General features: G+C 41.9%; 101 protein-coding genes, 4 tRNA genes, 1 rRNA gene, 1 other RNA gene, 1 pseudogene and 1 CRISPR repeat array. Of the genes and pseudogenes, 97 read left to right on the top strand and 11 right to left on the bottom strand.

Annotation, left to right across the window (positions count from 1 at the left end; translation table 11 throughout):
- The first annotated feature begins 167 nt into the window (after nt 1–167).
- The 25 genes and pseudogenes from Ga0466249_RS09075 (at nt 168) to cas2 (ending at nt 29016) form a co-directional block, all read left to right on the top strand.
- Entirely contained in the window at nt 168–1499 is a 1332-nt protein-coding gene (locus Ga0466249_RS09075; protein WP_215829124.1) for an APC family permease, read from the top strand.
- Between the two features lie 348 nt (nt 1500–1847).
- Nucleotides 1848–2339 (top strand): DUF6323 family protein, encoded by a 492-nt coding sequence (locus Ga0466249_RS09070; RefSeq protein ID WP_215829123.1) that lies wholly within the window; start codon nt 1848–1850, stop codon nt 2337–2339.
- Nucleotides 2326–3696: a DUF6179 domain-containing protein gene (locus tag Ga0466249_RS09065; protein WP_215829122.1), complete on the top strand. Its 1371-nt coding sequence runs from the start codon at nt 2326–2328 to the stop codon at nt 3694–3696. The genes Ga0466249_RS09070 and Ga0466249_RS09065 overlap by 14 nt, the downstream gene beginning before the upstream one ends.
- Before the next feature lie 175 nt (nt 3697–3871).
- A complete protein-coding gene (locus tag Ga0466249_RS09060) occupies nt 3872–4015 on the top strand; it encodes a hypothetical protein (RefSeq protein ID WP_215829121.1) in 144 nt (47 codons plus the stop codon).
- 119 nt (nt 4016–4134) lie between these two features.
- Nucleotides 4135–4794, top strand: coding sequence for a CatA-like O-acetyltransferase (locus Ga0466249_RS09055; protein WP_215829120.1), 660 nt, complete (start codon nt 4135–4137; stop codon nt 4792–4794).
- 284 nt (nt 4795–5078) lie between these two features.
- Complete coding sequence (locus Ga0466249_RS09050; protein ID WP_215829119.1) at nt 5079–6935, top strand: sigma 54-interacting transcriptional regulator; 1857 nt, start codon at nt 5079–5081, stop codon at nt 6933–6935.
- A 266-nt stretch (nt 6936–7201) separates the two neighbouring features.
- A complete protein-coding gene (locus Ga0466249_RS09045) occupies nt 7202–8221 on the top strand; it encodes a zinc-binding alcohol dehydrogenase family protein (RefSeq protein WP_215829118.1) in 1020 nt (339 codons plus the stop codon).
- A gap of 49 nt (nt 8222–8270) precedes the next feature.
- On the top strand, nt 8271–9731 hold the full coding sequence (locus Ga0466249_RS09040) for a tagaturonate reductase (RefSeq protein ID WP_215829117.1): 1461 nt from the start codon (nt 8271–8273) through the stop codon (nt 9729–9731).
- A gap of 10 nt (nt 9732–9741) precedes the next feature.
- Nucleotides 9742–11235, top strand: coding sequence for a UxaA family hydrolase (locus tag Ga0466249_RS09035; protein WP_215829116.1), 1494 nt, complete (start codon nt 9742–9744; stop codon nt 11233–11235).
- A 318-nt stretch (nt 11236–11553) separates the two neighbouring features.
- Nucleotides 11554–11628 (top strand) — tRNA-Cys (locus Ga0466249_RS09030).
- 86 nt (nt 11629–11714) lie between these two features.
- Nucleotides 11715–12044, top strand: an RNA gene (gene rnpB, locus Ga0466249_RS09025) — RNase P RNA component class B.
- A 26-nt stretch (nt 12045–12070) separates the two neighbouring features.
- A tRNA-Arg gene (locus tag Ga0466249_RS09020) sits at nt 12071–12147 on the top strand.
- 14 nt (nt 12148–12161) lie between these two features.
- A tRNA-Val gene (locus Ga0466249_RS09015) sits at nt 12162–12237 on the top strand.
- A 77-nt stretch (nt 12238–12314) separates the two neighbouring features.
- A tRNA-Gly gene (locus Ga0466249_RS09010) sits at nt 12315–12389 on the top strand.
- 488 nt (nt 12390–12877) lie between these two features.
- Nucleotides 12878–14350: a TIGR02677 family protein gene (locus Ga0466249_RS09005; RefSeq protein WP_215829115.1), complete on the top strand. Its 1473-nt coding sequence runs from the start codon at nt 12878–12880 to the stop codon at nt 14348–14350.
- A 14-nt stretch (nt 14351–14364) separates the two neighbouring features.
- Nucleotides 14365–15576 carry a TIGR02678 family protein gene (locus Ga0466249_RS09000; protein WP_215829114.1) on the top strand — a complete coding sequence of 404 codons (1212 nt, stop codon included), beginning with the start codon at nt 14365–14367 and terminating at the stop codon, nt 15574–15576.
- A complete protein-coding gene (locus Ga0466249_RS08995) occupies nt 15563–19711 on the top strand; it encodes a TIGR02680 family protein (protein WP_215829113.1) in 4149 nt (1382 codons plus the stop codon). Before Ga0466249_RS09000 ends, Ga0466249_RS08995 begins: the two co-directional genes overlap by 14 nt.
- On the top strand, nt 19704–21035 hold the full coding sequence (locus Ga0466249_RS08990; RefSeq protein ID WP_215829112.1) for a TIGR02679 family protein: 1332 nt from the start codon (nt 19704–19706) through the stop codon (nt 21033–21035). Before Ga0466249_RS08995 ends, Ga0466249_RS08990 begins: the two co-directional genes overlap by 8 nt.
- 381 nt (nt 21036–21416) lie before the next feature.
- Nucleotides 21417–23666, top strand: coding sequence for a CRISPR-associated helicase Cas3' (gene cas3 / locus Ga0466249_RS08985; protein ID WP_215829111.1), 2250 nt, complete (start codon nt 21417–21419; stop codon nt 23664–23666).
- A gap of 39 nt (nt 23667–23705) precedes the next feature.
- Nucleotides 23706–24359: a type I-C CRISPR-associated protein Cas5c gene (gene cas5c, locus Ga0466249_RS08980; RefSeq protein WP_215829110.1), complete on the top strand. Its 654-nt coding sequence runs from the start codon at nt 23706–23708 to the stop codon at nt 24357–24359.
- Nucleotides 24356–26125 carry a type I-C CRISPR-associated protein Cas8c/Csd1 gene (gene cas8c, locus Ga0466249_RS08975; protein WP_215829109.1) on the top strand — a complete coding sequence of 590 codons (1770 nt, stop codon included), beginning with the start codon at nt 24356–24358 and terminating at the stop codon, nt 26123–26125. The genes cas5c and cas8c overlap by 4 nt, the downstream gene beginning before the upstream one ends.
- Complete coding sequence (cas7c, locus tag Ga0466249_RS08970; RefSeq protein ID WP_246588588.1) at nt 26122–26997, top strand: type I-C CRISPR-associated protein Cas7/Csd2; 876 nt, start codon at nt 26122–26124, stop codon at nt 26995–26997. Before cas8c ends, cas7c begins: the two co-directional genes overlap by 4 nt.
- 28 nt (nt 26998–27025) lie before the next feature.
- Complete coding sequence (gene cas4 / locus Ga0466249_RS08965) at nt 27026–27688, top strand: CRISPR-associated protein Cas4 (RefSeq protein WP_246588587.1); 663 nt, start codon at nt 27026–27028, stop codon at nt 27686–27688.
- A gap of 29 nt (nt 27689–27717) precedes the next feature.
- A pseudogene (gene cas1c, locus Ga0466249_RS27755) lies at nt 27718–28715 on the top strand (type I-C CRISPR-associated endonuclease Cas1c).
- A 10-nt stretch (nt 28716–28725) separates the two neighbouring features.
- On the top strand, nt 28726–29016 hold the full coding sequence (gene cas2, locus Ga0466249_RS08955) for a CRISPR-associated endonuclease Cas2 (RefSeq protein WP_215829108.1): 291 nt from the start codon (nt 28726–28728) through the stop codon (nt 29014–29016).
- A 164-nt stretch (nt 29017–29180) separates the two neighbouring features.
- Nucleotides 29181–30060: direct repeats of the CRISPR family, unit length 32 nt; unit sequence GTCACGCCCCTCACGGGCGTGTGGATTGAAAC.
- 55 nt (nt 30061–30115) lie between these two features.
- Here cas2 and Ga0466249_RS27750 read toward each other — a convergent pair.
- Nucleotides 30116–30298: an SMR family transporter gene (locus Ga0466249_RS27750; protein ID WP_215829107.1), complete on the bottom strand. Its 183-nt coding sequence runs from the start codon at nt 30296–30298 to the stop codon at nt 30116–30118.
- The gene (locus Ga0466249_RS27145) at nt 30288–30410 is read right to left on the bottom strand and encodes a DMT family transporter (protein WP_281422617.1); all 123 of its coding nucleotides are present in this window, start codon (nt 30408–30410) and stop codon (nt 30288–30290) included. Before Ga0466249_RS27145 ends, Ga0466249_RS27750 begins: the two co-directional genes overlap by 11 nt.
- A gap of 280 nt (nt 30411–30690) precedes the next feature.
- Between Ga0466249_RS27145 and Ga0466249_RS08945 the strand changes: the two genes are divergently transcribed.
- From Ga0466249_RS08945 to Ga0466249_RS08935, 3 genes are all read left to right on the top strand, one after another.
- On the top strand, nt 30691–31215 hold the full coding sequence (locus tag Ga0466249_RS08945; RefSeq protein WP_215829106.1) for a 3'-5' exonuclease: 525 nt from the start codon (nt 30691–30693) through the stop codon (nt 31213–31215).
- A 158-nt stretch (nt 31216–31373) separates the two neighbouring features.
- A complete protein-coding gene (locus tag Ga0466249_RS08940; protein WP_215829105.1) occupies nt 31374–31988 on the top strand; it encodes an outer membrane beta-barrel protein in 615 nt (204 codons plus the stop codon).
- Between the two features lie 120 nt (nt 31989–32108).
- Nucleotides 32109–32273, top strand: coding sequence for a hypothetical protein (locus tag Ga0466249_RS08935; protein ID WP_215829104.1), 165 nt, complete (start codon nt 32109–32111; stop codon nt 32271–32273).
- Between the two features lie 33 nt (nt 32274–32306).
- On the opposite strand, the gene Ga0466249_RS08930 is transcribed toward Ga0466249_RS08935, so the two are convergent.
- A complete protein-coding gene (locus tag Ga0466249_RS08930) occupies nt 32307–33170 on the bottom strand; it encodes an AraC family transcriptional regulator (RefSeq protein ID WP_215829103.1) in 864 nt (287 codons plus the stop codon).
- Nucleotides 33171–33344: 174 nt separating this feature from the next.
- On the opposite strand from Ga0466249_RS08930, the gene Ga0466249_RS08925 reads away from it, so the two are divergent.
- The 4 genes from Ga0466249_RS08925 (at nt 33345) to Ga0466249_RS08910 (ending at nt 38989) form a co-directional block, all read left to right on the top strand.
- The gene (locus Ga0466249_RS08925) at nt 33345–34523 is read left to right on the top strand and encodes an MFS transporter (RefSeq protein ID WP_215829102.1); all 1179 of its coding nucleotides are present in this window, start codon (nt 33345–33347) and stop codon (nt 34521–34523) included.
- 527 nt (nt 34524–35050) lie between these two features.
- Nucleotides 35051–35884 carry a GTP pyrophosphokinase gene (locus Ga0466249_RS08920; protein ID WP_215829101.1) on the top strand — a complete coding sequence of 278 codons (834 nt, stop codon included), beginning with the start codon at nt 35051–35053 and terminating at the stop codon, nt 35882–35884.
- A 35-nt stretch (nt 35885–35919) separates the two neighbouring features.
- Nucleotides 35920–37080: a PucR family transcriptional regulator gene (locus Ga0466249_RS08915; protein WP_215829100.1), complete on the top strand. Its 1161-nt coding sequence runs from the start codon at nt 35920–35922 to the stop codon at nt 37078–37080.
- Between the two features lie 580 nt (nt 37081–37660).
- Nucleotides 37661–38989, top strand: coding sequence for an aminotransferase class III-fold pyridoxal phosphate-dependent enzyme (locus tag Ga0466249_RS08910; protein WP_215829099.1), 1329 nt, complete (start codon nt 37661–37663; stop codon nt 38987–38989).
- Between the two features lie 48 nt (nt 38990–39037).
- On the opposite strand, the gene Ga0466249_RS08905 is transcribed toward Ga0466249_RS08910, so the two are convergent.
- Nucleotides 39038–40417 (bottom strand): MFS transporter, encoded by a 1380-nt coding sequence (locus tag Ga0466249_RS08905; RefSeq protein ID WP_215829098.1) that lies wholly within the window; start codon nt 40415–40417, stop codon nt 39038–39040.
- 298 nt (nt 40418–40715) lie between these two features.
- Here Ga0466249_RS08905 and dhaK point away from each other — a divergent pair, with 298 nt between their 5' ends.
- The 4 genes from dhaK to Ga0466249_RS08885 are packed head-to-tail and all read left to right on the top strand — an operon-like array spanning nt 40716 to nt 43160.
- Complete coding sequence (gene dhaK / locus Ga0466249_RS08900; RefSeq protein ID WP_215829097.1) at nt 40716–41711, top strand: dihydroxyacetone kinase subunit DhaK; 996 nt, start codon at nt 40716–40718, stop codon at nt 41709–41711.
- Between the two features lie 17 nt (nt 41712–41728).
- The gene (gene dhaL / locus Ga0466249_RS08895; RefSeq protein WP_215829096.1) at nt 41729–42367 is read left to right on the top strand and encodes a dihydroxyacetone kinase subunit DhaL; all 639 of its coding nucleotides are present in this window, start codon (nt 41729–41731) and stop codon (nt 42365–42367) included.
- On the top strand, nt 42367–42759 hold the full coding sequence (dhaM, locus tag Ga0466249_RS08890) for a dihydroxyacetone kinase phosphoryl donor subunit DhaM (protein ID WP_215829095.1): 393 nt from the start codon (nt 42367–42369) through the stop codon (nt 42757–42759). The genes dhaL and dhaM overlap by 1 nt, the downstream gene beginning before the upstream one ends.
- A 29-nt stretch (nt 42760–42788) precedes the next feature.
- Nucleotides 42789–43160 carry a VOC family protein gene (locus Ga0466249_RS08885; protein ID WP_215829094.1) on the top strand — a complete coding sequence of 124 codons (372 nt, stop codon included), beginning with the start codon at nt 42789–42791 and terminating at the stop codon, nt 43158–43160.
- A gap of 67 nt (nt 43161–43227) precedes the next feature.
- Here the strand turns inward: Ga0466249_RS08885 and Ga0466249_RS08880 are convergent, their stop codons facing one another.
- The gene (locus Ga0466249_RS08880) at nt 43228–44406 is read right to left on the bottom strand and encodes an ABC transporter substrate-binding protein (protein ID WP_215829093.1); all 1179 of its coding nucleotides are present in this window, start codon (nt 44404–44406) and stop codon (nt 43228–43230) included.
- 214 nt (nt 44407–44620) lie between these two features.
- Here Ga0466249_RS08880 and Ga0466249_RS08875 point away from each other — a divergent pair, with 214 nt between their 5' ends.
- The 10 genes from Ga0466249_RS08875 to Ga0466249_RS08830 all read left to right on the top strand — a co-directional run bounded on the left by Ga0466249_RS08875 (nt 44621) and on the right by Ga0466249_RS08830 (nt 54432).
- Entirely contained in the window at nt 44621–45205 is a 585-nt protein-coding gene (locus Ga0466249_RS08875; RefSeq protein WP_281422616.1) for a peptidylprolyl isomerase, read from the top strand.
- 12 nt (nt 45206–45217) lie between these two features.
- Nucleotides 45218–45472, top strand: a complete 255-nt coding sequence (locus Ga0466249_RS08870; RefSeq protein ID WP_312889744.1) for a GIY-YIG nuclease family protein — start codon at nt 45218–45220, stop codon at nt 45470–45472.
- Nucleotides 45469–47367, top strand: coding sequence for an ABC-F family ATP-binding cassette domain-containing protein (locus Ga0466249_RS08865; protein ID WP_446686543.1), 1899 nt, complete (start codon nt 45469–45471; stop codon nt 47365–47367). Before Ga0466249_RS08870 ends, Ga0466249_RS08865 begins: the two co-directional genes overlap by 4 nt.
- Nucleotides 47368–47594: 227 nt before the next feature.
- On the top strand, nt 47595–47792 hold the full coding sequence (locus Ga0466249_RS08860; RefSeq protein WP_215829091.1) for a cold shock domain-containing protein: 198 nt from the start codon (nt 47595–47597) through the stop codon (nt 47790–47792).
- Between the two features lie 88 nt (nt 47793–47880).
- Nucleotides 47881–49041 (top strand): DNA/RNA nuclease SfsA, encoded by a 1161-nt coding sequence (gene sfsA, locus Ga0466249_RS08855; protein ID WP_215829090.1) that lies wholly within the window; start codon nt 47881–47883, stop codon nt 49039–49041.
- 31 nt (nt 49042–49072) lie between these two features.
- Nucleotides 49073–49648, top strand: a complete 576-nt coding sequence (locus tag Ga0466249_RS08850; RefSeq protein WP_215829089.1) for a hypothetical protein — start codon at nt 49073–49075, stop codon at nt 49646–49648.
- A 112-nt stretch (nt 49649–49760) separates the two neighbouring features.
- Nucleotides 49761–51140 (top strand): sodium-dependent transporter, encoded by a 1380-nt coding sequence (locus Ga0466249_RS08845; protein ID WP_215829088.1) that lies wholly within the window; start codon nt 49761–49763, stop codon nt 51138–51140.
- Nucleotides 51141–51321: 181 nt separating this feature from the next.
- Nucleotides 51322–52260, top strand: coding sequence for an AEC family transporter (locus Ga0466249_RS08840; RefSeq protein ID WP_215829087.1), 939 nt, complete (start codon nt 51322–51324; stop codon nt 52258–52260).
- Nucleotides 52261–52336: 76 nt separating this feature from the next.
- Nucleotides 52337–53248 (top strand): DUF2156 domain-containing protein, encoded by a 912-nt coding sequence (locus Ga0466249_RS08835; protein ID WP_215829086.1) that lies wholly within the window; start codon nt 52337–52339, stop codon nt 53246–53248.
- A gap of 5 nt (nt 53249–53253) precedes the next feature.
- Nucleotides 53254–54432 carry a GNAT family N-acetyltransferase gene (locus tag Ga0466249_RS08830; protein WP_215829085.1) on the top strand — a complete coding sequence of 393 codons (1179 nt, stop codon included), beginning with the start codon at nt 53254–53256 and terminating at the stop codon, nt 54430–54432.
- A 5-nt stretch (nt 54433–54437) separates the two neighbouring features.
- On the opposite strand, the gene Ga0466249_RS08825 is transcribed toward Ga0466249_RS08830, so the two are convergent.
- Complete coding sequence (locus tag Ga0466249_RS08825) at nt 54438–54893, bottom strand: DUF441 domain-containing protein (protein WP_215829084.1); 456 nt, start codon at nt 54891–54893, stop codon at nt 54438–54440.
- A 65-nt stretch (nt 54894–54958) separates the two neighbouring features.
- Nucleotides 54959–55744, bottom strand: a complete 786-nt coding sequence (gene xth, locus Ga0466249_RS08820) for an exodeoxyribonuclease III (protein WP_215829083.1) — start codon at nt 55742–55744, stop codon at nt 54959–54961.
- Between the two features lie 154 nt (nt 55745–55898).
- Here xth and Ga0466249_RS08815 point away from each other — a divergent pair, with 154 nt between their 5' ends.
- The 6 genes from Ga0466249_RS08815 to Ga0466249_RS08790 all read left to right on the top strand — a co-directional run bounded on the left by Ga0466249_RS08815 (nt 55899) and on the right by Ga0466249_RS08790 (nt 62188).
- Entirely contained in the window at nt 55899–56270 is a 372-nt protein-coding gene (locus Ga0466249_RS08815) for a response regulator (RefSeq protein WP_215829082.1), read from the top strand.
- Between the two features lie 12 nt (nt 56271–56282).
- A complete protein-coding gene (locus tag Ga0466249_RS08810) occupies nt 56283–57158 on the top strand; it encodes a hypothetical protein (RefSeq protein ID WP_215829081.1) in 876 nt (291 codons plus the stop codon).
- A 174-nt stretch (nt 57159–57332) separates the two neighbouring features.
- The gene (locus tag Ga0466249_RS27520) at nt 57333–58718 is read left to right on the top strand and encodes a PhoH family protein (protein ID WP_215829080.1); all 1386 of its coding nucleotides are present in this window, start codon (nt 57333–57335) and stop codon (nt 58716–58718) included.
- A gap of 122 nt (nt 58719–58840) precedes the next feature.
- Complete coding sequence (locus Ga0466249_RS08800) at nt 58841–59527, top strand: MgtC/SapB family protein (protein WP_215829079.1); 687 nt, start codon at nt 58841–58843, stop codon at nt 59525–59527.
- Nucleotides 59528–59672: 145 nt separating this feature from the next.
- The gene (locus Ga0466249_RS08795; RefSeq protein ID WP_215829078.1) at nt 59673–60035 is read left to right on the top strand and encodes an ArsR/SmtB family transcription factor; all 363 of its coding nucleotides are present in this window, start codon (nt 59673–59675) and stop codon (nt 60033–60035) included.
- A 26-nt stretch (nt 60036–60061) separates the two neighbouring features.
- Nucleotides 60062–62188 carry a heavy metal translocating P-type ATPase gene (locus Ga0466249_RS08790; protein ID WP_215829077.1) on the top strand — a complete coding sequence of 709 codons (2127 nt, stop codon included), beginning with the start codon at nt 60062–60064 and terminating at the stop codon, nt 62186–62188.
- Nucleotides 62189–62273: 85 nt separating this feature from the next.
- On the opposite strand, the gene Ga0466249_RS08785 is transcribed toward Ga0466249_RS08790, so the two are convergent.
- Nucleotides 62274–62513, bottom strand: coding sequence for a hypothetical protein (locus tag Ga0466249_RS08785; protein ID WP_215829076.1), 240 nt, complete (start codon nt 62511–62513; stop codon nt 62274–62276).
- Nucleotides 62514–62669: 156 nt separating this feature from the next.
- On the opposite strand from Ga0466249_RS08785, the gene Ga0466249_RS08780 reads away from it, so the two are divergent.
- The 20 genes from Ga0466249_RS08780 (at nt 62670) to phoU (ending at nt 83489) form a co-directional block, all read left to right on the top strand.
- A complete protein-coding gene (locus Ga0466249_RS08780; RefSeq protein WP_215829075.1) occupies nt 62670–63692 on the top strand; it encodes a SpoIID/LytB domain-containing protein in 1023 nt (340 codons plus the stop codon).
- A gap of 212 nt (nt 63693–63904) precedes the next feature.
- Nucleotides 63905–64333, top strand: coding sequence for a YwiB family protein (locus Ga0466249_RS08775; protein ID WP_215829074.1), 429 nt, complete (start codon nt 63905–63907; stop codon nt 64331–64333).
- Complete coding sequence (argS, locus tag Ga0466249_RS08770) at nt 64330–65994, top strand: arginine--tRNA ligase (protein WP_215829073.1); 1665 nt, start codon at nt 64330–64332, stop codon at nt 65992–65994. The genes Ga0466249_RS08775 and argS overlap by 4 nt, the downstream gene beginning before the upstream one ends.
- A gap of 120 nt (nt 65995–66114) precedes the next feature.
- Nucleotides 66115–67731 carry a CTP synthase gene (gene pyrG, locus Ga0466249_RS08765; protein ID WP_215829072.1) on the top strand — a complete coding sequence of 539 codons (1617 nt, stop codon included), beginning with the start codon at nt 66115–66117 and terminating at the stop codon, nt 67729–67731.
- Nucleotides 67732–67852: 121 nt separating this feature from the next.
- Nucleotides 67853–68794: a signal peptide peptidase SppA gene (gene sppA, locus Ga0466249_RS08760; protein WP_246588585.1), complete on the top strand. Its 942-nt coding sequence runs from the start codon at nt 67853–67855 to the stop codon at nt 68792–68794.
- Between the two features lie 4 nt (nt 68795–68798).
- Nucleotides 68799–69386 carry a YIP1 family protein gene (locus Ga0466249_RS08755; RefSeq protein ID WP_215829071.1) on the top strand — a complete coding sequence of 196 codons (588 nt, stop codon included), beginning with the start codon at nt 68799–68801 and terminating at the stop codon, nt 69384–69386.
- A gap of 183 nt (nt 69387–69569) precedes the next feature.
- Entirely contained in the window at nt 69570–69959 is a 390-nt protein-coding gene (locus tag Ga0466249_RS08750; protein WP_246588584.1) for a response regulator, read from the top strand.
- 89 nt (nt 69960–70048) lie between these two features.
- The gene (locus tag Ga0466249_RS08745) at nt 70049–70690 is read left to right on the top strand and encodes a hypothetical protein (RefSeq protein ID WP_215829069.1); all 642 of its coding nucleotides are present in this window, start codon (nt 70049–70051) and stop codon (nt 70688–70690) included.
- A gap of 111 nt (nt 70691–70801) precedes the next feature.
- Nucleotides 70802–71764 (top strand): class II fructose-bisphosphatase, encoded by a 963-nt coding sequence (gene glpX, locus Ga0466249_RS08740; RefSeq protein WP_215829068.1) that lies wholly within the window; start codon nt 70802–70804, stop codon nt 71762–71764.
- Nucleotides 71765–71922: 158 nt separating this feature from the next.
- The gene (locus Ga0466249_RS08735; RefSeq protein ID WP_215829067.1) at nt 71923–72786 is read left to right on the top strand and encodes a peptidoglycan DD-metalloendopeptidase family protein; all 864 of its coding nucleotides are present in this window, start codon (nt 71923–71925) and stop codon (nt 72784–72786) included.
- Between the two features lie 75 nt (nt 72787–72861).
- Nucleotides 72862–73257: a hypothetical protein gene (locus Ga0466249_RS08730; RefSeq protein ID WP_215829066.1), complete on the top strand. Its 396-nt coding sequence runs from the start codon at nt 72862–72864 to the stop codon at nt 73255–73257.
- 22 nt (nt 73258–73279) lie between these two features.
- Nucleotides 73280–73519, top strand: a complete 240-nt coding sequence (locus Ga0466249_RS08725; RefSeq protein WP_215829065.1) for an anti-sigma-F factor Fin — start codon at nt 73280–73282, stop codon at nt 73517–73519.
- 96 nt (nt 73520–73615) lie between these two features.
- Nucleotides 73616–76909 (top strand): transcription-repair coupling factor, encoded by a 3294-nt coding sequence (mfd, locus tag Ga0466249_RS08720; RefSeq protein ID WP_215829233.1) that lies wholly within the window; start codon nt 73616–73618, stop codon nt 76907–76909.
- A 70-nt stretch (nt 76910–76979) separates the two neighbouring features.
- A complete protein-coding gene (spoVT, locus tag Ga0466249_RS08715; RefSeq protein ID WP_312889739.1) occupies nt 76980–77549 on the top strand; it encodes a stage V sporulation protein T in 570 nt (189 codons plus the stop codon).
- 130 nt (nt 77550–77679) lie between these two features.
- Nucleotides 77680–79272 (top strand): putative polysaccharide biosynthesis protein, encoded by a 1593-nt coding sequence (locus Ga0466249_RS08710; protein ID WP_215829064.1) that lies wholly within the window; start codon nt 77680–77682, stop codon nt 79270–79272.
- Between the two features lie 38 nt (nt 79273–79310).
- Complete coding sequence (gene yabN / locus Ga0466249_RS08705) at nt 79311–80768, top strand: bifunctional methyltransferase/pyrophosphohydrolase YabN (protein ID WP_215829231.1); 1458 nt, start codon at nt 79311–79313, stop codon at nt 80766–80768.
- Between the two features lie 100 nt (nt 80769–80868).
- The gene (gene hbs, locus Ga0466249_RS08700) at nt 80869–81144 is read left to right on the top strand and encodes a non-specific DNA-binding protein Hbs (protein WP_215829063.1); all 276 of its coding nucleotides are present in this window, start codon (nt 80869–80871) and stop codon (nt 81142–81144) included.
- A 109-nt stretch (nt 81145–81253) separates the two neighbouring features.
- Entirely contained in the window at nt 81254–81946 is a 693-nt protein-coding gene (locus Ga0466249_RS08695; RefSeq protein WP_215829062.1) for a response regulator, read from the top strand.
- Between the two features lie 83 nt (nt 81947–82029).
- Nucleotides 82030–82809: a phosphate ABC transporter ATP-binding protein PstB gene (pstB, locus tag Ga0466249_RS08690; protein ID WP_312889738.1), complete on the top strand. Its 780-nt coding sequence runs from the start codon at nt 82030–82032 to the stop codon at nt 82807–82809.
- A gap of 20 nt (nt 82810–82829) precedes the next feature.
- Complete coding sequence (gene phoU / locus Ga0466249_RS08685; RefSeq protein ID WP_215829061.1) at nt 82830–83489, top strand: phosphate signaling complex protein PhoU; 660 nt, start codon at nt 82830–82832, stop codon at nt 83487–83489.
- Nucleotides 83490–83542: 53 nt separating this feature from the next.
- Here phoU and pnpS read toward each other — a convergent pair whose 3' ends face one another.
- On the bottom strand, nt 83543–85336 hold the full coding sequence (gene pnpS / locus Ga0466249_RS08680) for a two-component system histidine kinase PnpS (protein ID WP_246588581.1): 1794 nt from the start codon (nt 85334–85336) through the stop codon (nt 83543–83545).
- Nucleotides 85337–85532: 196 nt separating this feature from the next.
- On the opposite strand from pnpS, the gene Ga0466249_RS08675 reads away from it, so the two are divergent.
- From Ga0466249_RS08675 to ftsH, 14 genes are all read left to right on the top strand, one after another.
- Nucleotides 85533–87362: a GGDEF domain-containing protein gene (locus tag Ga0466249_RS08675; protein WP_215829060.1), complete on the top strand. Its 1830-nt coding sequence runs from the start codon at nt 85533–85535 to the stop codon at nt 87360–87362.
- A 90-nt stretch (nt 87363–87452) separates the two neighbouring features.
- Nucleotides 87453–88319, top strand: a complete 867-nt coding sequence (locus tag Ga0466249_RS08670; RefSeq protein WP_215829059.1) for a phosphate ABC transporter substrate-binding protein — start codon at nt 87453–87455, stop codon at nt 88317–88319.
- A 190-nt stretch (nt 88320–88509) separates the two neighbouring features.
- Nucleotides 88510–89418 (top strand): phosphate ABC transporter permease subunit PstC, encoded by a 909-nt coding sequence (gene pstC, locus Ga0466249_RS08665; protein WP_246588580.1) that lies wholly within the window; start codon nt 88510–88512, stop codon nt 89416–89418.
- Nucleotides 89419–90279 (top strand): phosphate ABC transporter permease PstA, encoded by an 861-nt coding sequence (gene pstA / locus Ga0466249_RS08660; protein ID WP_215829058.1) that lies wholly within the window; start codon nt 89419–89421, stop codon nt 90277–90279.
- A gap of 180 nt (nt 90280–90459) precedes the next feature.
- Nucleotides 90460–92766 (top strand): methyl-accepting chemotaxis protein, encoded by a 2307-nt coding sequence (locus tag Ga0466249_RS08655; RefSeq protein WP_215829057.1) that lies wholly within the window; start codon nt 90460–90462, stop codon nt 92764–92766.
- A 125-nt stretch (nt 92767–92891) separates the two neighbouring features.
- Nucleotides 92892–93866 (top strand): SpoIID/LytB domain-containing protein, encoded by a 975-nt coding sequence (locus tag Ga0466249_RS08650; protein ID WP_215829056.1) that lies wholly within the window; start codon nt 92892–92894, stop codon nt 93864–93866.
- Between the two features lie 121 nt (nt 93867–93987).
- A complete protein-coding gene (gene yabP / locus Ga0466249_RS08645) occupies nt 93988–94269 on the top strand; it encodes a sporulation protein YabP (protein ID WP_215829055.1) in 282 nt (93 codons plus the stop codon).
- A gap of 27 nt (nt 94270–94296) precedes the next feature.
- The gene (gene yabQ / locus Ga0466249_RS08640; RefSeq protein WP_215829054.1) at nt 94297–94782 is read left to right on the top strand and encodes a spore cortex biosynthesis protein YabQ; all 486 of its coding nucleotides are present in this window, start codon (nt 94297–94299) and stop codon (nt 94780–94782) included.
- Between the two features lie 84 nt (nt 94783–94866).
- Nucleotides 94867–95127 carry an FtsB family cell division protein gene (locus tag Ga0466249_RS08635; RefSeq protein ID WP_215829053.1) on the top strand — a complete coding sequence of 87 codons (261 nt, stop codon included), beginning with the start codon at nt 94867–94869 and terminating at the stop codon, nt 95125–95127.
- A 104-nt stretch (nt 95128–95231) separates the two neighbouring features.
- Nucleotides 95232–95660 (top strand): S1 domain-containing RNA-binding protein, encoded by a 429-nt coding sequence (locus Ga0466249_RS08630; protein ID WP_215829052.1) that lies wholly within the window; start codon nt 95232–95234, stop codon nt 95658–95660.
- Nucleotides 95661–95870: 210 nt separating this feature from the next.
- Nucleotides 95871–98315 carry a stage II sporulation protein E gene (spoIIE, locus tag Ga0466249_RS08625; protein WP_215829051.1) on the top strand — a complete coding sequence of 815 codons (2445 nt, stop codon included), beginning with the start codon at nt 95871–95873 and terminating at the stop codon, nt 98313–98315.
- A gap of 293 nt (nt 98316–98608) precedes the next feature.
- Nucleotides 98609–99991: a tRNA lysidine(34) synthetase TilS gene (gene tilS / locus Ga0466249_RS08620; protein ID WP_215829050.1), complete on the top strand. Its 1383-nt coding sequence runs from the start codon at nt 98609–98611 to the stop codon at nt 99989–99991.
- A 4-nt stretch (nt 99992–99995) separates the two neighbouring features.
- Nucleotides 99996–100535 carry a hypoxanthine phosphoribosyltransferase gene (hpt, locus tag Ga0466249_RS08615; protein WP_215829049.1) on the top strand — a complete coding sequence of 180 codons (540 nt, stop codon included), beginning with the start codon at nt 99996–99998 and terminating at the stop codon, nt 100533–100535.
- A 113-nt stretch (nt 100536–100648) separates the two neighbouring features.
- Complete coding sequence (gene ftsH / locus Ga0466249_RS08610; protein ID WP_215829048.1) at nt 100649–102607, top strand: ATP-dependent zinc metalloprotease FtsH; 1959 nt, start codon at nt 100649–100651, stop codon at nt 102605–102607.
- Between the two features lie 47 nt (nt 102608–102654).
- Here ftsH and Ga0466249_RS08605 read toward each other — a convergent pair whose 3' ends face one another.
- Both Ga0466249_RS08605 and Ga0466249_RS08600 read right to left on the bottom strand, forming a co-directional pair.
- Nucleotides 102655–104073 carry a sensor histidine kinase gene (locus Ga0466249_RS08605; RefSeq protein WP_215829047.1) on the bottom strand — a complete coding sequence of 473 codons (1419 nt, stop codon included), beginning with the start codon at nt 104071–104073 and terminating at the stop codon, nt 102655–102657.
- The gene (locus Ga0466249_RS08600; RefSeq protein ID WP_215829046.1) at nt 104070–104738 is read right to left on the bottom strand and encodes a response regulator transcription factor; all 669 of its coding nucleotides are present in this window, start codon (nt 104736–104738) and stop codon (nt 104070–104072) included. The genes Ga0466249_RS08605 and Ga0466249_RS08600 overlap by 4 nt, the downstream gene beginning before the upstream one ends.
- 384 nt (nt 104739–105122) lie before the next feature.
- Between Ga0466249_RS08600 and panC the strand changes: the two genes are divergently transcribed.
- From panC to Ga0466249_RS08545, 11 genes are all read left to right on the top strand, one after another.
- On the top strand, nt 105123–105980 hold the full coding sequence (gene panC / locus Ga0466249_RS08595) for a pantoate--beta-alanine ligase (RefSeq protein WP_215829045.1): 858 nt from the start codon (nt 105123–105125) through the stop codon (nt 105978–105980).
- Nucleotides 105980–106363, top strand: a complete 384-nt coding sequence (panD, locus tag Ga0466249_RS08590) for an aspartate 1-decarboxylase (protein WP_215829044.1) — start codon at nt 105980–105982, stop codon at nt 106361–106363. Before panC ends, panD begins: the two co-directional genes overlap by 1 nt.
- 57 nt (nt 106364–106420) lie before the next feature.
- Entirely contained in the window at nt 106421–107398 is a 978-nt protein-coding gene (locus Ga0466249_RS08585) for a biotin--[acetyl-CoA-carboxylase] ligase (RefSeq protein ID WP_215829043.1), read from the top strand.
- Nucleotides 107399–107525: 127 nt separating this feature from the next.
- Nucleotides 107526–108290 (top strand): type III pantothenate kinase, encoded by a 765-nt coding sequence (locus Ga0466249_RS08580; RefSeq protein WP_215829042.1) that lies wholly within the window; start codon nt 107526–107528, stop codon nt 108288–108290.
- Between the two features lie 88 nt (nt 108291–108378).
- Nucleotides 108379–109335, top strand: coding sequence for a tRNA dihydrouridine synthase DusB (gene dusB / locus Ga0466249_RS08575; protein WP_215829041.1), 957 nt, complete (start codon nt 108379–108381; stop codon nt 109333–109335).
- A gap of 126 nt (nt 109336–109461) precedes the next feature.
- On the top strand, nt 109462–109998 hold the full coding sequence (locus Ga0466249_RS08570; protein WP_215829040.1) for a sugar-binding transcriptional regulator: 537 nt from the start codon (nt 109462–109464) through the stop codon (nt 109996–109998).
- Nucleotides 109998–110906: a DUF8754 domain-containing protein gene (locus Ga0466249_RS08565; protein ID WP_215829039.1), complete on the top strand. Its 909-nt coding sequence runs from the start codon at nt 109998–110000 to the stop codon at nt 110904–110906. Before Ga0466249_RS08570 ends, Ga0466249_RS08565 begins: the two co-directional genes overlap by 1 nt.
- Nucleotides 110907–110940: 34 nt before the next feature.
- Nucleotides 110941–112035: an NAD(P)H-binding protein gene (locus Ga0466249_RS08560; protein WP_215829038.1), complete on the top strand. Its 1095-nt coding sequence runs from the start codon at nt 110941–110943 to the stop codon at nt 112033–112035.
- Nucleotides 112036–112247: 212 nt separating this feature from the next.
- The gene (gene greA, locus Ga0466249_RS08555) at nt 112248–112727 is read left to right on the top strand and encodes a transcription elongation factor GreA (RefSeq protein WP_215829037.1); all 480 of its coding nucleotides are present in this window, start codon (nt 112248–112250) and stop codon (nt 112725–112727) included.
- A 28-nt stretch (nt 112728–112755) separates the two neighbouring features.
- Nucleotides 112756–114258 (top strand): lysine--tRNA ligase, encoded by a 1503-nt coding sequence (lysS, locus tag Ga0466249_RS08550; RefSeq protein ID WP_215829036.1) that lies wholly within the window; start codon nt 112756–112758, stop codon nt 114256–114258.
- 460 nt (nt 114259–114718) lie between these two features.
- A 16S ribosomal RNA gene (locus Ga0466249_RS08545) occupies nt 114719–115343 on the top strand; the annotation flags it as partial.

Below are 115343 nucleotides of genomic sequence, written 5' to 3'. Positions count from 1 at the left end.
AAGATACGTGTATAGTATAATGATCGTGAAAGAAACAATAGCTAACAGCATATGCGAAAAGGTAGACCTCAAGCATTTTCCGACTGCACAATGATGTGCACGGAAAAGTTTGAGGTCTTTGTGTTTCTTTCGGGATAATATCTGGCAGCAATAAGGGGAGGATAATTATGACCACACAATCAAATCTAAAAGGTATTCTGAATACGAAAGATATGGTTATTTATGGTTTAGTCTTTATGATCCCACTGGCACCGGCGGCAATGTATGGCACCTATCTTGGCCCATCTAGTGGGATGGTGGCTCTCTGCTATTTAATTGGGATGGTGGCGATGTTATTTACAGGATTAAGTTATCGTATAATGTCCAAAAAGTATCCGTTTGCGGGTTCGGTTTATCTTTATGTACAAAAAAGTTTGTCTCCTCATCTTGGCTTTTTGACCGGATGGTCCATTTTATTAGATTATTTTTTAATGCCTGCAACGGTTGTTATTATTGGCAGCTCATTTGGAAATTCCCTGATTCCGGATATTCCTCTTTGGGCTTGGTCACTGTTTTTTATTTTGTTCAGTACAATTACGAATATTTTGGGGGTCGAATGGCTGTCCAAGTGCAGTTGGGTCTTATTTGTACTGCAAATATTGGTTTTAATTGCATTTGTTATTTGTACTATTCAAGTGCTTGTTAATCATACTATTCACTTTAACACAATTTCACTTTATAATCCTGATGGGTTCCAAATTTCTGGTGTTTTACAGGCCACAGGGATTGTTATTTTGAGTTATCTTGGCTTTGACGCTATCAGCACCCTTGCAGAGGAGGCAATTCATCCGGAGAAAACGGTTGGACGTGCTATTATTTGGTCCATTTTAATAAGTGGCATCATTTTTTTTCTGACTACTTTTCTTGCAGGAATGGTCTATCCGGATTATCAGACTTTAAATCCAGATACTGCATTTCTGGATGTTGTCAATTTTGTTGGTGGCAAGTGGCTTACAACCTTTACTACGATTATTTTAATTACATCTTTTGGTATGGCAACTTGTCAAACCTCTCATGCAGCGGTAGCCAGGATATTGTTCGCAATGGGGCGCGATGGTGTGTTACCTAAAGCAATGGGGCGTGTCAGTGTAAAGTTTCAGACTCCCTATGTGGCAATAGCGTTTGTCGGGGCAATTATTACTCCTATCTCATTGCTTTGTTCACTGGACACGATTGCTACCATGGTTAGTTTTGGGGCATTGGTTGGATTTATTATGCTCAATTTTTCGATCATATGGAAATTTTATATCAAGGATAGGAAACTGCGTAGTGAAAAATCGGCTGCTTGGAAATATTTATTGTTACCGTTGATTGGACTCGCTGTTACTATGGGGATTTTTGTTAATCTTGATATGGAAGCGCATATAGTCGGTTTTTCCTGGCTTGCATTTGGCATTGGTTACTTATTTTTGGTTACCAGAGGCTTTAGTAATCCAGTACCTCAGATGGAATTAGGATAATTTTGCGGTAAGGTAACAGGGTTCATCTGGAGGATGGACTAGGAGTACGGTGTTTAGTGTGCTGATTCAAATAAGAGAAAGCGGCTGTTTGTCTAACAAATTGGACAAACAGCCGCTTTTGTCATTATCGGCTAAAGCCGATAACAAAAAAGCGAACAAAAATATGTTCGCTTCAAATGTAATATTTTTTATTGACTTTCAGGTTGATTATTGATATTATAAAGTTTACAACAATAATCACAAATAATTAATAATATCAATCAAACTATATCATAATTATCTATTGCTGTCAACAGTTTATTTCGGGAAAATTCTTTGAAATAGTATTTTCATGGAGGTGACCTAAAAGTGGCATTTGAAATTATGGGTGTATATTCATCGTTGATATTAAAACAGGCAGTAGCGGAAATAGAAAAATCTAATGCTTTTACCAGCCAGTTCGGATTAACTCTGTCCCACCATGATGCTGTTGAACTTGTTGAAACGCGCGAACTTGCTTTGAAGAGTAACGGACGAATCGAATTCGGAGGTGGTATCATCAATAAAATAATCAAGAAATTTTGTGATTCCCCTTATATTTCGATGCACAATTACGCCGAAACACTGCACGAGCTTACCGAAATATTTTATTTTTACAAAAATGAAACGCTAGATTTACTGAATGATGAAGAGTTGTTAAAGTTTATGAAAGACAGCTTTGACGGCAAATGTCAGGGATCAATAGAATTGCTTGCTGGAAGAGAGCTGGCTAATATGGCGCGTAATTTACGCTGCGGTTACGCTTTGGATTATTTGGAAAAATTGGCAAATGATGAGGTGGATGAAAATGACGAATATTGAAAAGCAACATATTATTAACGAAAATAATCTGAGCGCTGAATTCTATTTTACTTCACTTCTGCAAGAGACCTTTGCCTGTGGAATTTTATCTGAATCCAATATCGAAAAGATCCAGACGCAATGCCTGGAATTTTTGTCATTTAAAAGTGAGAGATACAACGGCGGTGAAAGTAGTTCGATAAGGGTGGAAGTTGCCGAAAACATTATGAAATCCAACCTTTACACTATCGGATTGTACTTAAAATCCTGGCCCGATGCTGACCGTGCTGTCAGTGCACTTAAAACTGTAACGATCCCTGAAATGTATCAAAAAGGCCGGGAAATCATCGATGACAAACTTCAAGCCGCAAAGCACAGCTATAAACTAGCTCAAGATAATAAACTGTACACCATAAACTATACCTATAATGCAACAATTAACGATAGTGGTATTGGAATCTTTTTTAAAGAATATAATCCAGATTATGAAGCTCACGAGTTTCCTGCATCCATTGATTATCAACTTTGTAATCCTGTTACTGATTTGGTGGGAGTTGAGTTTATTGAAAAATATCTTGAAAACTTATTTCTAGAAAATGAATTTTGCAATAATTTTGCAGCAGAGGATATCCATCATCTGCTTTGTGGATATGATGAGGGATATCAGGATTTGCTGATTAATATCTTTGAGCATGTTTTGACGGCAGCATTGGGCTGCTTGCTTGCTCGCCATAACGTGGTAAAATTAGATATTTCTACGGATGAAATTCAACTTCTGTATAATGAGTTGTCAACGTATAATGATCATTCACTGGCTTTGGCGGTTTATAAGGCTTCTGAGCAAGTATTCGAAGAACTTAATATTACAAGTCCTTCACTTCGGAGGTACATCGAAAAAAGCCTGCCCCAAATCACATCGAATATCGCGCAGGCAATCAAGACGAATAATCTTCACAAAGTCTTTGTATCTCCGTTCAATCCAGACTTAAAGCCCAGAATTAAGTTTTCATCCGGAGTGAAGATGGCCGATGAAGACTACCGGAATTTGATTGACGAATTGTTATTATGCCGATATTCACCGGATAAACTGGGGCTTATAAAGGAAAGAGTAAAATCCTTCGATGATTTGGAAGATATATTGTTTGATGCACACTTAAGCGGAGAAGAAATCAATTTGGTGTTTAGTGTTCTTGAAGATGTTGAGATTGCCGCACTCGTTAGCAGGCACCCATTCATATCGGATATTCAAGCGGTGGATTTGTCCGAAGCTGAACAGTCATTAAGGTTATATCTAAAAAACTATATTGACCGGCTTCCTCCCGATAGGCAAGAACAGGTTTTTGAAATAATGGCTCGTCTCGAAGAATCCATAGTTTAGTGTAGCCGATCCAAGTGTTTGCGGTACCTGCCCTTTGGGTATGAATGAGAAGGTATTCAGTGAACTGTGGCGAAGAAATATGGTAATTACCGTTTAATGGTTGGTTACACCCTGTTTGACAATTGATGCCATAGTATTATAATAAAGATGATTTTTTCGCAAAAGGAGGCCAAGAGTGATGACTGCTTTTTATCAAAGTTTACCGCGTGATGCAAAATCACCTATTTTTGTAGTTCGCTTAGCGCTGGATGGGATAGGTATGCCCTTTTTTAGAAAAGTGTATAGGAAAACCAACGTTGGAGCTCTTGACTGTATATAGCATAACTTATTTCATTATGTGAACAAAACGGGAAGACGCCGATTGGGCGTCTTTTTCTTTTTTAGGTGCAAAGTTGAGTTGCATTTTATAGAAGATATAATCAAGGAGGTAAAAAACATATGAAGACAGATTTTCACGCAATTGACCTGGAAAAATGGCCAAGAGCACAAACATATAATTATTTTACAGAAACAGTATCAACGCTTATTTATTCTATCAACGTAACAATGGACGTCGCAATCCTTAGAAATACATTAAAAAGCAAAGACTTGAAATTTTTTCCTGCATATCTTTACCTGGTGACCAGAGCTATTAGAAGACAACAAGAATTCCTTATGGCAATTCAAGATGATATGTTAGGATATTGGGATTGTCGAACTCCCTTTTATCCGATATTGCATGATGATGATAAAACAATAACATTTCTTTGGACAGAGTATGATGAAAATTTTGAGGTGTTTTATAAAAATTATCTTTCAGATATGGCACAGCATGGAAAAATTCATGGTATTATGTCATCAAAGGGAGCGCCACCTTCTAACAACTATATCATAGCTTGTGTTCCGTGGTTTACCTTTAATAGTTTATCTATGCATTTGCAAAATGCAAAGAATTATTATGCACCACTTTTTGAAGCCGGCGGATTTACTGAAACGAATGGTATAACTACGATGCCTTTGTCTATTACAGTTAATCATGCTGCAGTGGATGGCTACCATCTAAAGGTACTTTTAGAGGAATTGCAAAGAACAATGAACCATCCTGAAGAGTGGCTGTAATTGACTTTACTTGCTGCAGTTTTTTTAGGAGAATGGAGATTTTCGTGGCGTTGTGGTATCAGCATGGGCAAGTATGGTTAGTCTGGGACCAACTGAGATTCTTTTGGACCACAACTGTACATTCTCTTATATCATGACTTAAAAATAGAAAAGTGATATACTCGTCATATAATAGATCTGCGCTCATACAGACTAAAAGCTTGACTGGCAAATAGGGCCCAGCTTACGGGAGAGTATCGAGGCAATACCGTCGTATAGCAAGATATAATGGAAAGGAAATTATTATGAATTCAATACTCTTTGTAGCTCCTTTTGGAGAATTAGCAGGACTGGCTGAAACAGTGATCAAGAAAATGGGACTGTCTATACAAGTTATTGTTGCCTCCAATGAAAGCGCAGTTACTGCCGTTAAGTCCTATCCTGAAAAAACGATATTGATCAGCCGCGGTGGCACAGCTTATGACCTGAGAAAATTGCCGGAACGGACCGTCGTAGAAGTAAGTGCTTCTTTTAGCGATATACTGCCTACGTTGGAAGAAGCCATATTTTCCGGTTATAAAAAGATTGGCATCGTGACCAATGATAACATCATCGATAACATCGTAAAGGACTTTTCTTTTGACAGTGTGAGCGTATGGCATCGGCCATGTAAAAATCATGCGGAGATACGGAATATGATTGCTAAACTGCATGATGAGGGTGTTCAGTATATTATTGGATGCCATCAGGCTGTGAAAAAGGCGCAGGAATTACACTTGGCAAACGCCTATATCAACTCCGGTAAATTGTCTATCGTGAAGGCAATTAACGAGGCCTTGAAAATCGAGCAGACAAAAAAAATGGCGCAATTCCAAATGGAACGTGTGAATGCTGTTATCAACAATATTCAAGAAGGCATTATTATTTTTGAACAAAATCATGAACCGGTATTTTTCAATACGCTGGCTAATAACGTATTTAATGAAGAATCCAAAGATGACTGGTATGAACGGATATTGAATCAGTCTCCGAATTTTGGCGAGAGCAAACTGATAACGATAGGGGATAATAAGGTATTAATGAAAGGCATTCCTTTGGATATCAATGATAATAAGAACGATGTGTTTATTTTTCAGGAAGTTAGTAATATAGAGAAACAGGAACGTGAGGTTCGGTTATCAACATATCACAAAGGATTCTATGCTAAAGCCCATTTTAGCAATATCTTTACAGCTTCGCTTAGAATGAAATCAATTCTCGAACGGGCGGAAAAATTTGCCAAGACTGATTCCAATGTGCTGATTTATGGCGATACGGGCACCGGAAAGGAAGGTATTGCCCAAAGTATTCATAATGCGAGCCGACGGGCTGCTCAGCCTTTTGTTTCTGTCAATTGTGCTTCTTTACCGCCAGGCCTTGTTGAAAGCGAATTATTCGGGTATGTTGACGGAGCTTTTACGGGAGCTCGCCGCTCCGGCAAACCTGGGCTCTTTGAAATGGCCCATCAGGGAACGATTTTTCTCGATGAGATTGGCGAATTGCCCTTAGATATTCAGGGACGACTACTACGGGTGTTGCAGGAAAAAGAAGTCATGCGTATTGGCGATGATAAGATCATTCCTCTCGACATACGGGTTATATGTGCGACAAATAAAAATTTGCATACATTGACGAAGGAAGGAAAATTCCGGTATGATCTGTATTACCGTATCAATGTACTGCGCATCAAGCTGCCGTCGTTGAAGGAGCGTCGCGAAGACATCTTGCCCCTTCTCGAATTTTATCTTCAGCAATTCAGTCATCATGAGAAACGTATTCACATCACGCCTGCAGCGAGAGAAAAATTTTTGCAATATCAATGGCCTGGTAATATACGTGAATTGAAAAATGTGGCAGAGGTACTTGCTTTTGATAATGCCGACATTACTCCCCGGCAATTAGACGATTTGCTGGAGAATGACGAAATACAAGAAACATCTGTTATGGATAGCGACAATGATACCATTACCTTTTCAGCCGATATGTCTTTTAAAGATATGGAAAAAGAAATATTGGCCCAGCTCATGGAAAAACATACTCCGGAAGAAGTCTGCGCCAGGCTGGGCATCAGCCGGGTGACCTTATGGCGTAAAACAAATGGTGTTCAGAAAAGAAAAATATGAAATTCAAAAATGAAACAAATAGTGACAATTAAGTGAAAACCCATTGAAAAAAATCCGTTGAATTTTTTTCAATGGGTTTTTTTATTTTTTAAATACCGTAAATATAGCGACATTAGATAATAAAAATTGCGAATTTTTATGAATCGAAAGATGATTGGCATAAAAATTGCAGACATATATTGGTGTCCGGAACAGATTTATTTTATAGCAGAAGCTGTAGCTTTTTTGATTTAATAATATTCGTAAGCAGAAAGGTGTGTATCAATATGAAAACAATCATCATCAACCATCCTGGTGAGGTGGAAATTATAGAAACGGAAAAGCCGTCTGCCAAACCGGGTGAAGCCTTGCTAAAGGTATTGTATGGCGGCATTTGTGGCAGTGATTTGGGAACCTATCGTGGAACCTTTGCGTATGCCGATTATCCCCGTATTCCCGGTCATGAATTTTCTGCAGAAATTATTGAAATTGGCCCCAATGACAAGGGATTAAAGCCAGGAATGATCGTTACGTGCAATCCCTATTTTAATTGCACGAAATGCTATTCTTGCCAGCGGGGGCTGTTGAACTGCTGCGAACATAATGAAACGCTGGGGGCGCAGCGGGACGGGGCATTTTCCGAATATATTACTATGTCGGTTGAACGAATCTATGACGGCAAAGGATTGCCTGCGAAAACGTTGGCATTGATTGAACCATTCTGTATTAGCTATCATGGCGTAAGTCGTGCTCACATCAAACAAGGGGACAAAGTCCTTGTTATCGGTGCTGGAACAATCGGCGTGCTGGCAGCGGTGGCGGCCAAATCCAAAGGAGGCGAAGTGTACATTGCCGATATTGCTCCCCAGAAAGTGGAGTATGCGGTCAAAACGTTCGGCTTGGCTGGCGGAATCTTTAATGATTCAACCGACAACTTCGTACAAAAATGCATGGATACGATCCATGGAAACGGGTTTGATGTAGCCATTGAAGCGGTCGGTATGCCCGGGACTTTCCAGAACTGCATTGATGTGGCGGCTTTTGGCGGTAAAATAGTTCTTATCGGCGTAGGCAAAAAAAATCTCGATTTTAACTTTACGTTGTTGCAGAAGAAGGAATTGAATGTATTTGGCTCCCGCAATGCACTGAAAGAGGATTTCCTGGAATTAATCGACTTGGTCAAAAACGGTACCGTTGATTTGCAAAAAATTATTACAAATACCTACAAGTTTGACGATGCGGCTAAGGCTTTTGAGGAGTTTGATAAAAACGCAGCGAACATGTTGAAGGTAATGATTGAATTTTAGGTGTCGCCAAGCAATTTGAAGAAGAAAGATTGAAGGGAGATACATTTGTATGAAAAATGTAAGTGAATTATATAAAAGAACGCCCCGTCCGATCAAAGTGATGCAGTTTGGGGAAGGAAATTTTCTGCGTGCTTTTGTCGATTACGGCATTGATGTTGCCAATGAAGAATTGGGCTTTAACAGCAATGTGGCCATCATCGTTCCGATTCCGAATAAGCCGGCTGGTTTTGCCAAACAGGACAACATCTACACGGTATGCCTGCGCGGCCAGAAAGATGGCAAGCCGTACAAGGAAAACCGCGTTGTCACCTGCGTGGAAAAAGTCTTGGGCGCTTACGAAGACTATGAAGAATTCATGGCTCTGGCTCATCTTGACACGCTCGAATTCATCGTTTCTAACACGACCGAAGCCGGTATTGTTTTTGAAAGTGGCGACAAGCTGGAAGACTGCCCGCCGAAGACCTACCCGGCTAAATTGACGAAGTTTTTATATGAACGGTACACATTCTATCAGGGTGCGGCAGACAAGGCGTTGACCATGCTGCCAGTCGAACTGATTGAAAAGAACGGCGAAAATCTGAAAAAATGCGTTTCCCAGTATGCCGATCTGTGGCACCTGGAAGGCGGCTTCAAAACCTGGTTGGAAAGGGACTGCATCTTTGCCGGCACTCTCGTAGACCGGATCGTTACAGGCTATCCCCGTCAGGAGGCTGCTGATCTGTGCCAGGAACTAGGCTACGAAGATGAACTCCTGGATAAAGCCGAACCGTTCGGACTCTGGGTTATTGGCGATGCGCGCGTAGCGGAAAAGCTTAAGGTTTCTTCATCTAAATGGGATGTTGAATTTACGGATCAGTTGGAAATCTTCAAAGAACGGAAAGTACGTATTTTGAACGGTGCTCATACGTCTATGGTGCTTGGCGCCTACCTGGCAGGGATGGATTATGTTGGCCAGTGTATGGCGGATCCGGTCATCCGTACGCAGCTCGATCAGTCCGTATTCGGCGAAATTGTGCCGACGGTCCACATGCCGCAGGAAAAAGCGGAAGCATTTGCTAAAGCAGTATTCGAACGGTTTGAAAATCCGTTTGTTAAACATGCGCTTCTGTCCATTTCTTTGAACTCTATCTCTAAGTGGCGGGCTCGCGTACTGCCGAGCTTTAAGGACAGTCTTGCCAAAACGGGCAAACTGCCAAAATGGCTGACCTATTCTTTTGCTGCACTCCTGGCCTTCTATGGCACGGAAAAAGCCGGCGACAACTGTCTTATCGGCGAACGCGGCACGGATACCTATGAAATCCATGACGATGCGGATAAACTGGAATTTATTCGCCAGCATGCCGGTCTGTCCACGGCAGAATATGCTAAGGCCGTTATGAGCCAGGTCAATTTCTGGGGTGAAGACCTGACAACGATCGCCGGCTTTGCCGATGCTGTCATCGCGCATCTCGACCATATGGCCGAAGTAGGTGCCAAAACACACATTGAAGAACTTGGCAAACAAGCCTGAGGAGAACGGTATGAAGAAGATATGCAAAATTAATCCCAAAGACAATGTTGCTGTTGCCGTCGATCGTATCGCCAAGGGCGATACGATCACGGTGAACAGCCAGACAATCATTGTGCGGGAAGATATTCCCGCAGGGCACAAGGTCGCTGTCTGTGATATTGCTCAGGAGGCGGACGTCGTCAAATATGGTTTTCCAATCGGGATGGCGAAGATGGCGATTATCCAGGGCAGCTGGGTGCATACGCACAATGTCAGGAGCAAGCTTGGCAGTCTCTTGGAGTACACGTATGAACCGGAAAAGGCGGACCGGGAAGAATTGGCAGGTAGTAAGCACTATGAATTCCTGGGCTACCCGCGTTCGGATGGTACGGTAGGCGTCCGCAACGAAGTGTGGATCATCCCGACGGTTGGCTGTGTCAACGGTATCGCCCGGGCTATTGAGGAACAGGCCCAGACTTATAAGACGGAACACATTGACGGCATCTATGCGTACAGCCATCCTCATGGCTGTTCCCAGTTGGGTGATGACCAGCTGAACATGCAGAAAATCCTGAGCGGTCTGGTACACAACCCCAACGCCGGTGCCGTCCTTGTACTGGGGCTTGGCTGTGAAAACAACCAGATTTCTCTCCTGAAGGAAGTGCTTGGTGACTATGATGCACAGCGGGTGCAATTTCTTGTCTGCCAGGAAGTAGAAGATGAAATCGCAGTGGGTACGGCAATCGTGAAGGAATTGTGTGCTTATGCTAACCAGTTTTACCGCCAGACCTGTGATGCATCGCAGCTGACGATCGGCCTGAAATGCGGCGGTTCCGACGGCTTTTCCGGAATTACGGCCAATCCCTTGGTCGGAGAAATTTCCAACCGGCTCATCGCTGCCGGCGGTACCTCGATTTTGACGGAAGTGCCGGAAATGTTCGGTGCCGAAACCTTGCTCATGAACCGGGCACGTAATGAGGAGGTGTTCCGCAAGACCGAATTACTTATCAATAACTTCAAGGAATACTTCATGCGTTACGGCGAAAAAGTCGATGAAAATCCATCGCCAGGCAATAAAGCCGGCGGAATTACAACGCTGGAAGATAAATCGCTGGGGTGCGTGCAAAAAGGCGGCCGGGCGATCGTGGAAGACGTATTGGATTATGGCGGCCAGGCTGTAAAAAAAGGCCTGAATCTGCTGCAGGCACCTGGCAACGACTTGGTGGCAGCCAATGCGCTGGCGGCAGCGGGAGCCCATCTGGTATTGTTTACGACTGGAAGGGGTACGCCCTTTGCCTGTCCGGTGCCGACGATCAAGGTGGCGAGCAACAGCTATTTGGCTGGGTTCAAGAAGAATTGGGTCGATTTTGATGCCGGCTCGCTGGTACACGGAGAAACGATGGATGAAGCGGCAAAACGGTTTTTCCAATATATCCTCGACGTGGCGTCGGGAAAGGAACATGCCAAATCAGAAAAACTGGATAAGCATGAACTAGCTATTTTCAAAGACGGCGTAATATTATAAATCGCCATATTATGCGTGCTCATTGGTGGCAAGGATAGAATAAAAAGAAGGTTTCCAATTGTAGAATATAGAGGATCCAGTAATTTAAGGAAAATTAAGGGTGGTTGTAAAAATGCCAACTGAAATAAAGCATTGGTAGAGAGGAAGATGGCATGTCTGTCAGTATGTTGACAATGATCGAATTGGCTGGTATAATTTTAATTCCGAAATGCGTGAGGCGAACCATGTTGGTTTGAATCGGATTCCGGAACCGAATAATAACAACTGATAATTAGTTGACATAAGTTAAGTAATCTGATACAATAGGAAATCCAGAATGGCGATATGGCCAAGTGGTAAGGCTAAGGTTCGCAAGACCTTAATTCCCTAGTTCGAATCTGGGTGTCGCCTCCAATGTTTGCCTGAAATGAAATGTTATCTTAGCTATGTCCATACAAAGAGACGGCATTTTGGGCTCCGGTAAAAATCCAGTCAGCTTTAGAAACGGAAAATTGCGGTACTGCGTTAGGCAGTATTGAGGAAAGTCCAGACTGCCACGACCTGTGATGGCCGTAATGTTCGTGCCCATCGCAAGATGGGGCAGAGCTTAGCTCTGACGACGATGAAATCGACTCACGTAGTTGAAAGTAATCATAAAGTGCACAGAGAGTGAGTAGGTTGGTGACAACCTAGTGAAAAGCGGTAAACTCCACGAGGCAGAAACCCAAATTTCGGTAGGGGAGCTTCCTGTAGGGAATACGAACCAAAAGGAAGAACGCTGTATTAGCGTTAGATAGATAATTTTCTAAAACAGAAACTGGCTTATGGTTTCTAAAGAAGGCTGTTTTGATATAGAGACTCCGTAGCTCAGCTGGATAGAGCGTTTGACTTCGAATCAAAGGGTCGCAGGTTCGAATCCTGCCGGGGCCACCAACTTTCTTATAAACGGGCGATTAGCTCAGCTGGGAGAGCGCCTGCCTTACAAGCAGGATGTCGGCGGTTCGATCCCGTCATCGCCCACCAAAATTTCTAGATAACGTGTCCTGTCACGGCGAAGATCGTTGATCCAAATCTGATCAGGTTCGTCATAATATAGTCATGCGGAAGTAGCTCAGTGGTAGAGCATCGCCTTGCCAAGGCGAGGGTCGCGAGTTCGAATCTCGTTTTCCGCTCCATAAAATTAACGGCAAACCAAATCGTAAAGAGGCTGTCTCGAAATAGGTTTTTTAACACCTGTTTGAGGCAGCTTTTTTTGTATGGTTCGTCCTCCTTTTCCCTGAATTCCCTCTCCCGCCTGATGATCGCAGTTGCATGGGCGATTAGGGCATTAATCACAAGGTTATCCACAACTATAGGTACGAAACATTGGGTTATAAACAGGCTTATCCACATTATCCACAATGCCAAGTAAAACAGCATTGTGGATATGTGGATAAAAATACAGCGCTGCATACTGGATTAGCCTTGGGAAAAGAGTGCATCCGTAGAGTGGACAGTCAATGGGATTTTTCAATTTATGATTCTTGAAAGAGGAATTTAGGCGAAAAATCGGGAAATAAGTCAAGATTGACTGTTTTATTTGATTATAAGGAATTTTATTTGTCTATGCTGATTGTAAAATAGCTGCTGAAATTAAGGATGATACAGAACAAGGAGAACTTTGATGGATGATAAATGTTTAAAAGCCATTCCAGAAACAACTTATTTATCAGCTGGAAATGTGCGGCGCTACCGGGGAATTTTGCACTATTTTTATGTTCAGCATGAAAAAATGCGTCAATACCTCTTCCCTGAAGATGTTTATCAGTATTTGAGACAGGATGAAGTTTTTGCCGATTATACGGAAGATGAGTTGCAGCAGGATTTGAAGCAGCTTGTGGAATGGAAAAATCTTATTCCACGTCAGGAAACAGGCCGCGTGATGACAATAGAAGATTTTAAACGAAAAAAATTCCGTTATCAGTGTACGCCTTATACAGTGGAAATTGAGCGCATGGTTGAGCATCTTTATGAAATAGGTAATTCTTTTGGCGGATCACTGGAAACGACGATGTTCGACAGATTGTTTCAGTCCCTGTCACGATTTCAGGAGGAGGCTAAAACCGGACAGGGATCAGAACTGAATCAGGCCTGGGAAGATGTGTATTCGTATTTTAAAAAGATCGTACAAAGTGCTTCTGATTATTTAGCCCATTTGAAAAGTGAGAAAGTAGAAGAACGGATGATGACCGAGGCTTTTCTGGTTTATAAAGATTCCTTTGCCGATTATTTGCGTAAATTCATTTTAGGTTTGCAGCAGGTTTCTTATAATATTGAAAGCATTTTGCGTAATTTTGAAACGGAGGTTTTTGAGCGGGCCGCACAGGAGCTTGCCAGTTATCAGCTGTCGATTCCGCGACTGGAGGAAACGTTGAGTCATGAGGAATTTGTACTCAAGTATCAGGACCAGTGGCAAAGCTTGCGGGACTGGTTTTTGGGTATTCCGGGCCGGGCCAGTGAACTGACATCATTGGAAAATGAAACAACAGAAACGATTCGCCGCATTACCCGCTTTGTACAGCGAATTGGTGAGAAGCAGCAAAATGTACGCAATCGTTATAAGGATTATCTTCATCTTGCCACCTGGTTTGCACAAGAGAACAGCATTGCTGAGGCGCATGCCCTGTCGGCAATGCTGTTTGGCTTGTCTCAGGTCCGGCATGTTTTTGCCGATCAGGCGGAAAGTGAAAATATGTACCAGTCGGTCTGGCAAGTGGCTCCTATGAAGATTACGGTGAAACCGCGTACAAATACTTATCGGGAGAAACGGCGTCCAGGGGCTGTTATAGGACGCGCGGCGGAGAAAACTGCTGCTTTGGAGCAGTACTTGGCTGAACGGCGCCGGGAGCAGGAACTGATTGACTCCATCATTGAGAACAACCGGATTGTCATCGCTCAGTTGCCTGTGCAGGAACCGTTTATTCGGAAAACTTTGTTGGCGTGGATCGGTAAATGTATGGCTAGTCAAAATCACACCGCGAAGACGGAACAGGGCCGGCAAATTCGTCTGGTCAGGCAAAGTGATGCTTCGATTACCTTGACGTGTTTAGATGGCCGGCTGACGTTGCCTGATTTTGTTATTGAAGTATTATCCTAGCGGAGGGGTACGTAATGCAACAGGAAAAAATATTAACTTTTGACGATACGGATCGGGAAACAGCGGCTCAATTGCTTGAAAAATATTGGGTGATTCGGGACAGGGAGCCTGAACTGTATCAGCAAATTCGTGAGCGGGAACAGATGCTGCGCAATTACTTTTTCGATAAATGCGGTTTTTATCTCTTGGTTCATAAGGATTTTGCCAAACTTGAAAAAATTCCGGATCAAGCCGAAAGCTGGATGGGCTTTTCCGAATTGGAAAAACCCCGGGACTATGCCTTGCTGTGTTGTCTGCTGGCGTATCTTGAAAATAAAAGTATTGATGAACAGTTTCTGCTGAGCGATTTGTGTGAGGCGTTACCTGTCTTGTATCCGGTTAACGATGAGACGGACGACTCGGAAATCAACTGGGAAAGTTATGAATGGCGCCGGACTCTTGTTCGTGTCTTGAGTTTTGCCTGTGATCAGGCTATCTTGAGCCGGGTGGACGGAGAAATAGGCGGTTTTTCCGGCAGTCAGGAACAGGAAGTATTGTTTGAGGTGCCGAGTCTGTCCCGCTATTTTCTGCGTTCTTATCCCAAGGATTTATTTCAGTATGCCGATAAGAATGAACTGATTCAAGCCGAACGGGCCGATGATGAGAATCAGAAAACCGGCCGGACGCGCCGTAATCGTATTTATCGTCAATTGTTATTGACGCCTTCTTATGATAAGGGGGAGGCTCAGGAGGACGACTTTTTGTATTTGCGCAATCGGCGCAATCGTCTGCTCGATGATATTGCTGCTCATACGTTGTTTGCGTTTGAATTATATGAACAGGTGGCCATGCTTACCTTACCGGAAAAACGGGTTTTTGCGACCGTGTTTCCTGATCAGCGGGCTGTATCTGATGTGCTGCTTCACTTTGCCCGCTATGTTCGGGCCACGGTAGAAGATGGCGTGAATGTGCCGACAACGGAAGGCCGGGTGATTTTGACGCCTGCTGAATTTGAGCGGCTGCTGCTTCTTTGCAAAGAACAGACCGATCATGGCTGGAGCAAGGAAGTGCGCACATGGTCGTTAGCTAAATTATCACAGCAAGTTCTTCAGGAACTCGTTGAGTGGAAGTTTGCTCATATTGAGGAAGAAACAGGCATGGTTTGTTTGCGTCCTTCTCTGGCACGGGCCGTGGGGCAATATCCAAAAGATTATCGACAGGGAGTGGACGGGCATGGGAATGAATAAATGGCAAATCAATCGGGCCGGGTTGTTTAATTTTTGGTACTACGATCAGGGAGAATTCCAATTTTCCGCTGGCAAATTGTTATTGCGCGGTTTAAATGGTTCGGGTAAATCGGTAACCATGCAGAGTCTGGTTACGGTGCTGCTTGACGGCAAAATTTCCGCTAACCGCCTGGACCCTTTCGGCTCACGTGACAGGCGGATGGAGGATTATTTATTGGGAGAACGGGATGTGGTGGACCGCGAGGAGCGGACAGGCTATCTTTATTTGGAATATAAGCGGCAAAATAGCGATCAGTATGTGACAACAGGTATTGGTCTGCGGGCTAAACGCGGATCAGCACTGGATTTTTGGGGCTTTATCGTGACAGACAGCCGGCGGGTGAATCGGGATCTTTTGCTGTATAAAACAGAATATAGCGCGGTGGACGGCAAGGAAGAAAAGATCCCTTTAACCCGTCCGGAGTTGGAGCGGCTGATTGGTACAGGCGGTCAGGTTGTTCGCAGTCAGCGTGAGTATATGAATCTCGTTAATAAATATGTTTTTGGCTTTTCTTCATTGGATGCTTATAAAGATTTGATGGAACTTTTGATTCAACTGCGCAGTCCGAAGTTGTCCAAGGATTTTAAACCCAGTGTCATTCATGAAATATTGACGGATTCGTTGCCGACATTAACGGAAGAAGAACTGAGACCCTTATCGGATGTTATTGAAAACATTGAGCAGACAAAACAGCAAATCGATCAATTGGAGCGGGACCGCAGTGCTTTGCAACGGCTGAGCCGCCAGTACGATGCTTATAATCTGTTTATTTTGGTTCAGAAGGCCGATGAACTCACCCGGGCCTCGCAGCGGTTCAATCGTTCCGAACAGTCCCGTCGTACTTGTTTGAAAGAACAGCAGGAAAAAGTCAGCCGATGTCATGAGCTTGCTGAAGATCTTACTGCGCTGGAGCGGCTGGAAGCTGTTTTGCGTCAGGAAGAAACAGAGCTCAAGGATCATGATGTGTTCAAAATGGAGAAACAAAAGCAGTCAGTCGCGGAAGAGGTAAGGGCTTTGAATCATTCGCTGACTCAAAATGGACAACGGCTGCAGGAGAAACAACGGAGTGAACAGCGTGAAAAGCAGCAAATGGCGGCGGCCGAACAGGCTGTGGATGCTGCCGAGAATGAGATGCTGGAGTGCATGGAGGATCTTGGCGGACTGGCATCGGAAGGGACTTATCAGGGTCATGCGTCTGCTGTGCGGGAATTTGAACGATCTTACGGACAAAAATATTCTTTTAAACTGTGGAAGCAGGAACTAACTGGTTATCAGCAAAAACTCAACCGTATCTTAGGCCAACTGCGGAATCTGACAGCTGCAAAAAAACAGCAGGAATTTGCCGGGAAAGAAGCGGATGAAGCCAGGCAGGCTTTTGATGAAGCCCGTGAGGCTGTCCGCCAGGCTGAAACAGCACTGTTTACAGCCAAAGAGGAATTACTGGGGCGGTTTTATCAATGGGTGAAAGAAGAACAGACGGTGTTACCCATGGAAGCGGAGGAAATCCGCAGTGCCACCTTAGCCTTGCAGAATTTGCCGGAAGAATCTTCCTGGCAGGATGTCCTCCAGTCTGTTGATGTTGCCTATCAGCGTCAGTATGGGCAGCATCTTACGGAAAGCCACCGGTTGCAGCAGAAAATGGAGCAGGCGGAGTCTGAAAAACAGGTGCTGCAAGCGGAACTTGCCGACTGGAAGGGTAAAAAAGACCCTGAACCATTCCGTCCGGCTGCTGTTATGGAAGCGCGGCAAAAACTTGCTGAGGATCATATTCCGGCGGTACCTTTTTATGCGGCTGTGGAATTTCAGCATCATGTACAGCCCAAGCAACGTGAGCGAATTGAAGCTGCTCTGACGGAAATGGGACTGCTTGATGCTTTGATTGTGCCTCATTCGGCCTGGAAGAGTCTGGACAAAGACGTGTACGATCAGGTGATTCACCCTGAGCCGGCCATACTTTCCGCTACGCTGGCTGATTATTTGGAACCCGCTTTATCCGGTTCGGCGGGAGTGACGGCTGGTGATGTTGATGAAGTGTTACGCAGTATTTTAATTGATGATACTATCAATTATTTATCAGATGCAGGTAGTGTACCTGTTTTATCTGTTTCTTACGGGTCTTATTGTAGTGGTCTTGTGACAGGCCGGGCTCCTTTGCAGGATGAGGCTAAATTTATTGGTTTTGAAGCCCGACATCAGTACCGGTTGCGGGAAATTGAACGGTTAGAGGAAGAACTGGCTGCTTATGACTGTACTTTGAGCCAACTTGCCACTGACAGGCGTTTTGTACAGGATGCCATCGACCATTTGCAGGCCGCTCGGGCTGGGCTACCGGCACCAGACGGGGTTTTGGCAGTTTATGATCAACTGAGGGAGAAAAGGCAGAACAGTCAGGTCCGTGACGAAGATTTGCATAAGAAAGATGCGCGTTATCGCGCTGCTGTTGACAAGAGTCGTTCTTTGTCCGCCCTGATTAAGCAGCAGGCCGGGGATATTTCACTGCTCCTTCAGGAAGAATTATTCGAGGCCGCTTTGGCGAGTCTGCGGGAGTATGAGAGATTTTTACATCAACTGGAACTTACGCATCAACGGTTTCAGGCTGACTGCAAAAATTTGGATCAGAGTAAAATCCGTCTGGCTGAAAACCAGGCGGATGTGGACCGTTTAAGAGGAGAACAACTGGTTCTTGAAGGAAACGTCAAAACCAAGCAACTGCAACTTGAAAATTTTACGCAGCGCTTGGCTGATCTTGGTGCTGAAAAAATTATGGAACGCAGTAATTTTGTGATCAGGCGGTTGGGGGAGCTGCCGACAGAGATTAAGCAGCTGGCAGAAGAACGTGCGCGCACAGAACTGGCGGCCGAGCAGCTTGCGGTTACGGCCTCTCAGCTTGCTGCCGAGTGTGAATTTTTTACTGAAATCGTTACCGTTTGGCAGCAGGCCTTTGATCAGGAAGCGCAGCTTCATTTGATTGACGGCGGTGAAACGCTTACGGCGGCGGAAGTGCTTAAGCAGCATGGCTCTGTGCTGAAAAATGATGATAGGGACAAAGCCACTACTAGGATCAGTGAAAGTTTTTACCGTGAGTTGTCGGTACTTATGGAATACCGGCTGACACTGGATGAGATTTTTTCCGATACGGTTCTTCCTGAAAAACTGACGGGTGTGGAAGATGAGAATTTAGCGCTTTACGTCGCTTCGTTACGGCAGAACATGCGCCGCCAACGTATTTTGCTGGAATATGACAGCCGTAAAGCAGCACCTGCCGTTGCCTTGAGTCTGATGGACAAGCAGATTGAAATGCAGAAGCTGATTCAATCTCAACAGGACCGGGAGCTTTATGAAGAAGTTATTTTGAACAGCATTGGTCGCGTGATCAGTAAGCGGATTCAAAATGCTGAGTTATGGGCCGGTAAGATGAATGATTTGATGTCGAAGCTGGATACATCAAGCAATTTGAGTTTTTCTCTCCGTTGGCGGCCGCTGACAGCGGATAACGATGAACAGCTGGATACGGAGGAACTTGTCGAATTATTGCGCAGTGATCATCGGCTGCTTAAAGAAGAGGATATGAATAAGCTTATTGCACATTTCCGTTCCCGCATTGATCAAGCTAAGGCGGCCGCTGTGGGGCAAGTTGTAACTTTTCAAAGGGCTATTCAGGAAGTTTTGGATTTTCGGCGCTGGTTTACTTTTACTCTGTATTATCGGCGTGGCGATTCACCTAAAAAGGAACTGACCAATAGTGCATTCGGCAAATTTAGCGGCGGCGAAAAAGCGATGGCTATGTATGTTCCACTGTTTTCGGCAGCGTATTCCCAATATCAAGGAGCCAGAGACGATGCACCGTATATCATTTCTTTGGATGAGGCTTTTGCCGGGGTCGATGAAAATAACATCAAAGAAATGTTTGATCTGGTGGAAAAACTCGGCTTTAACTATATTATGAATTCTCAGTCACTGTGGGGCGATTATGACACAGTGTCGCGGCTGGCTATTTATGAACTTGTTCGTCCGAAAAATGCTCCGTTTGTTACACTTGTTCCTTATTTGTGGGATGGAAAAACGCGTAGTTTGGCGGTAAATGAAGATGGCTGATGCACTGGCCGAAGCTATTCGCTATTTCCGGCAGGAAGCTGGTTTTTCCCGGCTTGTCCCGCTTTTGGCAAAAAAATATTGCAGTATCGGGCGTCTGGGGGGTACGGTTGTCTTAACAAATTTGAGCCATGAAGAGGCAGGTGCCTTTACGGCTTTTTTTCGCCGTTCCTATCAGACTGGACAAAAAGCGTCGATTGGGTTTGAACAATTTGTTCAGGCTTTGGAAAAGACAAGATTTTCAGGTGTTGATATTTTGGAGTTACTTGGAAATCTATGTGGTGCTTCGTTGGTCAGCAAGGCGGAACAAGCGGAGGCGGCTGCTCAGTTCCGGCGGCAATTCTGGCAGGATTTATGCAGTCAATATCGAAAGGGGCTTTGTCCGGTTTGGCTGGAGGCGGTGAGGGACAGACAGGTTGGTACACGGGCGGTTCATTTGGCGTTAGAGCATGACGTTCATCATTTTAAGGAAAATGTTCATTTGGTACTGCGTGCATTAACGGAACTGCCTGTTCAATACGAAAGACTGTCGGTATTTGCACGGCGGATTTGCGGTAATCCACATGTTTTTGACAGTCAGACCCCAGCGGGGAAATGGCTGCTTGATGCGCTAAAAGTACTTTCAGGTAGGCAGGCGCAAGATGATAAGTCGGCCGTAGAGGAAGAAAATGAGCGGCTCTATGCGTTTGGACTGTTACGAGACGATGTCTTGAATTTTATTACTTGTGCCGGACTGGCGGCAGCTACTGATGCGGATAAGAAGCAGGAGCTTCCTTATCTCAGGCAGGCCTGGGAGAATGGTTCGATGCTCAATATGCCGTTGCGTGAGTTGTTGAAGTGCCGCTATCTGTACGGTGCGCTCAAGTGCGGTGGTCCTGTTTTTATTGTAGAGAATTCCGGCGTGTTTTCGTCGTTGCTGGATTTATTTTATCAACAGACGGGATTTTTGCCGCCGCTGCTTTGTACACACGGCCAGTTTAAGCTGGCCTCCTGGGCGGCGGTGGAACGGTTGGCTGCTGCAGGCTGCTCCGTTCGGTATTCCGGCGATTTTGATCCCGAAGGCTTACTAATCGCTCAAAAACTGGTTGAACGCTATCCGGATCAAGCGCATTTTTGGCATTACGGACTGGCAGATTATGCTATTAGTTTGTCTCAGGTAAAACTTGACGATAGGCGGATTAAAAAACTGGATTCGGTTTACCATCCGGAACTTGCGGAGGTTGTTGCAGAGATGCGTCGATTGAAGTTAGCAGGTTACCAGGAGGCTTTGGTGGAATCGTTGAGTGAGGATATGCAAAAAATTAATCAAAAGAAGAAAGAGGACTGACAGCAGCGTGTCAGTTCTCTTTCTTCTTTATAAAGTTACGAATGTGGAATTTTATTGTAAGATGTTGACGGATAAAAGAGGAAAATTGTGTAAAAATGCGAAGATTACTTTAAAAGGGAAAAGATTGTCTAATGGATACAAAAATTTTTATTGCCATATGATGGACTTGTTATAGAGGATAAGAAGTCTTGGTTAATCTAAGAAGTTACAAATTATTTATTGTGGCTAATTATTTAAACATGCATTAGCAGCATCCTGACATGTGATATTATGTCTTGTGTTGAAACTACTTAAAAGAGTGGATGCTGATTCACTTAAATAAATGTTGCTTGAAGATACTGCTAGTTATACATTGTATTCTGGTTAAAGGCGATGATTATAGTGATATATTACGGACACACCAAAGAAGATCTGATGGCGAAAAAAGTTTTACCTAAAGAGGAATGGCAATTGTTAAAAAGTCATCTTGATGCAGTTTCTCAAATGACAGAAGAGCGGGCAGCGAAATTTGGGGCAGGGAAATTGGGAGAAATCATAGGCTTGTCACATGATATTGGTAAATACTCAAAGAAATTTCAAAAACGGCTGGAAGGTTCATCTGGAAAAGTCGATCATACTACAGCTGGGGCGCAGGAAGTGTATCGAAGATTTGGTAATAAGATTGGCCGTGCCTTGGCATTTACTATTGCTGGGCATCATGGTGGATTACCCGATGGAAATAAAGGTGCTTTGAGAAATCTTCCGGAACGGCTTGTTAATACGGATATTCCTGATTATCATGTATTTTGCAATGAAATTGTAATACCAAATTTAACTAATCAGGATTTTGCAGGTATGCCTCATGCAAGGGATTCTACTATGTCGGCTTTCAGCTTTTCTTTTTGTATTCGTATGCTATATTCTTGCTTAGTCGATGCGGATTATTTAGATACCGAACAATTTATGAATGTGAAAAAGTATATGAATCGGCCCAATCCTATATCGATGAGAACACTTTTTGGACGGCTAGAAAAGAAGTTGGAGTCTTTAGCCGAACATAATCGTAAAAATCCTTCAGTTATTAATACTGCAAGGCAGGCCATTCAGGCAAGATGTTTGGAAATGGCAGATGTTAAGCCCGGCCTTTTTACTTTAACGGTACCGACTGGAGGGGGAAAAACCTATTCATCGCTAGCTTTTGGTATGAAACATGCGGTTAAATATCATAGGGATCGTGTCATTTATGTGATTCCCTATACCGGTATTATTGAACAGAATGCTGAGATTTTTCGAGAGGCGCTAGAAGACGAAGAGTTGCATGATAACGTTGTTCTTGAGCATCATAGCAACTTTGAGTATCCTGAAGGATCATTTGATGATTGGGATGCATATGAGAAAAGCCATCGCTTAGCTTCAGAAAACTGGGACATGCCTGTTGTTGTTACTACAGCTGTGCAATTTTTTGAATCTCTCTATGCCAATAAAGGTTCGCGGTGCCGAAAACTGCATAACATCGCTAATAGTGTGATTATATTAGATGAGGCCCAGATGATGCCACTTGAATATATGAAGCCTTGCTTATGGGCATTGGCAGAATTAGTTTTAAATTATGGTGCGACTGTGGTATTGTGTACGGCGACACAACCGGCTATTAATCATTTGCTTCCTGGAAATTTAGAGCCGGTAGAAATTATGGAGGACCCTGCAGATCTTCAAAAGATTTTTAAGCGTGTAACTGTTCAATATGGCAGTGAAATGTCTGATGAGAATTTAGCTGCAGCAATGGCTGAACAGACACAGGTGCTTACAATTGTCAATACTCGTCGACATGCCCGACTGTTATTTAATCGGTTATATGAAAAAAGTCAGCAAGGAGCTTACCATTTGTCGGCGCGCATGTGTTCCGCACATCGTAAATTAGTTTTAACAGAGATACGCCGGGCACTTAAAGCTGGTGAAGTTTGCCGGGTAGTATCGACTCAGCTTATTGAAGCGGGAGTGGATGTTGATTTTCCTGTTGTTTATCGTGCGGCGGCAGGAATTGATTCTATTGCTCAAGCAGCTGGACGATGTAATCGTGAGGGACGACGTTCGACAGGTCAGGTCATTGTGTTTGATCCTGAACCGCATGGAATGCCTAAAAAAGGGAGGTTTGCTTCTGTTGCGGGTTTGACTCGCAGTACAGCGCGGCGTCTACAGGAATTAGATGGTGAATTACTATCGCTGGAGGCTATTGAGGATTACTTTCGGCAATTATTTGATTTTGAACGGGGTAATCTTGATATGCAGGGAATACTCCCCATGATTCAAGCTGGAGCTGATGATTTGGCATTCCCTTTTGCAACGATTGCCAAGAACTTTCAGCTTATTGACAGTGAGACAATTCCCGTTGTTGTATCCTGGGATAGTCGTGCTGAGCAACTGATAGAAGAAACTGAATATCATCCTTTTCCGGCTAGCATGGTACGACGTCTTCAACCTTATGTAGTTCAAATTTATCAATATGAGTTGGCTGCTTTAGAGAAGGAAGGTGTAATCAAATCGATTGGCGATTTTATAAAAATTATGACAGATCCCAGTTTCTATGATTCGAAGTTTGGCTTAAAAGATGCAAAGGAAGTGACGGTATCGACGGATATATTGATGTTTTAGTACTGTCTTGTTAAGTGCGGAAAGAGAAAGGAGAAATCGATGGGGTATGGAATAAAATTACGCGTCTGGGGCGATTATGCTTGCTTTACACGTCCGGAGATGAAAGCGGAGCGGGTAAGCTACGATGTGATGACACCATCGGCAGCCCGGGGAATCTTGGAAGCGATCCACTGGAAACCGGCACTAGTTTGGCGAGTTGATCGTATTCATGTCTTGAAACCTATAAAATTTGATTCGATTCGTCGCAACGAAGTGGCTAGCAAGATTTCGGAACGTAATATTAAAACGGCTATGAATGGCGGAACTATTGATCTCCATCAATATGCGTCAGAAGATCGACAACAACGGGCTGCGCTGGTATTGCGAGATGTTGACTATGTGATAGAAGCTCACTTTGATCTAACGGATAAAGCAGGGGCAAGTGATAATTCAGGTAAACATTGTGACATATTTACAAGGCGTGCCAAGTCTGGTCAGTGTCATATGCAGCCTTACTTAGGGTGTCGGGAATTTTCCGCCAACTTTGACTTGTTAGAAGGTGAAGTTCCCCAGTCGGTCTTAACTGAAAAAAGAGATCTAGGGTGGATGCTTTGGGATATCGATTTTGCTCATGATATGCAGCCAATCTTTTTCCGTCCTATGATGATTAATGGTGTGATAGATACTCGTTTGGTAAAGGAGGAAGAGACTTGATTTTACAGGCATTAAACGAACATTACCAGCGACTTTTGGAAGATAAAGAATCAGGAATAGCACCGCCTGGATATAGTATCGTCGATATTTCTTTTGTGCTTGTTCTTTCCGAAACGGGTGATTTTTTAGACATGTTTAAGGTGGAGCAAACGGAGCTTGTACCTGAACACAAAAAACGTCAAGGAATTAATCCACCACCCTATTTTCTTTGCGATAAAATTCTTTATTCATTAGGAATTGGTAAGAATAAAATGGAAGGTAAAAAGCGGTTTGAACAATACCGTGACTATAATCAGAAACTGTTGGTGCAAGCAAAATGTATGGAAGCAAAAGCGGTAAGTTGCTTTTTAAATTCATGGAATCCAGAAGAATGGGATAATAATGCAATTATCTTGCGACATCAAGATGAGTTTGAGAAACCTGCAAATTATAACACGGTATATAAAATTGATGGACATAATGGATATATTCATGATCAGGAAGAAATTGCAGCAATTTGGATGGAAGAGCAAATTGAAAAAGAAGATGATGCAACTGTATTTGGGCAATGTTTAGTTACCGGAAAATATACAGATATTGCAAGAACACATGAAGTTGCTATCAAGGGGGCAGGTGGACAACCTGCTGGAACGGCTTTAGTGTCTTTTCAAATTGAGTCATTCCGGTCTTATGGGAAAACTCAGAGCTATAATGCACCAGTCAGCAAAAAGGTAGCTTTCGCTTATGGAACAGCATTAAATTACCTCATTGCAAGCAAGACCAATCGGGTTCGACTTGCTGATACTACAATGGTGTTCTGGGCAGATAAAAAAGGTGGGAAGACAGAAGAAACAATCCTTTCCTGGTGCTTTGATCCGGTGGACACTGAATCAGAAGCGAAAAGTGATGAACGCCGTATTGATCTCGGGGCGGCTCGTCAGGCAAAAACGATTCTGGAACGTGTAAAATCCGGTTTGTCAGTGGGGGACGCTACTTTTGATAAAGATACTCGTTGTTATCTGCTTGGACTTGCACCTAACGCAGCCCGCTTATCTGTCCGTTTTTGGCAAGTCAGTAATTTTGGAGATTTATTGAAAAAAATTGCACAGCATTATAAAGATATGGATATTATCGGTCTGGAACGTTTAGGCGGAATTATTTCACCATGGCGTACTCTTAAAGCATTAGCCGTTCGGGAAGATTCTAAAAATATTCCACCGTTGTTAGGAGGACAGTTTTTAAAGAGCATCTTATCAGGTTCGATGTATCCGCAGACGATTTATGATGCAGTCTTGCAGCGCTGTCGCACTGGTGGGGAGCACAACGGTGTAACAATAATCCGAGCGGCTGTAATTAAAGCGTTCCTTCTAAGAAAATATCGTATAAAAAACCAATTTGACAAGGAGGTACTAATTACTGTGAGCTTAAATGAAAGCAATACTAATACCGCATATCGACTGGGAAGACTATTTTCTTTACTTGAAAAAGCCCAGAAAGATGCTTTGGGGAATGAGATCAATGCAACGATACGTGACCGCTATTTTGGGGCAGCTTCTGCAACGCCTGGTTCTGTTTTCCCTTTGCTGCTGCGTTTGTCTCGCCATCATATTGCTAAAGCAACGTATGGAAATGTATTAGATCGAAAAATTCAAGATGTCATGAATGGCTTGGATGCATTTCCGGCACATTTGAGCATGGAAGATCAAGGCCAATTTATTTTGGGATATTACCATCAAAATCAAGCCAATTATACTAAAAATCAAACTAATGAAGAGAAGAAAGGATGATTAACGTGAGTGATGTATTGAATAATCGTTATGAATTTGTACTTTTTTTTGAAGTGGAAAATGGGAACCCCAATGGTGATCCAGATGCGGGAAATATGCCACGTATTGATCCAGAAACAAGTCAGGGACTTGTTTCTGATGTTTGTCTCAAACGTAAAGTTCGAAATTATGTAGAACTTGCAAAGGGCGGAAGTAGTCCTTTTGATATTTATGTGCGTGAAAAGGCTGTTCTAAATGATATCAATGAGCTTGCCTATAATGAATTAAAGATTAAGCCGGAGTCTAAAAAACTTCCCAAAGATCCTGATCAGGCTAAGAAGATAACCCAATATATGTGTGATCGATTCTATGATATTCGAGCGTTTGGTGCAGTTATGACAATGGAAGTAAATTGCGGGCAAGTGCGTGGACCTATTCAGTTTGGGTTTGCTAAAAGTTTGGACCCCATTGTTCCACAAGAAATAACGATTACTCGCATGGCTGTGGCAAATAAAAAGGATGCTGACAAGGAACGTACGATGGGACGTAAACACATTGTACCTTACGCCGTTTATCGTGCTGAAGGCTATATTTCAGCAGCATTGGCACAAAAGACTGGATTTTCTGAAGAAGATCTTGAAATTTTTTGGCAGGCGCTTATAAATATGTTTGAAAATGATCATTCGGCAGCTCGTGGTAAAATGTCCAGCAGAAAATTAGTTGTTTTTAAACATGATACAGCATTAGGAAACGCTCCAGCACATAAATTATTTGACTTAGTTACTGTAAAACGCAATGATGAAGAAAAGCCGCCACGTGCATTTACGGACTATAGCATTATTGTCAATAATAAGGAAAAGTCGGACGGCGTTACGATTATTGAGCGTGAATAACATGTCCTATTCAGAAGAAGATTTTCTTATGCTATCGGGAATTCAACATATGGCTTTTTGTGAACGTCAGTGGGCACTTATTCATATTGAACAAGTTTGGTCAGAAAATGTTCGTACTGTAGAAGGACAACATCTTCACGAAAGAACAGATGATCCATTTGCAGATGAAAGTCGGAAGAAGGTGCGGATTGTTCGAGCGATGCCACTTGTTTCTCAACAACTGGGACTGCGAGGTATCGCTGACGTTGTAGAATTTTATCAAAGTCCTAATTACGTTGCAGGAAAAACGTGTGAACTAGAAGGACGCGAGGGATGGTGGAGGCCTGCTCCTGTTGAATATAAACGCGGACGCCCCAAAAAAGATGATCGAGATGCTGTGCAGTTGTGTGCGCAAGCCATAGCGCTAGAGGAAATGTTGCAAATATCCATTGATGAAGGGTTCCTTTTTTATGGACAAACCAAACATCGCGAACCTATTACATTGGATGAGACGCTACGAAAGCACACGGTAGAACTTGCCCTCAGAATGCATCAGCTTATCCAAGATGGTAAGACTCCCAAGGCGCAAAAAGGAAGGCATTGTTCACAATGTTCTCTTGTGGAACAATGTCAGCCGGAATGGACATTGCATGGTCATTCTGTAAAGGCTTATTTGGCACGCATGTGCAGTGTGGAGGTAGATGATTCTTGAGACGACTTTTAAATACACTCTATGTAACTATGCCTGATTCTTATTTAGCTTGTGATGGCGAAAATGTGTTGATTAAAGTTAACGATGAAGTGAAGTTTCGTGTTCCTGTACATAATTTAGAGGGAATTATTTGTTTCGGTTTTGCAGGTGCCAGTCCGAAATTAATGTACCTGTGTAGTGAACGTGGTGTAGCTCTTTCATTTTTAACTGCCTATGGTAAATTTATGGGGCGTGTAACAGGCAATATTTCTGGTAATGTTTTGCTGAGACGTACACAATATCGTTGGTCCGATGATGTGGACACATCTGCCCGTTTGTCCCGGCGGTTTATTGCAGCAAAAATTATCAATAGTCGAGCAGTTTTGCATCGCGTTTTACGGGATCATCCGGAAGTTGTTGATAATGAAGTGTTACAAACTGCGCTGCAATGGTTGGGAAACATGCCAAAACGCTTAGAAAGAGCAGAAAATGGTGATGAAATACGTGGTATTGAAGGAGAAGCAGCACGAATTTATTTTTCGAATTTCAATCAGTTAATACTTAATCAAAAAGAGGATTTTCACATGGATGATCGAAATCGTCGTCCACCTACTGATTATATTAATGCGCACTTTCTTTTTTATATACACTGCTGGCACATGAGGTTGTTGCCGCTTTAGAAAGCATTGGATTAGATCCGCAGGTTGGATTTTTGCATCGGGAGCGACACGGACGACCTAGTCTTGCGCTGGATGTCATGGAAGAATTGAGACCTCATTTTGCAGATAGATTGGCAGTGACTTTGATTAACCGCAACCAGATTTCTGCTAAAGGATTTATAAAAAAAGAAAATGGTGCTGTAGTTATGGATGATGATACACGTAAGGAAGTATTGACTGCTTGGCAAAAAAGAAAACAAGAGGAAATCATCCATCCCTATTTGGAGAAAAAAATTCCTTTAGGTCTAGTACCATATGTTCAGGCTATGTTATTAGCTAGGCATATGCGAGGAGATTTGGAAGATTATCCGCCATTTTTCTGGAAATGAGGTGTGAACTATGATGGTTTTGATTACCTACGATGTGAATGTGATAACGCCTTTAGGGAAAAGCCGTCTACGGAAAGTAGCTAAGCAATGTGTCAATTATGGTCAGCGAGTGCAAAACTCGGTGTTTGAATGCTTAGTTGATCCAACACAATTTGCAGAATTAAAACACTGTTTAGAAAGCATTGTTGATCCGGAAACAGATAGTTTACGTTATTATTTTCTCGGTAACAGCTGGAAAAATCGTGTAGAGCATTTTGGTGCTAAGACGGGATATGATCCGGAGGGGGTCTTAATGATCTAATGCGAACCTGTAGTGCTCATCGTTTTCCTGGGAGATTCGCATGCTTGATCTAAAGCAAATTTGACTTGTTTATGGTAAAAAATCTTTATTTTACTGAACTTTATTTTGAGGTTCGCAAAATCATGTGTTTCTGAGCATGATTTTCTTATGGCTTGAGTCTGACAGTCACGCCCCTCACGGGCGTGTGGATTGAAACCTTCAGGGAAAGCGGTCGTATCGGGTAATCTTGGTCACGCCCCTCACGGGCGTGTGGATTGAAACCATCACTATTGATCCCAATCGAAAATTCAGCATGTCACGCCCCTCACGGGCGTGTGGATTGAAACAAGTATGGCTGAGTAAATGATTCGCCACCAGGCAGTCACGCCCCTCACGGGCGTGTGGATTGAAACATTTAAGCACTTGTAGGCTATATCTCTCATGGTGTCACGCCCCTCACGGGCGTGTGGATTGAAACCATAAGGAGGCCAATTCAGCTTAAAAACATCACCGTCACGCCCCTCACGGGCGTGTGGATTGAAACATACGCAGTAGGAGGGGATTTAACAGGCGGTGCTGTCACGCCCCTCACGGGCGTGTGGATTGAAACACAGATACGCCATGACCTTCAGCCTTTAATACCGTCACGCCCCTCACGGGCGTGTGGATTGAAACTTGTACTTTGCAGATACCAACGAAGCCTATTTGGTCACGCCCCTCACGGGCGTGTGGATTGAAACATGCACCCAATTGCATTCTCCAAGCAAATCTTTGTCACGCCCCTCACGGGCGTGTGGATTGAAACTCATAAGTCATTTCGAATATTTCAGGCTTACAAGTCACGCCCCTCACGGGCGTGTGGATTGAAACATCCAAAAAGTCATTAAACTTAATCTCAATAACGTCACGCCCCTCACGGGCGTGTGGATTGAAACAAAACTTTACTACGCCATTTGCCTTTAACTGAAAGTCACGCCCCTCACGGGCGTGTGGATTGAAATGCACAGTACGGGAAAACTCAGATTCAGATTAAGTCACGCCCTTCGCGGGCGTGTGGATTGAAACACTCCATAAAGATTGACTGACCTACTTTCCTTTATGTATGTAGCCTGAACTATGATTATGAAAAAGTTAAAATTGCAATGCCGCAAGTAATTAGAGAAAGTCCAAGCCATCCTTTGGCGTCAATCGTTTGCTCGAATAAAATATAATCTAGCAAAGTTGTGGCAATGAGGCCTAAACCGCACCAAATGGCATAAGAAAGTTTTTTTGGATAGAAAATAATAAGATAATCAAATGGCAACGAATAGGAAAAGCTGGTCTTTTACGGGAGCGTACTCACTGATGAATTTCATGGTGCTGGTGCCAATGACTTCCGTAATAATAGCTAAAAAAAACATCATCCAATAGAACATGCTGATCACCTCTTAACAATCGTATCACTGCTTGTTTTGCCGATGCTTTATGCTATACTAGTAGTAATATTGTGATGATAAGCATGGGAAATAAACGGCAACTTTAATCAAGGACAAAATAAAAGCTTTTATATCACAATGAACATAGATGTAAATAAATTAAATGCGGTATTAGAAACAGGCGTTGGTTGCCATGCTTCTAATACCGCTAAAACTCCCACTCTGTTTGTTTGGGGTGGGGCAATTTTTATTTGGCGTACTGCAAAGGGGAAATGATATTGTGAGCGTAAAACCGACTTTTACGGCTATCGACTTTGAAACAGCTAATTTTCAGAAAAACAGTGCCTGCCAGCTCGGGCTTGCCGTGGTCCGCGCCGGCAGGATCGTTGAACGGAAATCCTGGCTGATTAAGCCGCCTACGAGTTATTTTACTTTTACTTATATTCATGGGATAACCTATGAAAAAGTAAAAAGTGAACCGACGTTTGGCGTGCTCTGGCCGGAAATTCAGCCTTATATTGAGAATCAAATTATTGCGGCTCATAATGCTAGCTTTGATACCGGGGTTTTACTTGCTGCGCTAAAAACCTATCAGTTTGCCATTCCTGAATTTCAGGTCATTGATTCATTACAAGTGGCAAGAAAGGTTTGGCCCAAGCTGAACAATCACAAGCTTTCTACCGTAGCCGATTATTTAAAAATCGACTTGAATCATCATGAAGCAGAAAGTGATGCTGTGGCTTGTGCGGAAATTCTTTGCAGAGTGGGATGGGATCATGTAGCAATCAAGACTGTCGGAATGTAAGGGAGGGACATAAGAAGCCGTTTTTTGACTTTTAAGCCATAGAATGTTATGATGCGTTTGGTTTGAAAAGTAAAGCAAAATAAAATGAATTTAAAAGATTATATTGTTATAGTTTTACTGTAGTCCACAATATTGACAATTAGAGGAGAGATCAATTTATGAAGAAAATTTTTTGTCTGACGATTTTACTAGTTCTTGTAACTTCTGCTGTTTGTGCGGCTGGTCCTTTGCCAGACTGTTCTTTGGGACAAGTTGCACTCGATTTGAATTTGAGTGCCCCCGATTTATCGGGTAGCAAAAAAGTAGATGGAAAGAAAAACGTGGGGTATGGTGTTACAGCAGGTATTGGATTTGGTTTTGCAGGACAATATACTTATAATGATTTTAAAACGAAAACATCACTTAATGGTAGTAGTGAAATTAAAGCACAACAGATATGCTTGGTAGATAATCTTATTGATACATTGGTCAACGTTTCAGTCTTTGGTGGTGTCTCTCAGACTCAGGCAGTGGGAAGTTCTCAGCATAACGGTGTTGTGGTGGGAGTTGCTGCCAATGTGCCGATTACTTCCAGCACCAAAGCATATGGTGTCTTGAGTACAGGCAATCGTGTTTCTGGTTATGAAATCGGTCTTAGTTATGAATTAGCCAAAAATACTGATTTGAATATTGGCTACCGCGATACTAAATATAAGGATATAACTTTTAGTGATAGTACTAAAAGTGATGTTACGGCAAAAGGTGTAGTTGGTGGTGTAACTTTTAAGATTTAATTCAATGAGGAAATTTTAAGCTCTCAATCGGTTTATTCTGGTTGAGGGTTTTTTTTATTTACAGGACTTTCGACCTATGTAGCGAATATTTCTTCTATTCTATGTATTGGAGGTAAACATATGCGAATTAGCTGTACCTGTGGCAATACTGAAACATTATCGAGTGAAATGGAAAATTTTGAGGTTCATTTAATTAAATTCTCGTCAGACAGTCAAACAGGGAAAATATCTGTAGTCTGTAATGTCTGTGGCAACGAATCGGAAGAAATGCTAATAGAAAATTGATGACTGCGAGATGCGGGCAGACATTCATGCTTGTTATTTTTTTTGTATCGATGTGGGAGAGCAGTTTTTGTATTTTTTGAATAGACGGCTGAAATAGTTGCTATCATTAAATCCGACGGTCATGGCAATTTCGCTGATATTTAGATGCCCTTCCTTTAGCAGCTCTATGGCTGCATTGATACGTAAATGATTAATATAATCAATGGGTGGTTTGCCTGTAATGCTTTTGAAGAGTCGGCAAAAATGATGACGGCTCATATTGGCCATGGTGGAAATTTCCGCTAATGTAAGCTTTTGTGTGTAATGCTGGTCAATGTATTCTAGTACGGGGCGCAGTTGATGGAGTATATTATATTGTCGCTTATTTTCTTCTTCAGCTATGGGCATTATATGCCGTCGCATGAGCAGGACTATAATATGATAAAGGTCGGCTTTAATTAAAAGTTCATAGCCTTGATTTTGTTGTTGATATTCATCAATTAATTCTTCCACTTGATGAAGAAGCTCATTGTCATTTTTTATCTGGTTTTCAAAGCGAATACGTTGTTGTATGAGGGGATTAATGTATTTCGTTTGGCATAAGTCTTCTTGTTTACTGAGAAGAAAGGCAAAATTAATGATGATGTAGTAGTATTCAATGAGCTCGCTACAAAGATTTTCCATATAATGAATATCGTTGCTATTAATTACGATTAAATCTCCGGCACCGACCGGGATGGATTTGGAATTGCAATAAATGATGGCTTGACCTTGTTTGATATAAAAGATCATGAATTCTTCATGCCAATGACTTTTTAGAATCGGTCCTTGTTCATGATATTGAGCACGCCTTATTTTTACTGGAAAATCACTCTGGATATCTTGGTCGATCATATGACCATTATTTGTAATAATCATTGTTTGCTTTCTCTCTCCTCAATTTTATAAAATATCAATATCGTGCTATAATCGAGCAATATTATTCATGAACCCATCTGACTTTATCACTATAATTATAGCATGTGATAACTGCTTATGAACAATATTGTTCTAATAAAAGCGGTGATCAACTATGATGGGGAGTGAGTTATAATGTTACGTTCTATAAAAAATATTCCTTATTCGATTTGGGTGATTACGTGTGCACATGCCGTGACCGATTTGGCGCCAGGTGCCTTATTTGTGGCTTTACCCTTTTTTAAGGCGAAATTTGACTTGAGTTATGCTGAGTTAACGGCTATTATTTTGATACAAAATCTGACTTCCTCTGTAAGTCAACCCATATTTGGCTATTTTAGTGATAAAAAATCGCGTCCTTGGTGGATGCCTGTTGGTTGTTTTGTGACAGGAATTGTGATGTTGGCTTCTTTGCTTGTACCTACTTATCCTTTAGTGCTGTTGTGCACGGCGATTAGTGGATTTGGTAGTGCTATTTTTCATCCGGAAGGGGCCAAGATGGTCAATTGGCTCAGTGGCAAAGCCAAGGGAAAAGGGGCTAGCTTATTTTCTGTTGGCGGTAATGCGGGATTTGCCATTGGATCGGCTTTTTTAGGAACCTTGCTGCTTGGCGATTCCGTTACCCTCTATTTATTTGCACTACCTTACCTTGCAATTAGTATGATGTTTCTTTTCGTAATGAAGCAGTTATCACGTTTGCCCCAGAACAGAGGCAATTTTTCCGCTGAAGCAAAGCTTTCGGTTAATGTGAACTTGCCACTTATCGCTTTGTTAGGAATGGTGTTGATACGGGCAACTGTGAATTCTGGTATTAGTACATTTGTTCCGTTGTATTGCGTCGCCTTTTTGCATGATAGTTCTGCCTATGCCGCTTCTTTGTTGACTGTTTATTTAGCTGCCGGAGCAGTCGGAACACTTTTGGGCGGTACTATGAGTGACCGTTATGGCAGCAGGCAAGTCATGTTTTATTCTATTTTACCTGTAGCTGTGTTAGTGTTTCTTTTTCAAATTTCATCTGGAATTTTGGGCTTTATTCTTTTAGCACTGGTTAGCATTTTATTGGCAGCGACCTTTACGAGCAGTTTAGTATTAGCGCAGAAAATGATGCCGCGTAATATTGGCATGGCTTCAGGATTGACGCTTGGGTTTAGTATGGGACTGGGAGCGATGGGAGTATTAGGGCTGGGTTGGATGGCTGATGTATCGGGGTTGCCCTGGGTATTTAATTTACTGGCTTTTTTGCCTGTAGTGGGTTTTGTTTTTACTTTGTTTGTCCAGGAGCCGGCAGAGGGTTCAGAAACATTGGATACGTAACAGAGCAAATAATTGCTATAAAAACATAGATTTTTTACGAGGAAATCAGTCTAATCCCACTACCTTTGCTTTCTTAAAACGGGCTAAAGAAATTGGTCTTCCTATTGATAAGCTAATTACCCATCGGTTACCTTTAACAGAAATGACAGAAGCATTAGAAACAAATCTTCGGATGGATGGTTTTAAGGTCGTTTTCGTAAATAACTGACTATAAAAAGTTTTTCGATTGTAGAATTTAAAAGCTACATGAGAGGAACATAAGAAACAACTATCTGCCTGCTAATTGATAATAGTCATTTTTGTTTTTAAAATTAGCTAGGGAAAACTGCATCACTGGTAACGGCAAACAGGCAGTCTCAACCTTTGTGTAAAGCAAGGCTAAGGCTGCTTTTCTATTTTTGTATGGGGACTATTTTAGCAGTATTTTTTTACTTTCGTCTAGTTTTGTCACAATTATGTCATCAATAAGTAGTATAATATTCCTGTCTATCAAGAATTATTTTTTTATAGCAGGAGATGAACGATTTATGTCAGAGATCATCGAAACATATCGGCAAAACTATTCTTTCTATCAAGAGTTTACAGGACGCATGGAGTCGTTAATGTCGATTCTGTTACAGGAACAAAACATACGTGTTCATTCTGTTGTATCTCGAGTGAAGGAAGAATCAAGTCTCAAAAATAAACTGGTTAACTCAAATAAAAGCTATGCCCACTTGCAAGATATTACTGATTTATGTGGGATTCGCATTATTACATATTTTGAAGATGAAGTGAATCAGGTGGCAGATTTTATTCAAAAAGAATTTGCTATTGATGTGGATAATTCTATTGATAAGCGAAAAGTCTTAGCACCTGATCGATTTGGCTATCTGTCTTTGCACTTGATTGTTACGCTATCGGATGAACGGCTGCAACTAAAAGAATATCAAAAGTTTGCAGGCTGCAAGGTGGAAATCCAAATTCGTTCTATTTTACAACATGCATGGGCTGAGATTGAGCATGATTTGGAATATAAAAGGAAGGCTCTGGTATCTTATGAAACACGTCGGAATTTTTCGCGTTTAGCGGGGCTTTTGGAAATCGTTGATTTAGAATTTGAAAAAATCCGGGATCAAGTTATTGTGCCAAGCAATGTACCGGCATTACTACCGACAAGAGAATTAGTACCTTTGACATTTATCCGAAAGAATTCGTTGGTCGATTTAGCTCAACGATGGATATTTAAGTTAAAGACTCCAGCACTGTTTACAGGGTGTATTACGCTGGCTGTTTTATTTTCTGTTGCATGTGATGTTCTTTTTGCCAGTGAATTCCACCAGTTTGCTGCTGCTTTATCTAGCATTAAGGCGCATGTATAATAGTTTAGAAGACAAATCTTATCGGGTGAGATATTATGACGATCAGATTGGAAAAAATTCGCAAAAAGGCCGAGCAAACCTATCAAATGCAATTGATTGCAGGGGACGGCGGACTGGAAAATATTATTCAATGGGTTCATATGATAGAGGATGAGCAAGTTGCAACCTTTTTACGTGGCAATGAACTGGTGTTTACTACTGGAATTGGTCACTCTGATGCAACTTGGCTTAGTGGTTTTGTGCAAGGTTTGACTCATAATAAAGCCAGCGGGCTGGTGGTGAATATTGGCCCGTATATTCAGGCGATTCCCGAAGAAACTGTAGCCTATTGTAGGCAGACCAATTTTCCCTTGTTTACGCTTCCGTGGGATATACGCCTGGTGGATGTGACGCGGGATTTTTGTCGCCAAATTATTAATAGTGAGCAAACCGAGATGAGTGTGTCAAGTGCCTTTAAAAACGCGCTCTTCTTTCCAGAGGATCTTTCTAAATATCAAGCACAGTTAGAGCGTCATGGTTTTCAAATTGCTTGGTCCTATTGTGCTGTAGTGTTTGATATTCGTTCAGAACAAACTGCTAGTGCGAAGAGTAATATTGCAGCTGTTCGGCTTTATGCCGAAAATATTATTAACCGTATGAGCGAAAAGTATAGTATTTTTATGCAAGATAATCGTTTGACTATTATCTTTGCAAAGTTTGAAGAGGACGAAATAGCTACCTGTATTAATCGAATTATCGATTATTATCAAAAAACAGGACGCCACTATCAGCTAAATATAGGTATCGGGCAGAATGAAAATGGCTTGGTAATGCTTGCAAAAAGTTATAAACAGGCCGCATCCGTATTGCATTTAGCTGTTAAAAATAATTGTTGTAAGATTTATTATAAGGATCTGGGTGTTTATAAGATTTTACTTTCCACTGAAGACAAAAATGTATTGCGTGAAATATATCAGGATACTTTGGGCCGACTTGCCGATTGTGACAATGCTCATGGTACGGATTATATGAATACTCTCAAGTGCTATCTTGACAATGATGCCAGTGTCCAGTCTGTAGCAAAACTTACTTATATGCATCGCAATACAATTAATTATAAGCTGAGAAAAATTAAGGGAATTACAGGTTGCAATATTGCCAGTGTTGAGGAGAGATTGAAAATGATGTTGGCTTTTAAAATCAAAGATATTTTGTAAATCAGGACGACTATGTGCTTCAGCACAAAATGCTTTGTGTTTTAAATCATTGCGCGTGTACGGGAGCGATGCTATAATCAGGTACAAGAAATGTGAATAACGCTAGACAAAATAAGCAATGGGGCTTTGTTCGAAAGAACAAGGCCCCATTGTTTTATGAGGAGGTTTATTGTGCACAGTGTTGCTTTTCTGTCTACACCCAAGATTTTTGCCGATGTGGATATTATCGACTCGCTTGGCAACAGCTTGGTGCTTTCGGCAAGAAACCACTGATCTTAATCGGCTCCGGTTCAATCAGACGTAATGGAACTTTGGAACGGATCAAGGCAATTGTTGGCAGTGACTATACTTTATTAGAAAACATCCCAATGCGATGCTGCTGCCTACTGTTTTAGAATATAACCAATTCGTTAGTGCGAGTCGGTACAGAAATATTGCACAGGCCATCGGGCTGGATACTTTGGCGGAATTATTTGAACAGTAACGCCAGTGCCAAAGTGAATCCGCGAAAAGCACGATATGAAGAAATGGTTGCAATTTATCGCAGCATTTACTAAAAATTTCAGGGGAGTGAAAGAAAATGATGACAGGTCAGGAAATAAAAGAACAGGATTTACAATATAATTTGCATTCGTGGTCAAAGCAAGGCAATCTCAATCCCATTCCAGTTGTCAAAAGTGAGGGGATTTATTTCTGGGATGCTGAAGGCAAAAGGTATACAGATATGTCTTCACAACTTGTGAATATGAATTTGGGGCATGGAAATCAGGTGATTATTAAAGCCATTCAGGATCAGGCGCAAAAGCTATGCTTTATTGCTCCAAGCTATGCTGTGGAAGCCCGTTCTATCCTTGCTAAAATGGTGATTGATTTACTTCCCGCTAATATGGGAAAAGTCTTTTTTACCAACGGCGGAGCTGATGCCAATGAAAATGCAGTGAAGATGGCGCGCATGGTTACAGGACGTAATAAGGTGTTAAGCCGTTATCGGAGTTATCATGGTTCTACTTACGGTGCGGGCAATTTGACTGGGGAACCTCGACGTTATCCATTGGAGCCAGGCATTCCAGGATTCGTAAAATTTTTTGACCCCTATGTTTATCGTGAATCCCTTGAATTTGAAAGCAGTGAAAAAGCCGCTGCGTATTACGTGGCGAAATTGCGTGAACAGGTGCGTTATGAAGGAACGCAAAATGTGGCGGCCATTGTACTGGAAACCATTACGGGTTCTAACGGTGTGATTATTCCACCTGATGGATATTTACAAGGTGTACGTAAAATTTGTGATGATTATGGCATTATGATGATTTGTGATGAAGTCATGGCGGGGTATTGTAGAACAGGCAAGATGTTTGCTTTTGAACATTGGGGGATTCAACCGGATATAGTAACCTTTGCTAAAGGCATTACCTGTGGTTATGTACCGCTTGGTGGTGTGGCTGTCAGCAAGAAGATTGCAGCCTATTTTGAGGATCACACGCTTCTTTGCGGTCTTACTTACAGTGGTCACCCCCTCGCCTGCGCTGCAGGTGTGGCAACACTGAATTATTACCGAGAACATGATGTTTTGGGTAATGTGCAGAAGGTTGGAAAACTCTTGGGAACTTTGCTGGAGAAAACGAAAGAAAAGCATGCCTGTGTCGGGGATGTCCGTTATATTGGTCTGTTTGCAGCAGTCGAGCTTGTTAAGGACAAGACAACGAGAGAGCCCTTAGTGGAATATGGTGAAGATCCGCAAGGCATCATGGGGAGCATTGTTAAGATGCTCGAGCAGCGGAATTTTATGACTTATTCTCATGAAAATATGGTACTTGTGGCTCCCCCCTTGATTATTACGGAAGAACAATTGACAGAAGAACTAAAAAAGCTGGATGAAGTGTTAGGTATTGTAGACAAAGAAATTATATAATATAAAAAAAGCACTCGTTTTTGAGTGCTTTTTCATTATGAATAGCGCCTACCTTGTTACCTTACCTCTCACGAATGAAGGAAGAATTCCCAAGCCGCAAATGACGGTGAAAATAATAAAGGCTAAATGAAATTCGCCTGCGAGCTGTTCAATATAGCTGGCCCCTGAGTTGATGTTACCGGAATTGCCTGATAACAGTAGGGTTACAACGGCCATACTTGCTGCTTGTCCGATCAGGCGCATGGTACCGAGTGAAGAAGCGGCGGCTCCATAAAAGCTTTTTTCCACGGATCCCATAATGGCATTGTTATTGGGTGAGGCAAAGAGAGCAAAGCCCAGACCGATTAAAGCCAGACTGGCTATGATGATCCATAAGGAAGTTTGCGGGGTGACAAAAATAAAAAAGGATAGTCCGAGTGTACTTAAAGCCATGCCCCAAGAGGAAACAATGGCCGGTTCGATGCGATCAGACAGTGATCCGGCAAAGGGGGAAAATAACGCCATAATCAGTGGCTGTGATAATAAAATCAAGCCGGATATTTGTGAATCATAACCCATGATAACCTGAAGATAGAGAGACAGTAAAAATCCAATGGCAAAAGTGGCACTATAATTGATCATGGCGGCTAAATTAGAAAAAGCAAAAACCCGATTGCTGAGAAATAACCGGATAGGAAATAGCGGGTATTCCTGTTTGGATTCATAATAAAGAAACAATAGCAATAGACACAGTCCCAGTCCCAGAATATATTTAGCCCATTCCAATCTGGCGACTTCTGAAAGACCATACAAAGTGGAAACGAGGGCGATCATATAACTAAAGCTGCCGACTTTGTCAAATTTCTCTCCTTTGCTTGAAATCCATTCGCCTTTTAGGCGCCAAAGGGTTAGCAAGGTAGTAAAGACGCTGAGCAGTGTGGTAAAATAAAAAATACTGCGCCAGCCAAGATAATAGTTAAGTAATCCGCCAAGTACCGGTCCAAGTGACAGGCCAATATAAATGGAAGCTGAAATAAGTCCCATGGCTTTGCCGCGTTTTTCGGCCGGATATACTAAAGCGACAATGGCCATCCCTGTGCTGAAAATCATGGCACTAGCAATTCCCTGAATCATGCGGAAAATGATCAGTGCTTCGATGGACCAGGCGAAGCCGGAAAAAAGTGATGAAATAGCGAATAAGGCAACACCGAAAATAAAGACTTTTTTGCGACCTATAATATCGGACAGTCGCCCGAAGGGGAGTAAAAAGGCTGCTGTCGAAAGTAAAAAGGCCGCGACTACCCAGCTTAATAGTAAGGCGCCGCCGTGAAATTCCGTACCGATTGCTGGCAAAGCGAGTGTGATGGCACTGCCGCTAAAGGGGGTCACAAAAGACGTAACCATCACGATAATTAAAGTGGTCGTTTCCATTGAAAAATCATAACCCATGTATACACCTCATCCATTTGTTTGGCTATTATATAAAAACAAGCCTAACGCCTTAAAAAAGGAGTTAGGATATAAAGATATATTAACACGTTGACATTTATTTTCATAGACTATTTGTTATAGATTACGATAAAATTTGCATTGAAAGTTGTTATATAATTTGAAAGCATATCCTTGTCTGGAAATAGCAGGAATTCTATAATAATTACCGAAATAATTAAGAACATTATGATAGTATTTTTCGTCTAGATGATTTTATGGTATTCAAAAATATTATAAAAAGCTGGAGGAGAAAGAAATGAAAAAGATTATGAATGTACCGGAACAAGTCGTGGAGGAAATGTTGGAAGGCATGGTTGCCGCTCATCCACAATATGTGAAGAGATTGCCGGGATTTGATGTATTAGTAAGGGCTGGCGGAGCTACGGAAAAAGTGGCTTTAGTGAGTGGCGGTGGCAGCGGCCATGAACCTGCACATGGTGGCTTTGTTGGCAAAGGAATGCTAGATGGTGCTGTTGCCGGAGCGGTATTTACGTCACCCACGCCGGACCAAATATATGAAGCCATTAAGGCTGTAAATGGTGGTAAAGGTGTACTACTTGTCATTAAAAATTATACAGGCGATGTATTGAATTTTGAAATGGCTGCTGAGTTGGCTGAAGCGGACGGAATTCAATTGGATAAGGTCATTGTCGATGATGATGTGGCTGTGGAAAACAGCACATGGACGACAGGTCGCCGGGGGATTGCTGGGACATTATTTGTACATAAATTAGCCGGAGCTAAGGCTGAGACTGGTGGTAATTTAGCGGAAGTCAAAGGGGTGGCCGCAAAAGTCATTGCCAATGTTCGATCCATGGGCATGGCTTTGGCACCTTGTACCGTTCCGGCAGCTGGGAAGCCCAGTTTTGTGCTTGATGAGAATGAAATGGAAATTGGCATGGGGATTCATGGCGAACCGGGTACGCATCGCGAAGCCATTCGTTCGGCTGACGAAATTGTGATGCATTTGCTTGATAAAATTTTTGCTGATATGCCTGTTCAGTCTGGCGAAGAGGTAGCTGTACTTGTAAATGGACTGGGGGGGACGCCGTTGATGGAATTATATGTGGCCAACCGTAAGGTTGCTGAAATTTTAGCAGCTAAGGGTATTCAAGTTGCAAAAACTTTTGTGGGCAATTACATGACTTCATTGGAAATGGCTGGACTCTCTGTTTCTGTTCTCAAATTGGATGAAGAATTAAAATCATTATTACTTGCTCCGGCAGATACGCCGGCTTGGGTGCAATTTTAGATTGGAGGTTGACGGGTGTGGGTGATTTAGCAGCAGCGCTTATTGCAGTAGGCGAAGCAATTATCAAAAATAAGCAATATCTAACAGACTTGGATTCGGCCATTGGTGATGGCGATCATGGACTCAATATGGCGCGGGGGTTTGAAGCCGTTGTAGTCAAACTCAAGACTGGTACGATGATCCAAGAAGTTGGAGCAATAATGAAGCTTGTTGGAATGACACTGATTTCTACTGTTGGCGGGGCATCGGGCCCCCTTTATGGAACGGCTTTTTTGCGTGCGGCTGTACCAAGCGCAGGAAAAGAAGTGATTGATGGACAAACAGCGCTGCTTATGTTTCAGGCAGCAATTAAAGGCATTAAGGATCGAGGTAAGGCCAGTCGTGGCGAAAAGACGATGCTTGATGCGCTGGAACCAGCGCAGGATGCTTTTCAAAAGACTTTTGAGGCGGGAAAATCCTTGCCGGAATGTTTGCATGCCGCCTGTGATGCTGCACAGCAGGGCATTGAATTCACCAAGACCATTATTGCCACGAAAGGTCGGGCCAGTTATTTAGGTGAACGGAGTTTAGGCCACCAGGATCCGGGTGCTACATCATCTTTTATTATGTTACAGGCACTCACGCAATTTTGTGATGGCAGTAAGGAGGCGGTTTAATGGTTGGGATTGTTCTTGTGTCTCATCATGTGAAAATTGCAGAAGGAATCAAGGAATTGGCGGCTCAGATGGCCATGCCTGACCTGAAAATTATTGCTGCCGGCGGTCTTGAAGATGGCTCCATCGGCACAGATGCCTTGCGCATTAGCGAGGCTGTCCGTGAGGCGCAAACAGATGCAGGAGTTGTTATTCTGGCTGACTTGGGTAGTGCTGTGATGAGTAGTGAAACAGCTTTGGAATTTCTTGATGAGGAAGTCAGAAGAAATGTTAAAATTGCCGATGCCCCTATTGTTGAGGGCGCTGTTGCTGCTGTTGTGCAGGCTTCTATTGGTGGAACAGTTGATGAAGTGTTGGCAGCTGCTGAAGGGGCGCGAGATTTACACAAATGTTAAGACATGAGACATAGGAGAGTGATTTTAGTATGAATTTTCGTTTTGCTCATAACAACTTAAATGTGTTCAATTTGGAGAAAAGCTTGTCTTTTTATAAAGAGGCTTTGGATTTAAAGGAAGTCAGACGCAAAGAGGCCGCAGACGGCAGCTTTATTCTAGTTTATCTTGGTGATGGCAAGACAGAACATAAGCTTGAATTAACGTGGCTGCGTGATCGTCAAAAGCCTTATAATTTAGGTGATAATGAAATTCATCTGGCTTTTGTTACGGCTGACTTTGCAGCGGCTCATGCTCATCATAAGGAAATGGATTGTATTTGTTACGAAAATGTTGCGATGGGGATTTATTTTATTGCCGATCCTGATGGATATTGGCTGGAGATTGTTCCAGAGCGGGATTGATTATGGTGATTCAATAAAAAAAGTGCGTGGAGCATAATTTATGCTTCCCCGCACTTTTTTTGAGCTTTTATTTTTCAGGATTTACTTTTTCACGGAAGGTCTGTAGACCGTCTTTCATTTCGATGATGACGGCACTTTTTACGGCGTCATGTGTTTCATTAAGACTGATCATTCCTGATACGGCCGCATAATCTTTCGTTTTGGCTAGTTGATCTTTAATTTTAACAGGATCTGCACTATTGGCGGCTTTCATGGCTTCGATGACCATCATAGTGGCATCGTAAGAGAGAGCTGCAAATGCGTCCGGCGTTTGTCCGTATTCTTGTTTGTAACTTTCTACAAAGGATTTTACAGCCGGACTATTGTCATCTGGTGAGTAGTGATTACTGAAAAACGTATTATTTAAGGCTGTTTTGCCGGCTATTTCCGGTAATTTAGCTGAATCCCAGCCGTCACCACCCAAAAATGGCATATTTAAACCAAGTTCACGGCTTTGCTTAATAATCATGCCTACTTCCTGATAATAACCAGGCAGGAAGACGACATCGGGATTGAGTGATTTCATTTTGGTTAAGGTAGCTTTAAAATCAGTGTCTTTGGCTAAGTAGGCTTCTTCATCTAAGATGGTTCCACCATTTTTTTCAAACGTTTCTTTAAAAAATTGTCCCAGGCCTATGGCATAGTCACTGGATTTGTCGAGATACAAAACAGCTGTTTTAGCATGAAGTGATTTCATGGCAAAGTTTGCCATGACCGAGCCTTGGAAGGGATCGATAAAGGCGGCGCGGAATAGAAAATCACGTACTTTGCCTGTACTGGGATCAACTGTTACTTTGGGATTTGATGCTGTTGGGCTAATGGCTAGCACCTTGTTGTCCTGATTGACTTGAGACGCTGCGACAACACTTGAGGAGGCAATTGGAGCGATGACAGCAACAACTTTATCCTGGGTAATTAGTTTTTGCATGGCATTTGCTGCTTCGGCGGCTTCGCTTTTGTTGTCTGCTACAACAAGACTGAGTTGTTTTCCGAGTACACCGCCATTAGCATTGACTTGTTTAATTGCTAGTTTGGCTCCATTTGCTGCTGACTGGCCAAATGTGGCATTGTTTCCTGTCATTTCTAAATCGGCACCCAATTTAATTTCGTTTGCTGATTGCTGGCTGCCACAACCTGTCAGGAGTGATGCCGCTAAGATGCCTGAAAGCAGGAAGGTAGTAAAATGACGCTTTTTTTGGTTAAACATAATTCTCCCTCTTTTCATAAATGTCTACTGGTAGAATAACTTTGTGCACAATATAATAATTATAAAATTACAGATAGCAGATGTCAATGCGTTCAATCATTATCTTTCGAAATTATCAGATAAGGTAAAAAGCGAACATAATTTGCAAGCTGTAGTAGGAAAGAAGCAATAGGCACAGAATAAGGTAGATAAAGAATGAAAGGTAGGGGAAAATATGAAAAAAAGTTTTTATAGTTTTTTGGTAGTTTGTCTAGTGAATATTGTTTTTATGAGCGGCTGTTTTAGTAATTCAGGGACTCCTTCGACAAATGAGCTAAATAGTGGACAAGGAACAGGGAAAAATCGCGTGGCTACATTTGATACATCCCTTGGAGTTTTTAAGGTGCAGCTGTTTGAGGATAAGGCTCCTTTAACAACGAAAAATTTTATTGATTTAGTAAATAAGCAGTTTTATGATGGACTGACTTTTCATCGTGTTATTGATGGATTTATGATTCAAGGCGGTGATCCCAACGGTAACGGGACAGGTGGTCCTGGCTATACAATTAAGGATGAATTTAATCCGGATCTTAAACATGATTCAGCAGGAATTATTTCCATGGCTAACGCCGGTCCGAATACAGGGGGCTCCCAGTTCTTCATTACCTTGGCACCTACGCCTTGGCTGAATAATCACCATGCTGTTTTTGGTAAGGTTATTGAGGGACTCGATGTTGTTCAGGCTATTGGTAAGGTTAAGACGGGTGACAATGATCGACCCTTGCAAAATGTCGTGATTAAGAAAATTACGGTGGAGTAAATTTTGAATTACGTGTATCTATTAGCCTGTTCAGATAAAACGTTGTATACTGGTTGGACAACGGATTTGACAAAACGTGTAGCCACGCACAATAAAGGGAAAGGGGCCCGTTATACACGCAGTCGCCTGCCTGTTAGGCTAGTCTACTATGAAGAATGCGTAAGTCCCAGCGAGGCTTTGAAACGGGAGGCACAAATTAAAAAGTTGGGGCGTCAAGCTAAGCTGCAGCTTGTTGCGGGTTTATTAGACAGGGAGAATAAAGAATGATGAATATCGTAGCTTGTGAAAAAGTCACCAAGGGTTTTAGTGAAAAAAATCTGTTCGATAATATTACCTTTCATATTGATGAAGGGGAAAAGGTTGGTTTAATTGGTGTTAATGGTACAGGTAAATCAACATTGCTTAAATTGATTGCCGGCCTAGAAACGCCTGATAGCGGTCTTATCACAGTCAACAGTCATGCTTGTGTTCAGTATTTACCGCAAAATCCGAATTTTGATGATCAGGCAACTGTGTTGGAAGAAGTTTTTCGCGGCTCACTACCTGTCATGAAGTCGCTGCGTGAATATGAGATCGCTCTTGAAAGATTGCAGCATGAAGGGCAGAATCAGGTGCTGCAGGATAAGTTGATTGCCTTATCGGCTAAAGTCGATGAAGCGGACGGCTGGCAATTGGAAAGTGAAGCAAAGACTATTTTGACCAAGCTCGGTATTGGAAATTTTTCAGCAGTTATGGGAACTCTTTCGGGTGGACAAAGAAAAAGGGTGGCTCTGGCTACGTCTTTGATTCAGCCTTGTGATTTGCTTATTCTTGATGAGCCTACGAATCACATTGATTTTACGGCTGTCATGTGGCTGGAACAGTATCTGAACAGTCGTAAGGGCGCTTTACTTATGATTACGCATGATCGCTATTTTTTGGATCGTGTTGTCCAACGTATGCTTGAGCTTGATAAGGGAGTGCTTTATAGTTATGTGGGTAATTATAGCCGCTTCTTAGAACTAAAAGCCGAACGTGAAGAGCAGCAGGCAGCGACGCTCGAGAAAAAACAAAATTTATTACGCCGTGATTTGGCATGGATTCGGCGGGGCGCGCAGGCAAGGTCTACGAAACAAAAAGCCCGTATTGAACGATTCGAGGCGCTTCAAGGGGATACAAAGGAGATTGGGCGTGATGAACTTTCTCTTCAGTCTCAAGCTTCTCGTTTAGGCCGCACGATTATTGAAATTGAAGGGCTAAGCAAGAGCTTTGACGGAGTCCCAGTTATTCAAGATTTTAGTTATATTGTTTTGCGTAATGATCGCGTTGGAATTGTTGGACTCAATGGCCGCGGAAAATCAACGCTGTTAAATTTGATTGCAGGCAAAATCGTGCCTGACGCAGGCACGATTCATATTGGTCAAACCGGGAAAGTGGGTTATTTTTCGCAGGAAAACCAAGAACTCGATGAAAGTTTGCGTGTCATTGAATATATTCAACAAGAGGCTCATTATGTGAAGGCTGCTGATGGTACTTTAATTAGTGCGGCTCAGATGCTGGAAAGGTTTTTATTTCCCCGTCTTTTACAGTGGACACCCATCGCAAAACTATCAGGGGGAGAGAAACGGCGCCTTTATTTACTGAAAATTTTAATGGCAGCACCTAATGTACTGTTGCTTGATGAACCCACAAATGACTTGGATATTCAAACTTTGACTATCTTAGAAGATTATTTGTCCGGCTTTGATGGTGCCATTATTGCAGTTTCTCATGATCGGTATTTTTTAGATAAGATAGCTAAGCGGTTGTTTGTTTTGGAGGGTAAGGGCAGTATTGTTCCTTATGCGGGGAATTTTAGTGACTATGAAGAAACTTATTGTGCTGAAAGTGAGCCTGTCACAAAACCTAAGGCGGATTCATCACGTACTCAGTCTCGTCCGAAAGTGCTAAAGTTTACTTTCAAGGAACAAAGAGAGTATGATGTTATTGAGGAATCTATTGAAGCTGCCGAGGGAGAGATTGCTGTGGTTGAACAGCAAATGGCTGATGCGGCTCAGGATGCCGGGAGATTGCAGGTACTGTGCGGCGAATTGAATCAAGCTAAAGCAAAGCTTGAAACATTAATGGAACGTTGGACATACTTGGCCGATCTTGCTGAACGCATTCAAAAAAGTAGAAGTTAATTTATGGTAAAAAAGTTATATTTAGAAATATTTTCATAAAATTTTTCAAAAACGACATTAAAAAATTTGCAATTTTCTTTAGCTGTGTTATAATAGCTATGGACATGTAAAAAGTGAAGCAATACATAGAACCGATCTTGCGCCTCTTGGAATTACAAGTGTAGCATTAAAGCAGTTTGAGGTATTCCGCTTTTTTCATGGATTTATTTTACGGGAGGCCATCATAAATGGTAGGAAAAGTTAAATGGTTTAATGCAGAAAAAGGATTTGGATTTATTGCTCGTGAAGATGGAGACGACGTTTTTGTTCATTTCTCCGCAATTCAAGGCGACGGTTTCAAAACCCTTGAAGAAGGTCAAAACGTCGAATTTGATATTGTTCAAGGCAACCGTGGACCTCAAGCCGCTAATGTTGTTCGTATGTAATTCGAGGCTGATTGAAAGCATCTTTCTTAGGAAAGATGCTTTTTTTAATATCCTTTATTGATTAGGATGCAACTAAAGAGGTGTTTTCGTGAATCATTCAGCATGTTCTCCCTTGTTTTCAGCGGTCTGTCAGGGAAAGTTTATGGATCGGCCCAATCGGTTCATTGTTCATTGTGAAGTAGAGAAGGCAATTGTTGAAGCCTATTTGCCTAATCCAGGGCGCATGTGGGAACTGTTGTTTCCAGGTGTTATGCTCTTTCTCATTCCTAATGGACAAGCACAAAAAACGCGTTTTACTGTTGTTGCTGTAGAACGGGAAGGCCAGCCCATTATGCTTCATACGCAAGCGACAAATGAAGTGGCAGAAAGGCTGCTCGTGGAAAAGCGTCTGCCTGGTCTAGAAGATGCTAGAGTTGTGCGGCGTGAGGTTACCGTGGGGGCACACCGATTTGATTTTTTACTTGTTAGAGGTGAAAAGCCCTACTATTTAGAAGTTAAATCATGCACATTATTTGAGGGTTCTATTGCCATGTTTCCTGATGCCGTGACTGAGCGAGGACGGCGGCATTTAGAGGCTTTAGCCGATCTTGCTACAGCAGGTACGCCTTGTGGCGTGTTATTTTTAGTTCATTGGCCCCAAGCAAACGCTTTTTTGCCTGATTATCATACGGATTTTGCATTTGCTCAAACTTTTTACAAGGTGCGAAAAACGCTTGATTTTTATCCTATTGCCATTGATTGGAAATCTGACTTTTCTTTTGCTTCAATGAGCAAGAAGCTTACCATTCCTTGGCAACTTCTTGAATGTGAATTGGATGATGGCGGCAGTTATATTATGGTTATGGAACTGATGCAAGATGAGATGATTGAAGTGGGCAGTCTGGGAAGGCTATTGTTTCAGCGAGGCTATTATTTGTATATTGGCACAGCCAAGAAAAATTTGACGGAGCGTATGAATCGTCATTTAAGAAAACGGAAAAAAGTTCATTGGCATATTGACTATTTGCGGGACAAAGTTACGCACTGCACAGCGATTCCTATCCGGTCAAGTGATTCTCTTGAACATGAGTTGGCTCAGGCAGTATCAAGTATTGCTGATTGGCAGGTCCCTCACTTTGGTTCATCTGATTGTAGCTGCACTACTCATCTGTTTGGGATGAGTGAGAATCCTTTGCATGACAGGCCATTTATTCGACTGTTGCAGTATTTTCGGATCGGGAGACTGAAGGATAGCCAGCTTTTTAAATAAAAGTCAATCAGAGAAAGGACAGATAAAAGTAATGCTCCTAAAAGATATTAAACAGAAAGTAGATCAAGGTACTCAGTGGATTGAGGTGCGTACTCTATCAATTAGTGTGATGATTGGGATTGCTACGTTTTTATGGATTGTAGCGAATATGTATTATAGCGATCTCACTGCAGTCGGCACGGCTACAATAAAAAAAACGGGCAAAGAATTAGGTTCCTTGGCTGTAGTGTGTATGCTGGCAGCAGCTTCATATTATCTTGTGCGGGAATTTTTTGTGCGTAGTCGTAAAAAGTTGCCGGTGATGGTGAGAAATCAATCCCTATTCACCTTTAGCATTGTTGTTTTACGGCGACTGCATATCTGGTTTGGTGTTCTTGCTATTAGTTTTGTAGTAGACCATGGCTATTTGCTATGGACAATCCGTAAGCAGGTTGGTTTTGACAAACTTGTTCAAACGGGTTTCTTTGCTGCTTCCGTTCTGATTTTTTTGGTTCTTACAGGCATATTGATACGTTTTTATCCTGCTGTCCGACAAATTCGTGTGGGACATCGGGTCTTGGCATTTTTAGTATTTGCTGGAATTGTAATGCATAAATTGATAAGGTGAGCACCATAATGAGCAGCATTGACACTGAATTTTTGTTATGCTACGATAATTAAAAGCTTTCAATTTATAATGAAAGTTCGCATAATTTCCGGATGTAGAATAGGGGGATTTTATGGCTAAATCAGACAAAACAGCAGTAAGAGAAACTTTTTCTTCGGGATTGGCAGTGTTTTTTGCTACGTTAGGATCCGCTGTAGGATTAGGAAATATTTGGAAATTCCCTTATCTTACGGGCGAATATGGTGGTGGCGCCTTTCTATTTATTTATTTGTTGTGTATTTTATTTGTTGGCATTCCGATTATGATTGGTGAATTTTATATTGGGCGTAAGACGCGTCAAAATCCTGTTGGAGCTTATAAGCAATTAAGTCCAGATAGTTATTGGAAGATTAACGGGTTTATGGGAGTGATTGCAGCTTATCTTATTATGTTTTTCTATAGCTGCGTTGCCGGATGGGTGTATTTTTATTTTTTTAAGGCCCTTATAGGAGATTTCTCCAGTATTACCATGGCTACAGCTAAGGCGGAATTTGGCAGTGTTGTTATAGGACCCTTTGCACCGTTATTTTGGCAGTTTTTTGTCTTAACTGTTGTTGCTGCTATTTTGATTAAGGGTGTTGAAAAAGGAATTGAGCGGATTACAAAGACACTAATGCCGGTCTTATTTTTATTAATTATTATTTGTGATATTCGTGCTTTGACGCTGCCAGGAGCTGGGGAAGGATTAAATTTTTTGTTTCACGTTGATTTTAGCAAATTAACATCTGTCGCTATCTTAACAGCCCTTGGCTTGGCCTTCTTTAAATTATCTCTTGGTATGGGGACGATGCTTACCTACGGTAGTTATTTTACAAAAGATAATAATTTATTTGGTACCGCAAGTAAGGTAGCTTTATCTGATACGATTGTTTCTATGTTGGCAGGTATTGCTATTTTTCCAACGGTTTTTTCCTTTGGCATGGAACCAAGTGCTGGTCCAGGACTGCTTTTTATGACGATCCCGCTGGTTTTTTCGCAGATGCCGTTGGGGAGCATTTTACTTGTGGCGTTTTTTTTCCTGACATCTATTGCTGCAACGACAGCTATGATTTCTATAGTTGAAGTTGTGACAGCCTATTTTGTCGAGGAGCGGAAAATGAACAGGACGAAAGCCGTGGTTATTAATAGCTTGGTGATTGCTGTTGTGGGTGTTTTAGCAACTCTGTCGGCTGATAAGGATAGTTTGCTAGGCGGCATGACTTTTTTTGGCAAGGGATTTTTCGACTGGTTTGATTATTTGTCGTCCAATGTTTTATTACCTGTCGGTGGCTTGCTTATTGCTCTTTTCATTGGACATGTGACGAAGAAACAAGATTTGAAAGAGGAACTTTCCAATCAGGGAACACTTGCTATTGACTTTATTTTTGAAGCGTTCTATTTTATTATTCGTTATGTAACACCGATATTACTTATTATTGTTTTCTTGAATGCTATTGGTATTATTAAAGTGTAACATTTGTTATAAAGAGACCATAAAATGGTCTGTATCACTTTATTAGGTGATACAGACCATTTTTTTTTGAATTTTACGCCTTTTTGCAGCAATTTATTTTCTAGCAGTCTGGGTGGATTTTAGCTTACGGCAATGTTACACTAAGAGAAAGGAATATATTAGGGAATGTCAGGGAGATTCGATGGAGATTTTTGAGAAAATATTGTATTTTGGATTTGATGTAATTCTTCCCCTTGTTGTCGGTTATCTATTACACCGTTTTTCGGCATTGAAACAAAGAATTTTTGACAAAATTATTTTTTATAATTTGTTTATTGTTTATCCCGCACTTACGGTGCTGTCTTTCTGGCAACTCAAAGTAACGATTCATTTGTTGTATTTGCCATTGCTTGGTGTATTGATGCATATTGTGCCGGGGCTGGTTGCTTATATGAAAGTAAGAACAAAATATATAGAGCCCCTTGATCAAGGCAGTTATATGTTGTCTGCTATTTTATTCAATGGCGGAACACTCGGCGGGTTAGTAGCGTTTATTTTTTATGGTGAAAGCGGTTATGCTTATACTATGCTAATCTTATTGTTAGCAAATTTTATGTTGTTTCTATTTTGTTTTCCTTTGGCTCAGCATTATTATGAATTGGGGCAAGGGGAGACAGGTCATGCTATTTCTTGGAAGAAGCTATTAATTAATCGCAATCAATTGCCTGTATTAAGTATTTTTATTGGGATAGCTTTAAGTGTTGGACAGCTTGCGAGACCTGCAATGTTCGATGTTTTGTTTACTCTCATGGTGCATATAGGCGCTTGGACAGCATTAATTCCAGTGGGGTATGCAATTGATTTTGGCCAAATCCGTCATTATTGGCGTGAGATGCTGGATCTTTTGTGGATTAAATTTTTGGTTACGCCACTCATTTTATATGCCTTTACTTATCCTGTTATAAGTGATAAGGAAGTGCTTTATACGGTAATTATTATTGGCAGTACGCCGACTGCGATTAATGCGGTTCTTACGGCACGACTTTACCGTCTTAATATCCATATTGCTACAACTGCTTTTATTTTGACAACGGGGTTTTATTTGGTTGTTATTGTGCCATTTTTGTTGGTCGCATTATAGTTTTTTTGCGAAAAAGCATTTGATTGTCCTTTTGAAATGCAGTAGTATAAGTAGTTGTAAACAGAAAATTGAGGGTGTGGTTTTTATTTTATTTCAACCAGTTTTATTAGAAGATAAAGAGGTTATTGATGAGTTTTTACACTCGAACCCCTCTGAGAGTTCGAATTGTAATTTTACAAATTTTTATATGTGGCGTAAACCTTATCATATTGAGTGGACTGTTGTTGATGATTGCCTTTGTGTTAAGGCGTCTCATCATGGTCAGACTTATTTGCTGCCTCCTGTAGCAAATAAAGGTGGTAATATTGACAAGGCATTGGTTGCAATACTTCGTTATTTTGAAGAGATGGGTGAGCAGTTTATGCTCAAAGGCGTTACAGTCGAAAGTAAGGCTGTTCTTGAGGCGCTAAGGCCGGGGAATTTTCAGTTTGTTTCTGATCGCGATAATTTTGATTACGTCTATTTGGCAGAAGATTTAATCGGACTGAAAGGAAGAAAATATAGCAGTAAAAAGAATCATTTGAATTATTTTAAGCGTACTTATAGTCAGTATCAGTATTTATCCATCACCAATGACTTGTTACCAAGCTGTCTGGAAACGGCACTGGAATGGTATGATTTGCGCGGCTTAGATGAGGAAAGCGAAATCGAGCTGGAAAAAGCGGCTGTCATTGATCTTTTGAATCATTATGAGGTTTTAGGACTTAGTGGCGGGGCCATTTTGATTGATGGTAAAATGGAGGCCTTTACGATTGGTGAACAATTAACAAGTAATATGGCACTGGTTCATATCGAAAAAGGCAATCCTAATATTCGTGGTGTGTATCAGGCTATCAATCAGGAGTTTTGTCGTGATCGCTGGTCAGATATGAAATATATTAATCGCGAAGAAGATATGGGCATGGAGGGCTTGCGACAAGCCAAGGAGTCTTACCATCCTGTGAAACTCGTTGAAAAATATGACGCTTTTATGGCCTTGAAGGAGTGACAGGCATGGAATACCGTTTGATGAATGACAAAGATGAGTCTCAGATAAAAGCTTTGTGGTCTTACTGCTTCGAGCCGGAAGACCACCCTTTTTTTAAATGGTATTTTAGTGATTATTATGATCAGAAGAATGTGTTGGCTGGTTTTCAGGCAGATTCTCTTCTCTGTGCCGTCCATTTAAATCCCTATCAACTGCGTCTACGTGGTCATGATTTTGCTACTTCTTACATTGTGGGTGTGGCGACCTTCCCAGAAGGACGTAGCCAGCGTTTGGTAGGAGGATTGCTCAAAGCGGCTTTTGTAGAAATGCATCAGAGGCATGAGGCTGTTACTATTTTGATGCCTTTTCAAGGAAAATTTTATTATCCCTACGATTTCGAGTTTTGTTATCATCATATAAAATATACTCTTCCGCTAGTTGATTTAAAGTTTACTGCTCAAGGTGCCGGAAAATTTGTTGTTTTAGAGAAGCAGCATATTTCTTGCTTGCAGCAAGTATACAAGGCCTTTACAGCAGATAAGCATGGTTATGTGTTGCGTCATGATGAGAATTGGCGAATGCTCTTGGCCGAACATAAGAGTGATCAAGGCTATGCCTATATGCTTGTTGAAGAGGAGCAGCCAGTTGGTTATATTCTTTATACAATGCGCAATGATGTTTTGCTTGTAAAGGAATTGGCTTACGTTAATTTTGCGGCTGAACAACAATTGCTGCATTTTTGTTATAACCATCATTCACAAGTCAGTATGTTGGAATGGAATGCGCCTTTGGATGATGGGTTATTATTTTCTTTGCCTGATCCCAAGCGGGGTGTGGCCTTGTATCCTTTTATGACAGGGAGAATTGTCGATGTGAGTGAGGCACTCATGTCAGCATTCTACCCAGCAGGAAGTCAGGCTGAGGTAATTTTTGCTGTGACGGATCGGCTAGCGCCTTGGAATGAAGGAATCTTTCAATTGACTGTTGTAGAGGGAAAAGGCACGGTTCGCGTCGTACCTCAGTCAACTATGAATTGTGATAAGTTGTGTATACTTAGTGTGGGGGCTTTATCACAGCTTTTTTTTGGACGTCTGTCGGCGAGCCAACTAAAAAAGCTGGGCAGATTAACTGCGCCATCTTCTGTGATAGGAGTGCTTAACAAGCTGTTTCCGATGTGTACAAACTATATAAATGAATATTTTTAAGATTTTTATCTACAGGCTTGGATAAGGGTGAGAAAGAACCAGACAATACCACTTGCAATAAGGGGGCCTACAGCTAGTCCTTTGAAAAAAGCGACACCAACGACTGTACCGATAATGAGGGGTGTTACCACTTCCGGTGTTGTTGACATAAAAGGAAGTCCCCGTCCGGCCAACCAGGCAACGATGACGCCAATCGTGATGGCTACCAGGCCGGTAGGTGTCGTAAAGACAGAAGCCATATCGTTCATGGTAATACTTCCTTTTACAATGGGAACAAGTACAGACATGGTAATGAGAATAATGCCAAGCTGTAAACCATGATTTTCAATGATTGGAAAGTAATTGTCGAAACCGCTTAGTTTAACAAGTAATAATGCCCCGGCAGCAATGGCCACAGAGTTGTTATGTCCTAGTACAGATAAAACGAGTATGACGAGTATGGGAAGGTTTTCAAAACTCATGAAGATCACTCCAAATTTTTTTCAAATTAGAATATAGTTTATTCGATGATGAGGAGGAAGGTGTCTTAAGTTAATTCGAAAGTGGCCGTAATGGGAGCATGGTCAGAGGGACGACTTTTTTTGCGGAGTTCCGTATCAATGGCAGCGGATCTCGAATAGTCAGCCAGACTTTTTGTTGCATAAATATGGTCAATACGCCAACCGAGTCCTCGTTCAAGGGCATTTTTTATGCGATAGTCCCAAAAACTATAGAGATTTCCCTGGGGACAGTGTTTGCGGAAAATGTCTGTAAAACCCCAGTCACGTACGGTTCTCAGCGCAGCCTGCTCAGCAGGGTGAAACCCGACACGGCCAGCCAGGCGCTTGGGATCATGTACATCTAAGGCGTCAGGTGCGACATTGAAGTCACCGAGCCATAATACACGATCTTCCGGTGTGAAGTGGCGGGAAAAATAATCCCGCATATGAGTCATCCAGTCTAGCTTATATTGAAAATAATCGGTGTCTACTTCTCGTCCTTGCGGAACATAAGTATTTACAACAGTATAGTTGTCAAACGCAGCGTAAATCAGGCGGGCTTCGCCTGGTGCTCCCCATTCATCCAGACCGAAAGATATATGGTCTGGTTTTTGTTTACTTAAAATGGCTACACCGTTTTTCCCTTTTTCACCTAAATAAGTACTGTAATAACCGGCGTCATTGAGGGCGGTTAAGGGAAAATCTTTATCTTGGACCTTCGTTTCTTGTAAGCAGACAACATCTGGCTGAAAGCTATTCATCCATACAATGAGATCTGCTAAGCGTATACGGATGGAATTAATATTAAAACTGGCGACGCGCAGAGTAGCCATTGTATTCACCTCAAAATTCTATTTCTTTACACAATTCGTGTTCTGAAGTGAAACTCCTGTTGTTATTTGAGTGTTAATTTTCTGAGCTTAGCAGGAACAGTAACTACTTAGCTATAATTAAATTAAAGTAAGAATTATAAAGGGGAGAAAGCCAATGGAACTTGCCAAAAAAAAAGTTTTAATTTGTGACGATTCGATGTTGGTACGGCGAAAACTGCGAATTTTGTTGGAAGACGAATTTGCTTGCGTAGTCGCTGAAGCATCGAATGGGCAGGAAGCGATTACCCGTTATGAGGAGGACAAGCCTCAACTGGTTTTTATGGACATTGTGATGCCAGTATGTGACGGCTTAGAGGCTTTACAGAAAATTAAGAAGCTGGATGGTGATGCACAAGTCATTATGGTTTCTTCAACAGGCACTTCGGGTAAATTGATTGATGCTTTAAAGTTAGGCGCAATTGATTTTATTCAGAAACCCTATGATAAAGAACAGATAGCCAAGGCCCTTTCAAGTATACATAGCTAAAGGAGTGAGGATATGTTTAGCCAATATTTTGGCCAATATTTATTGAACAAAGGCATTTTATCTATTGATCAATTATGTACAGTATTAGACCAAGAGAAGTCGGTAAAAGTAAAAGTTGGCATTTTGGCTATGGATGCGGGCTATATGACTGTGCAAGAAGTAGAGAAAATCCATCAATCCCAGAAAAGGCAGGATAAACGCTTTGGTGAACTTGCTATTGAGCAGGGATTTTTGAAAAAAGAACAATTAACGAAATTGCTTGCCATTCAAAATCAAAAATACTTACAATTGAGTCAAGCCATTGTTGATCAAGGCTACTTAACGTTGACTGAAGTTAATGGAGCGCTCAAGCGTTATAAAGCCGATAATAATTTGTCGGATGACAATGTGGAAGCTTTAGTTAAGGCGGATGTGGATGAGATTGTGCGATTCAATCTGGACTTCGGTGGGCAGGCCAAGGCCGATGTTTACTATCATTATGTTGCTCTTGTGATACGCAACATTGTTCGCTTTCTTGGTGAAACACCTGTGATTATGAAAAATAGTCCTGTTACAAATCAAACGTATCCCTGGCTGATTACTCAAAAGATGGACGGTAGAGGTGGACTTGTTTCTGCCCTGGGTTTAACAGATCGGACCTTGCTTACTATTGCAACCCGTTATAGTGGGGATGCGATGACGACTTTTATAGATGATTATGCTAAGGATTGTGCAGCGGAATTCTTAAATCTTACGAATGGCATTTTCTGCGTGAATACATCGAATGAGGGTGTAGAACTGGAACTGAAACCACAACGGATTCAGGCACAGGCGGTATTTCCGGGTGGTAAAGGGGAGATTATTCCCATTCATGTTTCATTTGGAGATATTTTCTTACTTGTTTTGTAATGAGAGGGCATGCAATGAGCGATTGTTGCGGGCCTTCTTTTCAAGTAAGGATTTATAAATCTTACGCTTGTTAGCATTTGCACCTTGATAGTGAATACATTATAGTAGGTACCGGAAAAATTCTAACAAAACGGGTTGGCGAGGCTATAAGCCTTATGAAAAGGGGGATTATTAGTGCTCAAACATTATATTCTTGATACTAATGTTCTACTGCATTCACCTCATTCTCTCTATGCCTTTAATGAACATGCTGTGGTTATACCGGAAGTAGTGTTAGAAGAATTGGACCGTTTTAAAGGAGAATCTTCAGAAAGAGGTGCCAATAGCCGACAGATTTCACGGATTATCGATGTCTTGCGTGAAAAAGGTGACTTACTTCAAGGTGTATTGATAAATGATGAGGGTGGGACTTTAAGGATTGAGACGAATCACTTAAATACGTCTATGCCAGCTCATTGGGATCGCATTAAGGCGGATAACCGGATTTTGCAGGTGTGTAAAGGACTTAGTGAAGCGGGAAGTACTGCTATTTTAGTGAGTCGTGATACAAATATGCGTGTTAAGGCATCTATTCTCGGGTTACTTGCAGAGGATTTTCGCAATGACAAGGTGGCGACGATTCAGGAGCAATATACAGGTCGTGCTGTAGTCTATACATCCACGGCTGTGATTAATCAATTTCATGCAGCGGATACTCATTCAATTCAGTCAGATGATGTGCAAATTTTTGATGAAAATAGTCATGAGCTGCGGGATGTTTCGCTTATAACTAATCAGTTTGTCATGCTTCAGTCTACAGATAATGATCGCCATACAGCGTTAGGGCGTTTTGATGGTGAAAAAATTGTTCACTTAAAATACAGTAGTCATAATCCTTTTGGTGTTGTGCCGCGCAATATCGGACAGGTTTTTATGCAGGAATGCCTGATGATGAGTGCGCAGGAGGCACCGCTTGTGATTATTAAAGGGCCTGCTGGAACAGCGAAGACCTTTTATTCTCTTGCTATTGGGCTTCACCATTTTATGGAATCCCGGTCGAAGGAGTATCAACATTTGCTTATTTGCCGGCCCCATGTTCCTCTTGATGAAGAAATCGGTTTTTTGCCTGGTTCTGAGAAAGACAAGATTGAGCCTTATATGCGCTCAATTAAAGATAATCTTTACACCTTAATGTCAGGCAATACGATGACTGAGGCCAAGGATATTATGCAGGTAGAAGAGACGGTGCAGATGCTGTTTGAAAATCGTGTGATTCAAACAGAGGCGTTAGCTTATCAGCGTGGCAGATCACTTTATAAATACTGGATGATTTTAGATGAGATGCAAAATGCAACACCCCGGCAGGCTAAAGCGGTGATCACTCGGCCGGGGATTGGAACCAAGATTATTTTGATTGGCGATCCGGAGCAGATTGATCACCCCTTTCTTGATAATCAGTCAAACGGGCTTTCGTATGCGAGTGAAAAAATGAGAGGCAGTAAGCTTTGTTATCAAGTGACACTTCAGCATGATGAGTGTGAACGGTCACCGCTTGCGGCAGAGGCTGCACGAAGATTATAACGGTTTTAAGGCTGCGTTGTGAAACCTCGGTTTCAACGCAGCTTTTATTTGCAGTTATTACACCAAGACCCCCGGCATATAATTTCATTAATGTCAAATTTTTGCCTAAGCGGGGTGGGGAAATGCTCGGTCAGTGGGACATGGTCATTCGGTTGTTTGTTTCTTGTTTATTAGGAGGAATTGTAGGCTATGAACGTCAGTCGAGAAATAAATCAGCCGGGTTAAGAACACATATCTTAGTCAGTCTTGGCTCTTGCCTTATTATGATCCTTTCCATTGATGAATATAGTCGTGTGCAAGGGTTAACCAATGCTGATCCGGGGCGGCTAGCGGCACAAGTTGTCAGTGGCATTGGTTTTTTGGGGGCGGGAACGATTATGAAGGAAGGACTCACTGTGCGCGGTCTGACGACAGCCGCTAGCCTGTGGGTGGTGGCTGGCATTGGTCTGGCTGTGGGAAGCGGTTGCTTCTTGGGTGCCTTTGTTGTAACAGGCTTTGTATTTTTGACGCTTGGTAGCTTATCGAAAATTGAACTGTTTGCATCCAATGCTACATTACATTTCGTTGTTCAGACTGTGAATAGTCCTGGGCAAGTAGGTAAAATCTGTTCCGGTCTCGATGCACTTGGTGCCGTTATTCGCGAGATGAAAATTGATACGAAAAATGCTGTTGACAATATTATTGAAATTCAATTGTATATTTATGTGACGGATACAGTCACGATGGAGAAAATTATTACGACGCTTATGGCCGTGGAGGGGATTACGGCTATTGATGGTCAAAGTGAACGATCCATCCCTGATATGTGACTTTTTGTAATAAAAGATGATTATTCTTGTCTGCTAGGTAGCTTTATCGCTGCTTAGCAATTTTTTTTGTCATCTATTGACGAATAATCTATTTATCCTATATAATAAACATGTGAATATATCTTCATATGTAGGTGGTGATAGCATGGATGAACGGGATTGTGATGTGTGTGAAGAGCTGTGTGAACATCCTCAAGCGATTTGTTTGGCCAAGGCGGAGATTCTTTCGAACGAGGCCGCTCAGCAATTAGCTGAAACGTTTAAGATACTCGGTGACACGACACGAGTAAAAATTTTGCAAATTTTAGCTAAACGTGAATTATGTGTCTGTGATATTGCAGCAGTTGTCCAGATGGGTCCGTCTGCTGTGTCGCATCAACTCAGGCTGTTGCGTGGTGCACGGCTCGTAAAGTACCGCCGCGAGGGCAAAATGGCTTATTATTCGCTTGATGATGATCATATTTCAGCATTAATTGAACAGGGAATTTCACATATTTCTCATCGATAAAAAATAAAGCTAAGTGAGGGCGGACGATGACACAACAAGCCGAATGGAGCAGTGATCAGGTCGTTTTATTTGCGGTGAATGGCATTACTTGTCTTGATTGTGCAGCTAAATTTGAACAGGCTGTGAAAAAATTGCCGGGTGTTCATAAGGCCTCGCTCAATGTAATGGCTGGTAAGCTGACAGTTGAAGGTGTTGTGGATTTAGAGGTTCTTAGGCAATTAGGACGTAGCGAAAATTATTCGATTACGCCGATGAAACAGCAATGCAAAATGAATGTGCCTAAAGGGACCTTTCAGATGGATTTTTATCGGGCACTTGGGTCGGCTGTTGCCTTATTTGTTGCATACGGTCTAGAAAGAAATTCTTTCCTGCCACAGATATTTGTTGCCTGTTATGTACTTGCTACGGTACTTGGCGGTTGGAAAAATTTTATTAATGCTGCTCACGCTTTAGCTCGGGGACGCTTTAATATGAGTGTCTTAATGGGAATTGCTGTGCTTGGGGCATTTGCCATCGGGCAATATGAAGAAGGGGCCGTTGTGGCATTTCTTTTTTCCATCTCAGAAATTTTGGAAGCCTGGACGTTAGGAAAGGCACGTCATTCTATTCGTCAGCTCATGGATATTGTGCCAAAGGTTGCAAGGATTCGGCGGGGGTCGGAAGAACTAGAAGTTGTTGTTGAAGATATTCATATTGGTGATGTGATGATGATTTATCCAGGTGAAAAGATTGCCATGGATGGTATCATTCTTTCTGGGCAGTCGGCTGTGAATCAAGCGTCTGTTACAGGGGAATCCTTGCCGATTGACAAGGCTGCGGGAAACGAGGTCTATGCCAGTACATTTAATACCTATGGATTTTTAGAAGTGAAAGTAACAAAGCTTGTACAAGATTCGACGATTTCCCGCCTGATTCAGTTAGTAGAAGAGGCACAGCAGAATAGGGCACCGCTGCAGAATTTCGTGGAGCGTTTTGCTGCTATTTATACACCGGCTGTTTTTATTTTGGCAGTAGGTATTATGATTATTCCGCCGCTGTTTTTTTATTACGCCTGGGACGAGTGGATTTATCGGGGACTGGCGTTACTTGTTGTTGCTTGTCCTTGTGCGCTTGTTATTTCAACGCCCGTGGCCATTGTCAGTGCGATTAGCAATGCTGCAAGGCAGGGGGTTCTGATTAAGGGTGGTATTTATCTTGAACAGGTAGGCTCGCTTGGGGCGATTGCATTTGATAAAACGGGTACCTTAACCAAAGGTCAGCCAATTGTTACAGATGTTTTGCCGCTCCATGGCGGTTCAAAAGAAGAACTGTTATCTTGGGCTGCCAGCCTTGAAGCTAAGTCAGAACATCCCTTGGGAGCAGCGATTGTAAAAAGTGCGAAGCAACAAGGATGTTTTATTAGCAAAGTAGAAATATTTTCAGCTCTCGCTGGTCGCGGGATTGAGGGAGTTATTCAAGGTGAGACAGTCTATATTGGTAATCAGCAGTTTTTTAGGGAATTAAATATTTCTATTGAATCCTGTCTAAAGCTTATAGAAGATCTTCAAGCAGCAGGTAAAACAGCCATGATTATGGCGACGAAGCAGCGTTTGCTAGGTATTTTGGCTGTGGCTGATGAAGTGCGTGAAACGGCGGTTTTGGCACAGGCTGAATTAAAACAAGCTGGAATTCATCATACCATCATGTTAACTGGTGATAATGCTTCTGTGGCTCAGTCTATTTCTGCCCAAATTGGGCTGGATGAGTACCGCTCTGAATTGCTGCCGGAAGATAAAGCCGCTGTTATGAAGAAACTGCTTGATCGCTATGGCAAGGTAGCTATGATTGGCGATGGGGTGAATGATGCTCCTTCACTTGCTGTAGCGACAGTAGGTATCGCTATGGGGGGAGCAGGAACAGATACGGCTTTGGAAACGGCGGATATTGTTTTGATGAATGATGATTTGTTAAAGCTTCCCTTTGCTGTTCAATTAAGTCGTAAGACGCTTACAATTATTCGGCAAAATATTGGTTTTGCTTTGGGTGTGAAGTTGTTGGCAGTTTTGGCTGTATTTCCAGGTTGGTTAACCTTGTGGTTGGCTATTATGGCTGATATGGGGGCTACCCTCATTGTGACATTAAATAGCATGCGCCTATTGAAGGTGAAGGGATAAAATAGTATTTATAGCAACGAAAGCCGCTCATTATTGAGCGGCTTTCGTTGCTATAAATGGAGAGTCTTACTTAATCTGGACTTGTTTATTCCGAGTAATCGTTATTGGCATCAAGGCTGGCTGTCATTGTTCCGTATTTAGCTTTGCTTTGTTTATTCTTTTCAGCAGTACTTGCCTCAGTGGTACTGCTCGATGCTGTGTTTGAAGTAGCACCGGTATTTCCTAGCATCGATGAGCTATAGTCACCATTGATATCATACTTGGCTGTCATTGTACCTGACTGTGTGTTACTTGTTTGCTGCTTCTTGTTTGCTTTGCTGTTCATAGAAAGACCTCCTTTTGATCAATTTATTTTTGGGGCCGATTCTATTATCTGCTTCGAAAATCGCCTCAATGCGTGGAAAAATTTTATGGTGCTGGTTACTTGAATGACGTAGAATAATGTCTTTTTATTTGGCCACACTAATTTTGAGGTGGCATTATGCGCAAAAACAATAAATATAAATATTTGATTTTAGCCGTGGTTTTTATCGCTTTTGTTATGGGTGCCTATACGTTATTGCGTCCGCCTGAGAGTAAGCCCTTTCCGTCTGTTCCACTGCCAACACCTGTACCTGCACCAGCTCCTGCTGAGCCGCAGCCTATTCCCAATGTGCCTTTATTCGATGTAAGTAAATATAAGTCAGAGCCTACGATTTCGGTCTATCATGCGGATCAGGGCTCTGTCGATAATATGCCGCTAGAAACGTATTTAGAGGGCGTTACAGCACAAGAAATGGATCCGACGTGGCCCGTTGAAGCGCTGTCAGCACAAGCGATTGCTTGCCGTACTTTAACAATGAATGCCATTGAAGCGGGAACAATTAAAAAATTGCATCATGCCGATGTTTCCACATCAAAAGATGAATTGCAGGCTTATGCACCGAAACGAGTAAATGAAAACGTCAAAACGGCAGTGCAAAAAACACGTGGACAAGTTTTACTTTATGCTGGGAGCCTCGTCAATGCCATTTATTCATCAAGTAATGGTCAGATTGCGGCTACAAAGGAAGAAAGCTTTCCCTTGGAGATTGAGTATCCTACACCTTATTTTCAGCCTGTAACAGATAATAGTTATACCTATACGCCAGCAAATTTGCAAAATTGGTCGGTGAAAATTCCCGGAACAGAAGTTGCTAAGGCTTGTGGTTATCAGGGAAATCCGGCAGATATTAGTATTCTAGAAAAAGGTCCATCAGGGCGCATTTTGTATATTGGTGCAGGAAATAAGAAAATTTATGGTGCGACATTTCGTAAATTAATTGGATATGACCGTCTAAAATCTACTCTGATCAGTGATTTAACCTATGATGGCAGTCAGTTTACCTTTTATGGCCATGGCTGGGGAAATGGCGTCGGACTTTGTCAATGGGGGGCTTACACTTTTGCTCAGCAAGGCATGCAGGCCGAGGATATTGTGAAATATTATTATGTAGGTACGACTGTACACAAACTCTATGAATAATTTTTTTTCTGACAGGCATGTTGTGAGCTCATTTAGCATAAAATAAGGATGGGAGAATACGATTTCGTTTCTCGCCAAACAGGCGCCGTAGTTCTGTGGTTTAGACCATAGACATACGGCGCTACGGCTTTTTTGAGGTAAAAGTCGAGTTTTTGACTCTGGCAAAACGCTTAACTTTACGCTATAATAGATTAAGTTATAAAGGAGAAGCTATGCGTACAGTTGTTGTTTCTGTGATCGGAATTCAGCGAGATCAAGCTGGTGAAGAAAATCGTCTTGAACTGATGACAGCAGGCCGTCACTATCAAAAAAATAACATCGATTACATTCGCTATGATGAAAGTGCTATTAGCGGTCTGGAAGGAACGCATACGACACTGAAAATCATGGAACATTGCCTTGTATTGCTACGAACGGGAACGGTGGAGCAAAAAATGGTTTTTCAGCAGGGCATTGTAGAGGAAAGCTTATATCATACGCCTTTCGGTGATTTTCAATTGTCTGTGAGGACAGGCGAACTGAAAATTCACTTAAATGAAGGCTGTGGAAAGATTCAAGTGGATTATGAATTGATGCTTGACGGTCAATGGCAGAGTGCTAATCAATTGGTGATAGAAATACGGGAGGATCGGAAAAGTTGAATATGAAGGATTCATTAACACAGGTTATACAAAAAGCGGCTCAAGATGCATATGCCGATGGTGTTTTTTTAGTGGACGAGTTCCCCGAAATTATACTATCAGTGCCACCAGAAAAAAAGTTTGGGGACTTTGCCAGTAATTTTGCTATGCAATTGGCGCGGTCTGTTAAGAAAAATCCTCGCCAAATCGCGACAGCTTTGGTAGAACGTATGAATGCTCCCTTTTTGGAGAAGATGGAAATTGCCGGACCGGGATTTATCAATTTTTATTTGAAATCCAGTTGGATTTATGATTTGTTGGCAAGTATTCTTGCCGTAGGTCCTGAGTACGGCAATATTGACATGGGCCACGGTGAAAAAGTTCAAGTGGAATTTGTCAGTGCCAATCCGACAGGGCCGCTTCATGTGGGCCATGGCCGCGGGGCTGCCGTTGGTAGCGCTTTAGTTAATTTATTAAAAGCTGCTGGCTATGATGTGGAAGCGGAATATTATATTAATGATGCAGGTAATCAGATTGATAATTTAGCTGCTTCTGTCAATGCCCGGTATTTAGAATGCTTAGATCAGCCAAATGTATTTCCGGAGAACGGTTATCATGGACAGGATATTGTTGAGACAGCTAAAAAGATTATTGCCGCTGAGGGCAACCGTTACTTATTTGTTGATGAGGCCGAGCGCCTGGCTGTTTTTAAGGAATTGGCGCTGAAAGAAAAATTGGCGGCTTTGAAAGCCGATCTTGAGGCTTTTCATGTAACCTTTGACATTTGGTTTAGTGAGTGCACTCTCCATAAAGCGCACGCCATTGAAAAGGCTTGCGATATTTTAAAAGAAAATGGCAATATGTATGAGCAAGGCGGCGCCTTGTGGCTGAAATCGACTGCTTACGGCGATGATAAAGATCGTGTTGTTATTCGTGATAATGGGGTTCCTACCTATTTGGCTGCCGATATTGCTTATCATCATAATAAATTTTTACGGGGCTTTGATAAGGTCATTAATATTTGGGGTGCTGATCATCATGGCTATGTTTGTCGTGTCAAGGCAGCTGTTGAGGCCCTTGGTCATAACCCTGATCATTTAGAGGTGCTGTTGCTTCAAATGGTGAGTCTGTTCCGTGATGGCGAACTTGTTAAAATGTCTAAGCGCACGGGTCAAAGTGTTACATTAAGTGAATTAATTGAAGAAGTGGGGACAGATGCCGCACGCTTCTTTTTTATTTTGCGTTCTCTTGACAGCCAATTGGATTTTGACTTGAATTTGGCTAAATCTCATTCAAATGAAAATCCTGTTTATTATATTCAGTATGCTCATGCTCGGATTCAAAGTATCTTCCGGCAAGTGGCTGAGGCTGGAATTGTTCAGCATCCAGTTACAGCTAAAGAGCTTTCTTGTCTTATCGAAGAGGTTGAGCTGGATTTAATTAAAAAGCTTGGAGAATATCCAGAAGAAATTGCTTGGGCGGCTAAAGAACGGGCGCCTCACCGCATTGCCCGTTATGTTCATGAACTAGCTTCACTCTTCCATTCCTTTTATAATCAGTGCCGAATTATCGGTGTTGATGAAAATGTTGAGCAGGCCCGCTTAGCTCTTGTTACAGCTGTTCTAGGCGTACTAAGGCATGCCTTAACTATTTTAGGTATCACAGCACCTGATAAAATGTAGAATTTTCACGGAAAAACAAGCGAAAATGCTTGGGTTTCCCTTGACACCATCTCACTATGAAGGTTAAAATTAGGGACAGTTTAGATGTACTGTTTAGTAATTTAGGAGGAAATTAATATTATGACAAAGTATATTTTTGTAACTGGGGGGGTTGTTTCATCCTTAGGCAAGGGGATTACAGCCGCGTCACTCGGTCGTCTCTTGAAAAGTCGGGGTCTGACTGTGACTATTCAGAAGTTTGATCCTTATATTAACATTGATCCAGGTACGATGAGTCCTTATCAGCATGGCGAAGTTTATGTCACGGAAGATGGTGGCGAAACGGATCTTGATTTAGGTCATTATGAACGTTTTATCGACATTAATTTAAGTAAAAGTTCTAACGTAACAGCAGGAAAGATATACTTGTCAGTGATTAATAAAGAACGTAAGGGAGACTATTTAGGTAGCACTGTTCAGGTGATTCCCCATATTACCAATGAAATTAAAGAACGAATTTATCGATTAGGTAAGGAAGATAATGCCGATGTCGTTATTACCGAAATCGGTGGTACTGTCGGGGACATTGAAAGTTTGCCATTCCTTGAGGCTATTCGACAGGTAAAAAAGGAAATCGGCCGTGATGATGTGCTTTATTTGCATGTAACACTTGTTCCTTATATTCATGCCGCAGGCGAATTAAAAACCAAGCCAACGCAGCACAGTGTAAAAGAATTGCGCAGCATAGGTATTCATCCTGATGTGATTGTTTGTCGTACGGAACATGAAATTTCGGCGGATATGCGTGATAAAATGGCATTATTCTGTGATATTGATGTAGATGCTGTTATTCAGAATAAGACGGCAGCTTCGATTTATGATGTGCCTAAAATGTTGGCTGAGGAAGGCCTTGATCGTATTGTCATGGAAAAATTGCATTTGAAGGCTAGTGAGCCGGATATGGTAGCTTGGGATGAGATGGTAGATCAGATTCACAGTCTGTCCAAGACGGTAACCATTGCTGTAGTTGGTAAATATGTGGCGCTTCATGATGCTTATTTAAGTGTTACGGAGGCACTGTGCCATGCGGGTATTAGAAATGATGCGACAATAAAAATTGAATGGGTTAATGCCGAAGAAATTGAAGATCCTGAGACGGATCTCATGGCTGTTTTCTCTGGCGTTAGTGGGATCTTAGTGCCGGGCGGATTTGGTGATCGTGGGATCGAAGGAAAAATTAAAGCTATTCGTTATGCCCGTGAAAATAAAGTGCCTTATTTTGGTTTGTGTCTGGGAATGCAGACAGCAGTCATTGAATTTGCCCGCAATGTCTGTGGTTTAGAAGGCGCTCATAGTACTGAATTTGACGAGAATACGCCTCATCCTGTTATTGATATTATGTCTGATCAGGTAGAAGTGGAGCAAAAGGGCGGTACCATGCGGTTAGGCGTTTATCCTTGCAAGGTGACGGAAGGTACTTTGACTTATAAAGCTTATGATGATGAAATTATTTATGAAAGACATCGTCACCGTTTTGAATTTAATAATGCTTATCGGCAAAAACTGAGTGAATGTGGCTTAGTTATTGGTGGTACGCTTCCAAGTGGTCGGCTTGTGGAAGTCATTGAACTTAAAGATCATCCGTGGTTTGTGGGTACACAGTTCCATCCAGAATTTAAATCTCGTCCAACAAAGCCACACCCGTTATTTAGGGATTTTGTGGCAGCGAGCTTGCGCTATCAAGAATCGCAATATTAATTGAGAAGAAACTGTTGGAAAAGTTCCAACAGTTTCTTTTTCCATTAAGTTTTTTTGATGAATTCTGGTGACATTTCGAATACTAAAGCCAAGACCGGGTTTATTTGCAAGGAGGACAAAAATGTTGTATAAAAAATCAGTTGTTTATGTGCTTATTGCCGTGATTGCTGTTTCTGCTATTTTGTTGGTTTTTCAAATTCCCGCTATGACGAAAACTAAGGCGAATATTCAAAGTAAGGTGGCTGTGATTTATGTGGAAGGCGTGATTATGGGGGGGCATGGACAAGTTGGCATTTTAAATGATCAGGGTGGAACAGATAATATTATGAAACAAATTCGTGAGGCCCGGGATGATCAAGAAGTAAAGGCCGTTGTGATTCGCGTGAACAGTCCAGGCGGAAGTGCACCAGCATCACAAGAACTTGGCGAAGAAATCCAAAAACTACGGGCTACAGGCAAGGTCGTTGTTACATCCATGGGGGATGTTGCAGCATCAGGGGGTTATTGGATTGCAGCAGTTTCCGATAAAATTTATGCGAATCCGGCCACTCTTACAGGCAGTATTGGTGTCTATATTCCCTATTCGAATTGGGAGGAACTGTATAAAAAAATTGGTATTCAGCAAGAAAAAATTAAAAGCGGTCCCTATAAGGATATTCTTTCTCCTGATCGGCCATTGACAGTAGAAGAACGGGCTATGGTTCAGGATATGGTAAATGATTTGTATGAACAATTTGTGCAGGTCGTTGCCACGGGTCGCCATATGGATGAAGTTCAGGTTCGTTCATTGGCAGATGGTCGGGTTTATACGGGGCATCAGGCCAAAGATTTAGGACTTGTTGATGAATATGGCAATTTATATGATGCCATTGATGGTGCTGCCGCTCTGGCCGGATTGAAGCCAAACCCCGACGTTGTCGAGTATGGTAAGAAAAGCCCGCTCTCAATGCTCATGGGAGCGAGTAGTCAATTCAATCTTAATAAGTTGCTCTTCGAACAGGTTACGGCCGAGAATACAGGGAGATTTCCTCTGCCTCTCGCTCTGCCGGAAAGCATGAGGTGAGACTATGCAAAGTAATTTAGTCCTGATTTATGATGTTGTGTTTCGACCACGTCAGGTTTTTCAAAGCTTTTCACGCGCAGCACCGTGGCGATTGGCACTTGGCGTGTTTATATTATCTACCACTTTGCCATCGCTTGTTTTTTTTGCTGGGGCGCAGCATTTGATGTTAGAGCATTTCATGGGGCTGATTTTATTTGTTGAACTTGCTGGCAGTTTGGTATTTTGGGTGCTCGGTACAGGCGTTTATCATTTTATTGCTGAAATTTCTGGCGGTGAGGGACGTGCGGTGTCCTTGTTTAGTGCATTAGGATTGGCTCATTTACCCCATTTAGCTATGCTGCCGCTATTTGTACTTGCTGGACTACTTAGCGGTGCTTTGCAAACACTTTGGTTGGCTGCTGCGGCTTGTGCGATTTGGGGTTGGACTTGGATTCTCTATTATTATGCGGTGAAAGAAATCTACCAGCTTTCTGGTTCAAAAACAGTCCTTGTTCTTTGCGCGCCTTTTTTTGCCGTTTTATTTATGGGACTGGTGATTGTTGTATTTTTTGCTGTTTCTGTGGCACAATTTTCTTTAGAAAATTATCTGTAATAAATTTGTAATACAATTGTAACTTGAAAAAGGATAAAAATGTAAAAAGGGTAGCCATGGCTTGGCAGGATTCTGAGCTTGGATTGCGAATATAACAAACAGCAGTACAAATATTCTATCTTTTCATAACCCGTGAGACGTTTTTACTTAATTTAGGAAATTAAGAAGGCAGGTGTAAATTTGATGTCTGATACAGTACTTGTTATTGATGATCAACCCGGCATACGTCGATTGCTTGTTGAAGTGCTGAAAGAGGAAGGCTATCAGGTTGTTACAGCCTCCAACGGGTACGATGGTTTGCAAGAGGCTCAAGTGGTGAAGCCTCAGTTAATTTTAATGGATATGAAAATGCCTGGTATGGATGGGATTGAAACACTGAAAGAATTAAAAAGAGTTGGGCAGGGTGACAGAGTCATTATGATGACGGCTTATGGGGAACTGGATTTGGTTAACCAAGCTAGAGAAATCGGTGCTTATGACTATATTACCAAACCATTTGATATCATTGCTTTATGTCAAACGATTCAAGAAATCATGACGCATTCGGCTCAAGATCAAACAAAAATAGGTTAAGTAATGTGCCCTCGTGAGAAACAGAGGGCTTTTTTTTATGCAGGATTTTTTTCTTCAGTGGCGAAAAAGACAGTGAGGAGGGATGGAAAATGGTCATCAGCAGTCAGGCAACTTTAGCTCTTTATTGTCAGCAATGTGGCAATTTAACGATGTATGATTTATCGCGTTTTACTTTAAAAAAGGAGCTGCCGAAAAGGCTTATTTGCAGCTGTGGCCATTGTCAGGCAACAATTGTCAGTGCAGGGCTTCGGCAATGTCTGCTTTCTATTCCTTGTGTTATATGTAATATAGACCATTTAATTACGCTCGATAGCCAGCGCTTTTGGCGTGACAGTGTTGAAAAGGTTTACTGTACAGAGGAAAACCTGGAATTGGGTTTTGTAGGCCGTCGTCCAATGATTGAGGCGATGATTGCTGCGCATAAAAAGGAACTTGACACCTTGTTTTTAGAGAACTCCTATCAGGATTGTGAAGAAGATGTCGTTAATTCTCAGGTAATGCTCGAAGTGATTAATCTTATCCATGATATTGCCGAACGTGGAGGAGTATATTGTCGTTGCGGTGGCACTATAATCGAAACAGATATTTTAGCTGATCGCGTAGAAATTATCTGTGACCATTGTGGTGGAAGACAGGTTATACCTGCCTTAACAGATTCTGATGTGACGCGATTGAAAATGAATGATGCTATTGAAATTGTGCCGATTCGTCAGTTTCGCCGTAAACATTAATTTTTGGGGGGATGATGAAATCAGCAGTCTGTGCGTCTCTTATTACTAGGGACCGCTTTTTGAAATTTTTAAATTAGGCATTGTTTGGATAATAGAAGGAGATGCAAATAGATGGATCGTGAATTAGCTTTGGAGTTTGTTCGTGTTACTGAAGCTGCTGCAATTGCTTCAGCTCGTTTAATGGGTAAAGGGGATAAAATGGGTGCCGATCAATTGGCTGTAGATGCCATGCGTCGTGCTTTTGATAGTGTTTCTATTCATGGACAAGTTGTCATTGGTGAAGGTGAAATGGATGAGGCTCCGATGCTATATATTGGGGAAAAAGTTGGTGCGGGTGGTTTTGCTGTAGATATTGCCGTTGATCCTTTAGAAGGAACGAATCTTGTTGCGAAGGGACTTCCTGGTGCTATTGCTGTTATGGCCATTGCGCCGAAAGGCGGACTGTTACATGCACCTGATATGTATATGCAGAAAATTGCTGTTGGACCTAGAGCCGCTGGCAAGATCAATATTGATGCGCCGGTTAGTGAAAATTTAAAGATTGTAGCGGATTCGTTAGAACGCAATGTTCAGGACTTAACAGTGGTCATTTTGGATCGGGAGCGCCATGCTGGCATTATTCAAGAAGTGCGTGATGCAGGTGCTCGGATTAAATTGATTACAGATGGTGACGTATCACCAGCCATTAATGTTGGTATTGAAGGAACCGGTATTCACATGATGCTGGGTATTGGCGGTGCTCCTGAAGGTGTTGTCGCTGCGGCTGCGTTAAAATGTCTAGGCGGTGATATGCAAGCACGCCTATGGCCGGAAAATGATGACGAAGTTGCTCGAGCTAAAAAAATGGGTATTACAGATATTAAAAAAATATTGACAATTGATGATCTTGTTCATGGTGAGGATGTTATGTTTGCGGCTACTGCCATTACGGCAGGTGACTTGTTGCGAGGCGTTCAATATTTTGGTGGTGGCGTTCGTACCCATTCTATTGTGATGCGTTCTAAGCGCGGTACAGTACGTTTTGTGGATGCCATTCACAAATTAGACGATAAGAATATTGCTTTAAAACTTTAGACCGATAATAAAGAAAAAATGCATAGGATGTGACAAAATTTAGGCCGGAGAAATCCGGTCTTTTTTTCTGCCAATTTTTATGCATAAAAAGTAGTTGTCTCGATTATGCTAATACTAGTACAAATCTCTTTTTTCAAATTGAGGTGAATGGCTTTTGTATGAGGTTTAATCGAGATAAAATTATCCTTACGGTCATCATGGCAGCACTAACAACTGGAGTAGGATGGTCTGGTTTTTATTATTTTCAGCAACCTGTAGTTCTACCTGATACGACATCTGTTCTTGTTTCGCCAGAAAGTAGTTTGCCAGCCAAGGGCAAGCTATACATACATCATGTCGCTGAAGGGGAAAATTTAGGTACTATTGCTGAAAAGTATCATATTGATATCGTTACAATTGAAGCCGCGAATCACTTAACAAATGAAACGGTTCAGATTGGACAGGAATTGATTATTTTACCTGAAATAGGTGTTCTTCACCAGGTGAAACCTGGTGATACTCTTTGGTCTCTTGCCAAAGAGTATCAGGTTGACTTAGATAGGCTTCGAAGTGCCAATGATATTGAACAGAACCGGATTGAGGTTGGAGAAAAACTTTTTATTCCTGGTGGCAGACCGCGTAGTGAAGTGGCGATTTCACGTGGGGGAGATAATCGTTTTCAATGGCCAACGATAGGTGAAATATCGTCGCCTTTTGGTTATCGCGACGGGCGGATGCATGAGGGCGTAGATATAGCCAATAACGCGGGTACTTCAGTTCAGGCTGCACGTGACGGCAAAGTCACTTTTGCTGGTTGGTGCAGTGGCTATGGTTATACTATTGAGATTGATCATGGACAGGGTGTGAGCAGTTTATACGGCCATTTGTCTGATTATTATGTTCATGTTGGACAATTTGTACGGCAAGGCCAGTCTGTGGCAGTTATGGGAAGTACAGGAAATTCGACGGGGCCTCATCTTCATTTTGAAGTTCGTCACCAAGGTACACCTGTCAATCCTTTGTACCTATTGCCTGAACGCTAATAAATCATCCATTTTGCTTTTGCGAAATGGATGATTTATTTTTTTTACGGTCATACTAAGATTATGGGAGATAAGTTGAATTCGTTGTTTCTATCTATTCTTATTGGTTGTTTCATGGCTTCAATGAGTTTTGGACTGAATAGTTACTTAATGAAACATTGGAATAAGCTGGTCGTTATTACGTTGGGACCAATTATTGAGGAAATGAGTAAATCTTATCTTGCTTGGTACTTAGGTGCCGCGATTGTTTTGACTCATGTCATTTTTGGTGTTATTGAAGGAGGTTATGATCTTGTTAGTAGTCGTTATGGTGTTCAAGGATGTATTTTAAGTATTGGCGGACATAGTTTATTTGGCATTGTAACGGTAATTTTTTATGAAATAAGTGGTCTTGTGAGTGTGGGAATCTTAATGGCGAGCCTTTGCCATATTGGCTATAATATTTGGGTAATTTATCATTTTACTAATTAGTAAGCGTGAGGAGAAGGAAAAAATGCATATTGTTTATACTTGTTCCCATTGTGATGCATTCATTGCTGAAATTGATGCAACGGGGCTGACTGAAGTGCAGTTGGGTTTTGACTGCTTGACGCCAGAGGAGCGTCAGGATATAATTAAAATCAATCCAAACAGTGGAACAATCTTCGTTGCTGCTATTTGTGATAGTTGCATAGGAGAGATTGAAAGGATGCAAGAAAAATTGTCTGTTTCTCCGTTTCCTTTCATACACTAACAATGAAAAAATAAACGGGGCTTTAGCGTAGCTAGAGCCCTTTTTGGCCCTGCCTGAAAAGCAAGGGAGTTTTGTTTTGTGGGACGAGGTGTAAAAATGCAAGCTTTTTATGAATTATTAGCAAAAGATTCAGCCATGCAGCAAGCTTTGCAGTGTTTTGAGCAACAAACAATAGGTCAAAGCCTAGTTTATGGATTAACAGGAAGTCCAAAACATTTGCTTGCGGCTCTAGCTTATGAGCATGGGACACGTCCAACTGTCATTGTGTGTGGCAGTCAGGAAGCTTTGGAACAGTTTCGTACCGATGTAGTCGCCGTACTCCCGGAAAAAGATATTCTGATCTTGCCTACGTTGGATATGGTGAGCTTTACTGCGACTGCTAAGAGTTTAGAGCCTGCGGCTCGTAGGATGGAAATCTTAAGTAAATTGGTACAAAACGAACCTTGTTTTGTACTTGCCACAGCCGAAGCGATTATGCAGCAAGTCCAGCATAAATCAGATTTTGAAAGTAGTCGTCTCGTACTGATTGATGGTAAAAATGTCGATCGTCAGGAAATTTTTCGTCAACTTGTTCGTAGTGGCTATGAACGGGTTGATCAAGTAGATGCTATGGGGCAGTTTAGTGGGCGTGGCGGGATTATTGATATTTTCCCCATTAATAGTGCTCATCCTGTTCGAGTGGAATTATTTGATGATACTATTGATTCGTTGCGCTACTTTTCTGTTGAAAATCAGCGTTCGCTAAGTAGTATTGACAGGGTAGATGTGTTGCCTGTAAATAGTCCCGTTCAAGTTGGTAAGGGGGATACGCTTTTTTCCTATTTAGCAACGGATGCCAATATTGTTATGGATGAGCCCATGCGTATTCGAGAAATGATTAACAAATCGGTGAAGGAAAATCCGGCCATTAAAAAGCAAGTTTTTACCTGGGCTGAACTGATGCAGTCGGCCAAACAGCATAACATCATTTTTCTGACACTGATGCTGCAGAAAAACCCTCAGACTGATCCGAATCGGATTATTAGCCTGACTGTGAAAAACATGGCACCTTTTCATAAACAAGTGGACTTATTTATAAAAGAACTTTCTTTATGGCAAGAGCGTAAGGATACGGTCATTTTAAGGTTTAGTACGGCAGAGAAAGCCCAGAATTTTGTCAATTATTTACGCCAAGAAAAATTTTCTGCCGTTTTTGATGAAGCACCTAAACAAATTCAGCCTGGTAGTATTGTTGCAACATTAGGTGCTTTACAGTCGGGTTTTGAACTACCTCATGCGCAACTTGTGATTGTCAATGAAATTGATATTTGGGGACGGCAGAAACGAAAGATTCGTCCTCGCGTATCAAAAGAACAAAAGATCACTTATTTTCGGGATATTAATTTAGGCGATTATGTTGTTCATGTGAATCATGGTATAGGTAAATATGTAGGTGTCGAAACGATGGACGTGGGGGGCCTTACGAAAGATTATTTGCTTATTCGCTATGCTGGACAAGATAAGCTTTATGTGCCGACAGATCAGGTGCAACTTCTGCAAAAATATATTGGGGCGCAAGGGGAAATACCGCGGTTAAGTAAAATGGGTGGCAGTGAATGGCTCAAGGCCACAACGCGTGCCAAGGCTTCTGTAGCTGATTTAGCCAAGGAACTTGTGGAACTTTATGCTCATCGTAAGATTGCCAAAGGATTTTCTTTTGGCTTAGATACAACCTGGCAGGCAGAATTTGAAGAAGCTTTCCCCTTTGAAGAAACGCCAGATCAACTTGTGGCGATTGATGAAATCAAGCGAGATATGGAATCGGAACGCCCTATGGATCGTTTACTTTGCGGCGATGTGGGGTTTGGTAAGACGGAGGTAGCCATACGCGCGGCCTTTAAAGCGGTTATGGCAGGCAAACAGGTAGCTGTGCTTGTGCCGACAACGGTGCTGGCGCAACAGCATTTTCAGACTTTTAGTGCCCGTTTTGCTGATTTTGGTCTGACTGTCGATGTGATTAGCCGTTTTCGAAGTGCTAAAGAGCAGCGAGCTACTTTGGCAGCCTTAAAAGCAGGAAAGGTGGATGTGCTTATTGGCACGCACCGCATTCTGCAGGCGGACGTGACGTTTAAAGATTTAGGGCTATTAATTGTTGATGAAGAACAACGATTTGGCGTTGCTCAGAAAGAAAAATTTAAAAAATGGCGTAATAATATTGATGTGCTGGCATTGAGCGCAACGCCAATTCCAAGGACACTCCATATGTCCTTGGTGGGAGCACGGGATATTAGCATTATTGAAACACCGCCTGAGGAAAGATTTCCTGTTCAAACGTATGTCGTTGAATATGATGAAGAAATTATTCGGGATGCCATTCGCCGAGAAATTAAGCGGGGCGGTCAGGTCTATTTCGTTTACAATAAGGTGCAGACCATTGATAAAATGCGCCAAACCTTAAGTGAGATGCTGCCTGATGCTCGGTTCCAGACAGCACACGGTCAAATGCCTGAAGAGCTACTAGAGCAGGTGATGCTTGATTATTATGAGGGTCAATATGATGTGCTTGTATGCACGAGTATTATTGAAAATGGCTTAGATGTGTCTAATGCCAACACCATCGTCGTGTATGACGCGGATCATTTTGGATTGTCCCAGCTTTATCAGATGCGTGGCCGTGTAGGCCGTTCCCATCGTTTATCTTTTGCTTATCTTACTTATCGCCGGGACAAGGTTCTAAGTGAAGTGGCTGAAAAACGTCTTCAGGCCATTAAGGAGTTTGCTGAACTTGGTTCAGGGTTTAAAATTGCTATGCGTGATCTTGAAATTCGCGGTGCGGGTAATTTGTTAGGGGCTCAGCAGCATGGACATATTGTCAGTGTAGGTTTTGAGATGTACTGCCGATTACTTGATGAAGCGGTGCAAGAGCTTAAAACAGGTAAGACTGTGGAGGTTCAGCCGGAACCTGTACTTGAATTTCAGGTAGATGCTTATTTAAGTAGCGACTATATTGGTGAAGCCGTGCATAAAATTGAGATATACCAACGTATTGCTGCCATCCAAACCGAAGAAGAAATTAGCGATTTAGTTGATGAATTAATTGATCGCTTTGGTGCACCCCCTGAACCTGTTCTTAATTTGCTTTCTGTAGCACGGGTGAAAAATTATGCGAGAAGATTAGGTATCCAGTCGGTTATTCAAAGCCATGAGATAATCGAGGTTCACTTCTTTGATAAACCCCATATTAATATCGATGCTGTACTGAATTTTAAAAGAAATTTTCCTAACCGTATCACAATTTTGCAAGGCCCCCCACCCAGTCTGCGTATCAGAACAGCCAAGCTTGCTGAACCTGTTTTACCTTGGTTAAATAATTTGTTAAAGAAAATCGAACCTGTGAGTAGACATGAATAAAAAGAGTAGGCAAGATATATACTATCATTGAAGCAAATTGTCAAAAAAATGTAGAAAAGGAGGGATCCAGGTGAAAGCGACTGGAATCGTGAGAAGGATAGACGATCTAGGCAGAGTAGTTATACCAAAAGAAATTCGTCGTACTCTGAGGATACGTGAAGGTGACCCGCTGGAAATATATGTTGATCATGAAGGCGAAGTGATTTTGAAAAAATATTCGCCTGTAGGGCAATTGGGGGATTTTGCGAAAGAGTACGCCGATTCTTTACATGAAGCCATTGCGCATATTGTACTCGTTGCTGATCGCGATAACATTGTGGCTGTCGCCGGTGCATCAAAAAAGGAGTTTTTAAATAAACCCCTTGGGCCTGCTGTAGAACAGGCCATGGAAGGTCGTAAGACTGTGATTATTAGCAATCCAAGCGAATATAAAGATTGTAAAGGCTGTGTTGCTGATTGCGATGACGAAGGGGATGGCATCTGTAAGTTTACAGCTGAAGTGATTGCACCTATCGTTGTTGAAGGCGATGCCATCGGTGCTGTTATGATTTGTTCGAAACAACCGGGAGCGCAACTTGGCGAAATGGAAAACAAACTTGCTGAAACAGCAGCTGGTTTTCTTGCTAAGCAAATGTCGTAGTAATTCCATTCTTCCATTTTCCCAAAATTCAAGTAGCGGACCACTGTTCGCTACTTTTTCTCATGCGCCTGTTTCGCTCCTTTTAAACGAGGGCTTCAAAAAAGCCAATTGATGAAAGGACGGACCTCTCATGAGCAGAGATTCATTTTTAAAGGGAGCCCTTGTTCTTACTGCTGCAGGCGTTGTTGTTAAAATGATTGGTGCCGTCAATCGAATTGTATTGTCGCGGCTGCTAGGCGGTGAAGGCATCGGCCTTTATCAATTGGCTTATCCCATTTATCTATTGGCCCTCAGTGTATCATCAGCCGGATTGCCTGTGGCTATTTCTATTCTTGTGGCTGAAAAAGTTGCTTTGTCTGATACACGCGGTGCGCGGCGTATTTTTCATATTTCCTTTGTCGTGTTGACCATAACAGGACTTTTCTTTTCCATTTTGTTATATTATGGAGCAGGCTGGTTAATTGAAAGTCAGTTTGTTAGAGATGAACGGGCCTATTATGCACTTGTGGCTCTTGCACCCGCTATTTTTTGTGTGACTGTCATGTCAAGTTATCGAGGCTATTTTCAAGGACAGCAGACCATGATTCCTACGGCTTTATCACAGATTATTGAGCAGATTGTCAGAGTTTTTGTTATGATTGGTCTTGCTTATTATTTGCTTTCCTATGGCATTGAATTTGCTGCTGCAGGTGCAAGCTTTGGGGCGGCACCTGGTGCTGCCTGTGGACTGTTGCTGCTTATAATTTATGAGAGACGGCAACGCCAAAGGAATCCCGACAGGTTTCAGCGGCAGAGGAAAGTGAAAGAATCGTGGTTTTTCATTGTGAGTCGTATGGTGCGGCTGGCTTTTCCTGTTTCCCTGGCTAATGTTATGGTTCCTGTTGTGGCAAGTATTGATCTTATGATTGTTCCAGCTCGTCTGGAGATTGCCGGCTATACTGTGCAGCAGGCTACGGAACTCTTTGGATATCTGACCGGGATGGCTGTTGCTCTTATCAATGTACCGGCCATTTTGACAGGTGCTCTTGCGGCAAGTCTTGTTCCGGCTGTTGCGCAAGGCTTTACATTGAATAGACAGGAAGAGGTCAGACAAAAGCTATCTACAGCTTTGACTCTTGCTAATGCCATTACCGTTCCAGCCATGTGCGGACTTTATTTACTTGCTACACCCATTTCATTAATGCTTTATGGCACACCCAATGCAGGAGCGGCAGTGAGTACCTTGTCACTGGGCATTGTATTTTTAGGCATTCATCAGGTTAGTACAGGTGTGCTGCAAGGTCTGGGACATACAACGGTTCCTGTGGTAAATATGTTTTTTGCAGCGATTATTAAAATTGTTCTGAGCTATTTTTTAACGGCGCTGCCTCACTTTGGCATTCAAGGAGCGGCACTCGCCACTGTGGCTGATTTTGCTGTCGGTGCCTTATTGAATATGCTGTTTATCTATAGGGTCCTAGGCTGTTGCTTTTCTGTTGATAAATGCTTGGCCACTTGTGCCGCTGCAGCTGTTATGGGGCTGACTGTTTTGAAAACTTATGATATAGTAATGATAAGAGTTTTTAGCAATACCATCGCAACCCTTGCATCTGTAGCCAGTGCAATACTGATTTATGGCATTACTTTAGTACTCATGGGAGGAATTGGCTTAGTTGATATGGAAAGACTTCCTAGGGTGGGGCCATTACTAGTGAAAGGCTTCCGGTGGGTGTTGAGGCGATAAAGTAAGGAGAGCATATGAACAGAGAGAATAAGCAGCAAGTGGGTAGTATTACCATTGTGGGCTTGGGAGCGGGTCCCTTTGGCTTTTTAACCATCGAAACACTTGAAGTGCTAGAACAGGCTACAAAGCTTTATTTACGTACGGCCGTGCATCCTGCTGTAGCGGGTCTTAGAGAAAAGCAGATTGGTTTTGAGTCTTTTGATGATGTTTATAATAGTAAAGCTTCTTTTGAAGAGGTTTATCAGACCATTACAGATCGGTGCCTGGCGGCAGCTCAAGCGGGTGAAAAGTTAGTTTATGCTGTGCCAGGCAGTCCGCTTGTTGCTGAACAAACGGTATTGCTTATCCGAAAGCAGGCACAGCAGCAAGGTGTTCCTCTTACGATTTTGCCTGGCATGAGCTTTTTAGAGGTTCTTTATGCCCGTCTTGCGATTGATCCCTTGGAAGGTCTTGTGATTTTGGATGCAGCCAATCTTGATATGAGTTTGGCCAAGAGTGGTACGGCTCTTGTCATTACACAGCTTTATGATCGGCAGATTGCCTCAGATACGAAGCTCAGCCTTATGGATGCTTATCCTGATGACTATGAAGTGACAGTTGTGCGTAATTTAGGTTTAGCTGATGAGACGATCTGTCAAATGCCGTTATATAAAATGGATCGCATTCCTGTTATTGATCATTTGACAAGCCTCTTTGTTCCAGCGGTACAACTGAAAAGTACAACTTTTTCTCTTACTCCGCTGTTGGATGTCATGGCAAAATTGCGTTCGCCAACAGGCTGTGTGTGGGATATTGAGCAAACGCATAGCAGTTTGCGGCGGCATCTTGTTGAGGAAGTTTATGAGGTTTTAGAGGCCATTGATTTAGAGGATTGCGGGCTTTTGTGTGAGGAATTGGGAGACTTACTCATGCAAATTGTTTTTCATGCGCGTATGGCCGAAGAATTTCAGCACTTTTCGATGCAAGATGTGATTGATGGGGTGACGGAGAAGCTGATTCGTCGTCATCCGCATGTTTTCGGTGACATTTCCGTACGGAATGCGGCCGAAGTTGTTGTGAATTGGGATAAAATAAAACAGCAGGAAAAGACGGATCGTTCTTCTGTGCTAGATGGTGTTCCAAAGGGCTTGCCAGCTTTAATGCGAGCCTTTAAGCTTCAAAGTAAGGCAGGCAAGGTCGGGTTCGATTGGTCCGACCTTGCCCCGGTCTGGGACAAGCTTTATGAGGAGCTGGATGAATTCAAGGAAGCAATTGCTAGTGGTGACAGAGAGGCTATGGAAGATGAATTTGGGGATGTATTATTTTCTGCTGTCAATGTGGCCCGCTTTTTGAAACTCGAGCCTGAGACATCACTGAATCATACCAACAATAAGTTTGTCAGGCGATTCCAATTTATTGAAAAACGGTTAGCTGCCGAAGAAATAGCTTGGGATAAAATGAGGCTTGAGTCCCTAGATTTGCTTTGGAAAGAGGCAAAAGGGCAAGAAAAACATTAATTTGTATGAAAATGTAGGATTTTTTTTAATTGCAGGAGGAATAAAAACACAGACAGCGAATAATGCTAGAGGTAAGATTTACGTTAAGGAGGAAAATTCTGTGAATAAAACTGAACTTGTAACCAGTGTAGCTGAAAAATCTGGTATGACCAAAAAAGATGCAGAGAAAGCATTAAATGCTGTTTTTGAAAGCATCGAAGATGCCTTAAAAGGTGAAGATAAGGTGCAAATTATTGGGTTTGGTACTTTCGAAGTAAAAGCAAGAGAAGAAAGAAAAGGGCGTAATCCTCAGACGGGTGCGGAAATCACCATACCTGCTTCTAAGACGCCTGTATTTAAAGCAGGTAAGGGATTAAAAGATTTAGTCAATCAATAAGATTCAAATGTACATAAAAAAACCAGGTTGCATAAACCTGGTTTTTATTTATAATAAATGATTCATGATAGTAGGAAACTATTAGATAAATCACTGAGGAGTGGTTATTGTGGCAGGCAAAATTTTAGTAATTGATGACGAGGAAAATATCCGTACCTTAGTAAAATATAATTTGGAAAAATCAGGATTTCAAGTAGTCGAATGCGGTGATGGCATAACGGCTTTGACGCTTGCCGAAACGGATAAGCCTGATCTCATTTTGCTTGATTTAATGCTGCCTGAATTAGATGGACTGGAAGTTTGCCGGGCACTAAAGCAGCACCAGGATACAACAGCTATTCCCATTATTATGCTGAGCGCTAAAGACGAGGAAGTCGACAAGATTCTAGGCTTAGAACTTGGCGCGGATGATTATCTGACGAAGCCTTTTAGTGCGCGTGAACTTGTGGCACGGATTAAGGCTGTTTTGCGGCGTAGTGTTAAGGAAAATCCGACTTCCGGTGAACTAACGGTTGGTAAGTTGAAATTAAACTTTAGTCGTTATGAAGCCTTTTTGGGGACGGAGAAGCTTGAATTAACACCCAAAGAATATGAACTATTGAAGCTTTTTATTACGAATGTAGGCAAGGTATATACGCGGGAACAACTGCTGGAAAAAGTGTGGGGCTATGAGTATTTCGGCGATACGCGCACAGTTGATGTGCATATTCGTCATTTACGAGCCAAACTAGCGGGGGAATCGAGTATTGCAGAGGCCATTGAAACAGTGCGTGGCGTGGGTTATCGCTTTTGCGAAGTGTAAAGGATAATTAACTTAAACTTAACATTCTAAGGGCTAGTTTTATGGTATATTGCAAAGAGATAAGACAGGGGGTCTGAGGTATTGTGCAATTAACCAAAGAAGCGGGCGTTCATTATAAAATTGAAGTGAATAAACTAAAACTTTATTATGGTAAGACATTAGCATTGAAAAAAGTGTCTCTCAATGTGGCTCAAAATAGTGTTGTGGCTTTAATTGGACCATCAGGTTGTGGCAAATCAACTTTTTTAAAAACACTTAATCGTATGAATGATCTCATTGACAGTGTCCGTATTGAAGGAGAAGTCTTACTTGACGGACAAAATATCTTTCACCCCAACGTCGATGTCGTCATGCTGCGCAAACGTGTAGGGATGGTATTTCAACGGCCCAATCCTTTTCCTATGTCTATTTATGAGAATATTGCTTACGGACCGCGAATTCATGGGGTGAAAGATAAGAAAAAGCTAGACGAGTTAGTAGAAAAAAGTCTCAAAGGTGCTGCTTTGTGGGAAGAAGTCAAGGAGCGGCTAAATCAATCAGCTATGGGAATGTCGGGGGGCCAGCAACAGCGCCTGTGTATTGCCAGACTTCTTGCTGTTGAACCGGAAGTGCTGCTCATGGACGAACCCTGTTCGGCACTGGATCCCATTTCGACGATGAAAATTGAAGAGCTAGTGACAGAATTAAAATCAAAATATACCATTGTCATGGTGACGCATAACATGCAGCAGGCGGCTCGTGTATCTGATTTTACTGCTTTCTTTTTAAATGGCGAACTTGTCGAACATGAGCAAACCGATGCTATTTTTACGCGACCACAGGATAAGCGGACAGAAGATTATATTACAGGTCGCTTCGGCTAAGCGATTAGGAGGGGATAGTCATGAGTACGAGGCAAAATTATTCTCAGGAACTGGAAGCTTTGCGGCAGGAACTGTTAGCCATGGGGCAGCTTGTCCAGCAGGCGATTACGCTTTCTATTGAGGCACTTTGCAAGCAAGATGCTGATCAGGCGCGCAAGGTTATTTTGGACGATGATGCCATTGATGCGTTAGAAGAGGCAATTGAAGATAAATGTATGATTCTTATTGCAAGGCAGCAGCCGATTGCCGGGGATTTGCGCATGATTGGTACATGTCTTAAAATTACGACCGATTTAGAGCGCATGGGGGATCATGCATCGGATATTGCTGAAATCGCTGTTCGCCTTGGCACACAACCCTTAATAAAACCGCTCGTAGATATCCCGATTATGGCGAATTTATCCCAACAAATGCTGCAAAATTCTTTGTTAGCTTATTTGAATCGCGATATTTCCTTAGCGGAACAAGTTTGCAGCGATGATGATGAAGTAGATCATATTTATAATCGTATGTTTCGCGAGTTATTGACTTATATGATGGAAGATCCTAGCACGATTACGCAGGCTACGCAGTTAGTATTTGTTGCCAGGTATTTGGAACGTATTGCCGATCATGCCACAAATATTGCTGAATGGGTCATTTATATTGTCACAGGTCAGCGTTGCCGCAAAGTGGATTGAAAAGTAAATAGAAAATCTCTACAGGCACTCTGCTTGTAGAGATTTTCTGTTTACTAGGCGAACTCCGTTGCAAGAGGCAGGGTAATGGTGAAAGTAGAGCCCACATTCACTTCGCTTTTGACGGCAATTTTTCCGTCAAGCATGTCAATAAGGAGCTTCACGATGGCCAGCCCGAGTCCAGTCCCACCTGCAGCACGGGAACGAGCACGATCAACACGATAAAAGCGTTCAAAAATAAATGGCAAGTCTTTACTTGGAATGCCCACGCCTGTATCTTGTACGGAAATGGTGGCTTCTGTGCCATTATCACTATAAGATAAAGTAATGGATCCGCCTTCAGGCGTATATTTTACGCTGTTTTCTAAAAGATTGGTAAGTACTTGTTTGAGCCAGTCAGGATGGGCTTTTACGAAAACAAGTTGCGACGCAGCCGCTATTTTCAAAGTTAATTTTTTATTTTCCCAATAAGGCATCATGTCATCGACGATTCTTTGACAGAGAGGACCGACGGAGGTCGGTTCAAACTCCACTTTCTGCTGGCTATTTTGCGAGTTCAGCTTGGCTAGTTGCAATAAATCCTTTGTTAACCGTGTCATCCGTTCGGCTTCATTATAGATAATGCGGACAAATTTTTCACTTAATGTGGCATCTTGAAGGGCTCCATCAAGTAGTGTTTCAGCAAAACCACGAATGGCTGTTAATGGTGTGGCTAGCTCGTGAGAAGCATTGGCAACAAAGTCAGCTTGACGATCGTTGATTTCTTGAAGGACTGTAATGTCGTGAAAAACAGCCAGCACAGAAGATGCAGTACTGTCATTATCAAGAATCGGTACGAGTGAAATATGGAAAACACGGTGTGATTTATTTACTTGCGTTTTTAACTCAATGACGCGGCCGGTGCCTTCTAAAAGCGTTTCATGAATGGAACGGTCTAGTAAGCTTTTGCCGATGACATTCATATTGTGCTGTCCAATCATTTCTTCGGTAATGTTAAAGGTCTTCACTGCCATGAGATTGACTGTTATGACTTTACCATACATATCAAACATAATAACACCGTTATCCATGTGTTCTAGAATCAATTCTAGTTTATGTTTTTCTGCCGATGTTTCATTGATTTTATCTTCTAAATGAGAAGTGAGATTATTCATGGCGTGAGAGAGTATCTCAAGTTCATCATTTGTTTTTAAATAGATGCGTGTAGTGAGTTTTCCATCAGCAATTTTTTGGGCTGCTTCGGTAATTTCTTCGAGAGGTTCTGTGTATTTACGTGCCAGTCGCATACTCATGCCAATGGATAAGAGTAAGGTGAGAAATAAGGCAGCTAAGATGGCATTACGGATTTTTGAGAATCCTTCTTCTACATGGTTTAAACTCGTTGCGATGCGTAAAACAGCGATGACTTGGCTGCCATCATAGACAGGTTGAGTCACGTATAATTGGTTTTCTTCATTCGTTGTGCTGTAGCGTATGGCCGTACCTTGTTTACCCGTAAGTGCTTCAATCACTTCCGGGCGTTCACTATGATTTTCCATGAGGGCGGGATTGGAGTTTGAATCGGCAATGACCCGGCCACTTTGATCAATGATAGTGAGACGCAGCCCAACTTTATTACCCATTTCTTTTACTTTGTTGTCAATGTTGTTACGCTTGACTGGGTCCAGTATTTCATCACGAAGCAGCTGTTCGGCAATATTGCATTCGACAGACAAGGTATTTAACAGACCTTTTAGATCGTGATTGTAAAAGTACCATAATACATAGGTGCCAACCAAGGATAGTGATAATGAAATAACAATCATGAATGATGTCATTAGTCGCGAACGAATTCCCCATTTCAGCATCATTTTCCTCCCTCAAACATTTTCTTCTGTTTTATCTCTGGCCATTATTATACAGGAATAGGGCGTTCATTTACAGGTAGTTCTGCTTTCGGTAAAATAGGTTAATGAAATATTAATAGAAAATTAACAAACTTAGTAGTGAAAGCAAGTAAGATGAAATTAGTTCAGTGAGAGAATAAGTTTTAAATGAGGTGAAAGAATGCTTTCCTATGAAAGGCAGGACACTTCTTGTTATACTGAAATGACAAACAGCGAGATGAGCTTAACGGACCAAATAGGATTAGGTGAATTAAAAAATGTTATTTTAGCTAGAAAGATTCGTACTGTTTTTCAGCCTATTGTATCCCTTGTTGACGGTCAGGTATTGGGGTATGAGGCGTTGAGTCGGGGTCCTAACGGCTCAGAGCTCGAGATGCCGACAACCTTATTTTATTTGGCGAGAAAATTTGATTTGCTATGGGAACTGGAGCTTCTTTGTTTGAGTCAGGCTCTTCTTCAGGGAAAGAAAATTCCCCATAAGGGTCTACTTTTTTTAAATATTGATCCCCAAATTATTCGGGATCCTCGTTTTGAAAGCGAATTACTGTCCAAGTGGAATTGGAAGCTGACGAGTTCTTCTGTTAATTATATCATTTTGGAAATAACAGAAGGTGCAGCTATTGAGGATGTTGTTGGCTTCACAAAGACACTAGCATCTCTTGTGAACAAAGGATGCAAAATTGCTATGGATGATACAGGAACAGGTTATTCCAGTTTGAGCAGGTTGGTTAAGATTCATCCTCATTTTATTAAAATAGACATGGATTTAGTGCGAGATATTGATAAGGATCGCATGAAACAAGCATTGATGAAGGCCTTATATAAATTTTCTACACTGACAAATATAAAAATCATTGCCGAAGGCATTGAGACGGCAGCTGAATTGAATGAACTCATTCGAATTGGGATACCATATGGACAAGGCTTTTATCTGCAACAGCCATCAAGTCAGCTTACAGAAATTTCCGAACCGATTCGACAGCAAATTCTTTATCAAGTACATAGCAAGGAACAGGAAAATTATTATACCCCCATTACCATGCCGATCGGTGCTGTTGCTCGAATGGATAGAGGACTTCCAGCTACTACGCTGGGGTATCAAATTATTGATTATTTTAATAAAAACAGCCGTGCTATGGGGGTCTGCATTGTGGAGGATGGCAAGCCAGTTGGGCTTCTTATGAAGGACAAATTTTTAGGCAATTTGGCAACACAATATGGTATTGCCCTGTACATGCACCGTCCCATTGATCTTGTTATGGATAAAAATCCGATTGTTGTTGATTATCATCTTTCCCTGGAACAGGTTTCAAAACTGGCTGTTTCGCGTAGCGAAGAACGACTCTATGACTATATTATTGTGACGAAGAATGAAAAATATTATGGTGTAATTACAATCAGGCGGCTATTAGAAAAAACAACTCAAGTGGAATTGAATCGAGCGAAACATTCCAATCCTTTAACTGGACTGCCGGGTAATGTTTTGATTGAACATGAAATCAACTGTGTTTTATTAAAAAATCGACCTTATGCTGTGATTTATTTTGATTTGGATAACTTTAAGCCATACAATGATGTTTATGGATTTGAAAGTGGGGATAGGGTTCTTTATTTAACAGCCAAAATTATTCAGCAGGAAATGGAACATGAAGCAAATTTACCGTCCTTTATTGGCCATATTGGTGGGGATGATTTTATTGCGGTTGTTCATGATTGGAATGTGCAAGGACTTTGTCAAAACATCATAGCCTCTTTTGATCGCCAGATTCATGCCTATTATGGTGAAAAAGATATTCGTCAGGGTTATATTTTGGCTAAAAATCGACATGGTAAGGAAGAACGTTTTCCAATTATTTCACTGAGTATTGCCGTTGTGACGAATCGCAATTCCCGTTATTTTACTGCTCATGAACTAGCAGAGTCAGCAACGCTATTAAAGAAAAAATGTAAACTATCCTGGCAAAGTTGCTATTGTATTGATGGTATTTAACCTTTTCTTAACATGTCCTTAACACAGATCATGTCAACTTATTCTACAATTACATTGTGTGAGTTTCAAATAAAAGGGAGGAAACAAATAATGAAATTTTTAGGAAAATCGAAAGTTCTTGTTGCGGCTATTTCTTTGATGCTTGGTGTCAGTCTGATTGCTGGCTGTGGTGGAACGAAAGAACAACCTCAGGCCCAGGCTGCAAATGATATTCAAGGCACAGTAACGGCTTCGGGATCAACTGCTTTGCTGCCGTTACTGAAACCGGCCCAGGAAGAGTTTCAAAAGAAGTATAGCAAAGTAACAGTTAACATTGCAGGTGGTGGTTCTTTTACAGGCTTAAATCAAGTTGCAGCTGGTTCTGTAAATATTGGTAACTCTGATGTTCCAGCTCCTAGTGAATATAACGATAAAGGTCTTGTTGACCATCAAGTTTGTGTGGCCCCGTTTGTGTTTGTTACTAATCAGGATGTAAGCGTTGACAATTTGACTCAACAACAATATGTGGACATTATGACTGGTAAAATCACTAACTGGAAAGATGTTGGCGGAAAAGATGAAAAAATTACCTTAATTCATCGGGCAAAATCTTCCGGATCACGTGCTACTATCGCGAATGTGGTACTGAAAGGTGTTGAATTTACGGATAATGCTGTTATCCAAGATTCCAACGGCGCAGTTCGCAGTGCTATTGCCAGCACACCTGGTTCAATTGGCTATGTTGATGCCGCATACGTTGATAACACTGTAAAAGCACTTGCTTTTAATGGTGTGAAATTTACGGCAGATGCGGTAACATCCGGACAATATCCTGTATTCGCTTATGAACACATGTTTACGAAAGGCGAAGCAACAGGGGCAGTGAAAGCTTTTCTTGACTATGTCATGAGTCCTGAATTCCAGAATAGTGCTGTTGAGAAAAATGGCTTTATCCCTATGACGAAAATGAAAAAATAGTGCATAGCCTTCGTGACTGATGGGCCCACTAGAACTTGACAGAAAGTTAAGTTCTAGTGTTTTTTTTGCATATACTGAGAAAATTAACATCAATTTAACACGGCGTTAACAATCCTTTCGCTGTTCATACTCTATAATAAGTAATCATAAGGTAAGGGATGTACGCTGAGAAGTAGGGGATGGGATAACGATGGAATTGACTAAAAATCTTATTGAACCAGTAGATAGGGCTCATCAATTTAAATTGATGTCAGATCGCTATATTCGATATTTATTTATTGCCTGTGCTTGTTTAATGACAGTCATTATTTTATCCATTATTATCTTTGTTGGGCAACAAGGATTATTGACGTTTAAAGATGTTAGTTTAACGGAATTTTTTACGAGTGCTAAGTGGAGTCCCTCTGATGCAAAATATGGGGCCTTTAGTTTTATTTCGGGTTCAATTTTTGTTACTCTTTTGGCAATTTTATTTGGCGCTCCGCTGGGATTAGCTGGTGCCATCTTTATGGCCAAAATAGCACCTGGCTGGCTAAGAGAAATTATGCGGCCGGCAACAGATCTTTATGTGGCTATTCCTTCTGTTGTTTACGGGTTTGTAGGGATGACCATTCTTGTTCCGTTGATTCGTGTTCATTTTCATGCCAGTACGGGATTTGGTTTGCTTGCAGCAGCAATTATTTTGGCTATCATGATTTTGCCAACTATTATTAGTATTTCCGAGGATGCTATCCGATCCGTTTCGGCTTCGTTAGAAGAAGCTTCACTTGCGCTGGGGGCAACGCGCTGGCAAACGATTTGGCGTGTTCTGCTTCCTGCGGCTTTGCCCGGCATTTCTACGGCTATTATCTTAGCTATGGCCAGGGCGGTGGGAGAGACCATGGCTGTTCAAATGGTTATTGGTAATACACCGCAAATTGCTAAATCGCTTTTTATGCCGACTTCGACTTTACCTAGTGAAATTGTTGTTGAAATGGGCAACACTCCTTTTGGATCTGCCTGGGGTAATTCGCTCTTTCTGATGGCTTTGGTACTACTGCTTCTATCACTCGCGATGATTTTAATTATTCGTCGGATTACTAAGGGGAGGATAGCCTAAATGTCAGCTAAAATGTTCGATAAACTAGCAACTGCTCTGATGTGGATAGCAGGTATAATTATTTTAGCTATTCTTGTTGTATTTTTACTTTACATGCTTGTCAAAGGATTGCCTGTATTGTCATGGAGCTTTATTACGGGGCAGCCCAGTGATATGCGGGTGGGCGGTGGTGTGGGACCGCAGTTTTTCAATTCTTTTTATATCCTTTTCTTGTCCCTGGCATTTTCTGTTCCTGTAGCACTTGGGGCGGGAATCTATCTTGCTGAGTATGCTAATCAAAATAAGATTACTGATATGATTCGACTGAGTACGGAAAGTTTAGCCACCGTTCCTTCTATTGTTCTTGGTTTGTTTGGCATGATTATCTTTGTCAATATATTTAAAATGGGATTTAGTATTATTGGTGGAGCTTTAACGCTTTCCTTGTTAAACTTGCCTGTCCTTGTCAGGGTTACGGAGGAAAGCATTCGTACTGTGCCAGGTCAATACAAGGAAGCTAGTTTGGCTTTAGGTGCTACAAAGTTGCAGACCATTTGGAATGTGGTTTTGCCCAATGCTTTGCCAGGTATTATTACGGGTCTTACCTTAACGGCTGGGCGGGCATTAGGTGAAACAGCGATTCTTATCTTTACGGCAGGTACGACGGTGTCAAGAACGTTGGGTGACATGGATCCCATGGCAGCAGGTGAAACCTTAGCTGTACACATGTGGTATGTTATGGCTGTTGGATTGGTTCCGGATCGTATAGATATTGCCAATGGCATTGGAGCATTGCTGATAATTACGATTCTCATTTTCAATTTGTTCTTTGCTATTCCAGGCAGAATCATGCGACGGCGCATGGCAACTGCTAAACATTAAGAAGCTGGGCAGGAGGAAGAGAAAAGTTTGATCAAAACTTTTCTCTTCCTTTTTTTGTTTATTTTGATTGCAATTTTTAATATTTTGTTACGCAGATATTAAGACTTGCTACAGCATATAGAGCGTCTATATTTATGATGTTAGTATGTTAGTATAGGATAATACTAGGGGGTACACTACATGTTCAAACGAATTCGGGGCTTTATTCGACAAGTCAAAGAAATGTTTGTGAGCTTTCTTGTTAATGGATTGCTGGGTTTTCGTCTAAAACGCAATCGAAAGAAATCTTTATCCTGTAAGAATCTCGAAGATCATAATAGGATAGTGAATAGAAAAAATATTTTGCAATTGTTTACTCTTGGCCGTCGTCTCAGACAGCTTATGCCAAAACAGGATTTTGGTGTTACTGTTCGCTCTCAAGGGGCGCGTGGTCGGGTACTTCATATTGCGCGTAAGAAAGATAGTCTTCATGTTTTGAAAAGATGGACAAACCCTCGCTTTATTAAGCACTACTTGGCAAGCACGAGTTTTCGCTATCAATTGACTTCTATTGCCACAAGGTCGGTAATTTTTACGATTTTAACCTGCACCATTCCTTTGTGTCTTATTGGCTGGTATTTTACTAACGAGACGCTTGCCAGTCTTACTCAAATAGCGGCAGAGAAGAATAGAAAGGTTGTTGAGCGTGTCGCAAGTGATACAGGGAATTTTATTCTGGCGAAGAAAAATTTTTTGTTAGCCACAAGTGCCATGGGGCAAATGCGAAGTATGCAGAGCGACACAGTAAAAGAATTTTTACTGTCTGTTAAACCTTATTATGGGACAACAGATGCCCTGACTGTGGTTAAGAGTGACGGACAAGAATTGGCTCGTACGGATGCCCTTCCTTTGAGTAATATTAGTGGAACCGATTATTTTAAGCAGGCTATGGCAGGGACAACGTTTTTTTCGGACCCTGCGAAGATTAACGGGCAGCTGACTGTAGTCGGAGCTGTTCCGCTTCAAGGAAAGGATGGAATTTTAGCTGGTAATATCTCACTTGCTACCCTCCAGACGATGATGGAAAATGTTTTGTCACAAAATCCCGGCTATATGCTGACCATTATTGATAAAAATTGTGTACCCCTTTTTTATCAAGCTGATTCTTCTGCTGTGGAGGAACGTAAGGTTTTGTCAGAATCGTATTATAAGGAAGCGGTAGAAAAACAGTCAGGCGATACATTCGGGGTTTTTCGGGGACAGGAATACCTTGTTTCTTATCGTCCCATTGCCAATACAGATTGGATTGCTGTGTCGCTTTTTCCGAAGCAGGTGGCTTTGCAGAGTGCTTATGATACGATTGAGAAAAGTATGAAAGTTACCCTTGTTCTTATTATTATTTTTGTGGTGATCGGTGTTTTGGCAATACGAAAAGTTTTTGCGCCCTTGCAGCAACTCGTTGGTGGCGTAAATTTTGTTGCCAGAGGTGATTTGACACATATTTTAACAAGTACGAGTACAGATGAGTTTGGACGAGTTACCCAGGCTTTTGGTACTATGACAGAAAGCTTGCGCCATATTGTGCAGGCTGTGAAGAATTCAACCGGTCTTGTTGTAGAGTCATCCAATCAAGTGGCCTGCGCTGCCCAACAATCAAGCAAGGCCAGTGAAGAGGTAAGTCAGTCTATTCAAAATATTGCTGAGACTATGAATCAGCAGGGACAAAAAACGGCGATAACAGAAGAGCTCATTCATCATCTTGTTGATATAACAGGTAATGTGGCAGAAAGTATCTGTGATGCGGCAGCAAAGACAGGGGAGTGCTCTGCTGTTGCATTAAAGGGCCGGGAGGTCGTTAATGAGACGGTGGATACAATGCAATCTTTGCAAAGATTAGTGGACCAGGCGGCGCAAACGTTAGCAGTGCTTGGGCAGAATACGAAAGAAATCAGTAATGTTACGACTCTTATTACGGATATTGCCAAACAGACGAACCTTTTGGCCTTAAATGCTGCTATTGAAGCGGCGCGAGCGGGACAGGCAGGGCGAGGTTTTGCTGTTGTGGCTGAGGAAGTCCGGAAATTAGCTGACAAGTCGATGGAGTCGGCGAACGATATTGCAGTAATTATCAAAAAAAATCAGAGCCAGACGCAAGAAGTTATCACAACAATGGAACAAAGCCTTAATAAGGTTGAAACAGGTGTGGGTGTGGCTAAATCTCTTGATAGGGTCTTTGAGCAGATTGTGGTAGCCATTGAGAAGGTTGAAAGCAATGCTACAGCCATTACAGGCCAAACAGATAGACAAGTATCACTCTGTGGCGAGGCTCTTGAGGCCGTGCAGGGGATTCATCAGTTGACAATTGAACATCGTACGAGTGTTCATGAGATTGCAGCAATTAGTGAAGAAGAGTTGGCGGCTTCGCAGGATATTCTTCATTCCGTAGAAAAACTTCGTAATCTGGCATCCAAGCTTGATGAACTTATTGACAAGTTTAAGTCTGAGTGATTGTATGTTAAGTTGAAATGGGGAAAATTTACTATGAATATATTTTAAAGTTTGACTTTGATCGACTTTTTTTGTATGGAAGGCTTTTTTCTTTGCCATACTACAGGAAAAGAGGAGGTCATGCCATGTATAAAAAAAGTTCGACCATTCATGCAGTGGGATTGCTGTTGACGGGAATTTTTATGGCCGTCGCTGTAAGTGGCTGTAATTTATTTTCTCCGCAGAAAAAGCCGGATGTTACACCGCCTAATCCGTCAGTGTCTTTGCAAGCTGAACCCCAAATTTCTGTCTATATGCATGAGACAGGTACAACGCAGTCCATGATGATGGAGGATTATATTGCCGGAGTTGTTGCAGGCGAAATGAAATCAGATTGGCCGGTAGAAGCCTTGGCGGCGCAAGCTATTTTGGCCAGGACTTTTACGATTGAGGCCATTGAAACAAAAGGCGGTGTACCGGAAAGGCATACACAGGCTTCTACGGATATCAAAGAATTTCAGGCTTATAGTGCTAAAGATATTACAGACAATGTCAAGCAGGCTGTTGCCATGACGCGGGGGAAAATTATTACTTATCAGGGCCAGCCGATTCACGCCTGGTTTCATGCCAGTGCAGGAGGGATGACGGCAACAGCCAAAGAGGGACTTGATTATAAAGATGCAGAGCCACCTTATATTATGGCTGTTCCGTCACCTGACGATTTAGCGCCTGCGGATATTAAAAGCTGGACAGCCAAGGTAAAAAAGCAAGATATTTTGGCTGCTATGGCGAAATTGGGCCAAACTGCTTCGTCGTTAGATAGTATAGAAGTGACCCAAAAGGGGCCTTCGGGACGTGTGACTCAGTTTACGGTGAATAAAAGTATTCCAGTCAGTGGACCTGAACTCCGCGTGACTGTGGGAGGTACTCTTATTAAATCGATGCTGTTAGATAAGGTGGAAATTGTCGGTGATGAGGTTAGCTTTACTGGAAAGGGCTATGGTCATGGTGTAGGAATGTCCCAATGGGGGGCTTATTCACTAGCCAAGTCAGGTAAAACAGCCAATGAGATTATTGCGCAGTATTTTAAAGACGTAACAATTGAGCAGCGTTATCAATAGTAATCAGTGCAGCAGAAAAAAGAATCAGGCTGAAATGCAGCCTGATTCTTTTTTTGCGTAATAACTGTGTTTCATCAGGCATACAGTGAACTGAGGACAGATAGTAGGAGGAAAGATAAGTATGGCCATCGATGAGAAGACACCCGCTTGGCGTCATCAGTTTAGCCTTGTTGATAGAGAAGAAATGACGGTAGATGGCGTTGTCAATCTGGGCAGCTTTGATGAACATGAAGTCATAATGGAAACAGAGCAGGGAATTTTAATTGTGAAAGGTGCTGGACTCAATATTAAGCAGCTTAATTTAGATAAGGGTAATATTATTTTTGAAGGAACAGTCAAATCCATTACCTATGATGACGAAGTAAAGCAGAAAAAGGGGCTGTTAGAAAGACTCCTTAAATAGTTCAATGCGAAGAAAGGCGGTGAAGGCATGGAAGAAAGCCAGTTAGCAACTTTTCTGTGGTTGGCTCTTACTGCGATTGCCCTATCCTTTCTATTTGATTGTTATCGATTCATGAGAAAAACACTCAGGTTACGAGTTTTAACCACTGCGGTGGCTGATTTATGTTTTTGGTTACTCGCAGCACTGATTGTTTTTTCGGTACTTCTTTGCAGTAATGGTGGTGAAATGCGATTATATGTTTTTATTAGTTTAGCATTAGGTGCGCTTTTTTATTATCGGCTCTTGAGCAGTCGGGCCATGCAATGTATTCTGGTGGGGTTCAAGGCACTTCGCGGGATCATGAAAGCTGTCTATCAAACTTTTCATGTTCTTATTGTACAGCCTTTTTTTTATACCTTGCGTGTAATGACCGCACCCTTGCGCTTTTTTCGACGTAAAACACAATTTGTCTATGGGGGAGTTTATAGAAAGGCTCGACATGTTTGGTATAAATTTCAACTTTTTTTTAAGTAAGCAGGATTGCAACTGTTTTAGGCGAACTATATAATAAAAGTATGTGTCTGGTGGTGTTAATTCGTGCATTCGAGAGGTGTACAATTGAGCGGGTTTCGCTTGGTATTGCTTGTTTTGTTGTTTGGGTTTGCTTATGTGTTTATTCGTCAGAGTTGTGACTTGTGGGCTATTCATCAGGAATACCAATTAAATCAGTTAAAATTGGAACAAGCGGAACAGGTTCATCAAAGCTTGATTGATGAAAAAAATAAACTGACTACACCAGACTATATCGAAAAGATTGCTAGGGACGATTTGGGTCTTGTGAAACCAGGGGAAGTTCCCTATTTATCGAATAGCAAATAGTAATGTTTTTGTAAGTTGTTCGCAGTCATTTCTTGACACTCTTTGAAGGTCAAGGCTATAATATGATTGTAAATAAAGTTTTTTAAGGAGGAAGTTTGATTAGTATGTCCATTGAAATTGGCAGCGTGGTAGAAGGCGTTGTAACAGGAATCACGAATTTTGGTGCTTTTGTGGAACTACCTGGAGGTAAAGTAGGTCTTATTCATATTTCAGAGGTTGCCGATGTTTATGTGCGCGACGTAAAAGATTTTCTTAAAGAACGGGATACTGTTAAGGTAAAGGTACTTTCTATTGACGAGCGTGGCAAAATCGGTTTATCTATTAAACAGTTGCAAGCGCCAAAAGCAGCTCCTGCACAACCATCCTATCGGAGACCACATGCCAATGATAACCGACGTCAGAGATTCAATGCTCCATCCTTTGAAGACAAATTGACGAAGTTTTTAAAAGATAGTGATGAACGGTTATCGGATTTAAAACGTAATACTGAGTCCAAGCGTGGCGGTCGTGGTGCTGCTCGTCGGGCTGAATAACAATTGAGTTGGTAGGCATTCCGTGGGAATGCCTTTTTTTATTGGTTTAACAGGCTCTTTCACTTAGCGCGGAAGAGCCTGTTAGTTTTTTAGTTTATTTGAAAGAAACTGTCAGTTTTTTTTTTTGAAATTTACCTCCTTCAGACAAAACATTTATTACAAATTATGTAAAATTAAATTTGTACTATTGAACTTAAAGGAGGCAGAAATATGCCACGTGTTACCATGCTTTCTCTTCCCGATGAACTTCCTGTATCACCCCAAATCCAAAGTCCCCACAAGCCCTCGCTTGTTTGGGGAAAATACATTTTGACACGACTAAGGCATCTTAGAATGGGAAAGATTAGTTCGACGGTTTTGGCAGTTCTTAAACCGCTGCTTACAACAACAAATTGGGCTGTTGGAATATTAGGAGTTTTTTTGGCCCGTGTAAGTTTATTTGGTGAATTAGATCCTTGTGGTATTGCATTTTTTGCCAGTATTTACACAGTTTCGCCACGTCTAGGCATTTTTGCTGCAAGTGGTGTTCTTTGCGGCATATTGTCGCTTGGCCTTGGGGATCAGGTTTTTATTTATTTATTCAGTATGATTGGTTATATCCACTATTACGATAAGGTCAATAGGCTGGAACGAAAGATGGTGGCCTTACCGATTCTGCTTTTTTCTGTCATATTTATTAGTACTGTTCTTGTGCAGATAAACAGTGCATTTACGTTATATGAGGGCTTAATCGCTGTGATGAATGCGATGCTTTGTGCTTTGTTATATTATATTTTTGATTTAACCATTACTTCGCAAATGTCTGCTGGCAGTAGTGCTATTAACGAAGGTCGCATCGGCTTGGTCGTTATGGCAGCCTTTGCTTTGGCGGGTATTGGGCACATTGAGTTTTGGGGTTATGGTATGCGCAATATTGTAGGAAGCACCCTTATTGTTTTATTGGCATTGATCGGTGGTGCTGGATATGGCACAATTATGGGGGTGGCTGTGGGGCTTGTAATTGGTTTGGTTGAAGGCCAGCCTACACTTGCCATTGCAACATTTGCTGCTGCGGGACTTCTTGCCGGGATTTTTCAAAAATTAGGCCGAGTAGCCGTTATTTTCGGCTATTTACTAGGCAATGCCGTCGTACTCCTTGCTTTTGGACAAGCTATTGATAGTACAGCTTGGCTGATCGAAGTAACTGCCGCAGGTTTGTGTGTACTATGCATTCCGACTCGCTATCTTAAAAAAATTGAGCAGCGTATTGTCGTATTTTCCGATCATAGTCAAATGGAGCAGCAACTGGGGGGGTTAAATAAAAAATTACAACAAGTTGCAGAAATATTTGCTGACTTATCCGCTCGTTTTGGTGAACTTTCTGTCCAAAGAAAATCCGAAATTAAAGACCATGAATTTCAAGCATTACTGGCTTTGGTAGGAGAGAATGTTTGCAAAGATTGTCGTAATCGAAGCACTTGTTGGGAGCAAGATTTTTATCAGAGTTACGAAGCACTCGTGGAGATGGCAGTTTTGGCTGAAAAAGGAGCTTTATCTGAACGTACTTTGCCTAAGACGTTAAAAGAGCATTGTATGAATCAAAAAAACTTAATTGCTGAGGTTTGTAAAACAACAGAAGAAAACAAGACGTATTTTTATTGGCATAATAAAGTGGCTGATACGAGGCAGATGGTGACGGAACAGATGAAAGCAGTTAGTTCTATTATTGATACCTTGCGGGCCGAAACACGACTGAAAGTTAGGCAAGGCAATCAATTAGCTGAGCGGCTTATGGAGCAAGCAAAGCAATTAAGTTGTCCCGTCCATTCCGTAGATGTTACGGAAAAAGATGCATGTCGAACAATAAAAATTAGAAAAGACCTGTGTTCGGGAAACGATGAATGTCGCCATACATTGCTCCCCTTAGCAGCAAGTTTGTTTGGTGAGGCATTTTGTATGTCGGCTGAATGTGGTAGTCACAAGCAACAACGGCCTTGTCAAATTACGTTAAAAACAGTGCAACGCCTAAAGCTGGAAATGGGTTTTGCATCTATCGCTAAAAATGATCAGGACTTGTCAGGTGATAGCCATTCTATACTTCATTTGCCACAAGGAAAAACGGCATTAATTTTAAGTGATGGTATGGGTACAGGGCGTGAAGCTCATCAGGAAAGTACCATGGCGGTAGAGTTTCTCGAAAGGTTGCTTGCAGCGGGGTTTGAACTTGATGTTGCTGTTAAAACAGCCAATGCGATGCTGCTTGTAAAAAGTCCGGGTGAAATATTTTCGACCATTGATATGGCTGTATTTGATTCTTATACAGGTGAGACGGATTTCTTAAAAGTGGGTGCAGCGCCTAGTTATGTTAAACGAGTTCGTGAGGTCGCTACCATTCAATGTTCATCGGCGACGATTGGTATGGTAGAGCCGTTAGAAATTCAGCCTATGACGATGCAATTAAGAGCAGGAGATGTTTTTGTTTTGATTAGTGATGGCATTTATGATGCTTCTTTGAAAAATAGGGAGGAGTGGGTAGCCAATTATTTGCGCTGTCTTTCTAGTGATGATCCCAAGATCATTGCAACGAAATTATTGTCTGAGGCGCGAAAAAAAGCGGGTAAGCAACAACAGGATGATATGACTGTTGTTGCTGGCCGTATTGGGTTGCTCAATTAAAATAATGTTTTTGAGTCAGCGTAAGCTGGCTTTTTTTATGTATATGCGTTCCACCGTCTCACTTGGCTTCTGCTTATAGTAATACGATTCTATCCCTGTTGAGTGTAGCAAAGAGTAGGCTTACGGTTTTTATTCTGCTTACATTGGAATACTGATATCAAGGTTAAGCTATTCCTGCTTTATCCAAACAATCTGTTGTCGTTGGCAGGAAAGGAATGATAGGCAAGAGAATTAATTTTACCATACTATTTTTTGTTTCGTGATAAACTATTAAGCAGGGAGTTATACTAAATATGCTTGAAAAAGTAAAAGCTTTTATTGAGGACTGTCATTTAATCGATTCAGGCGATTACTTAATTGTGGCTTGTTCAGGTGGCAGTGATTCTGTGGCATTGCTTCATGTGCTTGTAAAGCTTGCAGCGGCATATCCCTTTACGCTGGCTGTTGCGCATGTGAATCATGGCCTCAGGGGGGAAGATGCAAACCACGATGAAGCTTACGTAAAAGAACTGAGTGCAAGGTTAGGTGTGCCCTGTTATTGTCATCATTGTGATGTGCAGGCCTTTGCCAAAGAGCATGGACTCGCTACAGAAGAAGCGGGTCGCATTGTGAGGTATCGTTTTTTTCATCAATTAGCTTTCGGTCATAGTCAGACGAAAATTGTGACAGCCCATCACCAAGATGATCAGGCTGAAACAGTACTTATGAATTTATTGCGTGGAAGTGGCAGTGCCGGTCTTAAGGGCATTCGCCCCAAAACGGGAAGTGTCATTCGCCCGCTTCTTGCAGTGACAAAGCAGGAAATTGTTGATTATTTAGCAGAGCAGAATATTGTTTTTTGTTATGATAAAACCAATAGTGATATAAAAATTCTTCGTAATCGTATCAGGCTATGTCTTTTACCGCAGCTCGAGTTGGAGTATAATAACCGTATTAAGGCCTCGCTTTGCCGCACCGCGGCTATTTTACAGGATGAACAGGATTTTATTGAACAGTCTGCTCAAAGTCTGTTTGAAAAAGTAGCAAAAATTTCTGGCAAAGGATTATTTTTATCACTTACCGTTCAAAAGGCCCATCCGGCATTAATTCGTGCTGTTTTTAGGTTGGCTATTGAAAAAAAACAAGGTCATTTAAAAGGAATCCGCTTCTATCATGTGGAAGAGTTGACGAAGATGCTGCTTGATTGGCCTGTTAGCAGTCAAATGCCGTTGCCACGGGGGCTGATGGTATATAAGAATTATGATAATATGGAATTTACCTATGAAGTGCGTAATTTAGCATGTGGTCTTTATCAGCCACGGACACTTCAGATTCCGGGAGTTACGATGATACCGGAACTTAAGCTCTTCATTACTGCCAAGATTTTAGGGCAGCCACCTAGTCAAGATTCTGTTATTGAGGCCTGGTTTGATTATGAACAACTTGTCCAGCCGCTGTTTGTTCGTTCACGTCATCCTGGTGATAAAATTCAGCCCAAGGGTTTTGTTGGAAGTAAGAAGGTAAAAAACCTTTTCATTGATGAAAAGGTGCCCCAAGAACAGCGGCCTTTTATACCTGTTGTGTATAATGCTCAAGGCATTGTCTGGTTGGGTGGATTGCGACAATCGTCCTTGGCCCCCGTAGCTAGTCATACCAAAATTTATTTGCAATTATCCCTAGGATACCAGGAGGAGTAAACCCATGCTTGAAGATGTTGAGAAAATTTTAGTGAGTCAGGAAGATCTGGCCAAGAGAGTGGAACAATTGGGGCAGGAAATTACAAAAGATTATGCAGGACAAGAAATACTCATGATTGGCGTGTTACGCGGGGCAGCTATTTTTATGGCTGATTTATCACGAGCCATTAAAGTTCCTGTTGCGCTTGATTTTATGGCAGTTTCCAGTTATGGACATTCCACATCGTCCAGTGGTGTCGTACGCATTATCAAAGACCTTGATGAAGATGTAAAAGGAAAACATGTACTGATTGTAGAGGATATTATTGATTCGGGTTTGACGCTGAAATATTTGATTGATTACATTAAATCACGCGATCCGCAAAGCGTAAAAATCTGTACGCTCCTCAATAAACCGGATCGTCGCAAGGTTGAAGTGCCAATTGCTTACAATGGTTTTACCATTCCCGATTATTTTGTTGTCGGTTTTGGTCTGGATTATGCTGAGAAATACCGTAATTTACCGTTTATTGGGATTTTAAAACCGGAAATTTACAGTCACTGAAATGGAAAATGTTTTGATTCTGTTTGTTGTAAGTTTGAATATATCTATGGTATAATATTCTACTGTGGATATTATTATACTTTTCCATGAACTCCAGTGAGAGGAGGGCTATTTTGAGTAAATTTTTTCGCAACGTCAGTTTTTATTTACTGATCATCATTATCGCGATTTCCATCATTGACTATTATTCATCGCGCACAGTAACCAAGCAGGAGGTCAGTTATACTCAGTTTTTACAACAAGTAAATGACCAAAATGTTGAGCGTGTGACGATTGTGGATAATACTATCAAAGGGAAGCTGAAGGATGGTCAAGAGTTTACAACCATTACCCCGAATGATCCAACTTTAATCAATACCCTGCGTGATAAAGGGGTGGATATTAAAGCTGAGCAGCCACCGCAACCGCCTTGGTGGACAACGATCTTTTCTTCAGTGCTTCCCATGCTACTGCTTATTGGTGTTTGGTTCTTTATTATGCAGCAAACCCAAGGTGGGGGAAACAGGGTTATGAGTTTTGGTAAAAGTCGAGCGAAGCTTCATAGTGAAGATAAGATTAAAGTAACCTTTGCTGATGTGGCGGGTGCTGATGAAGCCAAACAGGAATTGGAAGAAATTGTTGAGTTTTTAAAGCATCCGAAAAAATTCAATGATTTAGGGGCTCGTATTCCGAAGGGGGTCCTCTTATTTGGACCTCCAGGAACAGGTAAGACGCTAATGGCGCGGGCTATTGCCGGTGAAGCTGGCGTACCGTTTTTTAGTATTAGCGGTTCTGATTTTGTAGAAATGTTTGTAGGTGTTGGTGCATCTCGAGTGAGAGACTTGTTTGAACAAGCCAAGAAGAATGCTCCGTGTATTGTGTTTATTGACGAAATTGATGCTGTTGGCCGTCAAAGAGGTGCAGGCCTTGGTGGTGGTCATGATGAACGTGAGCAGACACTCAATCAGTTATTAGTTGAGATGGATGGATTTGGTGTGAATGAGGGCATTATTATTATTGCTGCCACAAATCGTCCTGACATTTTAGACCCGGCACTTTTAAGACCTGGCCGATTTGACCGTCAGGTTGTTGTGGATCGTCCTGATGTGAAGGGGCGTCAAGAGATATTAAAAGTACACACTAAAGGGAAGCCTATGTCGAAAGAAGTCGATCTTGATGTGCTTGCGCGACGTACGCCTGGCTTTACTGGTGCTGATTTGAGCAACTTAGTCAATGAAGCGGCGCTTTTAGCCGCTCGTCGCAATAAGCGCCGCGTGGATATGCCAGAAATGGAAGAAGCCGTGGAACGCGTTGTGGCTGGACCGGAACGGAAAAGCAGGGTGATTAGCGATAAAGAGAAAAAACTGACTGCTTATCATGAAGCTGGCCATGCCTTACTAGGTATGCTGCTTGAACGTACCGATCCTGTTCATAAAGTTTCGATCATTCCCCGTGGTAGAGCTGGCGGTTATACGATGTCGTTACCAGCAGAAGACCGTTATTATGCAACGCGATCGGAACTGTTGGAGCAGCTTACAATGTTGCTTGGTGGTCGTGTTGCAGAGGCCGTGATTTTGGGTGAAATCAGTACAGGCGCCCAAAATGACCTGGAGCGGGCTACAGCGCTTGTGCGTAAAATGATTACGGAATATGGTATGAGTGAAGTCTTGGGTCCGATTACATTTGGTCATAAGCAGGAACAAGTGTTTTTAGGCCGCGATATTTCTCATGAGCGCAATTACAGCGAACAAGTAGCTTATTCTATTGATAAAGAAACGCGGCGTCTTATTGAAGATGCTTACGATAAAGCCGAACAGATGTTACGGGACAATATTGAGAAACTTCATCTTGTTGCTCGGACACTTATGGAACGTGAAACACTAGAAGGCAAGGAATTGGCGGAGTTGCTTGAAACGGGTAGGCTTTCATCACCTAACGAGGCAGAAGATGATCTGGCTCCTTCTGAAGGTATCAGTGTCTCGACTGCTGAAAATGAAATTTCCAGTGAGCAGACGCAAGAAGTACCAGCAGATAAAGAAAATCCTGATGCTCCAAAGATTGTTTATATTAGTCGTCCTGACGAAAAAAAATAATTACAATAAACAAAGCTCCCGTCTGATTTGACGGGAGCTTTGTTTATTTACGAGAGACTAGCTGGTAAAGTCACAGTAAATGTTGCACCTTTACCAGGGGAACTGCTGACTGCAATGTGTCCGTTCATGAGCTCAACAAGCTTTTTTGTAATGGCGAGGCCAAGTCCTGTGCCTCCGTCATCACGCGACCTGGATTTATCAATACGATAAAAACGATCCCAAATAAGCGGAAGTTCATCAGGCGCGATTCCTTTGCCTTGATCTGCTACTGAAAAAGAGATTATTTGCCCTTTACGCTGAGCGGAAAGGGTAATCGTGGACTGAGGTGGCGCATAGCGTTTGGCATTGCTCATCAGATTGGTTAGTACTTGAGTTAAACGATAAGGGTCGGCGAGCACTCTTAAATCGCCTTCCGCAAATTGTTCTTCAAGTATGACTGGATGATGAGGTAATAATTGTTCTTTACTTAATTGGTCGTGTAAAAATATTCTAAGGTCAATAGTTTCGATGACTGCTGGAATTTCACCTGCTTCCAGACTGGAAAGATCAAGAAGGTCATTAATGAGGCGATTCATTCGTTTATTAGCCGTCAAAATGGAAGAGAGAAAGACAACTTTTTTGTCCTGTGGGACGACATCATCAATGAGTGCTTCTGTCATCGCTTGAATTGAAGCTACTGGCGTTTTGAGTTCATGTGTCACATTAGCTAAAAACTCACGTCGGTTTTGTTCAATTGTGGAAAGCGAGGCGGCCATAGTATTTAATGTACGTCCCAATCGTCCGATTTCACTGTTATCTGTTGCATTTGTACGGCTGTCATAATCGCCCTGAGCAAATCGTCGGGCTGCTTGGCTGATACTTTTCAAGGGCGATGTAAGTGAGTGTGAAATAAAAAAGGCAAAGATAATGGACGTAAGTAAGCCAACCAAGGCGGAGTAGAGCAATAAATTTTCGAAAGGTTCGGCGGGTTTTGCAACCTTTGGGGCAGAAACATGTAAGAATAATATTTTATTGTGCTCAATATCTGGAATGGGTAGCGCCACAAGTACGGAACGGTCATTTGGCGGACCTTGGGGATCTATGCGGCGATTTGAATGGTGAATCCAATAACGTGTTAATCCGCTTGCGAGACTATTTAGATGTTCTGAAACATCTGGGTATTGAAGGTGCCAAGCTTCAGGTGGAATTCCTGCGAGAGTTTTGCCGTCTTTGTCCGTAATCCAGCAAGTAGCGCCGACAAGTTCATTGATTGTGGCGATATTTTGTTCTAAGACAGCAGGCCCTAAGCGGCTATCATTTACGATAAGATTTACGGCTGCTTGTCCTTTACTCAAAACTTCGTTGTTCCTGTTGTCAATAACATGCATACGAATGAGATAGCCCGTAAGTAAAGCAAAGGTCACAATAGTTATGACAATAATAATACAATTTGATAGCAAGATACGCCCGAAAATCGATCGAATCATGGCTGAACCTCAAATTTATAGCCTTTACCCCAGACAGTGTGAATGTGATTTTGTGCTTGTCCACTCAATTTGCGGCGCAGCCGTTTGACTGTGGCATCGACTGTGCGGTCATCCCCGTCAAAATCATATCCCCAAACATTCGTTAGTAATTGTTCCCGGGAAAAAACTTGGGCGGGATGGCGGATGAGAAATAGGAGTAATTCAAATTCTTTCGGTGATAAAACAACAGGATGATTGTCACATTGGACGACAGTGGATAAAGGATTGATTGTTAAACCGGGAAATTCGAGCATGGTCTCGGTAAAGAGAGCATTGCTACGGCGCAGTACGGCTTTTACTCTGGCAACAAGTTCTTTAGGACTGAAGGGCTTGGTAATATAGTCATCAGCGCCAAGTGAGAACCCCGTGATTTTATCGTATTCCGTCGTTTTTGCTGTCAGAAAAATGACGGGTACATCACGCTTAATCGTTTTGCATATTTCAAGACCTGTCAATCCTGGCAGCATAATGTCGAGAATCAGTAAATCGGGTTGCTCCGTTTCTTCAATCTTGAGGGCCTCATTGCCATCATAGGCCGTAAATATTTCAAAGTTTTCTTTTGCTAAATACAACTGGACTACTTCCACAATGCTTGCCTCATCATCGGCAATTAATATTTTTAGCATGACTTTTCGCCTTCTTTCTCAATGGAGTAAATTCCATATTCTTTAACTGGTAAAATCAATGGTTTTGAGACATAATTTAAAAGAAAATTATAAAATTCCCTCAAGTGTATGCTACCATAAAAAATCAAACAGTAACAGAGAAAATTTGTTCCACAGGGGTTGTCTCTACAAAAGTCCTTATGCTATGATAGGGGGGCAGAAAAGCTTCAGGTGGTATCGTAATTGAGCTGCACTGATGGCATTTGATTTAAGGTTAATTAAATAAAATTGCCTAAACCGCTTAGATCCACGTGACTGAGACGGAAAGTGCCGCTAGTTGTGATGAGGAGCCTTTCTGTCAGAAAGGCTTTTTTTATTTTATCATTACACATAAGGAGGATTATCATGGAAATTATTACAACAGTACGGGAGTTAAAAAAATGCCTACATTTAGCCAAGAAGCAGGGAAAAACAGTGGGACTTGTACCAACGATGGGATATTTGCACGAAGGTCATCTTACCTTGATGAGGAAAGCAAGAGAAGAAAATGATTGCGTGGTCGCTAGTATTTTTGTTAATCCCTTACAGTTTGGTCAGGGCGAAGATTTCGAGTCTTATCCGCGCGATCTGAAGCAAGATTCACTTCGAGCTGCTAGTGTAGGTGTTGATTGGGTATTTGCGCCAAAAGTTGCGGAAATGTATCCCCAGGGATTTGAGAATATGAATACTTTTGTTGAAGTTTCGGGTGTTACTGCTGGACTTTGTGGGGCTTCACGTCCTGGTCATTTCCGCGGCGTTGCAACAGTTGTGTCAAAATTATTTCATATTGTAGAACCGGATCGGGCTTATTTTGGCCAAAAGGATGCGCAACAGGTTGTGGTGATCCAAAAGATGGTGCAAGACTTAAATATGAATGTGACTATTGTTCCTGTACCGATTGTGCGTGAAGCAGATGGATTGGCCTTGTCATCACGCAATCTTTATTTAGGTTCTGCTGAACGACAAGCTGCACTCGTATTGAGTCAGTCATTACAGCTGGCAACAAAGTTGCTTGAATCAGGTGTACAAGAGAGTGATAAGATACTTCAGCAAATGACGGAACTGATTCAGCGGGAGCCGCTGGCCGCCCTTGAGTATTTAGTAATTGTTGATAAAGAGACGTTAGAATCTGTGTCTGACATTCAAGGCCCCATTCTCATTGCCATGGCAGTTAGAATTGGTAAGACACGTCTGATTGATAATATTATTTGGAGGAATGCGTGATGATGAGAACCTTATTTAAATCAAAGCTTCATCGGGCAACCGTTACGGAGGCATGTTTGGATTATGTGGGAAGTATTACAATTGATGAAGATTTAATGGACGCGGCAGATATTTGTCTTCATGAGAAGGTGCAAGTTGTTAATAATAATAACGGAGCTCGTTTAGAAACGTATGTCATTGCCGGTCCCCGAGGATCGGGTATGATCTGTTTAAATGGTGCGGCAGCGCGGTTAGTACAGCCGGGCGATACGGTGATTATTATGACTTTTGCTATTTTTGATGAAAAGGAAATGGAAAATTATCAGCCAACTGTTGTTTTTCTTGATGAATCAAATGGCATTGTCCATATTACACAGTCTGAACAGCACGGGGACATTCGTTAATTGACAGACTGTTAACGAACCGTTATGATAAAGCTAACAATTGTGGGAGGAATTTCTGTGCGTAATGCCATACTGGAAATGTTACGCAATCATAGAGATGAGTATCTATCAGGTGAGGATATTTCACGGCGATTAGCTGTTTCACGAACGGCAGTTTGGAAGCATATTCAAGCGCTAAAGCAAGCGGGCTATGAGATTGAATCTCATACAAGGCGAGGTTATAAGCTGCTGATGGTACCGGATCGGCTTCGTCCGGAAGAAATTATCCCTCATTTTTCGACTCAATGGTTGGGTAAAAAAATTGTCTATTTTGATGATGTTAGTTCAACAAATAATGAAGCAAGAAATGAAGCGCAGCGCGGCGCGCCAGAAGGTACCATTGTTATTGCAGAGTCTCAGAATAACGGTAAGGGACGTTTGGCACGTGGCTGGTATTCACCGCAGTACCAAGGTATTTGGCTGTCTGTTGTACTTAGACCGAAATTTAGGCCGGCAGATGCGCCAAAATGCAGCTTACTTGCTGCTGTCGCTTTAGAACGGGCAATTTTCCGTCAGACAGGGATTCATTGCGGCATTAAATGGCCTAATGATCTATTGTATGACAATAAAAAGCTGATTGGTATTTTAACTGAAATGAGTGCTGAATTTGATGCAATTAATTATATTGTTATTGGTATGGGCATCAATGTGAATACTTTCGCGGACGATTTACCACAGGAGTTACAGACGATTGCTACTTCTTTAGCCATGATCACAGGGGAAAAAGTGAATCGCAAGGTTTTGTTAGGCAAGATTCTTGAAGAGCTTGAGCATTCTTATGATAAGGTCTGCAGTGAAGGATTCGGACCGCTTCTCGATGAGTGGCGCCGGAAATCAATTACGCTTGGGAAAATTGTCGATGTATTTGGTATGGATGAACAATTTAGTGGCAAGGCCGTGGATATTGATGCAGACGGTGCATTGCTTATTGAAAGAGAGACAGGCATTGAACGCGTGCTTGCTGGTGATGTGTCCATTCGGATGGTCAAACGATAACAGTCGTTCCTTTTTTGCCATTTGATATGGTGAAAAGTATTATGGTTGCTTTTATTGGTGTAAAAGTGCGCAGGGCATGTTGCGAGCAGGTCTTACCATTCATAATTCAAATGGCAGGAGGATTTTTATGCTTTTGGTTTTTGATGTAGGGAATACTAATATGGTGCTAGGTGTTTATGAAAAAGAAAAATTGCTTGTCAACTGGCGCGTGTCAACAGACAGGCAAAAGACAGCAGACGAGTATGGTATGCTTATTCATGATTTATTTGTTTATAGTGGCACGGATGTAAAAAAGATTGACGCGGTTATTATCTCTTCTGTTGTTCCGCCCCTGATGGTGCCGCTTACTCGCATGTCACAACGTTATTTTGGCGTGGAGCCGCTCATTGTTGGACCGGGTATTAAGACAGGAATTTTTATTCGCTATGAAAATCCGCGTGATGTAGGTGCAGATCGTATTGTGAACGCTGTAGCTGCTCATGCGAAGTATGGCGGTCCTTTGATTGTCGTTGATTTTGGTACAGCCACGACATTTTGTGCTATTGCGCAAAATGGTGATTATTTAGGGGGAGCTATTGCGCCTGGTATTGGTATTTCATCAGAAGCACTTTTTCAGCGCGCTGCAAAATTGCCGCGTATTGAGTTAGTAAAACCAAAGAATGTTATTTGCCGCAGTACTGTTAGCAGTATGCAGTCAGGGATTATTTACGGCTTTGTTGGACAGGTAGATGAACTTGTTCGTCGTATGCGCGAAGAATTGGGACATGAGGCTTATGTTGTGGCAACGGGTGGCTTGGCCAATTTGATTGCCCAAGAATCTCATTCCATTAATGTTGTTGAACCGTTTTTGACGCTTGAAGGTTTAAGAATTATTTATGAGCGCAACATGTAATCTCTTTTTATTAATTAAGCAGGGCGGTAGTATTTTTCTACCGTCTTTTTGTTATGATAGAAAATAGAGATAGGCGAGGGGGTATGGCATGAATATTGGATCCATTGTATTAGCACACCCTGTTATCTTGGCTCCAATGGCAGGAGTTTGCGATTTGCCTTTTCGACTCCTTGCAAAAAGCATGGGATGTGCGCTTGTTGTTGCAGAAATGGTGAGTGACAAGGGGTTATTATATAAAAACAAACACACCTATGCCATGTTGGCTATGGAAGATGACGAAAGACCCGTTTCCATTCAGATTTTTGGATCTGATCCGCTTTGTATGGCCAGGGCGGCCCGTATTGTAGAACAAGCTGGCGCCGATATTATTGATATTAATATGGGGTGCCCTGTGCCGAAAGTTGTCAAGAATGGCGAAGGTGCGGCCCTCATGAAGACGCCTGATTTGGTCTATCGCATCGTGGCTGCTGTTGTGGAATCTGTCAAGGTTCCTGTGACAGTAAAGATACGTAAAGGCTGGGATGAATTATCAGTGAATGCGCCTGAGATTGCCAAACTTGCTGAACAGGCTGGCGCCGCGGCTGTGGCTGTACATGGTCGCACGCGGGAACAGTTTTATACAGGTGAAGCAGATTGGAATATTATTAGGAAAGTAAAGGAATGTGTGACAATCCCTGTGATTGGCAATGGTGATATTCGTTCACCGGAAGATGCCTGTGAAATGATGAAGCAAACAGGCTGTGACGGTATCATGGTTGGTCGGGCCGCTCAAGGAAATCCGTGGATCTTTGCTCAAATTAATCATTTTTTAGATACAGGAAAAAAATTATCACTTCCTACTAGAGCAGAAAAGGTTGAAATGATTCGACGTCATTTTAATTTGATGCTGCAAGTTAAAGGGGAATATTTGGCTATTAGAGAAATGCGCAAGCATGCTGCTTGGTATACTAAAGGCATGCCTGGATCAGCGGAATTAAGATGTTTCTTTAATCAAGCTGAGAGTAAAGAAGCGTTTTTAGACGTAGTCAATAAGATTGCCCAGTAACAAGAAGGTCAGGACAAAACGGTAGTTTGTCCTGACCTTCTAAAAACAATTGTCGGAATTAAAAGAAAATGGTAAACTATGTATGTACACAAGAGTGTGCACATATAATAACGTAGGGGTGAAGCCATGTTGCTTCGGATCGGTGAAAAGGTGATTAATAAGCAAAAAGTTTATCGCACAGTTGAACAGATCCTTGCTATGAGAAGTCATGGCATTTCACAGCAGGAAACTGCTCGTCGGCTCCATCTGGATCGCCCCTTTATTTCACGCCTTGAAAGTATGGGAGAAGTTCGCAAAGGACGGCGCGTGGCTCTTGTTGGTTTTCCGATTGGCAATTGTAATGAACTTCGGCAATTAGCGCGGGAGTATGGGCTCGAGTATCAGTTGTTATTCTCTGAGAAAGAACGTTGGCAGTTTGTCGAAACTAAATCAGGCTTGGAATTATTTAATGAAATCATGAATATTATTGCCACTCTTCGTCAGTTTGATGTTGTTATTATTCTGGCATCCAATATGCGTATTAAGCTGATAGAAACGTTGCTTGATCAAGAAGTCATTGCCGTTCAGATTGGTCAATCACCGATTGAAGAAGATGTTATTGTGAGTCCCGTGCAGGTAAAGGCACTATTCGACGCATTAGATCTTCGGGCAGGTGAGGGCTAATGCAACATGTTCTAAGCGTCAGTTTAGGATCTAGCCGTCGTGACCATCAAGCGGTGGAAGTATTTGGTGGAAAAGAATTTTTAGTCGAACGACGGGGAACAGATGGTAATAAAGCCCGGGCTATCGACCTAATTAAGCAGTTTGATGGCAAAGTTGCGGCATTTGGCTTGGGGGGCACAGATCTTTATATTTATGCTGGAAATAAACGGTATACTTTTCGCGAGTCGGCGCAAATTGCCAAGGCTGCCCAATTTTCACCTATTGTTGATGGCAGTGGCATTAAAAATACATTAGAGCGACGTCTTGTACAGTATCTCTCTACAACAAAAGGAATGGATTTTTCAACGAAAAAGGTCTTGATTGTCTGCGCAGTGGATCGGTTTGGTTTGGCTGAAGCACTTGTCAATGCAGGGAGTCATGTTATTTTCGGGGATTTAATGTTTGGGTTAGGTTGGCCCTTTCCCATTCGAAGCTTGACAGCTTTGGCACGGTTAGCGCGCTATATAGCGCCAATTATTACACAACTTCCTATTAGTATGTTTTATCCCACAGGTGAGCAACAAAATGAAATTATTCCCAAGTTTTCCCCTTATTTTGAAGAGGCCGATATCATTGCCGGCGATTTTCACTTTATTCGCCGTTATATGCCAAGCACTTTGGCTGACAAGACGATTATTACGAATACAGTGACAGCAGAAGATATTGACTTGCTTGCAGCGCGTGGGGTTAAAAAACTCATTACGACAACTCCCTCTATGGGGGGGCGTTCATTTGGTACAAATATTTTAGAAGCTATTTTAGTAGCTTATTCTGGTAAAAAATTAGTTGATGAATTATCTGTAGACAATTATGTGGAAATTCTTGATAAATTGGCCATTGAGCCACGGATTATGGATTTGTCGGTCTAGTCTTGTTAGATGAAGTACAAAAGGGAGGACCATTATGGAGAAGTTTGCCTTTATCGTTCATCCTCTGACAGCAAGGGATCTTTCCCGTAAATTTCCGATTGCCAAACGTTTTTCTGATCATTTTATTGAGACGATTATCCAGTACATACCCCCTTTTAAGGTATCTACAATTAGGGGGATTCAGTCGCCTGTAGCTGATGCGGAAGGCTTTTTTATCGGTTGCCCCCTTACCTCAAGGCAAATGGTGGAATTACCGCAGGAAAAGGTCATTCAAAAAATTATTCGAGCCGGAAAATTAGCGGAAAACTTAGGCGCGAAAATTGTCGGGCTTGGTGCCTTTACATCTATTGTAGGTGATGCAGGAATTACGGTTGCAAAAAATTTGAATATTGCTGTTACAACGGGAAATAGCTATACTGTTGCTACAGCTCTCGAAGGAACTCGTCAGGCAGCCAAGGTAATGGGAATTTCATTGGAACGTGCCAGTGTCGTTATTTTGGGTGCAACAGGGGCGATTGGTTCGGCTTGTGCTCAAATTCTTGCTAAGGAAGTACGTTATTTAACCCTTGTGGCCCGGAATGAAAGTCGTTTAGAAAAACTTTCCGCACACATCATGCGCACAACGGGATTAGTTGTTGAGGTAACAGCAAATACTAAAGCCGCTGTACAGTCAGCTGATGTAGTAATTGCGGTGACAAGCGCTGTCGATAGTTTAATTGAACCAGGTGATTTAAAACCCGGTGCTGTTGTTTGCGATGTGGCGCGTCCGCGTAATGTTGCGAAAAGTGTTGCTGCTGAACGAAATGACGTACTTGTCATTGAAGGCGGCATTGTGGAGGTTCCTGGAAACGTGAACTTTGGCCTCGATTTTGGTTTTCCGCCAGGAACGGCTTACGCTTGTATGGCTGAAACGATGATACTTGCACTAGAAAAATATGAGAAAAATTTTACCATTGGCCGGGATATCACAGTAAAGCAAATTGAAAAGATTACCCAGTTAGCTCAAAAACATGGTTTCAAATTGGCGGGTCTTCGCAGTTTTGAGCGGGCTTTGCTGCCTGATGAGGTTAATGTTATCCGTACAAACGCATTGTTAAAATGTAAAGTGTCGAAGGAGAGAATAGGCTAGAAATTATTGACAAAGAAGTTCTTTATGCCTATAATAGTGCATAAAACTAGGAAGAAATATTATCTATCTTAGACTGATCCTTGTTCAAGGTGTCAAGCTAATCACTTGGCACTATTTATATTGCCAAGGTGGTCCTTATCTGAGGCTCTTTCATGTGAACATTCGTAAGTAGTAGCAATAAGTGAAGTATAAGGGTTAAAGGAGATAAACATATGGCTGAAAAACAGATTATCTTAACTGAAGAAGGATTAAGAAAACTTGAGGAAAAACTTGAACATTTAAAAACAGTCCGTCGCCATGATGTAGCTGAACGGATTAAACAAGCAATTGATTTTGGTGACATAAGTGAGAACTCGGAATACGAAGATGCTAAGAATGAGCAAGCTTTTATTGAAGGTGAAATTCTTACGCTGGAAAAAATGCTGCGCAATGCCAAATTGATTGATGAAAATGCTGTCGGCATTGATATCGTAACAGTGGGGTCTACCGTTATTTTAAAAGATATGGAATTTGGTGATGAACTGGAATATACCATTGTAGGTTCGGCAGAAGCTGATCCTAGCGAGTTTAAAATTTCTAATGAATCTCCAGTCGGTGAAGCCATTATAGGACAAAAAGTGGGTAGTGTTGTTGAAGTGAATGTTCCAGCAGGCATTTTAAAATACGAAGTATTAAATATTAAACGGGCCTAGATAAAGGTTTATCGGGGGAAGTAAAAAAATGAGTAAACACGTTGAGGTAAAAGATACGCCAGTTACGGCGGAAGAGCTGAATGAATTGATGAAATCACGCCGTGAAAAAATGACGGCTATTGCAGACAAAGGAATTGAACCGTTTGGTCGCAACTACAAGGCTACTCATCATGCAGCTGAAGTTGTTGAACAATTTGAAGAATTGGAAGAAAAAACGGTGCGTATCTGCGGGCGTGTCATGGCCATTCGTGGTCATGGAAAGGCTAGTTTTGCCCATCTCATGGATATGTCAGGTGGTGTTCAGCTTTATTTTCGTCAAGATGTGCTAGGAGAAGAAGATTATGCTCTTTTTCGGTTACTTGATATTGGTGATCACATTGGTGTTGAAGGAACCATGTTTCGGACACATCGTGGTGAAATTAGTGTAAAAGTAACTGATTTTGAAGTACTTGCGAAAGCCCTACGTCCGTTGCCGGAAAAATTTCATGGATTAAAGGATGTAGAAGTCCGTTATCGTCAACGTTATTTAGATTTAATTGTAAATCCGGAAGTAAAGGATACCTTTGTTAAACGGAGTAAAATTATTTCAAAATTACGTCAGATTTTAGAGCAAAAGGGCTTTTTAGAAGTAGAAACGCCCATGATGCATTCTATTGCAGGTGGTGCGGCCGCAAAACCTTTTATTACACATCACAATGCTCTTGGTATCGATCTGTATATGCGTATTGCTCCTGAGCTTTATTTGAAACGTCTCATTGTTGGCGGATTTGAAAAGGTTTATGAAGTAGGACGGGTATTCCGCAATGAAGGCATTGATATTAAGCATAATCCGGAATTTACACTCGTTGAGATTTATCAGGCGTTTGGTGACTATCAGGTTGTTATGGAACTTACGGAAGAATTGATTTCTAAGATTGCTTTAGATGTCTTAGGTACCATGAAAATTACTTATCAAGGACAAGAAATTGATTTGACGCCGCCATGGAATCGCATGTCTATGACGGAAGCGATTGAGAAATATACTCAAGTCGATTTTGCTGCTGTGACTACGCTGGAAGAAGCACGGACACTTGCGACATCTTTACATGTTCCTTTTGCTGCTGGCGATGGCATTGGCGGTATTGTGAATAAGGTATTTGAGGAAAAAGTAGAAGAAAATTTAATTGAACCAACCTTTATTACGGGACACCCAACCGAAATTTCACCACTGGCGAAACGTAATAAAGAAAATAGTGAAATTACAGATCGCTTTGAGGCTTTTGTTTTCGGGCGTGAACTGGCCAATGGATTTTCGGAACTCAATGACCCTATCGATCAGGAAGGCCGTTTCTTGAAACAAGTAGAACAACGTGAATCAGGGGATGATGAGGCTCACATGATGGATAAGGACTATGTGACGGCTCTTGAGTATGGTATGCCGCCCACAGGCGGCCTTGGTATCGGTATTGACAGGCTTGTTATGTTACTCACGGACAGTGCATCGATACGTGATGTGATTTTCTTTCCGCAAATGAAACAAAGAGAGCAGTAAACGAATGAAGTTTTGCTAGGAAGAGAGCTCAATAAACTATGGTTAAATAGTTTGTTGGGCTCTTTGTTTAAAATATAAGATATTTCTTTTTGCATAACGAAATGATTTGTGATATTCTATATGAGCTGTCTCGTTAGGCCGTCTCAAAAACAACAATTACAATCAGTTGAAACTGAAAAAAGTTGTTGACATAACAGGGCGCCTGTGATAATATAAACGAGTCGCTAAAAACGACAGACAAATGCTTTTGCAGTTACGGTTGTGAAGCAAAAAAATATGTTGACAACATCGCTTGCGATGTGGTAACATATAAAAGCTGTCGCAAGACAACATGCTCTCTGAAAACTAAACAATGGTAATGATTAATGCCAGATGTGCGGGTTTCTTTTATAAGAAACCAACCAAAATAATTTCTGATTTGAATTTATAGAGCCTATCAAAAGGCTTCATAAAATATACTTTTATGGAGAGTTTGATCCTGGCTCAGGACGAACGCTGGCGGCGTGCCTAACACATGCAAGTCGAACGGAGAAATCAGCAATGATTTCTTAGTGGCGAACGGGTGAGTAACACGTAGACAACCTGCCTTCCAGATGGGGACAACAATCCGAAAGGGTTGCTAATACCGAATGTGTTTGTTTCTTCATAAGAAGAGACAAAGAAAGATGGCCTCTATTTATAAGCTATCGCTGGAAGATGGGTCTGCGTCTGATTAGCTAGTTGGTGGGGTAATGGCCTACCAAGGCGACGATCAGTAGCCGGTCTGAGAGGATGAACGGCCACACTGGGACTGAGACACGGCCCAGACTCCTACGGGAGGCAGCAGTGGGGAATCTTCCACAATGGGCGAAAGCCTGATGGAGCAACGCCGCGTGAGTGAAGAAGGCTTTCGGGTCGTAAAACTCTGTCTTCAGGGACGAATGTGCGATTTGTGAATAATGAGTCGCAATGACGGTACCTGAGGAGGAAGCCACGGCTAACTACGTGCCAGCAGCCGCGGTAATACGTAGGTGGCAAGCGTTGTCCGGAATTATTGGGCGTAAAGCGCGCGCAGGCGGGAACATTAGTCTATCTTAAAAGTGCGG

Source organism: Pelorhabdus rhamnosifermentans, from assembly GCF_018835585.1.
Classification (GTDB): Bacteria; Bacillota; Negativicutes; order UMGS1260; family UMGS1260; genus Pelorhabdus; species Pelorhabdus rhamnosifermentans.
This window is presented reverse-complemented; position numbering and strand designations above follow the sequence as displayed.

Excerpts from the sequence above, each read along its gene's own strand:
- Ga0466249_RS09075 (WP_215829124.1), top strand. The coding sequence starts at position 168 with ATGACCACACAATCAAATCTAAAAGGTATTCTGAATACGAAAGATATG.
- Ga0466249_RS09065 (WP_215829122.1), top strand. The coding sequence starts at position 2,326 with ATGACGAATATTGAAAAGCAACATATTATTAACGAAAATAATCTGAGC.
- Ga0466249_RS09055 (WP_215829120.1), top strand. The coding sequence starts at position 4,135 with ATGAAGACAGATTTTCACGCAATTGACCTGGAAAAATGGCCAAGAGCA.
- Ga0466249_RS09050 (WP_215829119.1), top strand. The coding sequence starts at position 5,079 with ATGAATTCAATACTCTTTGTAGCTCCTTTTGGAGAATTAGCAGGACTG.
- Ga0466249_RS09045 (WP_215829118.1), top strand. The coding sequence starts at position 7,202 with ATGAAAACAATCATCATCAACCATCCTGGTGAGGTGGAAATTATAGAA.
- Ga0466249_RS09040 (WP_215829117.1), top strand. The coding sequence starts at position 8,271 with ATGAAAAATGTAAGTGAATTATATAAAAGAACGCCCCGTCCGATCAAA.
- Ga0466249_RS09035 (WP_215829116.1), top strand. The coding sequence starts at position 9,742 with ATGAAGAAGATATGCAAAATTAATCCCAAAGACAATGTTGCTGTTGCC.
- Ga0466249_RS09005 (WP_215829115.1), top strand. The coding sequence starts at position 12,878 with ATGGATGATAAATGTTTAAAAGCCATTCCAGAAACAACTTATTTATCA.
- Ga0466249_RS09000 (WP_215829114.1), top strand. The coding sequence starts at position 14,365 with ATGCAACAGGAAAAAATATTAACTTTTGACGATACGGATCGGGAAACA.
- Ga0466249_RS08995 (WP_215829113.1), top strand. The coding sequence starts at position 15,563 with ATGGGAATGAATAAATGGCAAATCAATCGGGCCGGGTTGTTTAATTTT.
- Ga0466249_RS08990 (WP_215829112.1), top strand. The coding sequence starts at position 19,704 with ATGGCTGATGCACTGGCCGAAGCTATTCGCTATTTCCGGCAGGAAGCT.
- cas5c (WP_215829110.1), top strand. The coding sequence starts at position 23,706 with ATGGGGTATGGAATAAAATTACGCGTCTGGGGCGATTATGCTTGCTTT.
- cas7c (WP_246588588.1), top strand. The coding sequence starts at position 26,122 with ATGATTAACGTGAGTGATGTATTGAATAATCGTTATGAATTTGTACTT.
- cas4 (WP_246588587.1), top strand. The coding sequence starts at position 27,026 with ATGCTATCGGGAATTCAACATATGGCTTTTTGTGAACGTCAGTGGGCA.
- cas2 (WP_215829108.1), top strand. The coding sequence starts at position 28,726 with ATGATGGTTTTGATTACCTACGATGTGAATGTGATAACGCCTTTAGGG.
- Ga0466249_RS27145 (WP_281422617.1), bottom strand. The coding sequence starts at position 30,410 with ATGTTCTATTGGATGATGTTTTTTTTAGCTATTATTACGGAAGTCATT.
- Ga0466249_RS08940 (WP_215829105.1), top strand. The coding sequence starts at position 31,374 with ATGAAGAAAATTTTTTGTCTGACGATTTTACTAGTTCTTGTAACTTCT.
- Ga0466249_RS08935 (WP_215829104.1), top strand. The coding sequence starts at position 32,109 with ATGCGAATTAGCTGTACCTGTGGCAATACTGAAACATTATCGAGTGAA.
- Ga0466249_RS08930 (WP_215829103.1), bottom strand. The coding sequence starts at position 33,170 with ATGATTATTACAAATAATGGTCATATGATCGACCAAGATATCCAGAGT.
- Ga0466249_RS08925 (WP_215829102.1), top strand. The coding sequence starts at position 33,345 with ATGTTACGTTCTATAAAAAATATTCCTTATTCGATTTGGGTGATTACG.
- Ga0466249_RS08920 (WP_215829101.1), top strand. The coding sequence starts at position 35,051 with ATGTCAGAGATCATCGAAACATATCGGCAAAACTATTCTTTCTATCAA.
- Ga0466249_RS08915 (WP_215829100.1), top strand. The coding sequence starts at position 35,920 with ATGACGATCAGATTGGAAAAAATTCGCAAAAAGGCCGAGCAAACCTAT.
- Ga0466249_RS08910 (WP_215829099.1), top strand. The coding sequence starts at position 37,661 with ATGATGACAGGTCAGGAAATAAAAGAACAGGATTTACAATATAATTTG.
- Ga0466249_RS08905 (WP_215829098.1), bottom strand. The coding sequence starts at position 40,417 with ATGGGTTATGATTTTTCAATGGAAACGACCACTTTAATTATCGTGATG.
- dhaK (WP_215829097.1), top strand. The coding sequence starts at position 40,716 with ATGAAAAAGATTATGAATGTACCGGAACAAGTCGTGGAGGAAATGTTG.
- dhaM (WP_215829095.1), top strand. The coding sequence starts at position 42,367 with ATGGTTGGGATTGTTCTTGTGTCTCATCATGTGAAAATTGCAGAAGGA.
- Ga0466249_RS08885 (WP_215829094.1), top strand. The coding sequence starts at position 42,789 with ATGAATTTTCGTTTTGCTCATAACAACTTAAATGTGTTCAATTTGGAG.
- Ga0466249_RS08880 (WP_215829093.1), bottom strand. The coding sequence starts at position 44,406 with ATGTTTAACCAAAAAAAGCGTCATTTTACTACCTTCCTGCTTTCAGGC.
- Ga0466249_RS08875 (WP_281422616.1), top strand. The coding sequence starts at position 44,621 with ATGAAAAAAAGTTTTTATAGTTTTTTGGTAGTTTGTCTAGTGAATATT.
- Ga0466249_RS08865 (WP_446686543.1), top strand. The coding sequence starts at position 45,469 with ATGATGAATATCGTAGCTTGTGAAAAAGTCACCAAGGGTTTTAGTGAA.
- Ga0466249_RS08860 (WP_215829091.1), top strand. The coding sequence starts at position 47,595 with ATGGTAGGAAAAGTTAAATGGTTTAATGCAGAAAAAGGATTTGGATTT.
- Ga0466249_RS08850 (WP_215829089.1), top strand. The coding sequence starts at position 49,073 with ATGCTCCTAAAAGATATTAAACAGAAAGTAGATCAAGGTACTCAGTGG.
- Ga0466249_RS08845 (WP_215829088.1), top strand. The coding sequence starts at position 49,761 with ATGGCTAAATCAGACAAAACAGCAGTAAGAGAAACTTTTTCTTCGGGA.
- Ga0466249_RS08840 (WP_215829087.1), top strand. The coding sequence starts at position 51,322 with ATGGAGATTTTTGAGAAAATATTGTATTTTGGATTTGATGTAATTCTT.
- Ga0466249_RS08830 (WP_215829085.1), top strand. The coding sequence starts at position 53,254 with ATGGAATACCGTTTGATGAATGACAAAGATGAGTCTCAGATAAAAGCT.
- Ga0466249_RS08825 (WP_215829084.1), bottom strand. The coding sequence starts at position 54,893 with ATGAGTTTTGAAAACCTTCCCATACTCGTCATACTCGTTTTATCTGTA.
- xth (WP_215829083.1), bottom strand. The coding sequence starts at position 55,744 with ATGGCTACTCTGCGCGTCGCCAGTTTTAATATTAATTCCATCCGTATA.
- Ga0466249_RS08815 (WP_215829082.1), top strand. The coding sequence starts at position 55,899 with ATGGAACTTGCCAAAAAAAAAGTTTTAATTTGTGACGATTCGATGTTG.
- Ga0466249_RS08810 (WP_215829081.1), top strand. The coding sequence starts at position 56,283 with ATGTTTAGCCAATATTTTGGCCAATATTTATTGAACAAAGGCATTTTA.
- Ga0466249_RS08800 (WP_215829079.1), top strand. The coding sequence starts at position 58,841 with ATGCTCGGTCAGTGGGACATGGTCATTCGGTTGTTTGTTTCTTGTTTA.
- Ga0466249_RS08795 (WP_215829078.1), top strand. The coding sequence starts at position 59,673 with ATGGATGAACGGGATTGTGATGTGTGTGAAGAGCTGTGTGAACATCCT.
- Ga0466249_RS08790 (WP_215829077.1), top strand. The coding sequence starts at position 60,062 with ATGACACAACAAGCCGAATGGAGCAGTGATCAGGTCGTTTTATTTGCG.
- Ga0466249_RS08785 (WP_215829076.1), bottom strand. The coding sequence starts at position 62,513 with ATGAACAGCAAAGCAAACAAGAAGCAGCAAACAAGTAACACACAGTCA.
- Ga0466249_RS08780 (WP_215829075.1), top strand. The coding sequence starts at position 62,670 with ATGCGCAAAAACAATAAATATAAATATTTGATTTTAGCCGTGGTTTTT.
- Ga0466249_RS08775 (WP_215829074.1), top strand. The coding sequence starts at position 63,905 with ATGCGTACAGTTGTTGTTTCTGTGATCGGAATTCAGCGAGATCAAGCT.
- pyrG (WP_215829072.1), top strand. The coding sequence starts at position 66,115 with ATGACAAAGTATATTTTTGTAACTGGGGGGGTTGTTTCATCCTTAGGC.
- sppA (WP_246588585.1), top strand. The coding sequence starts at position 67,853 with ATGTTGTATAAAAAATCAGTTGTTTATGTGCTTATTGCCGTGATTGCT.
- Ga0466249_RS08755 (WP_215829071.1), top strand. The coding sequence starts at position 68,799 with ATGCAAAGTAATTTAGTCCTGATTTATGATGTTGTGTTTCGACCACGT.
- Ga0466249_RS08750 (WP_246588584.1), top strand. The coding sequence starts at position 69,570 with ATGTCTGATACAGTACTTGTTATTGATGATCAACCCGGCATACGTCGA.
- Ga0466249_RS08745 (WP_215829069.1), top strand. The coding sequence starts at position 70,049 with ATGGTCATCAGCAGTCAGGCAACTTTAGCTCTTTATTGTCAGCAATGT.
- glpX (WP_215829068.1), top strand. The coding sequence starts at position 70,802 with ATGGATCGTGAATTAGCTTTGGAGTTTGTTCGTGTTACTGAAGCTGCT.
- Ga0466249_RS08735 (WP_215829067.1), top strand. The coding sequence starts at position 71,923 with ATGAGGTTTAATCGAGATAAAATTATCCTTACGGTCATCATGGCAGCA.
- Ga0466249_RS08725 (WP_215829065.1), top strand. The coding sequence starts at position 73,280 with ATGCATATTGTTTATACTTGTTCCCATTGTGATGCATTCATTGCTGAA.
- mfd (WP_215829233.1), top strand. The coding sequence starts at position 73,616 with ATGCAAGCTTTTTATGAATTATTAGCAAAAGATTCAGCCATGCAGCAA.
- Ga0466249_RS08710 (WP_215829064.1), top strand. The coding sequence starts at position 77,680 with ATGAGCAGAGATTCATTTTTAAAGGGAGCCCTTGTTCTTACTGCTGCA.
- phoU (WP_215829061.1), top strand. The coding sequence starts at position 82,830 with ATGAGTACGAGGCAAAATTATTCTCAGGAACTGGAAGCTTTGCGGCAG.
- pnpS (WP_246588581.1), bottom strand. The coding sequence starts at position 85,336 with ATGATGCTGAAATGGGGAATTCGTTCGCGACTAATGACATCATTCATG.
- Ga0466249_RS08675 (WP_215829060.1), top strand. The coding sequence starts at position 85,533 with ATGCTTTCCTATGAAAGGCAGGACACTTCTTGTTATACTGAAATGACA.
- Ga0466249_RS08670 (WP_215829059.1), top strand. The coding sequence starts at position 87,453 with ATGAAATTTTTAGGAAAATCGAAAGTTCTTGTTGCGGCTATTTCTTTG.
- pstC (WP_246588580.1), top strand. The coding sequence starts at position 88,510 with ATGGAATTGACTAAAAATCTTATTGAACCAGTAGATAGGGCTCATCAA.
- pstA (WP_215829058.1), top strand. The coding sequence starts at position 89,419 with ATGTCAGCTAAAATGTTCGATAAACTAGCAACTGCTCTGATGTGGATA.
- Ga0466249_RS08655 (WP_215829057.1), top strand. The coding sequence starts at position 90,460 with ATGTTCAAACGAATTCGGGGCTTTATTCGACAAGTCAAAGAAATGTTT.
- Ga0466249_RS08650 (WP_215829056.1), top strand. The coding sequence starts at position 92,892 with ATGTATAAAAAAAGTTCGACCATTCATGCAGTGGGATTGCTGTTGACG.
- yabP (WP_215829055.1), top strand. The coding sequence starts at position 93,988 with ATGGCCATCGATGAGAAGACACCCGCTTGGCGTCATCAGTTTAGCCTT.
- yabQ (WP_215829054.1), top strand. The coding sequence starts at position 94,297 with ATGGAAGAAAGCCAGTTAGCAACTTTTCTGTGGTTGGCTCTTACTGCG.
- Ga0466249_RS08630 (WP_215829052.1), top strand. The coding sequence starts at position 95,232 with ATGTCCATTGAAATTGGCAGCGTGGTAGAAGGCGTTGTAACAGGAATC.
- spoIIE (WP_215829051.1), top strand. The coding sequence starts at position 95,871 with ATGCCACGTGTTACCATGCTTTCTCTTCCCGATGAACTTCCTGTATCA.
- tilS (WP_215829050.1), top strand. The coding sequence starts at position 98,609 with ATGCTTGAAAAAGTAAAAGCTTTTATTGAGGACTGTCATTTAATCGAT.
- hpt (WP_215829049.1), top strand. The coding sequence starts at position 99,996 with ATGCTTGAAGATGTTGAGAAAATTTTAGTGAGTCAGGAAGATCTGGCC.
- Ga0466249_RS08605 (WP_215829047.1), bottom strand. The coding sequence starts at position 104,073 with ATGATTCGATCGATTTTCGGGCGTATCTTGCTATCAAATTGTATTATT.
- Ga0466249_RS08600 (WP_215829046.1), bottom strand. The coding sequence starts at position 104,738 with ATGCTAAAAATATTAATTGCCGATGATGAGGCAAGCATTGTGGAAGTA.
- panC (WP_215829045.1), top strand. The coding sequence starts at position 105,123 with ATGGAAATTATTACAACAGTACGGGAGTTAAAAAAATGCCTACATTTA.
- panD (WP_215829044.1), top strand. The coding sequence starts at position 105,980 with ATGATGAGAACCTTATTTAAATCAAAGCTTCATCGGGCAACCGTTACG.
- Ga0466249_RS08580 (WP_215829042.1), top strand. The coding sequence starts at position 107,526 with ATGCTTTTGGTTTTTGATGTAGGGAATACTAATATGGTGCTAGGTGTT.
- dusB (WP_215829041.1), top strand. The coding sequence starts at position 108,379 with ATGAATATTGGATCCATTGTATTAGCACACCCTGTTATCTTGGCTCCA.
- Ga0466249_RS08570 (WP_215829040.1), top strand. The coding sequence starts at position 109,462 with ATGTTGCTTCGGATCGGTGAAAAGGTGATTAATAAGCAAAAAGTTTAT.
- Ga0466249_RS08565 (WP_215829039.1), top strand. The coding sequence starts at position 109,998 with ATGCAACATGTTCTAAGCGTCAGTTTAGGATCTAGCCGTCGTGACCAT.
- Ga0466249_RS08560 (WP_215829038.1), top strand. The coding sequence starts at position 110,941 with ATGGAGAAGTTTGCCTTTATCGTTCATCCTCTGACAGCAAGGGATCTT.
- greA (WP_215829037.1), top strand. The coding sequence starts at position 112,248 with ATGGCTGAAAAACAGATTATCTTAACTGAAGAAGGATTAAGAAAACTT.
- lysS (WP_215829036.1), top strand. The coding sequence starts at position 112,756 with ATGAGTAAACACGTTGAGGTAAAAGATACGCCAGTTACGGCGGAAGAG.